Here is an 81458-nt window from a genome sequence, read left to right on the forward strand (position 1 = left end):
TCAACAACAAGTTCATGCATTACTCTTACATAAATCCATGAATAAAGAATGGTGTAAAAAAATGATTCCTCAGTTTTTAAATATACTTGATGACTTAAAAAATAGCCCATTTAAAGCGTTAGCGGCTCTTGGTAAAACATTCTGTCAATGGAAAGAAGAGATAGTACGTATGTGGCGTTTTAGAAAGTCTAATGGGATTACAGAAGGGTTTCATAGAAAGATGAAGTTGATTCAAAGAAGAGCTTATGGCTTTCGTAACTTTGAAAATTACAGAACTCGTGTTAGGGTGCTGTGCTGTTAAATGTGAGTGCCCCCGTAATTGGGAAAGAGCCATTTTTTGTTCCTGTACTGTCATGTTACTTAACCAATATGTAAGGGGTTTAATATAAATCTCGATTTTTTATAGCGGCAAATCATATGATGATTATTCATTTCTGGACCCACAAGAATGGCATGATACTGTGGGGTAGTTCTATGAATGCATCTAAGTATAAGATTTTATTCGATGTTTGTTGTGGCTTATTGATTTAATGGTGGCTATGGGTGGACTCGAACCACCGACCTCAGCATTATGAGTGCCGCGCTCTAACCGGCTGAGCTACATAGCCACAAGACGCGTGATTTTGTCGTTTTAATGGAAAATTGTCAAGTCTGTTATCCCTTTTTTTTGGATTTTTTTCTGATTATTCCTAAAGGTATGTGCTTAATCATTTTCTATAAGTTTTTTATAATGGACTTAAAGTTGTTATTTTTCTGCTGATGATGGCGCTGTGGTAAGGATTATGTGGAGGGAGGTGCCTGGGTGAAGGCGACGCCATTTTGTCCACTACGTCCCGCGACTTGTTCGCGGGATCCAATTCTGGACTCCGCGGACAACCACGCGAACAAGTCGTGGGGCGGAGCGTAGGCTGATCGAAATGGCGTCGCCTTCACCCAGCTATTTTGAGAACGTTAGATGATCAATAAATACATGGCACCTGGTCCACGTAATATTTGCACTAATAGCTCATTTTTTTTATGTAGAGCCATTTGTTGTAGTGATTTAACGTCTTTAATTGGAGTTTTATTCGCAGAGATAATAATGTCTCCAGGTCTTAAACCAGCACGCCATCCTGCACTTGTTTCTGAGGCACCAACGACTTGTACACCAATGACGTTACCATGAGGCGGTGTTTCTTGCTCAAAGTTTCTTAATGCCAGCCCATAAAGAAAGGGATTCTCAGACTGCAGTTTTTGTTCATGTGATTTAATGTCAGTAACGACCGCATCCAGTGTAATGGTTTTGCCATCACGTTGAACGACCATTTTAACATTTGAACCTACGCGCAAGAGACTAATCGTTGTTTTAACCTGAGTCGCTTGTGTGATTTTTGTATTGTTAATTTGGGTAATAATATCACCTGATTTTAAACCAGCTCGCTCAGCAGGAGAGTTTGGATTAACTTGTGATACTAACGCACCTTGGAAATCTTCAGGATATCCGAGGGAATGAGCAAGTTCAGGAGTTAAATGTTGAACGAATATACCCATTAAGCCTCGATGAATAGAACCAAATTTAATGATTTGTTGCGCTACATCTTTTGCCATATTGATGGGGATAGCAAAGCCTATTCCTACGTTACCGCCATAAGGGGAAAGAATTGCAGTATTAATCCCAATCAACTCACCTTTCGTATTAACTAACGCACCACCCGAATTACCTGGATTAATTGCAGCGTCAGTTTGGATAAAATTTTCTACTCCTTCGATATTTAAGTCGCTGCGTTTTAAAGCACTGACAATACCAAACGTTGCAGACTGACTGTTACCAAAACTGTTTAAGCCAAAAGGATTACCAATCGCAACTACAAAATCACCCACTTGCAATTGATCCGAATCTCCTATAGGCAAAGATTTTAGATTGGTAGCATTAATTTTTAATATGGCCAAATCTGTTTCACTATCACTACCGATCAGTTTTGCTTTTAAACGTCTGCCATCCTGTAACGTAATTGTGACAAGATTTGCATTACGAATGACGTGATCATTCGTAATAATAATCCCATGTTGTGCATCCACAATCACACCTGAGCCTATACTTTCAAATTTACGTCCTTTTTCAGGGGATGCTTGTTGATGCGGTTGTCTGCGATTTTGAGACTCTTCATCATTTCCAGTTGCTCCAGGGGATGTATTAGCAGGTAAATAACCTTGTACCGCAACATTCACAATTGCAGGCATAATATTCTTTAATGCAGGGGCCAAACTAGGCATAGGTGTAGGCGCTGCTTCATTAGCCGCATAAGTTACCGAGGCTGTTAAAAGAAGCAGGCTATTTATAATGAATTTGATATGTTTTATCATAATTATTAATCCTGAGGTTGATCATTAAACCAAATTAAGGTAGCTATTCTACCTGTTTGTGACGTTCTTCGATAGGAAAACAACTCATTTTTTAACTCAAAAGTGCAGAAACCAGACTGATAAACAGCTTTTATGCCTTTTAAGTTTAAAACAATTTCAGCAATTAGAGGCAAATTAGCCAACCATTTTCCATGCACGGGTTTAAATGCTTGTTTACTTAAAGGGTACGTATCGGTAAAGGTTTGATATACTTCTTCTCCGACTTCATAACACTTTTGACAGATTGAGGGGCCTATCCAGGCTAATATCTCTGATTCCGAACTCACCATTTTATCGAGTGTTTTTTCAATGATACCATGAGCTAATCCCTTCCAACCAGCATGAATTGCCGCAATCTCCGTGCCCTGCACATTACAAAGCATGATGGGTAAGCAATCGGCAGTAAGAATGGCTAAGGGATGTTTCATGGAGCGGGTTATTGAGGCATCTGCATTTCTATTTGGGTCTTCTTCTGTAATAACACAATGAGTCCCATGTGTTTGATGTAACCATTGAGGCTCGCCGGGCAGGTGTAACAACTCCATAAGTTGTTGCCTGTTTTGCAGGACGTGGTGATCGTTGTCCCCAACGTTCAAACCCATGTTATTGCTATCATAAGGAGCCTGACTATATCCTGATAAACGTGTTGTACTCAGGGCTGTGACATTTTTTGGCGCTGGCCAATTAGCTGGATTAGTCTTCATAATGCTGGTCCAATATGTTAAGAAGAAGTTTAAAATCATCAGGCATTGGAGCCTTAAACGTCAACTCATTTTCTGATTTTGGATGATAAAATGAGAGCGTACATGCATGTAGTGCTTGTCTTTTAAAGTTTTGGAGTAGGGCGCGCAATTGCTCACTTGCTTGCGCTGGAAATCGCATACGTCCCCCATAAAGTGGGTCACCAACAACCGGGTGATGGATATAGGCCAAATGGACTCTAATTTGATGTGTTCGCCCAGTCATGAGCTTAACGTCTAATAAAGTAAAATCCTGATATTGTTTTTTTACTGAATAATGAGTTATTGCTTGCCGTCCTTGCTCTTGAACGGCCATTTTTAATCGATTTCTGGGGTTTCGTCCAAAGCCAGTATCAATCGTACCGCCAGAAATAATATGGCCTTGTACTAAAGTAATGTAATGACGTTGAATTTCGCGAGCTTGCATTTGACGTATTAAAGAAGTGTGTGCGGGCAGTGTTTTTGCCACGACGAGTAAGCCTGTTGTATCTTTGTCTAATCGATGAATAATGCCTGCTCTGGGTAAATGATGTAAGGATGGTGCATGATGCAACAATGCATTGACTAATGTGTGCTCTTTATTTCCTGCTCCAGGATGAACGACCATGTTTTCCGGTTTATTGAGTACTAAAATGTCCTCGTCCTCATAAACGATACTTAAGGGAATTTCCTCGGGAATGCAATGATTAAAGTCCTTTTCCATTAAAGTAAAATCTACATTAATCTCAATCGAATCTCCATCTAAAGCTTTGTCTTTAGGTTTACATGGTTTTTGATTAAGCGTTATTGTACCGTTTTTAATCCAATTGCTGATTTGCGAACGTGAGTATTCGGGAAGTAAATTGGCGAGCACACTGTCAATACGTTGATTGTGATGCTCGCGTGGAACAGTTAATTGTCTATGAATATGTTCTATCATCAAATCGTTTCGGTCTCAGCTGCTACGAGCCGTCCTCGTAATGAGTTAGGCAATGCATCATTGATTTGAACATCGACGAATTGTCCTATCAAATGAGCGGAACCATCAAAATTCACCACCCGATTGCATTCAGTACGGCCAGAAAGCTGTTTGGCGTCTTTTTTAGCGTGCCCAGTAACTAATATTTTCTGCGTGCTTCCTATCATAGATTGACTGTATCGAGAGGCGTTTAATACCAGCCTGTTTTGTAATATCTGCAATCTTTGTTTTTTTACTTCCATAGGAGTGTCATCGGGTAAATTTGCAGCTGGAGTACCTGGTCTTGGGCTGTAAATAAAGCTAAATGAGGTATCGAAACCTATTTCATGAACCAAATCCATAGTGTCCTGAAAGTCTTTATCTGTTTCTCCTGGAAAGCCAACAATAATGTCTGTCGATAAACGAATGTCTGGGCGCACTTTACGCAATTTTCTAATCTTGGATTTAAACTCTAAAGCAGTATAGCCACGCTTCATTAGCCCTAAAATGCGATCAGAACCACTTTGTACGGGTAGATGTAAATGATTCGCTAATTCAGGTACTTCTGCATAGGCATTAATTAAATTATCTGAGAACGCCAAAGGATGGGATGTAGTAAAACGAATTCTGCCTATACCCTCTATGGCAGCAAGATAATGAATTAAAAGTGCCAGGTCGGCGATCTCGCCATTTTCCATCACACCACGGTAATCATTAACATTTTGTCCCAATAAATTAATTTCCCTGACACCTTGTATCGCCAATTGATAACACTCAGCAAGTACATCATCAAAAGGACGACTAATTTCTGTGCCGCGAGTATAAGGCACAACACAAAAACTGCAGTATTTGCTGCAGCCTTCCATAATCGAAACAAATGCCGTAGGTCCTTCAGCTCTTGGTGCGGGCAGATGATCAAATTTTTCAATTTCTGGGAAACTGATATCAACAACTGGTTTTTTCTTTTCCATTCGTTCATTAAGTAATGTTGGAAGTCGATGTAATGTTTGTGGACCAAAAACGATATCGACAAAAGGGGCTCTTTTAATAATGTCTTCACCTTCTTGACTTGCAACACAGCCGCCCACACCAATTACTACATGAGGATTTTTAGCTTTATACTCACGCCACTGTCCTAATTGAGAAAAAACTTTCTCTTGTGCTTTTTCACGAATAGAGCACGTATTAAGCAATATCACATCTGCTTCTTCAACGTGTTCCGTTTTGACTAAGCCATGTGATTGCAACAAAACTTCTGCCATTTTAGTTGAATCGTATTCATTCATCTGGCAGCCGTTGGTTTTGATGTATAATTTTTTAGCCATATCAAATCTACTTTAAAAATGTGTAGCCTGAGTGGAAGTACAATCCGTAGCAGGAAGACCTGAGTTCGGCTTTGCACCCAGGTTACTATATCCCAGGAAGTTTCGTATTATTTCATTAATGTACACTTTGGCAATAAGTTTCTTTAATTTTGGGCAAAATAATTAAGGCAATAAGCATTCCCAGAGGAAGAATTGCAAGCCCCGTATGGTAAGCTTCCAATGGATATACTCTAACATTCCCATTCATCTCACCTTGCCACATTTTGTCAAGAATATAGCCAATAAGTGGCTGTGCCAGCGCAATTCCTACCATATTCATCATGTTCATAAAGCTTAAACCTGTAGCGACATATTTTTTATTGCATAACTCTTTGGCTACAGTAAATGCAGGTAAAAAGCCTGCGGAGAAGATGCCAAACGCAAACAACAAAATCTCCATATAGATTGGGGCATTAATTGGAGCAAAAATAAAAATTATGGAGGTTATAAGTGCGCCGATACATCCTATATACATCGGGGGTTTGCGCAAACCAATGCGATTCGAAAATATTCCCCATAAGGGACTGGCAATTGCCCAACCGATAAAGACTAAAGAAATATAATTTGCAGCGGTTGTTTTAGTGATCATCATTTTAGTCATTAAAAAGGGAACCCCCCAGAGACCACAAAAAACGGGGGTTGCCATGTACATTAAACCGCCATAGCAAGCAACTAGCCAAAGTTGTTTGTTTTTTATCAGTGTTAATAAACTCGGTATTACGGGCTCTTCTTTAATAGAATGGTGGTGAGTTTTTTCATAATTTTTAGGAGTGTCTTTAGCAATGACAATAAGTAAGACTGCCAGAATAAGGCCAACAATACCCATAATGAACATACTGTGGCGCCAACCAAAAGCCTCAATTAATAAAGCTAAAGGTGCTTCACCTCCAATTGCGCCTAACATTCCTATGGTAACCATGAGGCCAGTAAGCAAGGCAAAACGCTGAGCAGGAAACCAATTCGCTGCAAGCTTCATTGTACCCACTGCTGCAAATGCTGAGCCAAAACCTATCATTAGACGTGCTACACAGGCCATAAAAAAGTTATCTGTCATTCCGAATGCAATGGTGCTGACAGCGCAAACTATAGTCGCTAGAGTTAACAATCGGTGTGGACCGAAATAGTCCATTAACACCCCGCCAGGTAATTGCATGGCCGCATAAGAATAGAAATAGATACCGGATAGAATTCCTAATGTTTGGCTAGTAACTGAGAAATCCCTCATTAATTCGTTACTCATAACGCTAGGGGAAACCTGTAAGAGACATTCGTAAAAATAAAATAAGCAACCTAAGCCCCATACCATCCAAGGCATTATTGATTGTATCCCAAAACTTGTTACTGAGTCGGACCGTGTATTGTAGTGTGCCATTCTTTTATAACTCTCCAGATTCATCGATACGAAATTGACTTTGCATTATCACTCTTTGGCCAAGATTCAGTTACTACTCAAGACCAGCCATCCTGGCGTTTTTCAATTAAAAAATTTTCGTATGCAGTCCTTACTTTTATCCTTGCTTTTACGCTCTAAAACTTCACTTTGATAAAAAATGTGAAGGATACATTTTTGAATAAAAACTGGGAATAGTTCTGTAGATCAGGTGGTTAAACCTTGTGTTACATGTAATGCAGTTTTTTAAATCAAAAAGTCAACCAGAAACATTACCATACAAATATACAAATTTCATCATATAAAATATTAACAGTTTGGTTATTATTTGTCTATTGATCGTTTGGATAGTCAGGAGGATCAATGACTACGCGAGTTCCTTTCATTCCATCCCCAGGCAGGTCAATAAATTCTTCATTAAGCCAGCGTGCATCCTCAATAAACATCCGGATACAACCGTGGCTTGCTCGGTATCCTGGTACATCATAACTACCATGCAACGCATAACCTCTAAAAAAATGCATGCAATAGGGCATTAACGCGCCACCATCATTGCCATCCGATCTTCTCGGGAATACAGTGGATACACAATCAATATCTTGTTTGCGAATAACTCTAAAAGAACCAGTTGGAGTATTGCAGCCTCCAATGACGCCTGGACATTTACCTATCCCTGATGAAATAGGTCCCCACCACAGGAGTTCGCCATCTTGATCATAGGCTGCCCAAGCTAGTTTTTTTTGGCTTACATAAATTGCTTTTTCTCCTTGAGAGTCAATATATCTTGGAAAAGGAGAAACATCATAGATAGTCAGGCGGTCGATATTTTTCGGTACTGCAATAGTTACTCCCGAATGTAATGCAACATTCATCCGATTAATTCGTCGAACCATGTCTCGTTCTTCGGGATTAGGGAATAGTTTTTCCCAGCTTTCACCCGCTTTAACTTTCATACAAAAATAGTCCGATGAATTACATAAATTTTCACCGTATCTCGCATGAGCAAGAGCAAGTTGACTTATTGTCAATAAATAAATAGAGACGATCATTGATATCATAACTTTCATAAATGATCTCAATTGGGTCATTATAGTCTCTATAGCGGCACTTTAAAAAATAACTTTACATATGAGTTTCATAGCATATGGGGATACTATCATGTGGAAAATTCAGGGGAGAAATTCCTGGGCTTTACTGTGTAAACCCAGGCATCATTATGGTTTCAAAGTTAAAAATCAGGATTGAAGTGAGGAATCAGGCTCTGAACTGCTGGGGGAAATTTTTTGCCAAGCCTCATGAACTTGCGCAAGTAATGCATTGGATTGGGCTAACAATTCTTTATCGTTATTGAGATTTGCTTTTAATAGTAAATATTCAATATGCATGTAAATTTGGAGTAAGTTTTCTGCTATTTCACCACCTTGCTCGTGGTTTAAACTGGTTTTTAAACCTTCAATAATACTTAATGCCTTACTAATATGCTCTCCTTTTTCTTGAATTTCCTTTCGATCAATATTGCCTTGAGCTGTGGCAATATGAGTTCGCGCACCTTGCAATAACAAGTTGATTAATTCATAAGGAGAGGCAGCATCAATACGAGTTTTTAATTCAATTGTTTTATAATGATTTATAACTTGTTGATTTGGATTCTTCATCGATAATGCTCCAATTATTTAGTTTTTAATTTGGGTAGATTCGATAAAATTTGAGTCAGTGTATTGCTGGTGTTTTGCATCTGCGAGATTAAGAGATCCACGGCATTCCATTGTTTATAATATCTTTTTTCAAGAGTAATGCTGCGTTCATTGATGCGTTCTTGCATTTCATCTAATTGTTTTGCCTGCGTATTTAAACGATCTATTCGTTCCTCAATTTCACCGTCTTCACCGATTAATGAATCTAAATAGCCATCAATCAATGAGGCCAACCCATCACTGACAATAATTTGTCCTCTATCCCCAACGAGTCCAGAAAGAACATCAATTGATAATGTACTGAAGTCGCCAGTACCATTTAGAGTAATTCCATCTGTCGAGTTGGCTAAAACGCCTCCTATGGTACCTGACATGCTCATGCCCGGCGTATATTCATTTAAAATGACATCATAAGCTCCTGCAGCAACTTCAGTATCCAATGAATTAATTTTAATATTGGGATCGGTAGCAGTTATTTTTTTGGCAAATAAATTCCCAATATCCTGATAATTATTTTTAATCGCTTCATCCAACATTTCGGAATCAATTTCCAGCAGACCATGCTTATCACTGGTAATCCCCAAGTCAGCTAGACTTTGGATTGGGCCATTAGTAGTTAATGGGTTTGTGGCTAAGTGGTATAAGTTTGTTTTTAAATCTCTAAGTTTGTCGTCACCTTGCAATACTCCTCTTTTTCTGGTTTCCATATCGAAACCAGTTAAAGCAGTGATGAAATTAATAAAATCATTATATTTTTTGACGAAATCATTAATTAAACCTTTGAGATGCTCTACATCTTTTTTCACGGTTAAGGTGATTGTTGTTGCTGGATCAGCTTGTCGAAGGTCGAGCGTGATTCCTGTTAACGCATTTTCCAATTGATTACTGCTTTCACTCAAAAGCAATCCATTGATTTGTACCTGGCTATTTTGGGCTGCCATAGTTTGATTTAAAGAGGTATTGCTTGTTGTCGGATCATAATTCAAGGCCGTTAAACTACCTGTAATTTGCATCGCGTATTTTTCACCTGTTTCAGAAGAGGTTAACGTTAATCTGGAGCCAACACCATCTTGTACAATCGCTGCGGTAACACCTGCATTTGCGGCATTAATGGCATCGCGAACCGTACTAAGGCTATCATTTCCTGGAGTGATATTAATTGTCACAGGATCTACCTCGGTATTTAGTGTGAAGGTTGTATTGTTATTGCTGTAGGTACCAAAGTTTATTGTAATGCTGCCGCTACCTACTGAAGAACTGTTGTTAGTAAAATAACCACTTGCAAGACTTTGCGCTTGAGCTAATTGATTCACTTTTATTTGATATAAACCTTCGGCTGCTTGTTCTGTCACTGATGCAGAAATATACCCTGGTTCACTGAGTAATAAATTCATTTTATTCAATTCACTAGCATAAGATAGGGAACTGAGTGTTGTTTGAAAATTGGATATGGCACTTTTTAATTGGCCAAAAGCAGATAACTCAGTTGTAACGGAATTAAGCTTTTTATCGTGTCGTACTTGTGCTGGCATGAGATCGGCTTTGACCATGCTTTCAACCATTGCTTTAATGTCTAAACCTGACCCAATGCCCGGAGTTGAGAGGCCCATAATATTCCCTTATCTGTTTTAGGGTCTATTGACAATTCTACTATCTTGACTCAACTTAGCGAATTATCAAAGACCCTAGTAATTCAATGAAATTACATTTATCCATAAAGTGCATCAAACACGTTTATCTATAGAACCACTAATTATCCCATCAAGCAAGTTAAGTAAATCCAAATACTCATCCGAGGGTATTTTGCGTATTATCTTGTCTGAGATTTTATCAGTGACTATAGTTTGCAAAAGACCTGTGGCATGGTCTATCGCCTGTTTCGAATCAGTATCCAGATTCAGATCCGATGTAGCGCATTTAGTCACAGGCTTAATATTTTTATCTTTTAATTTGACTGAATCACTTTGTAGCAATTTATTATTTGCTGGAGGAATCGATTCCATAGTCATTTTTTTACTCCTTTCCCTTGATCGATACCTTAATCATTGGGATATATAAGCCGAAAAGCGGCAAAAGCCGCATTTCGGTTTTTACTTTCTTTTACAACTATCCTAACAAGGAAAGAACAGATTGTGGCATCGCATTTGCTTGGGCCAACATTGCTGTTCCTGCTTGTTGTAAGATTTGGTTTTTAGTTAAACTTGCCATTTCTGCTGCATAGTCAGTATCTTGAATACGGCTGCGTGCGGCGGACATATTATCAGATACGTTTTGCAGGTTAGCTACTGTTGCATCAAGTCGGTTTTGCAAAGCACCTAATGCAGCGCGGTTATTAGTGACGCTATCTAAGGCAGCACTGATTCTCAATATAGCTTGCTCTGCGCCATCTTGAGTCGTGATGTCAATACTATTAACACCATTTGTATCCAGGCTGATTGTACCTGATAAACCAACATCAGCTATAGTTCCACCTACAGAAATAGTTTGAGCAGCGCTCACAGTAAGTTGTCCGCGCAGTGTCGCTGCAAATGGACCACCTGTGACTGTAAGCCCGTCAGTACCTGCAGTAAATCCGGTACCACTTTCAGTTACGGCAATGTTTCTTCCATCTGCTGCAGTTAACGTCATGTCACCACCATTTAGAGCTGCCACAACCCCTGTTTGACTGCTTACGGCATTGATTGCATCCATAAGGTCAGTATTGGTTAATGCAGTGGAGACGTCTTGGTTCGTAAATATAGCAACGCCGTTAATGGTCAGGTTATAAGTATCCGCTGCTGTACCACCTATAGCTCCGACAGTTTGGGTACCACTTGTTGATGCGGTTACTGTTAAACCAGGAACACCTGCAGCATTAATTGCAGCAGCTTTAGCATATGCAGATGAGCTGTCTTGGCCATTTGCTGTGCCCACATAGTTTGCAGACGAACTGACGCTAACTGCTGGGTTAGTACCAAGAGCAAGAGTAATATCAGCGGCAGCATTGGCACTTACTGTGGTTCCTTGTTGATAAGCAATACTACCTATTGTTGAGGAGGCAATACTGTTTATTGAAAATGAAAGGGTTTCACCTGCATTAGAGCCAATTTGCAGAGAGGCGTTAGTGTATGAACCATTTAAAATGCTTTGACCGTTAAATTGCGTACTCGTAGCGATATGATCCATTTCACTCAAAAGATTATTTACTTCATTTTGTAACGCTTGACGGTTGGATTGGCTATAAGTTCCGTTTGCAGATTGAAGCGCCAACTCCCTCATACGTTGTAAAAGGTTGGTTGACTCTTGCATCGCGCCTTCCGCAACTTGTGCGAGTGAAATACCATCATTAGCATTTTTCACTGCTTGATCCATTCCGCGAATTTGTGATGTCATATTTGTTGCAATTGCCAGCCCTGCAGCATCATCTTTTGCACTATTAATTTTTAAACCAGATGATAATCTTTGTATCGCAGTTGCCATAGCGTTACTTGATTTAGACAAGTTACGTTGAGCAATTAACGAGGGCACGTTGGTATTAATAATTTGAGCCATAATTATAGTCTCCTCAGACCTAAATCCCTGGTTTGGGACATTTTATAAATTGGCAAATTCCTTTTTAATGGCGAATTTACCGTACGCAAAAAGGTTATCGGACATATGGCAAAAAACTTTAGACTCACATCTGTTTTTTTGCAAAAAAATGGAAAATATATTTATTAAAATGAATGAGTTGCATTTTTTGAGCATTTTGTTTTTGTTTCTGGTTATCTCAATGGGTTACTTTATTAACTTCAAGACAATCGCACGATAAAACCGTTCTATCGTCCAATGAGCATGATGAGCTCTCTCAAAATCAAAGCGACCCTGGTTTTGGATTACCTTGGCGATTGTAGTGGCATTTGCTTGCCTACCAACTCGGTTGTGGAAAAAGTCTCTTGTAATAGAAATTAAATTGAATAAAATATGCTTATTCTGAATATTAAATACAATAAAATGTTTGATAATTTACCGATTGAAGTGTCAGCTCATATTTATTCGTTTTTTAATAAACAAAATGAGAAACATGTATTTTCAAGAATCAGTAGAAAATATAATAAAATATACTGGATTGAACAGTGCAAAGAAAAATATGGGTTCTCTCCTGAAGAAGATGCTCGAGAAATTTATCTGGCGATGGCTCTAATTGATGAGGCTATAGATAAAAAAAATTCTATCGATGAAAAAGAAATTGATTTATTTTATGAAAAATTAATCCAATACAACACGAATTATCCAGGAAATTCTGAAGTTATATATCACCTTGCTAAGTTATATTTAAGAAATAAATCCAAGTATCAAAATATTGAACTAGGCAAATCACTTTGTGAGCAAGCGGCAACATTAAATCATAATGGTGCTAGACAACTGCTTGGAAGTTTTTATCGAGATGGATTATATGGTTATCCTTTCGATGCTCTTGTTGCCATTAAATATTATAAAGATGCTGCTATCAGCGGCAGTAATAATGCAGCTGTGGAACTTGGTATTTCATTTAGGGATGGTTGTGGAAGTATAGAAAGGAATGTAGAGCAAGCAATTTATTATTTAAATATGGCCGTCAATCGAAATGATAATCGGGCAGCTCGAATATTAGGACTTTCTTATTGTGATGGAATAGGTGCTATACCGCAAAATCAAGAGAAGGCAATATTGAATTATAAATTGGCGGCAACACGAGGAGATAATATAGCTGCGCGGGATTTAGGATCCTCTTTTCGTGATGGACTAGGTTGTATTAGGAAAAACGCCGAGTTGGCTATTGAATATTTTAGAATGGCAGCTTTACGAGAAGATATTGAGGCTGCAATAAATTTAGGTGTATCTTTTGCTTTTGGAAGAGGCTGCATTGCAAAGGATCATAATGAATCTGCATATTACTTAACTCTTGCCGCGAATTCTGGGGATCAACGAGCTGTAAAAATGCTGGAAGATTTAAACATGAATCTAAAGCTAACATTAAATTAATCGACAATAGCTCCTATTTGGAAGGAGCTATTTATTAAAATAAGTGATTAAAAGTAATCGGGAACGAAAGGCGCTTTCTCCAGGGTTCCAGTGCGACGATCCTGATGATGCCAATTTTTTACTTCGTGACTTGCTTTAGTCATAAATTCTCTGAATTTCGAGTCATCAAGTCTTAGCTGCATTAAACAGGATTTAAACTTTTCTTCTGCAGAGCCATTAACATATAGAATGTCATCGGGTCCTTTTCCTTGCGCATCACTTGTTCTAGCAGCAAGAATGTGTAAGGGTGAAATAGCAGATGAACGGTACTCCATTAAATCAATAAACCCTAAGTCATTATTTCCCTCAACAGTTCTGCTTGAATTGAATCCTAAAGTTTGCCCTTCAAAGTTCACAGCGGTTTCTGGATCAATTAAGGTAGCATACACATATGCTGTTTTATGCTGTATTGTTGACTGAATATCTGCATATAAACTCCCAATATATGGGCTAGCACTTAAAACGACGCTTTCTGAAGGATCTCTTTGGTTATCATATTTGGGAATAAATCCTTCCTTGAACACGCTTTCAGGAGGTTGGGTTGTGCCTCGATACATAACACAAATACTTTTATTTTTAGGACGACTGGTATACATCGAATCTGTGAAAAACATATTTGCATAGTATGATGTCATTGAATCACTACTATTAAGATATCCATCAATTTTCTTTTGAAAATCTTGTTCAATTTCTTCCGTAGTTATATTTAAGACTCTCTTCTCTAACATAATATTTACTCACTTTAAAGCATTAATTTGGGCTTACAGATTACTTATGTTTGGCGTATAAATAATCTATATGAGTAAATATTATTCATCAGCAAGTATTAATTACACCTTAAAGTGTTCATTATTTATTTTATGATTGCTTAAATTTTTTTATGATTTAGGACGTGGATATTTTTTAATGTAGATAAAAATCAGTAGATTAGAAGAAAATTTGTCCTATTTAGACATCTATAGATAATCTGATAGAAATAATTTTGTTTTCTAATTTTAATAATGACTTCGTAGAGATCGTTCTCAATCGACGAGTTCATCTCTCCTTTCCTCTAAAACTCATCTCTTGCTTACTGCTCAAGAAAAATTCGAATCCGGTTTAATGTGCATTTAAGAATATTTTTTTCTGTGTATAATATTATGATTCTATAATATTGGGTTCCAATTATGAGTTGGTTTAAAAAACTATTGCCTTCAAGAGTGAGTACGAGTTCCTCCCAAAAAAAAGGAGTTCCTGAGGGTTTATGGCTTAAATGTTCAGGCTGTAACGAAGTTCTCTATAGTACTGAATTAGAAAAGAATTTAATGGTATGTCCCTCCTGTAATTTCCATCATCGGATATCTGCACGGGTCCGAATTCAGCAATTTCTTGATGAGGGAGGCCAGGAAGAGATTGCTGAATTATTAGAACCTCAAGATCGATTAAAGTTTAGGGACTCAAAAAAATATAAAGATAGGATCTCACAAGCACAAAAAACAACAGGCGAGAAGGAAGCTTTGATTATTGTCAAAGGTACGTTATTACAACAACCTGTAGTTGTTGGATCCTTTGAATTCAATTTTATGGGTGGCTCCATGGGCGCTACGGTAGGGGAGAAATTTGTTCGTGCAATTCAAGTAGCAACAAAAGAACAAAGACCTTATATTTGTTTTACTGCAAGTGGCGGTGCACGGATGCAAGAAGGGCTTTTTTCCTTAATGCAAATGGCCAAAACTTCAGCTGCTCTGGCCAAATTTGCTGAAACGGGCTTACCTTTTATTGTCGTGTTGACTGATCCAACCATGGGCGGGGTTTCTGCCAGCTTTGCAAGTCTGGGAGATGTGATTATTGCTGAGCCTAATGCGTTAATTGGTTTCGCTGGTCCCAGAGTTATTGAGCAAACTGTAAGACAAACTTTACCTGAGGGGTTTCAGCGTAGCGAATTTTTGTTAGAGCATGGACATATCGATATGATTCTCGAAAGAAAAGATATCCGTCCAGTTGTTGCTGAATTAATTGCTAAATTAACGCGCAAAAGTGTAGGGGATTCAGTTGCCAAAGCAGGATCGTATTAGAACTCTTACGAAGCATACGGTAGAGAGAGAAATGCGAGAAGATACGGAGCACAGAACCGGAGTGTACACGAGCGTATATGAGGATTCGAGTACTGTATCGACGAAGCAGTTTCCTTCTCCTGCAGCGTTTCGAAAAAGGTCTATTGATGAATGGTTGCATGATTTAGAAACTAGAAATACTCAAGAAATACAACTTGGTTTAACGCGTATTATGGACGTTGCAAAGAAATTAGGTCTACAACGTCCAGGCTGTCCGGTGATTACTGTAGCAGGTACTAATGGAAAAGGTTCAACAGTAACTGCTCTTGAAATGATTTATCATGTTGCCGGATATAAAGTTGGCGCTTATACCTCACCCCATCTTATCCAGTTTAATGAACGTATTCGTGTCAATTTAACACCCATTTCTGATGATGACTTATGTCAGGCTTTTAGTCTTATCGAAGAAGCTCGTGGAGAAACTCTTTTAACTTATTTTGAAATGACTACTTTGGCAGCATTGTGGCATTTCAAAAAAATGGAATTGGATGTCATTATTCTTGAAGTGGGATTAGGTGGTCGATTGGACGCCACGAATATTGTGGATGCAGAATTATCCATAATTACTACCATAGATTTTGATCATCAGGAGTACTTAGGGAATACACTTGATGCAATTGGCTATGAGAAAGCGGGTATCCTTCGTTCGGGTAAACCATTCATCTATGCTGATATTAATCCACCTGCATCAGTAACTCATGTAGCGAAACAACTTGGTGTTCCTGCATATTTGTGGAGCCAAGAATTTTCTATTCAAGAAGAAAACTCTGTCTGGAGTCTACATTACGAGGAAAAACTGAGTCTTTCCTCAGTTTATGGATTACCTAAGCCTGCAATACAGCTCAAATCAGCTGCTGCAGCAATTACTGCATGTGTTTTACTTGAACATCATCTGCCAGTGGCACTTTCCCATTTTCAAATTGCCATGCAACGTATTAATATTCCCGGTCGTTTGCAATTGCATGAAGACAAGGTGAGCACTTTATTTGATGTCTCTCATAATCCTCAATCGGCAAGATTACTCGCAGATACTTTGCGCATGATGAAAAAAACAAAAATTCACGCTGTTTTTTCTGCTTTGAAAGATAAAGATATTTTTGGCCTGATTATGCCTTTGAAGGATTGTGTTGAGCGATGGTATCCTGCACAATTGGATAATAAACGTGCTGCTAGTGGAGATTTGTTGCTCACCTTTTTTAAGGATGCAGAAATTCCTGTAGAAATTTGTTATAATAACCCCCTTGCAGCTTTTGAAGCTGCATTGGAACAAGCTAAACCTGGTGACTTAATTGTTGTTTATGGGTCATTTTTTACTGTAAGTCATGTTATGGCTAATAGGAGATTCAATGAAATTAGTAATTGATGAGAAGCTAAAACATCGTTTGGTTGGTGTAGCTGTTGTTTTATCATTAGGTGCAATTTTTCTGCCTGCAATGATGAAGAAATCAAGTCAACGCCTTGAAAATAATTTTAGTGTAAAGGTACAGTTACCTCCTAAACCAACAACTCCTGATGTAGCGATAACTGATGAAAAGGAGATGTTTAAAACCATAAAAATAGCCAAGATTGAAATTCCTCCTGCCGTAGAACAAAAAAAGTCCAATCCCCAAAAAGAAGACTTTATTCAATCCGCTCAAAAAGCTGATGATGCAGCTGTATCTGTTGCTAAGGCAGTGGCATCTAAAGCGGATGCTGCAGCTGTAGCGAAACCAATAGAGTTAGCATTAAGTAATGCAGCACAAAATGTTGTTAAAAAACAAGTAAAAGTAGCCGCTGCAACGAGACCAGCTACACCCGCTAAACCGATTAAACCGGTCGCAAATGTGAGTCCTAAAACGATTAACAAGCCGGTAATTGCTCGAGTAAATACAAGCAATACTAAAAATTACAAAAGAACTATTTATGCTGTTCAATTGGCCTCGTTTTCGAAGTTGGCTAATGCCCAATCCTTGGTTAGCAAATTACGTAGCAAAGGATATAAAGCAAGTTACATCAAAATTGCTGGAAGACAAGGTGTTATTTATAAAGTTTATGCGGGACATTCACCTATTAAAAGTGATGTGATGAAATTAAAAATTCAATTAGCAAGTGCTATGCAGTTGAATGGTTTTGTAGTCAATACTGGAGTTAGCTAACCATGCAATTTCAATGGGTTGATTTAATTTTTATAGTAATAATTGGCTTATCTTCTATTACCGGTTTATTAAGAGGATTTATTAAAGAATTTATTGCATTAGGGGTATGGATATTAGCGGTATGGGCAGGCTATACCTATTCAGGAGCCCTTAATCCCTATTTACAGCCTTATATACAAGATCAATCACTTCGTACAATAGCGGGTTTTGTTATTGTTGTGCTTGGTGTTTTAATCGTCGGAGGTATTGGTAATGCGATACTTGGCCTTTTCTTAAGGGGCAGCGGTTTAGGCGCTATGGATAAAGTTCTTGGTGGCATTTTTGGCTTTTCCCGTGGTGTTTTCATTCTTTCTCTTATCTTCGCAGTACTCAGCATGACCTCTTTGCCTTATCAGCAATATGTCCAAAGCTCCAGAATTTATAATCAAATGTTACCTGTTATAAACTGGATATCTAGTTCTTTACCGGGCGTTATTAATAAAGCAAAACAAACGGTATCGGCAAACGAGTCCTTTAATTTTATTGATATAAGCCCTGATCTTTAATGTATTTATAGACTGATTGAGGGAGCTTGTTTTTAACATCAGCTCCCTTTTCTATTTCTTCACGAATGAAAGTGGACGAAATATCATAATTGCCTGCATCAAATAAAAAAACACTTCCTGCTAGTGTGTTTAAGAGTTCTATTTTGCTTTTAGTTCGATATTTTTCCAAAAAATCCTGCATAATTTTTGGGACAGCTTGCCTGGCAAATTCTTTTCTATTGATTACCAGTAAATTTGCTAGAGTAATAATTTTCTCCCATTGATGCCAACGGGGTAATGATAGAAAGGCATCATATCCAATAATCAAAGTTATAGATGCATTGGGGTATTCCAGCCTAAAACTTTCTAAAGTTTCAACCATATAAGAAGGGGTGTCGCGTTTTATCTCGCGTAAATCAAGCTTAAAGTCTGGTGCCTCTTTAATTGCCAACCTCAACATTTCTACTCTTTGCTCGTTATTCGCTAACGTTGGTGGCTTTATAGTTGGTGTTTTACAAGGGAGAAAAATATAGGAGTCAAATTTAATATGTGTCTGAATAAATTTGCTGGTCTGCAAATGACCATTATGTATGGGATCGAAGGTACCGCCAAAAATAGCTATGCTGTGCATGTGTCACCTATTAATTTCCCCAGACAAAGTGAGAGGGCGGTGTTTTCTAGGGAGTTCCATACTTGGGTGTATGAGCTATTTGATTTGATACGTTCATCGATGGAGAAACAATATCGATGAAGCTGCTGCAGTATTACTTGATTAAATCGCTTACAACATATTTTATAGAGGTTGACGCGCTGGGGCCAAATTTTTAATTGGCTGCATGCATTTTGAATATCAATTTTCTTTTCCATTAAATAAGAAAGCTGTAGGATTAATCTTATTTCCTGACTGAGCATCCATAAGACTAAAGTAGCTTCTGTCTTATTATTTGCTGCATGACGTAGAATCTGAATTGCCTTATCTCCGTGACCAAGGAGACATGCATCGACTAGCTCGAAAAGATCATAGTCACATTGATTGAATAAGTGCTCCAATACGTGTTGCGTCTCAATTTTGCTGTTAGGAGTATAAGATAAGGCCATTTTTTCAATAACTTGCGCACATGCTAGCATATTTCCCTGTGTATATTGGTGAATTAAATCGGGAATTTGCAGATCATAACTCATGAAGTTTTTCTTTAACTGCGTAACTATCCAACTTTTCATTGCTTCTGAGTTAAGCGGATAGGATAGGATAAGTGCCGCCTGTTCATGGGATGATATCCACTGTAATTGTTTTGCAGGTACATTCGGAGCTCTAATAACAATGAAACAACGTGAATTAATCAAGTTAAGGTATTCAGTGAGAATTTTCTTTCCCATAGCGTCTATGGATTTCTTATCATAAAAAATATTCAAGAGTACGGTATCTGAAAATAAGGAGTAACTGTTTGCTTCTTCCCTTACAGTATTCCAATCCTCTGCTGACTGAATGGATATGATTTGCTCATCGTAGTTATAATTTTTTTTGATGGCTGACTTTATGGTAGCTAAAGACTCTTCCAGCAAGTAATTATCTTGTCCAATAATTATATAGAGTGGAGCAATTTTTTTTTCTACTTGCTGGGCAAGCATTTGTTGTTTGATTTGCATGATAATTTTAGTTTAAGCATGTGCATGTGTCGTTTTTTCTTACCCACGCTACCTTTTTTCTTATCTGAGTTTAGGCTCTTGTAGATGGCTAAGTCGATAAATTATTTGGGTCACCGCATCTTGCTTCATTTCTCCAATTAAAATACTTTCTTCATCTTTAGAGCCTAGAATTCTGTTATTATTCAATATAAGTTCCCGGGAAATACTTATTCTACCAGGAGCATTAATAACTTGGCCTGCGCGTGTTTTCAATACAAATACTACGGTTAGAGTTAAAGTATATTGTCGTGGATTTGTACTTGCTCCAACACTGATGATCTGTTGTTGTAAGTTAACCTCATTAACGATTAACCAATATTTGGCCCGAGAGGGCTCAGGATTCACTTCAACATCGGATCCTTCCAGTCGAGATTGCAGTATTGAGACAAATTGTTTGTCATCATTTTCAGAAATAATGGCTACATTGTTAAGCCAGTTGGGTACATTGTCCATACCTCGTAGATGAAACCCACAAGCTGATAATAATAAGAGGAGCAGTAACGGTACTAGACAACGTAAAGTTGCAATTTGACGTTTTTGTTGTTCATGTCCCGCAAGTTGTATGCGAAGTCTATACGGGACTTTAGAAACATCAGGATGGTTAGACTTCATTAGTTAACAACCAAATTAATTAATTGCCTGTGTGCAACAACGATTGCTTTTTTTACTGTTTTATCAGCCAGAAAGTCTTTTACATGCTCTTTGGCTGCAGCAATTAAAGCTTCTTCTGCAGCATCTACGCCCGCGGTAAATTGAGCTCTTAGTTTCCCATTAACTTGAACTACATAATCCACTTCATCGGTTTTTAGAGCACCTTTATCTACTCTTGGCCAGTTTGCATCAATAATTGCTTTTTCAAAGCCTAATTGTTGCCAAAGATGATGGGTAATATGTGGTGTTATAGGAGCCAATAATCGCAACAGAATACTCATGCTGGAGTGAATAAAGAATTTATCTTCTTCAGTTTCTATAGAATAGCTCGAAATTTCATTAAACAGCTTCATGCAACCGGAAACTACTGTATTGAACTGATTTCGATCATAATCATGTGTCGCTTGTGCAAGAGTTTGGTGCACAACAAGACGTGATTTCTTTAAACGACTTTCCACTTGCTGCCAGTTCACATGTCCATTACCACTTAGAATGATGTCATTGATTTCAATGAACATATTTTGATACTGATGAGCAAAAGCCCAGATGCGCTTTAGAAAACGATGTGCGCCTTCCACAGCAGTATCTGACCACTCTAACGATTGCTCAGGAGGTGCAGCAAACATAACAAATAGACGTGCCGTATCAGCCCCATAAGTATCAATAAGATGATTGGGATCGACTACATTACCAACAGACTTAGACATTTTATGTCCGTCTTTTAAAACCATTCCTTGGGTTAACAGGGCTTTAAATGGTTCATCCGAATTCACTAAACCTTCATCACGCATTAGCTTGTGGAAAAAGCGAGCATAAAGTAAATGCATTACTGCATGTTCGATCCCACCCACATATTGATCCACAGGAGTCCAATATTTTGCTCGGTCATCAAGCATGGCATTTTCCTGACCTTTACATGCAAAACGAGCATAATACCAAGATGACTCAACAAAAGTATCAAAAGTGTCTGTCTCACGAGATGCATCCTGACCGCATTTTGGACAACTTATGTTAACAAATTCTGGACATTGAGCAAGGGGTGAACCGGTTCCAGTAAATGTTACATTTTCCGGAAGAATTACTGGGAGATCTTCATCTGGAACGGGCACAGTACCACATTGTTCGCATAAAATCATGGGAATAGGGGTGCCCCAATATCTTTGTCTTGATACGCCCCAGTCACGCAACCTATAGTTAATTGTTGCTTTTCCTGCATCATGTTCTTCAAGAAAACTGGTTATGGTCTCCACTGCTTGGGAGGAGCTTAATCCATCAAATTGACCTGAGTTAATTAGTGTGCCTTCTTCAGTATAAGCAGACTTGTTTAAGTCATGTTTTATGTCATTTGCTGGTTTAATGACTTCTTTAATAGGTAATTGATATTTGCGTGCAAATTCCCAGTCTCTTTGATCGTGTGCTGGGACTGACATTACAGCTCCAGAACCGTATTGCATGAGCACAAAATTTGCCACCCATATTGGTAGTTCTTCACCAGTTATAGGATGGACTGCCGACATACCTGTAGCGATACCTCGTTTTTCCATAGTAGCAAGTTCAGCCTCAGCCATTTTAGTACCTTGACAGCTGTCAATGAACTCCTTGACTTCCTTACGAGTGCTTGCTGCTTCTTTGGCAAGGGGGTGATCCGTTGCTACTGCAAGGTATGTTGCTCCCATTAAAGTATCAGGGCGGGTTGTATATATTTTTAATCGTTTGGGATAATTATTGACGCTGAAATGAATTTCGGTACCTGTCGAGCGACCTATCCAGTTGCGTTGCATTTGTTTTACTTGTGCAGGCCATTCATCTAATGTGTCGAGTGAGCTGAGGAGCTCATCAGCATAAGCTGTGATTTTAATAAACCACTGAGAAATTTCTTTTCGCTCCACAGGAGCACCAGAGCGCCAGCCGCGTCCATCGACGACTTGTTCATTTGCCAAAACGGTTTGATCGACCGGATCCCAATTTACCACGGCATTTTTTTTGTATACTAAGCCTTTTTCGAATAATCGAATAAAAAACCATTGTTCCCATCGATAGTATTCAGGTGCACAAGTACAAATTTCACGTCGCCAATCATAGGCATTACCAAGACGTAAAAATTGTTTTTTCATGGACTCTATATTTTTTTTGGTCCATTCAGCAGGGGGGATTCCGTTTTTGATGGCGGCATTTTCAGCAGGCAAGCCAAATGCATCCCAACCTATAGGTTGAAGAACATTTTTACCCAACGCACGTTGATAACGAGCAATAACGTCACCAATAGTGTAGTTACGAACATGCCCCATGTGTAATGTCCCACTTGGGTAGGGAAACATGGATAAACAATAAAATTTCTCTCTGTTTAAATCTTCTGAAACGTTAAATGATTGTTTTTTATGCCAATACTGTTGAGCTTGTTCCTCAACTTCTTGTGGTATATAGGTATTATCCATAGTCCGATTTTTTAAGTGACTCTAAATCGCTAAGGATAACTCCTCTTGTGTCTGCCAGCAATAGATTATTACTGGAATAAGCGACGAAGTTGAATAAAAAGTATAAAAATAAGAAAAATTGTACAAAATATAAGTACTGGATACTCATACCAAATAATCCATGGAGTGAGTCCTTCGGCCGGAAATATACTACTTTGCAATAGGCCGGAACTGAATGGAGGTAGACTTTCTACTATATCTCCGTTTGAGTCAATTACTGATGATAAACCGTCATTATTGACTACTACTTGATAACGTCCTGTAAGTAGGGAAAGGATTTGAGCCATTTGTAATTGTTGGTAGCTGGCTAATGAGTGTCCAAACCAGCCATTATCACTCATTGAAACAATCCATTGGGCTTTAGGCATTTGATCACGTAAAATATTGGGGTAAGCAATCTCATAGCAAATGAGGCTTGCTATAGGATGGCTTTCAATTCGAATTAGGCGTTGCTTTCTTTTTCCTGGTAATAAATTGGGTTCAGGTAAATTCAACCAACGATTAATGGTAACCAGAGGTTTGGGAATATACTCACCAAAAGGAACCAAATGGCGTTTGAGTTTTTTCCCTTTTGCCTGTCCAAGAGTAATTACCGAGTTGTAATAATTTGTTTCACTATCATTTGTAGGCTGTAAAATGCCTACCATAAGTGCGCTGTTCGCTTTCAGAGCTTTTTTATTCAGTTTTAACAGATATTTATCCAAGTAACTTGCAGGCAATGGTATGGCTGACTCTGGTAAAATAATTAATTGTTTACCTAGGAGTTTATTAATTGCATTTTCATAGTATTTTAATAAATTCCAAAATAAGGTTTCATCCCATTTGTCGCGCATGGACAAATTAGCCTGAACAGCACCTACACTGATAGGCTCTTGTTTGATTTGTGACCATGAAATGCTTTTACAAAGTATTGGACTCATCATAATGAGTACAATTATGATCAAGTAGAGGTAACGTTTTTGGGAATTTTGTGACACAGCTAAAGTCAGTAGTGCAGAAATTAGAACACAGACAAAACTGAGTCCGTAAATTCCTAAAACAGGAGCGATGTATTTAATCGGTGTATCAATGAGGATGGTGCCTATTAATAGCCAGGGAAAACCGCTAAATAAAGTAGCACGGCAGTATTCACTCAAGCACCATAAAACACAAAATAGAGCTAAAGACACTAGTTTTCGATTTTTAAGCTCAAGCAATTGATACAGATAAGCAACAAGGGCAGGGAAGAGCGCGAGATACATAATAAAAATTAATGTAACTAATCCTGCAAAGAAATAATTAAGTTGGCCATAGTCGTGGATACTGACTATAACCCAGGAAACTCCAAACCCGAAATAGCCTAGCCCATAAAAAAAACCAAGTGCAAAGCCTTGTTTTGCGGAGCAATTTTGTAGACTTGAATAGAGAAAAGCCATACTTAACAGCGCTAATCCTGGGATATGAAAAGGAGCAAAACCAAAAGGCGCCAGAAGGCCTGCTATAAATACAAAAAAGTATTTAACATAGCGAAGACGAATTGATGAGTTCAGAGGGATGGAGTTGGCTAAAGCGGTTTGCTTCATGAGCTGTTAAAAAATTATAAAACGATAAGATAATTGAGTCCTTCATCCAGGTCAAGAATTAGTGAAACATTTTTAATCGTAACCCGGTGAAGTGTAATGAGATTAATATTCCCGGGTTTCGCTTCACCCAGGCTACAATTGATGACGATGAGTTGATAGGTCTGGGCACTTGTATTATTTTTTCAGAACATAAGTTCCTGGTGCATCACAAATCGGTCTTATTTCTTTCTCAGGATTGCCTAGTTCAGGTGGTTTCTTTTTTGTACCCGAATAATCTACGAGCCATTTTTCCCAGGCTGGCCACCAAGAATCTTTAAAATGAGGAGCTCTTTCCAACCAAACATTGGGAGCTAAATGTTTATCATTTTCTTTATGGGTTAGCATTTGATAACTTCGTCCGGATTCACCTGGCTCATTAACAATCCCTGTATTGTGTCCTGCATTGGTCAATACAAAGGTAATATCGCTATCAGTAAAATAATGAATTTTATACACTGACTTCCAAGGGGCTATATGATCTTTTATAGTACTTACTGCAAAGGTAGGTATTTTGATATCGGCAAGATTAATGTTCTCATCAAGAATTTTAAATCGTCCTTCAACTAAATCATTATTTAAAAACAAACTGCGTAAATACTCACTATGCATTTTGTAGGGCATGCGTGTGGTATCGTAATTCCATGCCATTAAGTCACTCACTTCCTGTCTTTTACCCAATAGATAATCATAAACCATCCGAGACCAAATGAGGTCTATGGAGCGTAACATATTAAACGCACCAGCCATTTGCGAACCATCTAAATAACCCTTTTCCCACATGATATCTTCAATATAGGTAAGCTGGTTTTCGTCAATAAATAGCTGCAGTTCTCCTGCATCCTGAAAATCGGTTTGCGCTGCAAACAGTGTAATCGTTTTTAATCGATCATCATTATCGGCGGCCATTTTTGCAGTAACCATTGTTAATAAGGTTCCCCCAATACAATAACCTACCGCATGGATTTTTTCTTTCGGAATAATTTGATTTATTATTTTTAATGCATCCATCACGCCATATGTCGCGTAATCAGAAAAGTTTAAGTCTCTATCTTCAGAGGTTGGATTTTTCCAGGAAATCATAAAAACAGTGTGCCCTTTATCCACCAAGAATTTAACCATTGAATTGTTAGGCGAGAGATCAAGAATGTAATATTTCATAATCCAAGCAGGGATGATTAAGACTGGTTCTGGATGCACTGTTGCTGTTGTAGGTTCATATTGGATAAGCTCAATTAAATGATTTCTATAAATAACTTTTCCAGATGTTACTGCTACATTATTCCCTACTTTATATTGTTCACTTCCCGCTGGTGGTTTGTCATTCAGTTTTAGGATGATGTCATCAAAAAAATTATTCCATCCTTTGATAAAATTCATGCCACCTTCATTCATTGTGGTCGTAATCACTTCAGGATTTATTCCAGGAAAATTAGATGGAGCAAAAACATCCAGAATTTGGCGTGTTACAAAATTAACTATGTTTTCATGATGCTTGGAAATACCACGAAGATGTGTTGTAGCATTCTCCCACCATTCTTCTGTTAATAAAAAGGATTGTGAGTACACGTTGAATGGGAACTGAGACCATAATTCATTTTGAAAGCGGTGATCGGTTTGACGTACTTCAATACAGGGTTCACATTTATTCTGGCTTTGTTGCTGTATGTATAACAATAAATGGCCTAGTTTTTTGAGTGCATTTTTATTTAACTCAATTCGCTTTGCCGGCGAAAAAATTAAATAGATTAGCCAATCTGTAAAAGACATCATGAGGGTCCCTGGAGATAGCCAGTTACACAATTGACTGATTAAAGCGTGGAATAATCTATCAAAACTTAGCCCTTCATAGTCGTATTTTTCTGATTCGGTTAATAAGGGGGGCAGGGCATTCTCAGTAGATTTTGGGGGCTTTTTTTTGGATTTACTCATAATCAATTCCCTTTATGAATTCAAGAATTTTAAAAATACAGTCCTTGTTTAAATGTTATGTATTAAAAAAATGGAATAACTCGATTTTAATTCTCATTTTGTTTTGTACATAGTTTTTTGTTCTGTACATAGTATTAGAGAATACTATCCAATTCTTAATATTTTGTGTAGGATTATCCCGTTTTATAATGGGAGAGGGATAAATGTATAATGTAATGATTACTGGTGCAGGGAAAATTGGTAGCTTAATCGCTTGCTTATTATCAGAGAGCGGTTCTTATCAGGTTCATCTGGTTGATATTGATTTTAATGGATCAGATGTAAAAAGGCTGTTGGACGCAGTACCCAAAATTAAAACAGTAGCCTTAGATGTTCGAGATCAGCAGTCAACCCAAGCTTATATGGAAAAAAATGGTATTGTGACCGTTATTTCAAGCCTTCCATATTTTCTAAATACTTATGTTGCGGAAGCTGCTAAAGCTGCCAAAGCACATTATTTTGATCTCACTGAAGATACCGCGGTGACTGAAGCGGTGAAAGCAATTGCTCTTGATGCAGAAACTGCATTTGTACCTCAATGCGGATTGGCTCCTGGATTTATCAGCATCGCTGCAAATAGTTTAATGCATGAATTTGAAGAGTGTCACCATGTTAAATTACGTGTTGGAGCTCTTCCTCAAAATGCAAATAATGCATTGCAATATTCATTAACTTGGTCAACTGATGGAGTTATTAATGAGTACGGCAATCCTTGTTATGCAATTAAATATGGAAAGGCAGTAACTTCGGCACCTTTAGAAGGATTAGAAACCATTCAAATCGATGGTTGTGAATATGAAGCATTTAATACCTCAGGTGGATTGGGAAGTTTGGCGGAATTGCATGCAGGTAAAGTACAAACCATGAATTATAAAACAATGCGTTATCCTGGCCATTGTTCAAAGATGCGTTTATTAATGAACGACTTGCGACTAAATCAAGATAGACCTACGTTAAAACGGATTTTAGAAAATGCTATTCCTAAAACTTATCAAGATCTTGTGATTGTTTATGTTTCTGTTGAAGGAATAAAACGCGGCGAGTTGACTGAAAAAAATTATGTGAAAAAGATTTACCCTGCTGAAATTTGTGGTTTGGAATGGTCAGCAATTCAAATAAGCACTGCTTCTGGTGTTTGTGCAGTAGTCGATTTAGTGCTCGGACAAGAGAATGAGTATAAGGGGTTGATTTTACAAGAAAAATTCCAATTGTCCGCCGTGTTGGAAAACCGCTTTGGTCGCTATTACGCTTAATCTAGATATCTTGGTTACTGTCCCGGATTATTTTTTTGTGAATCCGGGTTACTATGGAGGCATTTAATGGACATATTAAAACGCTTGAAAATTCACGCAGTTAATCCGGGCGCCTTTAGTGGTCAAGGTTGGCAAAGTGGGATTCATGAGCATCAATTAATCTCTTATAACCCTGCAAATGGTGAAAAACTTGCAGAAATAGCAACGTGCACTATGCGCGATTATGAAGAGGTAATGACTCGTGCTCAACATGCTGCGCATGAGTGGAAAAAAGTTCCAGCTCCCAAAAGGGGAGAAATTATCAGGCAAATTGGCCAGGCATTGCGTGAACATAAAGATGCTTTGGGAAGTTTGGTTTCCCTTGAAATGGGTAAATCCAAGCAGGAGGGAGATGGAGAGGTTCAGGAAATGATTGATATAGCCGATTTTGCGGTAGGTCAATCACGTATGTTATACGGTAATTCCATGAACTCGGAACGTCCTCAACACAGAATGTATGAGCAGTGGCATCCATATGGTATTGTTGGCGTTATTTCGGCGTTTAACTTTCCCGTTGCAGTTTGGTCTTGGAATGCTTTTCTGGCTGCTATCTGTGGTAATGTGACTTTGTGGAAACCTTCAGCAAAGACTCCCTTGTGTGCTGTTGCGGTTCAGCATATTTGCAATGATGTGTTAAGAGCTAATGGTTGTCCGGAAATATTTAGTTTAATTATTCCAGAAAGCCACGATGTGGTTGAGGAAATGGTTAATGATAAGCGGATACCTCTTATTTCATTTACTGGTTCAACAGCTGTAGGTAAAAAGGTTGCAGAAAAAGTTGCTACCCGATTAGGTAAAACTATTCTGGAGTTAGGTGGTAATAACGCAATTATCCTCGATGAGTCAGCAGATCTTCATTTAGCAATTCCAGCCATTGTTTTTGGAGCAGTGGGTACTGCAGGTCAACGGTGTACCTCTACACGACGTTTATTTGTTCATCATTCTAAGTATGATTACGTTGTAGAGCGTTTACGTTTTGCCTATGAGCAAATAACAATTGGTGATCCTTTAGATAAGAAAAATTTAATGGGACCGCTTATTGATGAACAGGCTGTGCATCAATTTAATCAGGCAATAGCTCGAATTAAGGAAGCAGGTGGCCGGATTATTTTTGGCGGTGAACCCGTGCAGCGCCCTGGATTTTTTGTTCAACCTACATTGGTATGTAATGTAAAAAATCATTGGGAAATTGTTCAAGAAGAAACATTTGCGCCAATTTTGTACGTTATGCCTTTTCAAACAATCGATGAGGCGATTGCTTTACAAAATCATGTACCCCAAGGATTGTCTTCTGCCATGTTCACCCAAAACCTGAAAAATGCGGAACATTTTTTAAGCGCTTGGGGTAGTGATTGTGGAATAGCTAATATTAATATAGGGACTTCAGGTGCGGAAATTGGTGGTGCATTTGGCGGGGAAAAGGAAACCGGTGGTGGACGTGAATCGGGTTCTGATTCTTGGAAAGCATACATGCGTCGACAAACCAATACGATAAATTGGGGAAATGAATTACCTTTAGCTCAAGGTATTCGTTTTGATTTGTCTTGATTTTGGTCAATTGTTGTAGCCTGGGTGAAGCAAAGCGTAACCCGGGTTCATAGAACATAAATTACCCGGGTTACGCTTTGCTTCACCCAGGCTACATTCATTAACGAGGAAAAAAGAATGCAGGGACCTTTTTTTATAAAAAAAGTCGCAGTTCTGGGCGCTGGTGTTATGGGTGCACAGATTGCAGCGCACTGTGTTAACGCAGGCATAGAAACGTTACTCTATGATTTGGCATCTAAGGAAGGAAATGCGAACGCACTGATTGATAAGTCAATAGCTAACTTAGGGAAGCTAAAACCTGCTCCTCTTGCTACTGCCCAAACTGCAGCATTACTGCAAGCACGAAATTATGATCAGGATCTTGCTGATTTATCTTCATGCGATTTAATTATTGAAGCAATAGCAGAGCGTTTGGATTGGAAAGAAGATTTATACAAGCGGATTTCTCCATTTTTAGCACAACACGCTATTTTAGTGAGTAATACTTCCGGTTTGAGTATTAACTCTTTATGTTCTGTTTTACCCGAAGCACATAGAAAGAATTTTTGTGGCGTTCACTTTTTTAATCCTCCACGTTACATGCACCTTGCAGAACTTATTCCTGCGAAAACTACGAATAAGGAATTAGTGGATAACCTGGAAACCTGGTTAACTCGTTACCTAGGTAAAGGAGTGGTACGTGCCAAAGATACGCCCAATTTTATTGGTAATCGTATAGGCGTATTTTCTCTCTTAACAACCTTACATCATGCTTTTTCTATGGATATGGGATTGGATGAAGTTGATGCATTGACAGGTCCTTTGTTAGGAAGACCAAAGTCTGCCACATTTCGTACTATGGATGTTGTTGGTCTAGATACCATGCAACATGTAATCCACACAATGCAGCAGCAGTTACAAGATGATCCATGGCATCCTACGTTTAAACTGCCCGAATGGCTGCTTAATCTTATTAAAGAGGGACATTTAGGCCAAAAAACAGGCCAGGGTATCTATAGGAAAAATGGCAAAACGATTGAGGTTTATGATGTTAGAACAGCAACTTATCGCCCAGCTCAACCTGTTGTAAGTGATGAGTTGAAAACGATCATGGGTAATCCTGATCCAGCAGTACGCATGCAAAATCTAGTTACTTCGAATAACAAGCAAGCACAATTCTTGGCTGCATGCTTCAGAGATTTATTCCATTATTGTGCTTATCATCTTGAGTCAATTGCAGATAATGTTAGAGATGTTGATTTGGCGATTCGCTGGGGCTTTGGATGGATGCAAGGACCTTTTGAAACGTGGCAATTAGCAGACTTGGCAAAAATGACTCAGTATATTAATCAGGCAATAAAGGAAAAATCATCGCTGAGTACCGCGCAATTGCCCGGATGGCTTTTTGAAATCGATGCCTTCTATACTGAAACTGGCGCATATTCTCCGCAGATGAATGATTATCAATCGCGAAGTCAATTACCTGTGTACAAACGTCAATTCTTCACTGACCGGGTTATAAAAGAATCAGCACATCCTACACCTGTGATTTATGAAAATGAAGGTGTGCGTTTATGGCATTTACAAGATGATGTGGCTGTAGTGAATTTCAAAAGCAAGGCAAATACTGTGGGACAAGCAGTTCTTGATGGATTGGAGGCCGCAGTAGATACTGCAGAAAAACAATGTCGTGGGCTAATTATTTATCAACACGATGCGACTAATTTTTGTTCCGGTGCTGACTTGCGCGGTGTTCTTAATTTATTAATTAAGGACAATAAAATGCAGGCTTTGGACACTATGATTGCACAATTTCAACGTGTCGCTTTACGTTTGAAATATAGTTCTCTTCCAACAGTTGCAGCGTTGAGAGGGCGTGCTCTTGGGGGTGGCTGTGAATTAATGATGCATTGTGATGCTGTGGTTGCTGCCTTTGAAGCTTATCCGGGTCTGGTTGAGTTTGGCGTTGGAGTCATACCTGCTGGTGGTGGATGTAAAGAAATGGCCATGCGTGCTGCACATCTGGCTCCTAAAGGAGATTTGATGGCAGTTCTTCAGAGTTACTATCAACAAATCGCCACTGCGCAAGTTGCAGGTTCAGCCGCTGATGCAATGCAGATGGGCTATTTACGCAATACGGACAGTTATGTCATGAATGCGGATGAAGTACTCTATGTTGCATTGGCTAAAGTGAATTTTATGCATACGGAAAATTACTTGCCTCCTTTAAAGAAACAGTTTCAAATTGCTGGAATTGAAGGTAAAGCACGATTACAAGCAGGTTTGGTCAACTGGTTAGAGGGTGGATTTATTTCTCAGCATGATTATTTCATTGCTACGGAGTTGGCAACAGTGCTTTGTGGGGGCAATCTCAATCAAAACACATTTGTTGATGAGAACTGGATGCTTAAGTTAGAACGAGAAGCTTTTATAACTCTCGCTGGATCCCAATTAACTCAAGCCCGGATTAGTCATTTACTAGAAACTGGCAAGCCGTTACGCAACTAAGGGAGATTTGAAAATGACTAATGTATATATAGTTGATGCATTACGTACTCCAGTAGGTAAAGCACCACGCGGTGTATTTAAGAATATGTTACCGGATGATTTATTGGCCCATGTGATTAAAAATTTAATGGAGCGTAATCCATCAGTGGATCATCAGGAACTAGGCGACGTTGTTATAGGTTGTGCTATGCCTGAGGCAGAGCAGGGTATGAATGTGGCACGTATTGCATCATTACTTGCTGACTTACCTCAATCTGTTCCCGCAATGACAATTAACCGCTTTTGTTCTTCTGGGGTGCAAAGCATTGCTACCGTTGCAGAGTCTATACGTAGTGGTAACATGCATTTGGCTCTTGCTGGTGGTGTTGAAAGCATGTCTATGGTTCCTTTAGGTGGAAATAAATACACAGCAAATCCTGGCATATTCAATAATGACGATATTGCCATCGCATACGGGATGGGTATTACTGCTGAAAATGTTGCAAAACGCTGGGAGATTACGCGAGCGCAACAAGATGAATTTGCTGCTGAAAGTCATAAAAAAGCTGTAGCAGCACAGCAACGTGGTGACTTTAAAGCAGAGATCAGTCCTGTAGAAATTACCTTAAGACAGTCAGATTTAGAAAATGACACAGTAATCATGAAGAAAAAATGGGTAAATGATGATGAAGGACCACGAGCAGATACTTCCTATGAGGTTATTTCTAAATTAAAACCAGTCTTTGCTGCAAAGGGAACAGTTACCGCAGGAAACAGTTCACAGACCAGTGATGGCGCAGGCATTGCTTTATTGGCCAGCGAACAGGCTTTACATCAATATAATTTAAAACCAATAGGACGATTATTGAGTTATGCTGTCGCCGGGGTTCCTCCTGAAATTATGGGGATTGGTCCTATCAAGGCAATTCCAGTTGCTTTAAAACGAGCGGGCATTACTTTAGATCAGTTGGATTGGATAGAGCTCAATGAAGCTTTTGCAGCGCAAGCTTTGGCGGTGATTAAAGAACTTGATTTGCCTCGAGCCAAAGTGAATCCTTTAGGTGGCGCTATTGCCTTAGGACATCCTTTAGGCGCTACAGGTGCGATAAGAACAGCTACTTTATTGCATGGGTTAAAAAGAACTAAAGGACGATATGGCATGGTCACCATGTGTATTGGTACAGGCATGGGCGCTGCTGCAATATTTGAAGCCTTATAGTCTGTAACGGGTGATGGGTATTGTAGCCTGGGTGCAGCGAAGCGTAACCCGGGTTTTCCAAGACACAGGCTTTTCCCCGGGTTACGCTTCGCTGCACCCAGGCTACAATCTGATATTATTTATGAACGGTTACAAAGAAGCCAGATCTGCACTTTGCTACATTTCAGGTCACTTTTGTAAAGAGATTTTTAAATAAGATACTACTTAGTTTTTATCGCGGAATATGATGCGACCTTTGGTCAAGTCATAGGGAGTTAATTCGACTTTGACTTTGTCACCAGTTAAAATTCTAATGTAATTTTTACGCATACGACCAGAAATGTGGGCGGTGATAACATGCCCATTTTCTAATTCAACTCGGAACATGGTGTTGGGTAAGGTATCGATAACCGTTCCAGCCATTTCTATATGATCTTCTTTTGCCATAGGTCTCTCAGTAATCTACCAAATTTATAAGGTTCATTATTATATACTTAACTGCGTGTATACTGCACTAAAATGAAGAAAATGGCAATCTAAGCTCATTAAAATTTAATTATTTGTATTACTCCAAAATTGGTTTCCTGCAGATATTATTGACTCGGCTATTAATTCAATCTCTCTTATCTTGCTTTATGAGTATTAACTAATCCAGGAATATCCTCAGCTACAAATAGATCGCCAACGTAGTCAACATAATGTCTCTCTTGACTGGCTTGCGCTCGACTGGGTCTAATCAATCCGTGCAGATTAAATTCATTTTTTTGTAATTCAAAACTCAGTGTCTTAATCTGCTCTGGAGTAACGCTTTGTTCAAATAGCATCTTTGCAGTATTGAGAAAGGACTGCATTTCCTCATCAAAAGTTGCTTTATCTTGCATATATTTTGTTTTTACTTCAAGGGTATCTGTAAATGCAGGCTCTTTAGGTGGCTTAGGAACGATTTTCCAACCCTCATGTGTTAACCCCAATCGGATATGTTTTACCATTTCATGTTCTTGAGAGTAATATGAAACAGTCATAATCCCTGCTGAATTATCTCTTATTAAAAATACAGCCTTAGTTTCTTTTTTTGTAGCACCATGGCTATCCAAAATATCATGTAATTGGTAACTGCTAAGTTTTCCGAAAATAATAGAAACTTTAGACCCTGGTTCATTATTTTGTTTGGGATCCATAGGCAAATACTCCGGGTTATTTAGTTACTACATTATCAATTATTGAAGCCATCACAGGATGAAATGGTAATGGTATGTCTATATCGTATAATAATAGTACACTGATGTTACTATTTGAAATATTAAGGCAAAATGATATTCCATGGACCTTGCTTGGTAGGGTATTCTAATGACTGGGATAACAGGTGAAGAAATTCTTTTCGTTCGATAACTTTAGCACCTAGACTTTGTAAATGATTGGTTGGAATTTGGCAATCAATAAAATCAAAGTTCCAGTCTACCATAGTTTTACATAAATAATAAAAAGCAATTTTTGAAGCATTAGTTATCTTGTGAAACATCGATTCACCAAAAAAAGCATGGCCCAAACTGAGTCCATATAAGCCTCCTACAAGTTCATCTTCATACCATATTTCAAAGGAGTGAGCATAGCCCATGGTATGTAGGCGGGTATATGCTTCAATCATTTCTTTTGTTATCCAGGTATTATTTATTCGTTCAGTACACGTAGCACATGCAGTAATTACTTCTATAAATGCAGTGTCTATTGTGAATCTGAAGGATTTTTTTAATGATTTTTGTAGGCTACGAGATACTTTAAATTCGTTGGGGAGCAATATGAGTCTTGGATTTGGAGACCACCAGAGAATAGGTGTTCCTGGCTCATACCAGGGAAAAATTCCTTGTTTATAAGCTTGAAGTATGCGTTGGGGTGATAAATCACCGCCAATGAATAATAGACCTTGGTCATCACTTGTTTCTGGATCTGGAAAGAAGTGAGTTTCATTATAACTCAATACAATCTCCTAGATTTATCAAGAATTTTTCTCTTACAAATCTTTTTTATTCTACAATTATTATAAACCTAGAAAAAGCAGTTGAAACCTGCTGTGTAAACTAAAGGCATCAAATCTGCTGGATTGTTTTAAAACAATGCAACATCTTCAGTTTGCACACTACGATTTCTACTGCTTTCTCTAGGCTAAACAAGAACCGGAGGAAGCAATTGGATCATCTGTACAGCTTGGGAAATATTTTAATGCTTTTGAGTCTTTGTTTTAGAAAAGTACTCTTCCTTCGTACAATATTTATTCTATCTGATTTGTCGTTTTTGCTTTATGGCGTATTGGCTGATGTACCTCCGGTTGCATATTGGGCTATCGCATCCTTAGCAATTAATTTTGTACAAATTGGTATTTTGTTAAGAGATATGATACCTAGAGACTTACCTTATGATTTGCAACAAATAAAAGATTTATTTTTTTCAAGTATGCAAACGAGTGATTTTATTCGCCTCATTAAATTAAGTTACCGAGGGACTTCCAGCAATAAAAAAATGCTGACTCAAGGGGAACCTGTAGAAAATTTAATGTTGATCACTGATGGTTTGGTTTATCTTGATGTAGATGGAGCTACTATTGAAGTAGGTCCTTATCATTTTATTGGTGAAATGAGTTATTTTAGAGACGGTAAGGCCAGCACTAGCATACACTCACGAGAACCGGTAAATTTTTTATATTGGCGTTATTCCGATTTGCGTCGCTTACAAGAAAAAAACCCTCCCTTATTTATGAAAATGGTTGAAGCGATGGGGAAAGATATTATGTTGAAAATGCTTCATCAAAATAAAACACCAGAGTCACCATAAAGTGGCAGTTCTACTCGGAGCAGCAAAGAAGAGTTATCGCATTATAAGTCCGCTTCACTGCGCCAGATTTCAATTAAACGTTATTCCCTAAATTCAAATCCAAATATTGTTCTGCATCAAGAGCAGCCATACAGCCAAAACCAGCAGAGGTAATGGCTTGTCGGTACACATGATCAGCCACATCACCACAAGCAAATACACCAGGAACGGAAGTGCTGGTTGCCATACCTTCTAGTCCTGACTTAATCACAATATAGCCATTATTCATAATCAGCTGATCTTTAAACAAATCAGTATTAGGTGTGTGTCCTATAGCAATGAATACACCATCGATATTTAATAATTCCTTTGTATCATTTTGTACATTACGAATTAAAGCTCCAGTTACTTTTTTATCATCGCCAATGACTTCATCAAGGGTGGAGTTCCAAATTATTTTAATATTGCCATTGCGTGTTTTTTCAAAGAGTTTATCCTGAAGGATTTTCTCAGCACGTAGACTGTCGCGTCGATGTACTAAGGTTACGGAGGAAGCAAGGTTAGACAAATAAAGCGCTTCTTCAACGGCAGTATTTCCTCCACCAATAACACAAACTGCTTTATTGCGATAAAAAAAGCCGTCACAAGTGGCGCAGGCGGAGACTCCTCGGCCTTGATAAGCTGACTCTGACTCTAATCCCAGGTATCGTGCAGAGGCTCCAGTAGCGATAATCAGCGCATCACAAGTATAAATATCACTATCACCATGCAGTGTAAAAGGTGCTTGTGCTAAATTCGCTTTAACAATATGATCAAAAATAATTTGGGTATCAAAGCGTTCTGCATGTTTTTGCATACGCTCCATCAGGGCAGGGCCTTGCAGTCCTTCGATGTCACCAGGCCAGTTATCAACGTCTGTTGTGGTCGTTAATTGACCTCCTGGTTGCATTCCAGTGATTAAAACCGGATGAAGATTGGCTCTTGCAGCATAGACTGCAGCGGTGTAACCTGCTGGCCCTGAACCTAATATGATTAAGCGGTGATGATTGCTTGAGCTCATTGTCTCTGCCTTCCTTAATATTTTGATATTTTGTGTTAAGATGGCGAATATTATGACAAAAACAACTATATGAAAATACCTATGGAAAAACAACATTCAGGAAAAAAATCTGGTGCTTCTAAAAAACACATGCCTAGCTATGTTGTAAAGCGACTTAGTGAGGGTAGTTTTATATTAATTTTAACAAGCGCTCTTTTTGTGCTCTTGTCGTTACTGACTTATAAAATCAGTGATCCTGGATTTTCGCATGCTTCGCCGGCTGGAGCGGTAGTTGCAAACTCAGGTGGACAAGTGGGCGCATATATTGCAGACGCCCTTTACTTTGCGTTTGGATATTTTGCCTATTTGGTACCCATCGCTTTTGTATATGTTTCTTGGGCCTTATTACACGATTTTCGTACATTAAAGATTTTTGATAAACGCGTTTTAGTTCTTCGCTCTGTTGGGTTGATGCTTATGTTTGCCGGAGGCTGCGGTTTATTAAGCCTCGAGGCAGAGATGAATCAATTGGATTCCATTCATGGTGCCGGAGGATTTATAGGACAGGCTGTTGGAGGTGGTTGGTATCAAATGCTGAATTTGCATGGAGCAAGCTTGGTTCTATTGGCTATGCTTTTGGTAGGAACTACATGGTTAACCGGTTTATCCTGGATAAAGGCAATTGAGCTTATTGGCTTTTATACATTATTCGCTGCAAATTACATTTCTAAGGCAGTACAAAAAGTAGTGTATCTTTTTAAAGCTCAAGTTGAGCGTTCAAAGTCAAGAGAAATAACCAAAGCACCTCGTGAAAAAACCGCTCCGAAATTATTTAGGCCAAAAGTAGAGAAAGAAAAAGAGGTGACAGCTCCTCCCCCTATTTTAATTACTAATGAAGCAAAACCTGAAATTGTTAAACCGGTTCCGGTTAAGGAAATAAAGGAAATCCGTATTCCCAAAGTAAGTATTTCCGGTGAGTTGCCCTCTCTAAGTTTATTAGATAAAGGACAACCTGGAAAACCAATGGGCGGATATACGCATCAGGAACTAGAGAATTTATCACGGGAAGTAGAACAACATTTACTGGATTTTGGCATTCAGGCTGGTGTGGTAGCTGTACATCCTGGACCTGTGGTAACTCGCTTTGAATTACAATTGGCAGCAGGTATCAAAGTAAGCAAGTTGACTGCGTTGGCTAAAGATTTAGCTCGTTCTTTATCCGTAATTTCAGTTCGTGTTGTTGAAGTAATCCCAGGTAAAACGGTGGTTGGATTGGAGTTACCCAATCATTCACGAGAAACCGTTCGATTATCGGATGTTTTATTAGCAGATGTATATCAACAGGCCCATTCACCAATTACCTTAGCTTTAGGTGTTGATATTGCAGGCCATCCTGTAGTGGTTGATTTGGCTAAAATGCCGCATTTATTGGTTGCTGGGACAACAGGATCTGGCAAATCGGTTGGTATTAATGCCATGATTCTAAGTATCTTATTTAAGGCAACCCCTGATCAAGTACGTCTCATTATGGTTGATCCTAAAATGTTGGAATTATCCGTCTATGATGGGATTCCGCATTTATTGACTCCTGTAGTTACCGATATGAAAGAGGCTGCCAGCGCTTTACGATGGTGCGTTGAAGAGATGGAGCGTCGTTATAAGTTGATGGCTGCTTTGGGTGTAAGAAACTTGGCAGGTTTTAATAGTAAAATCGCTGAAGCGATTGCTGAAGGCCAACCTTTGGTTAATCCTTTATGGAAGCCTGTTGATTCAATGGATGCAACAGCTCCAGAGTTAGAGCCTTTACCCTATATTGTCGTTGTGATTGATGAACTTGCCGACATGATGATGGTTGTAGGTAAGAAGGTGGAACAGTTAATTGCACGTATTGCTCAAAAAGCCCGTGCCGCTGGAATTCATATGATTCTTGCTACACAGAGGCCTTCAGTGGATGTTTTGACTGGGTTGATTAAATCAAATATTCCTACAAGGATGTCGTTTCAAGTTTCGTCAAAAATTGATTCTCGTACTATATTAGATCAACAAGGTGCTGAGCAATTATTAGGGCATGGAGATATGCTCTATTTGGCACCAGGAAGTGGAGCACCATTACGTGTTCATGGAGCTTTTGTTGATGACAAAGAAGTTCATCGTATTGCGGATGACTGGCGTGCTCGAGGGGAACCTGATTATATTGATGATATCTTAAAATTAACTGGTGATGGTAATGAAGGTGGCACTGATGAAGAGGGGCAATCCGCTGCTGAGGATGATGATCCTCTTTATGATCAAGCAGTAGAGTTCGTTATTCAAACACGTAAGGCGAGTATTTCTGCAGTTCAACGACGTTTAAAAATAGGTTACAACCGCGCAGCAAGAATGGTTGAGGAAATGGAGCGAACAGGAATTGTGGGGCCATTAGATGGTGGTTATCGTGATGTCTTGGTGTCATCTGTGACGGAGGATTAACAATGAAAAAAATATTAATTGCATTACTCTTGAGTGTTTCTATCGCAGGATTTTGTGAAACACCTGATGCATTATTGCAGACCAAATTAAATAGCATTCGCTCAATGACAGCTGTTTTTAAGCAAACAGTAAAAGCGAAAAAGAGAGTAGTATCTCGTTCATCAGGGACTATGGCATTACAAAGACCTGGTCGATTTCGGTGGCAGACAACACAACCTATGGAGCAGTTAATGGTAGCTGATGGTCAAAAAATTTGGGTCTATGATAAGGACTTAGAGCAAGTAACTGTTAAAGCGCAACAAAAAGGTTTAGGGGGTACTGCTGCTTTATTCTTGAGTGGTTACGACGATACTGTAACTCGAGATTTTAAGGTTGCTCAAAGTAATGTGGGTAATGAGATTGTTTTTGATTTGAAATCAAAATCTCCTAAAGCAAACTTCCAACGGATAAAACTGATGTTTCGCCAAAATACCTTAACTGGGCTGGAGCTTTATGATCAATTGGGGCAAGTGACAACTGTCCAATTATCGCAAATCAAATTAAATCCTAAATTGGCCACTAGTTTGTTTCAATTCAAAACGCCAAAAGGGGTTGATGTGGTTCGCCAATGAGCTTATTTAAGACGATGCCTACACCACCATTAGCAGAGCTTTTACGACCCAAAAGTCTGGATGAAGTAATTGGGCAAAGCCATTTATTGGGAGAGGGAAAATCGTTACGACTTAGTTTTGCTGGAAAAAAACTTCATTCAATGATTTTATGGGGACCGCCAGGAGTTGGTAAAACAACGATTGCCCGTATTGCCGCTGAAGCTTTTGACTGCGAATGGATAGCGCTTTCAGCGGTTTTCTCCGGCGTTAAGGACATTCGTGCCGCAGTTGAAAAAGCTCAGGAAAATCTGACCCATGGTAAACATACTTTATTGTTTATTGATGAAATTCATCGTTTTAACAAAGCGCAACAAGATGCTTTATTACCTTATACTGAATCAGGTTTGGTGACATTTATAGGAGCTACTACTGAAAATCCGTCTTTTGAAGTAAATTCAGCTTTGTTATCACGCGCCCAGGTTTATGTTTTAAAGTCATTGACTGATGAAGAGTTAAAGCATTTGTTTCAAAAAGCATATAAGACTGTTTTATCTCATATCCAGTTTGATGATGATGCTGTAGAAATGCTTATCGGATTTGCTGATGGGGATGCCCGACGATTATTAAATTGCCTTGAGCAATTGCATGCAGCATGTACCACAATGAATAATGTACATGTGACTAAAGAATTTGTTATGAATTCACTCACAGAGCAGGTGAGACGTTTCGATAAAGGTGGTGATAATTTTTACGATCAAATTTCTGCGCTGCATAAATCAGTGCGTGGCTCTCATCCTGATGCAGCACTTTATTGGTTATGCCGTATGTTAGACGGGGGAGTGGATCCGCGTTATTTGGCACGGCGTATTGTAAGAATGGCATGGGAGGATATTGGTTTAGCCGATCCCCGTGCTACTCAAATTGCAAATGATGCTGCACTTACTTACGAAAGATTGGGCTCTCCTGAGGGAGAACTTGCTCTGGGAGAAGCAATCATTTATTTATCAATTGCTGCAAAAAGTAATGCTGCTTATGTTGCATTCAACCAAGCTATGGATTTTGTAAAACGGGATAAATCTCGAGAAGTGCCCATTCATTTGCGCAATGCTCCTACTCGTTTAATGAAAAAACTAGGACATGGAAAAGAGTATCGTTATGCCCATGATGAACCCCACGCTTATGCTGCTGGAGAACATTATTTACCTGAAGGGATGGAAGAGCCAGGTTGGTATAAACCAGTAAATCGTGGCTTGGAAATAAAGATTGCCGAGAAGTTAGACTTTTTAAAATCATTGGATGAAAAAAAGCAGGAATCGTAGCCTGGGTGAAGCGCAGCGTAACCCGGGTTTGGGTGTTCAGCAAATCTCCAGGTTACGCTGCGCTTCACCCAGGCTACAAGCAGTGCACTTTACTGAGGCTATATCCTATAATGATGACCTATAGTGCAATTTATCCTCTCCACTTAGTTTTTCTATTTCTTCTAATAATTCTTTTTTGATCAAGTCAAGAGATGTATAACTGTAAAACAATGAATGGCGGTTGCGTAAACCAGTGATACAACTTGTTAAAGAATTAAGAATTAATGCATTACAATCGCGAGGAATCCAATTCGGATCCTCATGATCGGAATTAGATATTTTGTATACATCGCCAAAATCTACTAAGTACGCTTTAAAAGTACCATCTTCCTTTTTTTCTATCAAAATGTTGTCCAGCTTCAAGTCACCATGACGCAACCCCAAGTTATGAAATCTACGCACCTCATCCACAATAGCAAGTATTTGGTGACAATATGCTAGGGGATCATCATGATAAGCAATTAGACTATAACTGACTGGAGAAGCATTTAAAAACGGTAAAACCAATCGAATCCGGCCATGTTCATCCCTAAATAATTCTGCTTTTTTTTCTGGGTATACTGTATTCCATATTGTTTTTTCTTTTTCATAGGTAGTTGCATAAAAATTAATAACTTCCTTACTGTCTCCGCTCTTATATCTAGGTTTTTTAACAATGAAACTGGGCTTGTTTTCTATGCCAAAAAATCTGTTGATGGAAGTATATCCACCTGGATTACCCCGGATTGGAGTGTATCTCACTCCATTGAGGTTGAGAATTGAATTACTTCTTTTAAGTTTATTAGAAAATTCATATTTGCGTTTTGTCATAATAATCCCCTAATTCAGTGCCAAAATGCCAACTAATTACTTATTTCATTAATTTTATTAGTTAACTTATGGCTAAATTCGGCAAAAAAAGCATTTAGATAAAGAGAATGAGCAGTGGTTGTTCAAAATAAACTCATTCATCAGGCAGAATCTAAAACTTTTACCGCAAAATTTTAATTTGAGCGCTTTGTATTGGCTTGAAGCTGAAGAACCAGTATCGCGAAACCTGGACACTGGTATTGGAGAGGATTAGTTTTGTTCGCGCTGTTTACAAATAACTCCGACCAACCTCGACAACAGTGTCCAGGTAGCGCATCACCATCATTTGTTGTAAACGTGTTAGCAGCATGTTCAGATAATAATATCAAATAAAAGTACATTATGCATAAATTTATTCATAATATCAAATGAAACAAAGAAAAAATTGAGTGTAGATTAATTGCATGATTTTAAATGTATTTTCATTTTATTCTAAATTTGTTACAGTCATCTTATTAATTATAATAATTTCATCCAGTATGCATTATTCTAATTACCAAACATGTGCAGTAAGACCGCAAATACCTCTTTCAGAGTGGGATATTTTATCCAGCCTACCAACCGCTTTAGTAATCATCAATTCTCAAGGACGCATCGTATGGTTAAACCCACCTGCTGAAGCAATGTTGGGATATGGGTTATTCGATTCATTATGGTTGGATGTGATTTTACGTGCTTTTGTTCCTCGAGCTGATGATGGTCATGAAGTTTCTCTTGCTGACGGCCGTCGTGTCCATGTAGCGATCGCAACCTTAGACAGTTTACCGGGCATCCTAGTGAGTTTAACTGATATAACTGCTACACGAGATTATGAGAAAGCTAAGGAAAATGAAAAACAATTGGTTTCAATTGGTACAATGACGGCGCAGCTCGCACATCAAATCAGAACTCCTTTGGCTTCAGCGATGTTGTATACAGAACATTTGAATAATCTTCCTGATCTCGATGTGCGTACCCTAAACTGGATTCATCGATTGCAAGAGTGTCATACCAGCATTGAGCAGCAAATTCAGGATTTATTGTTATTTGCGCGAGGTACTACAATAGAGCCGACACGTATGGATATGAATTATTGGTGTTCTTTGCTGGTACAACGTGCTCAGCCTTATGTTTTAGCTCGTAATGTGACATTCAATGTGAACAATCAGCTGATTTCCAGTGAGTCATTAGTTCATGCAGAATCATTAATTGGTGCTGTTTTGAACTTAGTGATCAATTCATTGCAGTCGGATGCAACAGAAATTAATTTAACACTTGCATCTATGGATGATTCAGGTATACAAATATCAGTAGAGGACAATGGTAAAGGAATGACTGAGGAAGTAAAGAACCAGGCTTTTTCCCCTTTTTATACTACAAAGGCGCAAGGAAATGGTTTAGGTTTGGCGGTTGTTTATGCTGTAGTAAAAGCACACGGCGGTCAGTTGAGTCTGGAGTCTACAGAAGGAGTAGGAACTCAAGTTAATTTGTTTTTGCCGTAATATTTTAAGTCGTCATCCTGAGCATGTTGAAGTGTTTCCTGCTAAAGCTTTTAAAATAAATTCAGGAGACGCTTTACTGTGCCCCGGATGATATCCTTTTTATAACACTTAGAAAAAGGACTTTTTATGAGTCATGTTTTAATCGTTGAAGATGATCCAGTATTAAGGGAAGCGCTGGCTGAAACAATGACTATTGCTGGCCATACATATATTACTGCTAAAGATGGCAGGGAAGCTTTGGCTCTTCTCGAAATTCATAATCCATCAGTGGTATTAACAGATATTCGCATGGATGAGCTCGATGGAAATCAGCTATTAGCTGAGATCCAAAAAAGAAGACTTGGGCTACCTGTAATTTTGATGACTGCTTATGGTTCAGTACAAGATGCAGTGAGTGCCCTTCATAATGGTGCGGTGGATTATTTACAAAAGCCGTTTAGTGCTCAAGTGTTAACTGAAAAAATAAATCAATACATTAAAGTGGAGTTTGATGAAGATACTGGAGAGCCCATTGCGCAGGATCCTAAAAGTCAGGCCTTATTGACTATGGCATTAAAAGTGGCACAATCAGATGTTGGTGTGATGATTAGTGGAGAGAGTGGCACAGGTAAAGAAGTTTTGGCTCATTTTATTCATGATCATTCACCTCGGAAAAAGCAACCTTTCATTGCGATTAATTGTGCTGCAATTCCTGAGCAAATGCTCGAGGCCACTTTATTTGGTTATGAAAAAGGTTCATTTACTGGGGCTTATAAATCAACGGCTGGAAAGTTTGAGCAGGCACAAGGTGGCACTTTGCTTCTTGATGAAGTGAGTGAAATGCCTTTAAGCTTACAAGCTAAATTGCTTCGAGTTTTGCAAGAAAAAGAAGTGGAGCGAATTGGAGCCAATAAAACAATTAGTTTGGATGTACGCATTCTGGCTACGACCAACCGACAGCTTAAGGATGAAGTGAAGGCGGGCAGATTTAGGGAAGATTTGTTTTATCGTTTGAATGTATTCCCATTGCAGTGGCACCCTTTACGTGAAAGAAAGAATGACATAATTCCCTTGGCTAACTATCTGATTCGTAAGCATTGCCAGCATAAGCAACCTGTGATTCCAGTGATTTGTCCAGCAGCTCAGAAGCTGATGTTAGCTTATCCGTGGCCTGGGAATGCGCGGGAATTGGATAACGTGATTCAACGAGCATTAGTTTTACAAACTCAAGGGATTATAGAGGCAGAGCATTTACAATTGTCATTAAATGCAACCTTGGTTCCTGAAACTACTCCATTTGCCAACAGTAAAAATCTACAAATTCATGAATTTGAATTAATTGAGAAAACTTTATTGGAAAATGAAGGAAATAGGCAGAAAGTAGCATCTTTGTTAGGGGTAAGTGAAAGAACATTACGCTATAAATTAGCAAAAATGCGTGAGGAAGGGTATACAGTATAAAAAATTGTATCATCATTGATGCAATGACAGTTTATGGTGATATTAGGGCACCAGAAAAAGGGATAAAACGCCAAATAATTATGAGGTAAATAAGGATATGAGTAATATTAATACAGTTGATTTGCTAAATCAGATAAAGACAATGTCTGCCAAGGCTGAAGGAGCAGTGATTGAAACAGAAACAAATCAATCTCCTTTTGGTACGGTATTCCAACAAGCATTAAATCAAGTCAATGAGTTAAATCAATCCGCAGACTCTTTAAAAACACGTTTTGAAATGGGAGATCCTAACGTGAGTTTAGGGGCGGTAATGATAGAGGCCCAAAAATCCAATTTGGGGCTTGAGGCTACTGTTCGAGTTCGCAACAAAGTGGTACAAGCGTATCAAGACATTATGAATATGCCAGTATAATTAGGAGCTTGATATGGCATTGGCTGATAGTGCATCAACAGTAGCAGCAAAATTTGCAAATCTTTCTATTGCGCGGCAAATTGGTTTACTCGTGGGGATTGCTGCAAGCATTGCAATCGGATTAGGAGTTGTTTTATGGTCTCGTGATCCGAATTATGTACCTTTATACACGCAAATGAATGCGCGTGATGCGGCTGAAGTGGTTTCTGCTCTTGAGCGTAATGGTATTGATTTTAAGATTGATAATAACAATAGTATGATTATGGTTGCAGCCGATAATCTGCAAAATGTACGTCTTAAATTGGCAATGGAAGGATTACCTCGTGATCCTGCTGGTTCGGAAGAGCTTTTCTCCAGCTCTAATGCGTTTAACAGCAGTCAATTTATGGAAAACGCACGTTACAAGCAAGCTTTAGAGGCTGAGCTTGCTCGTACTATAAGCAAGTTCAATGATATTAAATCAGCCCGAGTTCATTTAGCAATTCCACGTGAGTCGGCTTTTGTTCGTGATGCCCACGAGCCTAGCGCTTCTGTTTTCCTGGATGTTTATTCAGGTTTGGAACTTAAAAAGCATACAATTGCCGCAATTGTAAATTTGGTTGCATCCAGCATTCCAAATCTCTCTGCAAGTCGGGTAACGGTTGTCGATCAGGATGGACAGTTGTTAAATGAAGGCGGTGGGCAAACCTTTTTTACAGATACAGAGCGCTTTTTAGATTACAGACAAAATTTAGAACATCAATACGCTCAAAAAATTCAAGATATTTTAACACCAATACTTGGTTATGGCCGGGTTAGAGCAAAAGTTTCTGCTGATATAGATTTTACCAGTTACGAACAAACACAAGAAATGTTTAATCCCGAACTGCCTTCTCTGCGTAGTGAACAAACCATGGAAGAGAAGCGTAATGTTTCAAATGAAGCAGTGGGAGTCCCTGGTACTTTATCTAATACACCACAAGCTAATCCTGCTCTTAATCCCAAGAATGCCCCACCTAAAAATGTACCACCAAATGCACCACAGCAGACACAGACAGCATCAGATACTAATCAACCCACGGATTTGCGTAGACAAAGTACTAAGAATTTTGAGTTGGATAAAACAATTAGTCATACCAAAAATCAACCCGGAACGATTAAACGACTCTCTGTTGCAGTTTTGGTAGACAACAGGGCGGTAATGAATGAGAAAACTAAAAAAGTGTCTAAAACTCCTTTGACGCAAAAGGAAATAGAGCAAATTAAAATACTCGTTGCAGATGCAATTGGATTAAATGCTCAACGCGGCGATAGTTTAAATGTAATCAATACTGATTTTGTTAAACCTGATCCTATAGCTGCTATACCTGAAGAGCGTTTTTGGCAAAAAGATATTTTCTGGTCCATAGTGAAGCAAACGGCCGCTGCTTTATTTGTTTTGGCTTTAATCTTTGGGGTGCTAAGACCCATGCTAAAAACATTGGCCAGTAATCGCAATGCCAGAGGTGTAGCGAATGATGAGCAAGCTATAGCAGATTTGACCTATGATGGAACAATTTCAATCAAAGAAGCGAATGATTATGAATCGCAGTTAAATTTATTACGCCAGGTTGTTGATAAGGAACCCAAGCGCGTAGCACAGGTAGTTAAAAATTGGGTTGATCGGGGGTAATTATGGATGGGATAGAACGTGCAGCCATTTTGCTATTAAGTATGGGTGAAAAAAATGCTGCTGAAGTATTAAGACATCTCGAGCCGAGACAAGTACAAAAGGTGGGGGTCGCGATGTCGACGCTCAGTAATGTTACCAAGGCGAAAATGGAGAATGTGCTCGTCGAATTTACTAATGCTATTGGGGAGCAAACCAGTTTAACGGTAGATACAGAGCATTATTTACGTACCGTACTCATTGAAGCTTTGGGATTAGAAAAAGCGACTCCATTTATTGATCGAATCTTGATTTCTGATAAAGACAGTGGGCTTAACCGTTTAAAATGGTTAGATGGTCGATTAATTGCTGATGTAATTCGTAATGAGCATCCACAAATTATTGCAACAATATTAATCCACTTAGATAGTGAACAAGCGGCTGAAGTGGTGCGTTATTTTAGTGTGGAGAAGCGCTCGGAAGTATTATTACGTATGTGCAATATTGATACAGTAAAACCGGAAGCCATTTCAGAGTTAGGGCAAGTTATAGAGAAACAACTCAGTGGTCAGAAAGTAAGTAAATCTGCCTCAGTAGGAGGCATTAAGAGTGTTGCTGATGTAATTAACTATTTTGATGGTGCTATGGAAGAGGAAGTACTCAATAAAATTAAAGATTGGGATGAAGAGTTAAGCGAAAAAATCCGAGATAAGATGTTTGTCTTTGAGAATTTAGTGGATATGGATGATCGAAGCATGCAAACGTTATTGCGTGATGTGACACCTGAGCAATTAAAACTGGCTTTGAAAGGGACTACTGAGCCTACTAAGGAAAAAATATTCTCTAATATGTCCAAACGTGGTGCTGATTTATTACGAGAGGATATTGAGTTACAAGGCCCTGTTAAAGTAGTTGATGTAGAGCGTGCTCAACGTGATATTCTGGCTATAGCAAAAAATCTTGCAGAAGATGGTAAGATTGCACTAGGCTCCAAAGCTGGGGATGAGATGATTTAACCTATTCAGGGATGATAAGTATATGTCGGATGAGTTCGAGCCTTACCTAAAGAAAAAAGAAAATAACAGTGAGTTTAGTGCTTGGGGATATGAATCGATTATAAATAATGAAGCAAAAGTTGAAATTAATGAAGAGGAGCGTTTTCTCGCTGAGTGTGAGCGTTTAAAACAGGAAGCTAGAGAAAACGGGTATGCAGAAGGCATACAACAAGCACAGGCTGAAATTAATGAAAAAAGAAAACAGTTTGTATATTGGTTTGACCTACTGCAAAAACCGATAAAACTTGTGGATGAACAGGTTACTCAGGAAATAATTCAAACAATAATTTGGGTGGCTCAGCATTGTATTGGCGTGGAATTATCCGTTAATCCTAATAAATTAAACGATTTACTCAATACCATCAAATCCGAATTGCCTTCCCTACAAACCTATAAAGTGCTAGCCATGCATCCAGAAGATGTTACCTGGGTCAAAAATGAATTTGGTGAAAAAGAGATACCTGGTTTGCAAGAGATTTTGGTAGCAGATCCTTTATTAAATCGAGGAGATTTTTATTTAAAAGGTGAATATAGTGAATTAGATGCGCGAGTATATACCCGTTTAGCCATTTTGTTTACAAAGTATGTTACTCACGATCTGATTGATCCTTTGCAAAATTAGGGTGAGTAGATGAAAGTTTATGAGTCACATCTAATCAAAATACTGCCTGAAATTCGCGAAAAAAAGCATTTAGGATTATTACATTGTGGTCGCATAAGTCGGGCTGTTGGTCTTACACTAGAAGCTAAAGGCTTTAATCAACCTGTTGGTGCGCGTTGTTTTATTACTATTGATAAGTCACGTACAATTGACGCTGAAGTAGTTGGCTTTAGCCAAGATCGCGTATATTTGATGTCCATTGGCGCGATTCAGGGTCTTGCTCCCGGAATGATTATTACCCCAACTGGGCGTGTTGCTCAGGTTGAAGTCGGCGCTCAATTATTAGGGCGAGTTATAAACGGTTCTGGAGTTCTTATAGACGAAGGTCCTCCTCTTGAGTTAAATGAGGTATATCCTTTAATTAGTCCCGTAATTAATCCTTTAAAAAGAGCGGCTATTGATACACCTTTAGATGTAGGGATACGCGCAATTAATGGATTACTTACTGTTGGGCGTGGCCAACGAATCGGATTATTTGCAGGATCAGGAGTAGGAAAATCTGTTTTGTTAGGAATGATGACTCGTTTTACCAAAGCTGATGTGGTTGTTGTGGGTTTGATTGGCGAGCGTGGTAGAGAGGTCAAGGAATTTATCGAATTGAATTTAGGTGAAGAGGGTTTAAAGCGCGCAATTGTTGTTGCGGCACCTGCAGATGAAAGCCCTCTAATGCGTTTACACGGTGCTAAAGTAGCTACGAGTATTGCTGAGTATTTTCGCGATCAGGGCAAGCATGTACTCCTGCTAATAGACTCTTTAACTCGCTTTGCTCAGGCGCAAAGAGAGATTGCTCTATCTATAGGTGAGGCTCCAGCAACCAAGGGTTATCCTCCTTCTGTATTTGCCAAATTACCAAAACTCGTCGAACGTGCTGGGAATGGAGAAGTTGGTAGTGGTTCGATTACTGCATTTTATACAGTCTTAACAGAAGGCGATGACATGCAAGATCCTATTGCAGATGCAGCTCGGGCTATTTTGGATGGGCATATTGTTTTAAGTCGGTCTATTGCTGAAGAAGGACAATATCCTGCTATTGATTTGGAAGCTTCTATTAGTCGAGTAATGCAAACCATAGTATCTGAGCAACAAATGAATGATATGCTATTATTCAAAAAGAATTTATCACTGTATGAAAAAAATAAGGACTTCATATTGCTTGGCGCTTATGCAATGGGAAGTGATCCAAATCTCGATAAGGCGATTCAATCTCGGGATAAAATTCGAAAATATATGGAGCAAAGTATCAATGAACGGGTTCTTTATGAGGAAAGTGTGGATATGTTATCGCAGTTAGCATCATCTCTTGGAGTTAATGGATGAGTCAGCGATTGGAACGTTTAAAACAGCTTTTACAGATTAAAAAAGAAGCAACTCATGCTGCATATCAAGAGCTTTTAAAAGCACAGGAACAATTTAAGCATAATAAGTTAAAGCATGATCAGTTAGTCGCTTATCGACAGGATTATCTTAAGCAAGTTGAGAAAATTGGTGAACAAGGAACAATAGTTGCACGACTACGCAATCGCATCGATTTTATTAGCCATTTGGATACAGCTTTAATACAATTAAACGCACATTTGGCTCATTTAGGAAAAATAAGGGCTAAGGCTGAACTCAAATATAAACAGACAAAAATTTCTGAAGAAGGGGTTAGCCAATTGGTAGATCGGGTTAACAAGAGCGAACAACTCAAATTACAGCGCATCGAACAAAAAGAAAATGATGAGTATGCGCAAAAGCAATGGTATAGTAAAAAAATCAATGAGTAATAGAACACAACGCGTGAGTACAGTATTAAAAAGAGTTTGGATGCTTTTAGCTGTCCTAATTATCTTTATGGCTGTTTTATCCAGCATATTTCGCTCTCTAACTCCCTGGGCAAAAGAATATAAGGGAGAAGTAGAACATCATTTATCAACCCTTATAGGACAACCTGTATCCATACAAACAATGGAAACAGGATGGTATTGGTTTCAACCTGTTCTTAAATTAAATCAGGTAACTTTGGGAGATGATTCAGAGCATGATTTTCGTATCAATAAATTGTTAGTCGGAATTAACTTATTTAAATCATTATGGACTTGGCAGATCCAACCGGGAGTTCTCTTTATTGATGATATGCATCTCAATTTGAGAGAAAAAGATAATCATTGGTCTATTGATGGTATTGCAACCGATCCGCTAAATAGTACCGAGATGACGCCAGAGAAAACCAAACAGATTTTGCTCTGGCTATCACAGCAAGAACACTTAGTTATTAAGCATGTTTCAGCTTATTTCCATTTTAGCGACGGGGCTTTGATTCCTGTTAATGGTTTAAATGTATCGGTAGCAAATCGCGGTGGACATTATAAGTTTAAAGGAGAGGCGCGGCTTGCACAAACAAGCAGTACTAATTTTCAACTGTTAGGCGATGGGTATTTTGATCCAGACAATTTTAAGGACATTGAAGGGCAATTTTATTTTTCAGCCAAAAATATAGTACCTGCTCAGTGGCAAAATTTTTTTCCTAAGACAACTGAGCATTTTGAGGGTGGTAAGGGCAATATTAATTTATGGCTTGATGTACATCATGGTGCAGTTTCTTCAGTACAAGCACAGATAAGCTTTAAGCGGCTGGCTTGGCGATTGCTGAATAATCAGAACAGTCAACTTATCCAATCATTCTTTGCAAATCTCTCATGGAAGCCCGACAATTTAGGCTGGCAGCTCCAGGCTGATCCAATTAAATTGCGTATTGGTGGTGTAGCTTGGCCTGAGAATAAATTATTGCTTAAATACAATAAAGAACAACAAAGTTATCTATTATTTGTAAAATCAATCATTATTGAATCATTGTTTTCTGATGCAATTAACTGGCCTGAAAGTATCCAGAACATATTGGCTATGAAGCCACAGGGAATCTTAAAAGATACTCAGGTTCTTGTTTCACTAAATACCAATGTTTCGGTTATTCCTCCAATCCCGGTTTTTAGCACGGTTACTGCAAATACGCATTTGCAATCAGAATCTCCGACCATACTAAGCACAACCCAAGATGCTACCGACACCTCACAAAAAAGAGGGAATGATTTTTCCATTGATGACTATTCTATAAATTATGTTTTAACGCGTTTTGAACAGTTAGGATGGGATGCCAAAGATAATATTCCCGAAATAAAAAATCTTTCAGGCGTTATAAACTGGCAACCTGAACAAGGACGATTGGAGCTTGACTCTGAAAATACTTCGATAAATGTCAGTGGTTATCCAGAGCAAACATTAACTTTACTTAATGGCGCTTTTGACTGGAAAGAGCTAAGTGATGGTTTACGAGTTAGTATGGAACGATTTGTAGTAAGCCAGCCAGAGTTAACATTAAGTATGCAAGGTGCGGTAGATCAGGTCACTCGCCAATCTGTGGGCCATATTCGTCTTGGTGCGGAATTTTCTGGTAAAAATTGGCAACAATGGGTTCCTTTTTTACCTAAAAAATACATGAAACCTAAGTTGTACCTTTGGCTAAAAAATGACGTAAAACAGATTGCTAATGCGAGCGGAAGAGTAAGAGTGAATGGTTTGGCAAAAGATTTTCCTTTCGATAACAATACCGGCGAATTTATTATAGACAGTTATGCAAGTGGCGGAGAGTTAGCTATCAACTCCAAATGGAAAACTGTAAAAGAAGTTGATGGATTTATTCATTTAAAAAACCGTGATCTTAATATTGATATAGTCCATGCTAATTTTCAGGGTGTACCTACAAAAGAAATGCATTTGCGCATCGATGATATTGGAAGAAACAAAGAAAATTTGCTGGTGACTGGAAAAATTGATGCATCAGTACAAAAAATGATTAATTATGTCATGGCTTCTCCTTTAAGGAAAAAGCTAACGCTTTTAAAAATGCTATCCATTAAAGGATCAGCATTACTCAATTTAAGCGTACAGGTTCCTTTATATCCAGAAAATGATGATGTACTCGCTAAAGGGAATCTCACCTTTAAAAATAATACAATTACAGTGAATCACGAAGTAGCCCAGTTTTCTGTGCAAAACTTATCAGGCGGGTTGATGTTTAATGAAACAGGGATAACAGATAGTTACCTGTTTGCAACAATCTTGGGACATCCGATGAACATCAAAGCTCAATCGGTTAAGATACCCATGCCTGCAACAACAATAACAATCAATGGGAAATGTACTGTTGATTCTTTGAAAAACCAGTTTAAATTGCCACAACTTGCTTTAGTTGATGGTTCATTAGATGTGAACGCAGTATTAAAATTAAGTGATAAACCTTCCGAAGCAGACAGTATTAGTTTTAATAGTACTTTGGAGGGGATGGATGTTAATTTACCTGCTCCTTTAGGTAAAAAATCAAATGAAAAGACTCCCCTGGAATTAATTCTTGAGCTCAATGCGAAAAAATCAATGCGCTTACGAGGTAACTATGATAATCGTTTAAGCGCGGATCTATTATTTAAAAATTTTAAAGAGGGTTATGCCTTTGATTCTGGACAGTTGCGTTTAGGCAGTGCAAATGCCGTAAATCAAAAATTACCTGGTCTTTCAGTGGTGGGTATCTTAAAAGGATTTGATCTTCAGGAATGGAAAAATATATACAGTCAATTTTCTTCAGCAAAAGCAGGCTCATCTATATTAAATAATTTGCGAATTATTAATGTCACTATAGATAAATTCAGTTTTTTGAAACAGCAGTTTAATAGAATTATAGTTAAAGCAAAAATATTACCGAGTAAAGATTGGTCGTTTAATCTACAGCAAGAAAATGTTGCTGCTGACTTAACTTATCATACACCTACCAATGAATTAAGCGGTCATGTGTACCATTTAAATTTGGATAAAATGGATGCGGCAAGTAAAGAGTTTGCTGAAACGACACAAATGCACCCAAATCAAATACCAAACCTTAATTTGCGTGTTGATAATTTGTCTGTGGGTAAAGTGCAAGTGGGGGATGTAACCTTGAAGAGTAAATCCACCAATGAAAAGTGGAAAGTGGATTATTGCCAGATTACATCTCCAGCCTATCAATTTAATGTTGAGGGAGAATGGATTCAAAAAGAAAATGTAAATCAGACAAATCTTGATGTAAAACTGAATATCACAAATTTAGCTAAAACTTTAGAGCGTTGGAATGTAACTCCTGCTGTTCATGCAAAAAAAGGGTATATGGAGTTTCATGGGGGGTGGAAAAAGAGTTTGTATCAGTTTTCCCTTGCCTCGCTAAAAGGAACTATGTATTTACAACTTAAAAACGGAAGAATTACGCATTTAAGCAAGGAAACAGAAGAAAAGTTAGGTCTAGGTAAATTATTAAGTATTCTAAGTTTGCAGACTATTCCTCGCCGCTTACAATTGGACTTTAGCGATTTGGCACATCAAGGCTATAGTTTTGATATTTTTCAGGGAAACTTTATTGTGAATAAAGGAATTATGGGTACACAGGATAGTTATCTCGATGGTCCTGTTGCATATGCAAGTATGAAAGGGGATCTTGACTTAGTGAAACATACCTATGACCTGAACTTGAAAATATCTCCACATATAACGGCGAGTTTACCCGTTGTTGCAACCATTGCTGGAGGTCCTGTAGCCGGTGTTGCAGCTTGGGTCGCGAATAAAATTATTAATCAGAGCATGCAAAAAATATCTGCATACAGTTATAAAATTTCAGGGCCATGGAACGAGCCTGTTGTGCAACAGCTCGGTATGGTAAAAAAATAATGAAAAAAGAGGAATCATTATCGGAGAGTAGATAGTTAAATGTTACATCTAATATTTGATCGTTATTGGGATATTTGCTTATTAAAAGAAAGTCCAGAAAATACACCTTACTCTATTACTCGAATGGTTTTGAGTGCGGTCTTATTGGCTTTACTTATAACGACCGAATGGGAATATACTTATTTCAACTCTTCTGAAGAGATGATAAATAATGTATTTATCTCCGTATGTTTAGTTATCTCATATGTTATTTATACTTATCTTGCTTTGTTTTTTAAAGGGTTGACTCCGAGACTTGTACAGACAGTCACTTCATTGTACTGTATCAATATTATCATCCATATATTAGTTATTCCTTTGCTGATTATTGCACCCTATATTTCCGTGGTTAATTTAAGAAATCCTTTATTTTTATTTATGGGCATTCTTTATTTATTTTTGAGTTTGGGATTATCTGTTTGGCAGTTTGTTATCACAGCACATATTTATAAGCTTGCATTAAACATTACAGCGATTCAATCTGTATTGGCTGCATTTGGTTTAATAGCGGCTAATATTTTAACTATTGCTTTATTACAATGAGATTAGGATTATCATGCATTTACATATTTTAGGTATAAGCGGAACTTTTATGAGTGCCTTGGCTTTGTTGGCGCGTGATGCGGGACATAAGGTTACTGGAAGTGATGCCAACTGTTATCCACCAGTAAGTGACTTACTCGCAGCAAAAGAAATAACTTGGGTTGAAGGTTATGATGACACTTCTTTAGCATTACAAGCAGATCTGGTTGTTGTGGGCAATGCCATTAAAAGAGGTATGCCAGTGCTCGAGGCTGTAATTGAATCAGGCAAACCATATACTTCTGGACCACAATGGCTTGCTGAAAATATTTTATCGAGATATCAGGTGATTGCTGTTTCTGGTACTCACGGTAAAACAACAACTACCTCAATGGTTGCCTGGATTTTACATCAAGCAGGACTTAATCCTGGATTTTTGATTGGTGGGGTCTCATCTGATTTTCAGACAAGCTCGTGTCTTGGCTCGGGTAAATGGTTTGTAATCGAAGCAGATGAATATGATAGTGCTTTTTTTGATAAACGTCCTAAGTTTATGCATTATCGTCCAAGAATCGCTATTTTAAACAATCTGGAATTCGATCATGCAGATATCTATTCTGATTTAGCAGCGATTCAATTGCAATTTCATTATCTGATGAGAACAATCCCTGCAAGTGGTGTTGCGATTAAACCTCGAGACGATAAAGCACTTAATGAAGTGATTGCTCGTGGTCAATATTCGCGAATTGAAGAGCTGAGTTTAGATGGTGATGCACAATGGACTGCACAATTACTTGAAGAGAATGGCTCAGCATTTAAAGTCTTGCATCACGGCAAGGAAGTGGCTGAAGTAAGATGGCCTTTAATTGGGCGTTTTAATGTGGAGAATGGTTTGGCTGCTCTTGTTGCCAGTGTAAATGCTGGAGTAAACCCAAAAGTAGCAGCTGAAGCTTTAGAACGTTTCACTCCAGTAAAGCGTCGTTTAGAGGTTCGATCCAATAAATATGGTATAACTCTTTATGATGATTTTGCGCACCATCCTACAGCCATTATGCGAACCATTGATGCTTTAAAGCGAAGTAACAGACATCAACGTATTTTTGCGGTGTTGGAATTTGCCTCATATACCATGCGTACTGGTGTTCATGCTCATGAAATGGCACATGCTTTGGAACCAGTTCATGGCGCATATGTTTTGGAGCCGAATGATTTTAATTTACACGAAACTGTAAGCAACTGGACTTGTCCCTATAAGATTTGTAAAAGCCATGATGAAATAATTAAAGAAGTGACTGGGATGGTACAAGCAGGCGATGCTGTTTTGGTCATGAGTAATCGAGGTTTTAATGGAATTCATCAAAAATTAATCAATTCTATAGAAGAGCGCTTTTCAAGATAGTTTGTAACCTGGGTGAAGCGCAAGCATAACCCAGGTTTCCTTTTCATAAGTTTTTTTGGTTATGCTGTACTTCGCCCAGGCTAAGTTTCTCTGCTCTTCATATCTTTCTTACTGAGTTATCCTCGAGCGTATTGGGCATAAAAAATTATAAAAAAGACTTTTAATTCTTTTTATGTTCAATTAGTTAAATTAATAGTTGCAATATTTTTTATAGGTTGCTATAAAAAATGAAGGCGTTTACATTTTTGGACAATGACGCGTTGCAGTTATTGCGGGTCAATATTTGCAGGAGGGACGCAATGACAATGTTGTTTGCCGAATTTCAGCAAAAAGCAATACGACTAGCGACGTGTTTAGCGCGAACTAATGGACAACATGTGGGATGTTTAAGTTTTTTTTCCCTATTCATTTCGAGACATGCTGCCATGGATGATGCGACCACAATAAGTATGCTGGCTCACAGTTTAGATGAGACATATGAATTAATCCAATATGTTAAAGCCGTTAAAAGAAATCCTAAGCTAACTCTAGATGATTTCAATGAATTTAGAAGAAAGGTTATTATTGGAATATATTTGGTCAAGTGGTTTCAATATGATTCCTCGGTAAGTAATTATCTTCATCAAAGTTTAATTGATTTATTTCGTAGTCATTTAGGCATTCAATCTCTTGAAGACATGGACAAGGATTTTTTTTACTCATGCTTGAGTGAGTTGAGTTACTATTGCACTTTTGTATATGAACGACGCGAACAAAAAGCATATGATGATCTAAACGAGCGATTAGGAGCAACAATTCAAAAGGATATTCATGAGACAAAATATTTTTCGTTTAATAAGAACTCTTCATCCTTATATGGGTTTTATAAAGGTGTTATGAGCTCTCTAGGAATGAGTATGTATTAAGGAGGATGTATGACTTTTATCCCGCCAGCATTTGTAAAATTTAGAGTCAATACGCTTAACCTGGAAGCAAAATACTCCACTTTATTAGGAAGATATACAGTGGTAGATAGTAAGGTCAGTGATGGATCCTCTGTAGTACAACAATCTAGCCTTGAGGTATTAATCGCTAGAACAAATGAGGTAATAAAATGTAAATCGGGCAGAGATACTCAGATTGAAGTGTTTAATTTATTAATTAATGAATTGCGTCAAATTCCCAAGGAAGATAAAGAAAAAACCAAGCAAGGTACTTTGTTTTTATTAGGTGCATTAATTCATCGCTATTTTCGATTGATAATAGAATACGACAATCCTAAAGGATATATCTCTTGGAACTTCTTTGGTTGTGATGTAACTACTGTAAAATTATTCCAAGCCATAAGAAGAGCTTTGCAATTTAAAGAAATAGAAGAGGTTAAAAAAAGATATAGGGAGGATGATTTAAAGATTCTTGATGTTGTAACTATTGTAAACGCATTAGAAGTTTTTCGTGATAACATGCTGCTCGAAGATAAAGATAAAGTTCCTCGATTCATGAAATACCCCCATTTTGCAAAGGATGAACATTTCAAACAGTATCTTCAGGATATTATTGATCAACAAAGAGTGCGTGGCGCAGCGGTATTAAATCGATTTAAAGCGATTGATTTTGTTAAATCTCTATCAACACAAATCGAAAATGAACGCCAACAGCTTGAAAAAGATATCGAGAAATGGTGTAAAGGTGTAGCAAAAGATTATAAGAATTTTAATGCATTTAAAATTTTGGACGTAGAAGCAATTAATGCCAGTCTTATTAAACATGTTGAGTCAGAGACATCGAGAAATGTAATATTTGGTTTATTTTATACTCCCTCGATTCAAGAGGATCTCGAATCGATTGATCACAATAGTTTTTCGACAAAGATGAAAGAGTGTTCTGATTCTACATGCAGCTACATGCTTTTTGGTGGTTATGTATTGCTACTGCAGCAACAAAAGAGACTTGATACTGATCTGTTATTTACTATCCAACAAGCTTTAGGTCTGGAGCGATCCCTAGATGAACTGTCTAAGGAAGATATGTTAGACGGCGTGAAATTTCTCAAACGGTTCCTTGAAACAAAACAAGATGCTGCCTTGGATTGTGAGTTTTTTGAAGGAGCAGAGAAGATGCATACGGCGGTTGCACGGGCAGAGAAAGAACTTACCGTGCAAACAGCACCGAAAAAAGAGGAGCGTCACGTGGTGCTCTCGGTTTAAATTTTATTGCAAAGTAGCCTGGGATGTAGCGCAGCAAAACCCCAGGTTACACTTATAATTTTTTTCTTGTTTTGTTTAAAAACTCATTTTCTTGCTGGATGTAATCAAGATCAAAACGAAATAAATTAAATTTTGTATTTTTATCATAAATATCAATTTGTTCTATTTTTTTTAACTTATTGACTAGATTTATGGAGAGCGGAAGCCCACATAATTCAATAAACACCTTAATGAACCACATAGTGAACATCATAGTAATGAAAACAGAGTGAGGTAGTGTTTTATAAAATGCAATCGCTGTAAAAATTATACTATCCAGGCCCGAGGCTAAAAATGTGGCTAGAAGAAATCGTCCTCCCATATACCGTCCCTGGGTCTTAACTTTGGTTTTGGCAATAAGATAAGAATTGAACGATTCGGCAATCAGGTAACTGATAAATGATGCCAAAATAATTCTGGAGTTAATGGTTAACAGAGTATCGAAAAGAGCATTATTGGTTGTAAAATTAGGATTAGGCATATGGATGACAAGTTGGCCATATAAAATAAAAAATAAATTAAATACGAACCCACACCAAATCGTACGACGTGCATATTTATAACCATACACCTCAGTAATCAAATCAGAAAGCAAAAAGGATAATGGAAAGATCAATGTTCCAGCATCCGTTGTTAAGCCCCAAACATTAATTAACCGTGGATCAAACCAATTAGCCAGTATAATGATCATGGAATAAGTTAATGTCAAATACCACAAATAACTCGAATGAATAATAATTTTTCCATTTCCAAATCGATTATTTATTGTTGTATCCATGATTAAAGCGCTAATGAAAACGGATTAAAATTGGTCTTTACATCATAATGATCGACATTATCTTTGCGTTTTAAATAATTTGAAATATGGTATGTAATTGGCAATGCACATACTTCATACAGTACTTTGAGTAAATACATCGTTCCAATAATTTGCCAAATCCCTGCATAGGGAATTAGGAACAAAAAGGCAATATGAGTAAAAAGTAGTGTATCAATACCAACGCCAATCATCGTACTTGTAATCGCACGCAGCCAAAGTCGTTCCCCGGATGTCATCACTTTGAGTTTGGCTAAAATAATTGAATTGGCAAATTCGCCAAAAAAGTAACTAATGACGGAAGCTACGAAAACTCTTAATGTTCCTTGATATACAGTTGCATAAGCTTCTTGATGAGACCAGTAGGGCGAAGGGGTGAGATAAATGGTAAGCCAGGTGCCCAAAAATACAATAGTATTCGCGAGTAATGCCATCCAAATGATCCGCCTGCTTACTTTAAATCCATATACTTCGGTCAGAATATCATCAAAGACATAGGTTAAAGGGAAAAAAATTAAACCTGCAGCAAAATTGATGGAACCAAATGCAGCTATTTTAAAGGCAGCTAAATTCGATAAGATTAAAAAAGTTGTAAACAGTATTCCAACACTAATGACACTGGATTTGTTTGCGGATGCTTGTTTGGGGAATCTTTTAATTAAATCCAGATTATTGGTTTGTTCTGCAGAATATAAAGCCGCAATATGCGCTACATCTTCATGCGAAAAACTATCCAGCCATTTTTTTTGATACAGTTCGCTTACCGACTTATCAAAAGTTACTGCTTTACCAGTAACTTGAACTGTAACATAAACTTTTGCAGTGTTTTGATAACTGTCATCGACTGAGATAATCCGGTACGCATTAGAAATAATTTTATCCGCTGGTACTTGGAATAGTTGTTTTATTCGATGAAATAATTTATTGATCATATTTTTAGATTGAGAAAACAATAATGTCTGACATGCTTATTATGCCTAAAAGTAAAACAAAAGTCAGTACGCTTGTACCTGAGAACCTTATTGGTCAAAACATTCAAATGGAACCTCTTACTTTAAGTCATTATGAGCGTTTGCGTCATCCAGCCAATGATGCGCGAATTTGGACTTATATGCCCAATAAAGCGAATGGTGAGTTTTATGATGCCTGGTTTCAGAATTGTTTGATGAAGCAGATCCAAGGGATTCAACTTACCTATGTAATAAGACGGTTAAAGGATAATGAACTCATCGGAGGCCGAGCTTATTATGAAATAGATCTGCACCATAAAAAGCTAGAAGTTGGTTATGGTTGGCTTACTCCATCAGTATGGGGAAAGCAATATAATCACGAGTCTTTGCTGTTATTGTTTCAAAATGCATTTGAGATCTGGAATATCAATCGCATACAAATCGCAACAGACCCTCGCAATATCAAAAACTACAATACGTTAAAAAAATTAGGAGCAACAAGAGAGGGGATTTTGCGTCAACATATGATTCATCACAATGGCCAAATCACCGATACGGTCTTGTTTAGCATTCTTGCTGAAGAATGGCCTGAGGTGAAAAAAAAGTTGGTGCAACGATTAGACCAGATAGGAGTGGGTCGAGGTTAGAATGATTTGTAGCCTGGGTGCAGCGGCAGCGGAACCCGGGATCGATGATATTGCATTCCCAGGTTCCGCTGCCGCTGCACCCAGGCTACAAAAGCACTGAAGTCAAATGCTCAATTAATGACTTATAAACTTCATTCCACCATCTTTATAAGTGACTTTAATCGTCTCACCTGACTTGAATTTCCCCGTCAATATATCTTGAGCCAGAGGATTTTCCAATTGTTGTTGAATCGTACGCTTTAAAGGTCTTGCTCCATATACTGGATCGAAACCTGCTTCTGCTAAGTGCGATAATGCTTCCTGAGTTACATCAAGATGAATATCTTGTTGTTTCAGACGTTTTTGCAAATAACCAATTTGGATTGCAGCAATTTTCGCAATTTGATCTTTAGCAAGAGAATGGAAGACTACGGTATCATCAATGCGGTTAATGAATTCAGGGCGGAAGTGCTGGCGTACCATTTCCATTACTGCATCCTTAATTTGGTCGTATTTAAATTTATTTCCCATTTCCTGAATCAGATTGGAACCCAGGTTTGAGGTCATGACAATAATGGTGTTGCGAAAGTCAACAGTACGTCCTTGGCCATCAGTCAAGCGTCCATCATCCATCACTTGCAAGAGTATATTGAACACATCTGTATGCGCTTTTTCTACTTCATCAAGTAAAATAACTGAATAAGGCCTGCGTCGAACAGCTTCCGTCAAATAGCCTCCTTCCTCATAACCAACATATCCAGGTGGTGCACCAATTAGACGGGCAACAGAATGTTTTTCCATAAATTCGGACATATCGATGCGAACCATTGCTTCTTCGGTATCAAAGAGAAATGAAGCCAGGGCCTTACATAATTCAGTTTTACCCACGCCAGTAGGACCAAGGAATAAAAATGATCCAATAGGACGATTAGGGTCGGATAATCCGGCACGTGCACGACGAATGGCATTGGATACAGCATCTATTGCCTCATTTTGACCTATGAGACGATGATGCAATACTTCTTCCATCCTCAGTAATTTTTCTTTTTCACCCTCCATCATCTTAGCTACAGGTATGCCTGTCCATTTGGAAACGACTTCTGCCACTTCATCTTCTGTTACTTTATTACGGACTAATTTGTTTTCATGAGATTCTGCTTCAGCCACTTGTGCCAAACGCTTTTCAAGTTCTGGGATACGTCCATATTGTAATTCAGACATTCTACTCAAATCTCCGGCTCGACGTGCGGTTTCCATTTCAAGCTTAGCTTGTTCAAGGGCTTCTTTAATTTGAGTCGCTCCCTGCATCATTGCTTTTTCTGATTTCCAAACTTCTTCTAAATCCGAGTAGTTGTGTTCCAGCTCGTCAATCGTATGTTGTAAGTCTTCAAGTCGTTTTTTAGATGCTTCATCGGATTCTTTTTTGAGCGCCTCACGTTCAATTTTCAATTGAATCAACCGTCGTTCCAACTTATCCATGCTTTCGGGTTTAGAATCAATTTCCATGCGAATCAGACTCCCTGCTTCATCGATTAAATCAATCGCTTTATCGGGAAGTTGTCGGTCTGTAATGTATCGGTGCGATAGCGTAGCAGCTGCGACTATAGCTGGGTCAGTAATTTCAACCCCATGATGTACTTCATAACGTTCTTTTAAACCACGAAGAATAGCAATTGTATCTTCAACACTCGGTTCATCAACAAGAACTTTCTGGAAGCGACGTTCCAAAGCGGCGTCTTTTTCGATGTATTGTCGGTACTCATCAAGAGTGGTTGCGCCGATGCAATGGAGCTCACCGCGTGCTAAAGCTGGTTTTAGCATGTTTCCTGCATCCATTGCACCCTCTGCTTTTCCAGCACCAACCATAGTATGAAGCTCATCAATAAAGAGAATAATTTGACCTTCTTGTTTTGCTAGATCATTAAGAACAGCTTTCAGCCGCTCTTCGAATTCACCACGAAATTTTGCTCCGGCAATCAAAGCCCCCATATCCAATGAAAGCAAGCGTTTATTTTTTAGACCTTCAGGAACCTCACCATTAATAATACGTTGTGCCAATCCTTCAACAATTGCTGTTTTACCTACACCGGGCTCACCAATTAAAACAGGATTATTTTTTGTACGCCTTTGCAATACTTGAATGGTTCTGCGAATTTCATCATCGCGACCAATTACTGGGTCTAATTTACCTTGTTCTGCACGAGCGGTTAGGTCTAGAGTATATTTCTCAAGAGCTTGACGTTGCTCCTCTGCGTTAGGGTCATTAACTGTTTCTCCACCACGCAACTCATTAATTGCATTTTCTATTGCTTTCGCTTCACCCCCTGCTTGTTTGAGTATGCGAGAAAGGCTGCCTTCCTCACTTATTGCCGCTAAAACAAAAAGCTCGCTGGAAATAAAATTGTCTTTCTTTTGTTGTGCCAGCTTATCAGTAAGATTTAATAGACGATTTAATCCATTGGAAACATGGATATCACCTCCAATTCCAGCAACTTTAGGAAGTTTATCTAATGCCTGATCTAAAAGAGTTCTTAAGAGAGGAATATTAACACCAGCCTTACTGAGCAGGGGTCTGCAAGTACCTCCTTGTTGATCAAGAAGCGCCTTCATTAAGTGTTCGGGTTCGATAAAGCCATTATCTCTTCCTAATGCTAGAGATTGAGCATCTGCCAGGGCTATTTGAAACTTTGATGTTAGTTTATCCATTCTCATGATGTATAACCTTCTAATGGTTAATGGGTATTAATTTTTTTGCATCTACCGTAAAATGAGGACTAATTTAATTATTTCAAGTGATTGTTATGACAAATGACCATTCTTCTAATTCTACTTCGGATTCTCAGGCCCTGCTGAATCAAATCATTATTGATTATATGAAAGAGGCGAAAAGAAAGCGCAGATGGAAATGGTTTATGCGTGTTATTTATTTGCTCATCATTGCTTATATAGTTTATTACGTGTCGAAGGGTACCAGTGAAGAAATAGGTACTAATATCAAGCCTCACGTAGGTATCGTAGATATTGTAGGTGAAATGTCTGAAACTAAAGCCAATGCAGATGATTTTGCCAGGGGATTGGATTCAGCTTATAAAAACTCTGGGTTAAAAGCAGTGATTATTCGTATTAATAGCCCAGGAGGCAGTCCAGTTCAGGCTGAATACATGTACAACATAATAAAGTTTTATCAAAAAAAATATCCGGATATAAAAATTTATTCAGTTTGTGTGGATGCGTGTGCTTCTGCTGCGTACTATGTTGCTGTTGCAACGGATACTATTTATGCTAGTCCCGCAAGCATGGTTGGTTCTATAGGTGTTTTGTATAATGGTTTTGGTTTTGTAGATTTAATTAATAAAGTTGGTATTTCGCGAAGATTACAAGCATCAGGTGCAAATAAATCATTTTTAGATCCTTTTACTCCTGAAACAGATTTTGCCAAGCAAAAATTACAGGTAATGCTGGATCAAGTACATGAGCAATTTATTAATCGAGTAAAAGAAGGTCGAGGAAGTCGCTTACATATTGATAATGACACCTTTTCTGGACTTTTTTGGACTGGTGAGCAGGCTTTAGCAATAGGGCTAATTGATGGTCTTGCAAGCAGTGGACAGGTAGCTCGTGAAGTAATTAAAGTTCCTGAAGTTGTCGATTATACCCGTAAGCAAAATCTTTTTGATCGAGTGTCCAAAAGTCTTGGGACTGCTTTGGCTGATGAGCTTCCTTTAGCTCTCGGATTAAAGCAAGGCATTCAATAAAATTGAGGCCTGAATTCTTTGTAGCCTGGGTGAGGCGCAGCGAAACCCGGGATCTGAAACAAGTGATTCCTGGGTTGCGGCTCTGCCTTCACCCAGGCTACGGTTTTCTTATTTCAAAACAGGGGAAATAGTTTGTAATAATGATTTAAAGACTTTAGGTGTTCCGGCAACAATGTCTCCATGCTTGAGAAAATCATCACCGCCTTGTACATCGCTAATTAATCCACCTGCTTCTCGAATTAATAAGGATCCTGCCGCAATATCCCAAGGACGTAAACCGAACTCCCAAAATCCATCCAACCGACCACTGGCGACATAAGCCAAATCAAGTGCTGCAGATCCAGTTCTTCTGACTCCAGCACATTTACCAAATAATGCTTCAAAAGTAGGTAAGTATTTTTGTGCTGCATTGATGTCACGGGATGGAAAACCAGTTCCTAAAAGCGCGGCTACAAGTTGAGTTTGCTTGGAAACGCGTATTCTTCTATCATTTAATCGCGCTCCGCGTCCTCGGCTTGCAGCAAAACATTCATGTCGTAATGGATCGTAAATAACTCCATGTTCTATCCTGCCTTTAACCTTTACCCCTATAGAAACTGAAAAGAAAGGAAATCCATGTAAATAATTTGATGTTCCATCGAGGGGATCAATAATCCAGGTTGACTCGCCATCTCCTTCTTGGACACCACTTTCCTCAGCAAGAATCCCATGTTCAGGATATGCTTTATGAATCGTATGAATAATGGCTTGTTCGGCTTTGATGTCTACTTCGCTAAAATATTCATGGTTATTTTTAGCGGTAATTTTGAGACGATCCACTTGCTCTATATGTCGAATTATAATTTCACCGGCCAATCGTGCTGCGTTAATTGCTATATTTAAAAGTGGTTCCATGAATATTACTCTTGAGTGTGCAAAACCGGTGATTCTATCATATTTTTTTTGCGCAAATAGGGTTAAATATGAAAAAAGCAAAAATCGTCAAAAAGGGTGTTCGATGATATGATATAATCATTTCAATGCATTAATAAAAGTTTTTATGAAGTTAAGTTCAATCCGTATTATTCTAGTAGCCACATCTCACCCTGGTAACATAGGCTCAACAGCTCGAGCGATGAAAACTATGGGGTTAAATTCACTGTATCTGGTTAAGCCTAAATCTTTTCCGGATTATAAAGCAAAAGAAATGGCAGCAGGAGCTGATGATCTTTTGGAACGTGCGGTCGTTACTGAAACTTTAGATGAGGCTTTGGTTGGTTGTCAGCTGATTTTGGGGACAAGCGCAAGACCCAGAGGCCTTTCTTTACCTGGCTTAATTCCTGCATCGTGTGCGGATTTGGTAAGTCAACAATCAGAAAATACTCAAATTGCGATTGTTTTTGGAAGGGAGCATGCAGGTCTTACTAACGAAGAGCTGCTAAAATGTCATTATCATATTCATATCCCGAGTAATCCTGAATATGCCTCACTTAATTTGGCACAGGCCGTACAGATTATTGCTTATGAGTTGCGCATGAAGCTATTAACACCCCAAGCAGAAGTGGCGTTACGTCAGGATGAATATGCTACAGCAGATGAAATTGAGCAGTTTTATGAGCATTTGAGGGAGGTTTTTGTTGCGATTCAATTTTTAAAAGCGTCAAATCCAAGACGTTTAATGCAGCGCGTACGTCGATTATTTAATCGCGTGAATTTGGAAAAAACGGAAGTAAATTTGTTAAGAGGGATGTTAAGTCAAGTACAAAAATCGTTGGAATGGGCAAGTAAAAGGGGTCGGAGTGAAGAAAATAATTAAAATACCAATTTATTTTGATTATATGGCAACAACACCTACTGATCCGCGTGTAGTAGAGCGGATGGTCCATTATTTAGGTCCGGATGGAGATTATGGTAATCCTTCTTCAGTAACTCATGAATACGGTCGCGTTGCCGCTCTTGCTGTTGAGCATGCGCGTTTACAAGTTGCAGATTCAATCCACGCTTCCATCCAGGATATAGTATTTACCTCAGGTGCCACAGAAGCGAATAATTTGGCGATAATAGGCGCAGCCCACTTTTATAAGAATAAAGGTAAGCATTTGATTACGATGAGTACAGAACACAAGGCAGTGCTCGATAGTTTTGACCGTTTAGAAAAAGATGGATTCGAAGTAACCTATATAGAGCCTGAATCCAATGGTTTGCTTGATCTTGAGAAACTGGCTCAAGCATTGAGACCAGATACCATTTTAGTATCCATCATGCATGTGAACAATGAAATCGGTGTAGTGCAAGACATTGGGTCTATTGGCACTTTATTACGTCATAAAGGAATTCTTTTTCATGTTGATGCGGCACAAAGTGCTGGAAAAATTTCTATTGACCTTGAACATCTTTCTGTGGATTTAATGGCGCTATCGGCACATAAAAATTATGGCCCAAAAGGTGTAGGTGCGCTTTATGTCCGGCATAAACCACGAATTCGTCTGCAACCGCAAAGTTTTGGTGGTGGACATGAGGGAGGCTTACGCTCAGGAACTTTGGCCACGCATCAAATTGTGGGTATGGGAGAAGCATTTGCATTAGCTGAAAGTTTACGGGAGGAGGAGCAAGCCCGTCTTTTAAGCTATCGTCAGCGCTTATGGAATGGTATTAAACATTTGCCAGGCATTCAACTCAATGGAGATGAACAAAAGCGAATTGCGGGTAATCTTAATATAAGTTTTGCCGGTTTAGATGGGGATTCTTTGCTGTTAGCATTGAATGAGCTAGCCGTATCTACTACTTCAGCCTGCAGTTCTTCCAGTATCCAACCCTCTTACGTGTTGAGAGCTTTAGGGGTAAGTGATGATTTAGCGCAAAGCAGCATTAGATTATCTATAGGGCGTTTTACTAAGGAAGAAGAAGTAGAATACGCAATTAATGTTATTTGCACACAAGTAACTCGATTGCATGAAATATCACCATCATGATGTATAATAGAATTGTGCAGGATTGTTTTTTTTCACCCAGACATGTAGGGGTTATCAATTTAAATGATCATTTTGCGGTTGTTGTTAAAAACAACCAAAAAGGTCAGGGAACGATTGAACTCTATGTACAGTGTGATTCAGAGGGGACAATTGTCCGAGCTTGTTTTAAAACAAATGGTAATCCTTATGTAATTGCCAGTCTGGAATGGTTGTGCAGGCAGCTTGAAGGGCAGACTATAGATGCCGTGCCACAAATTGATTATCAGCTTATTGTCAAAGAATTAGATATTCCTGTTGCTCAATATCCTATAGCATTAAGGATTATTGATGTTTATAAAGAAGCATTGCTTTTAATAAAGAAAACAAATCGAGTCGAGAGGTAATAATGAGTGTAGTAATGCATCATATAGAAAGCACCGTGCCTGAAATCAGTTTTACTGAAGCAGCAGTAAAACACTTGGTATCTTATTTGCAAAAAAATTCTGAATATACCGGGATTCGTTTGTCGGTAAAAAAAACAGGGTGTTCTGGTTTATCGTATGTTATTGATTATGTACGCGCTCCTGATAAAGACGATTTGGTTCTTGCTTTGACTGAAAACTATAGTGCATGTATTGATAAGTCCAGCTATCCCTTTCTGAAAAATATGAGTGTTGATTACGTAAAACAGGGATTAAATTATAAATTTGTTTTCAATAACCCTAACCAAACAGGTCAATGTGGATGTGGGGAAAGTTTCACAGTAGATTAGAGACATATTTAGCTATGTCGCCTGGGTGAAGCGAAGCGCAACCCGGGATTCCTTATTTTTAAGCATCCCAGGTATTCACGAATAAAAATTATATATTACATGGAAAAACGGAAACTGGATTGATGCTCTTTAATTTGTTTTCTGCTTAATTGCTGCTTATTTGAAAAAAAGCCTAAAAATTTATTTAATTCAGCTTTGGCTGAAGCACCGAAAATTAACTCATCATCTGTACCTAAGACGACCGGATCACTGAGATCCTGATAAACTGTCGTAATGGGGTGAGGCTCTGTTTCAAGATGCCAATTCAATTTGCTGTGGCAGCTGGGACATACCTCTATAGGAATGCCAAGTTTGTTAATGCGATCTTTTTGTTGCGTGGTTAGATAAATACAATGACCTAACCGTACTTTGCCATGTAATGGATTTTTGTTCTTATCAGGGTGTTGTGATTTCCATTCCTCTAATGCTGTTAAGACTGCATCAGTATCTTGCCGTTCCTGAGCAGTATTGGATTCGCCAGCATGAATCGCAACAGCCACGCCTTTATTTAAAGCGAGTTGAATTACCTTGGCTAACTCATTTCCTGCGAGAGTTCTATTTGCCACAGGATTTCCTGAAATATCCAAACCGACTAAAACTTTATCTGGACTTGATAGTACGCGATCGATCAAGTAATTTGCATCATCTAAATTGTGTAATGTTCTGTCCAGGCTCAATAATCCAACAGCTTTTTTGTCCGTTATTTTTTGATTTGCTTGGAGTAGACCAAATACGAATGAGTCTATATATTTATCACGCGTTTCATTTGCCATTTCTTTGGGCGTCGTTCTAATTTCAAGGTACTTAGCTTTTGAACTTTCTACTACATCCACTACGCCATCAGAAATATCAATTAGATTCTGAATAATCTTATGCACCAAGCCAAACTGTTTCCAAATAATCGCAATTAACTCTTTGGAATAACCACTTTCTGGCTGCTGCGTTGTTTTTTGGAGATATTCTGTACGTACTCGAATTAATTCTTCATATATTTCTATGCAGTTATTTTTTTTGGCTGTTTTTTCCAGAAACGACAAACTCAAGCTTCCATTAAGATGGCAATGTAAATCACTGGTATGTTTTCTAGTCATCTTTATCCTTAATTAACTCAATTACGAGCAGTTTATTCAGAATAATTTAAAAATAAATACAATTTCGTAATTTTTTGAGCGATCGAGTAAAAATTATGCAATTTTTCTTATTATTTTCCTATGCTTAATAGAAATAACCCTAACACATTAATTAAATAATAAATTCGCCTTGTCCATTTAACTTGTAAAATGGTAAAATTTTTTTGACTTAATATTTCCTTAAGAAATGAATATCATTAAAACAATATTTACACTCTTTGAGATGTTTGGTACTATATAGGCCATAGTGTTCGGTGAGTGTATGTACTGGGCATAATTTTATTTAATTAATCTGTACTAGGAGACTTAAATGAGCACAGAAACAATGGTGCAAAGCAGCGAAGCACTTTCACATCAAGTAATTCATGCTGTTAAGGGTTATTTAACCAGTGTTAATAATAAAGATTCTAACTTGAATTTATATCAATTAATTGTTGAAGAAGTTGAAGCGCCGTTATTTCGTACTGTTATGGAGTTAACTCGTTACAATCAATCAAAAGCTGCTCGTGTTCTTGGTGTAAGCCGTGGTACTTTGCGCACCAAGTTAAAGCGTTATTTTGATGACGAATTTATTGGAACTCGTGATTTCTAATTGATTAAGAACGACCTCGCTGGTTTTTTCATATATTAATTTCCCAATATAGTGGTCTTTGGCTAGGCACTCTGCTACTATTGATAACAGAGTTGGTCAGACAATCGCTCTTTGTTTTGCAAAGGGAGGAAAGTCCGGGCTCCAGAGGGTAGAGTGCCAGGTAACGCCTGGGAGGTGTGAACCTACGGAAAGTGCCACAGAAAATATACCGCCTCTTAGAGGTAAGGGTGAAATGGTGCGGTAAGAGCGCACCGCGCGTCTGGTAACAGACGTGGCAGGGAAAACCCCACTCGGAGCAAGACCAAATAGGAGTCCATTTGACTGAAAAGTCATTACGTGTGACCCGCACGGGATTCGGGTAGGTCGCTTGAGGCATGTGGTGACGCATGTCCCAGATGAATGATTGTCCATGACAGAACCCGGCTTATCGACTGACTCTTTTTACTTCATTATCCGCTTAAAGAACCCCTGAAACAAAATAAGCTCCAGTTCCAGTGCACTATGAAAGGACTGAATTCCATGTTCTGGATTTTGTTAATTAGATAGATCAATAGCTATGTTCATATTTTAAAATGACCCTATTTTGCCCTTAATGTAAATTGTATTTTCATTTGGTTTGAAATATGTTTAATTTGTTGTCAATTTAGATTATAATATAGTCATTCTGTTTTTAATGTAACGCGTAATATGAGAAATCAGCAGCTGCGAGCCATTTATGCAAACCAAAGAGAAATTTCCACTGAGCGAACACTTCTAGAGCAAGTTAAAGAGTTCGCTGAAATAGGGTTTAATAAAAACCTCGAAGAATACATTAAATCAAATAGAGAAAAAATTGAGTTATACACCTCTATTCAGTTTGATACCTCAAAATATTCCGAGAAGTATTTGGAATTCTTAAATGGCTTAATTCTAGCCTTATCCTTAGAAGAAAAAGATATCAAAACAAAGACGATTCGTGATAAGCGTGCTTTGAATGAACATTATTCAAGGCAGCCAAAAACTAAGGGCGAATATCCGTCAATTGAAGACGTTGAGGACTCGACGACTCTCAATAGGAACGTTATCAATCGACTGGATGCATTTAAAAAGGAAGTAGAGGCTCTTCGCAATCAACAACTAATCCTGAAAGCTAAGTCTTTAGTAAAATCAGCAAAGGCTGACATCGATGTAAATCAGGAAAACTTGAGATTAATGAAAATCGGTTATCTTGAGTTGCTTTCGAACTATTCACTAGAATCATCTGTTGCATTTGAGCGGGAATTTGACCATTTATTTGGTGAAAAGTCCATCTCAACATTCAGAAAGCACTTTGCTGGAAGAAAACGCATTATGGATGAAATCATGGAGGAGTGTAAAGAAACCTCTGTGGAAGAAGAGATTAAGAAGGAACAATTCAAGCTTGATCAGCACATCATGAACTTTGAATTGATTGTGAAGCAAGCCACAGATTTAAAGAGCTTAGCAACACTACTTAAGCAAGTAAAAACTATTGAAGGCAGTATCACACAAAAAGCAGGTGAACTGCTAATCCCTTCAGAAGCTCAGAAACTTCAAGAACTCATCCGATTTATTGCAGAAAAAGAGCAAGAAATACAGCGTATCAAAAAAGGGATTAAGGGTACCTCGGAAATACATCAACAAACTATCCGGGCTATTGAGACGATTGAACAATCCATTCAGAAAAAAAAGGTAGAAGCCGAATCTTTTTTACAGCAAATCAGTAAGACGAGCAGTGAAGTCCAACAAAAAATAGAAGGCCGTCAAGTGGGCGTTCCCGCTCCAAGTGATCAAGTAAATAAAGAGGCCTCACTAACAAAGAAAAATCGGCTGCTAGAAGCAATCTCATTAATAAAAACATATAGAGAAACTTTAGAAAGCGAGCAAAAAAAATTTTCTGTAAAATTTTTCCATAAATCAAGAAATCACGAGAAGCTCAGCTATTGCCAGTCATTAGAAAAAGAACTTAACTCGCAAATTAATACTTTAGATCGTGAAAGCAACCTACTCCTGATTATTAAAAACGCTCATGATAAAGCAACCAAGGAGTCTGGTGCTCAAAAAGAAATCACCAAAGGTGGCAGTTATTTCGGTACAAGCCGCATGCTCAGTTTACAACGACTTTTGGGTATTGATGAAGCCTGGCAAACGAAAGGACACTCCAAATTCCTTGTATTTTCAACTCAGTCTAATTTACATGGGCTTAAGACGTCGGGAGTCGTTGGGGATAAAGTACATAAAATTGTGAAGAATTTCTATCTTGGAGTAGATAACAGTAATGAACCATACCAGGAGATAAAAAAGCAGGCATTCCCAAATGCAGCCGTCAATAACCCACAATGTTCTTGATAAAACTTGCTTAATTAGAACTCACGGGGGAGAGAGTATTCTTTCGGAATATGAATTAAAATCTTTTTTTATTCAATATTAATTACCTGCCAAATGTTTTTTTAGTAGAGTATTGATTTGTTCGGGATTCGCCTTTCCTTTGGTTTGTTTCATTATTTGTCCCACAAAGAAGGCCAATAATTTTTCTTTTCCTGCTCTGTAATCCGCTGCTTGTTCAGGGTACTGCTGAATCAATTTAATAATCAGCTCTTCCCAAGCAGCAGTATCATCTACCTGCTGATATCCCTCGCGCTCGATAATTACTTCAATATTTTTTTCACCAGCCCACAATAAAGTAAAAATAGAACGTGCATTGTTTAAAGAAATAGCACCCTCATGCAGCTTATCGAGTAGATTTGCTATTAATTCTGCGGATATACGCGGGGTATCAAAGGTTAAATTCTCTTCATTCAAAGCTGCAGCATATTGACCTTTTAGCCAATTAATGATCATCTTTGCTGGGGCACGGCATCGAGCTTTAACTGATTTAAAAAAACGATACGCTGCAGGTGAAGAAAGAATAAAATTAATGTCTTCCTCATTGAGAGAGGGGGTGTTTTTTAATTCAGCATGAATTTTCTCTGGCAAATCCGGTAAATTATTCTTTACTTCCGCAATGAGGAATCGGGTGATTTGTATTGGTAATAAATCAGGATCTGGGAAATATCGGTAATCATTTTCATTTTCTTTACTGCGCATTGCGTGCGTTGTATGCGTGTCAGGATTATAAAGACGAGTTTCTTGGATTACGTGTTGGCCACTTTCCAGTATATCCTGATGTCGTGCTTGTTCGTAAGCGATAGCTTTCTCGATAAAACGAAATGAATTCAAATTTTTCAATTCCGTTCGTGTTCCTAAAACAGATGAACCTTTGGGTTTTAGAGATAGGTTGACATCGCAACGGAAATTCCCTTCTTGCATATTACCATCACAAATCCCTAGAAACTGAACCAATTGATGCAGTTTTTTGAGATAGCTCACTGCTTCATGGCTTGAAAACAAACAAGGGGTAGTTACTATTTCCAATAGAGGGGTTCCTGCTCGGTTAAGATCAATTCCACTGTAGCCTGAATGAACCCCATGTAATGATTTACCTGCATCTTCTTCCAAATGGGCACGTACGATCATCACCTCTTTTTCAGTGCCATCATTTAGAGTAATTACCAATTTACCATTGCTGACTATGGGCTTTTGAAATTGGCTAATTTGATAGCCTTTGGGTAAATCGGGATAAAAATAATTTTTGCGCTCAAAAACAGATTGATCATTAATATCCGCCTGAATGGCCAAACCAAATTGAATTGCCATAATTACTGCTTCCTGATTCAATACAGGCAAAACACCAGGAAATCCTGCATCGATAAAGCAGGTTTGAGAATTAGGGGCAGAACCAAAAGCAGTAGATGCACCAGAAAAAAGTTTTGATTTTGTTTTGAGCTGAATATGTACTTCAAGGCCAATGACTGTATCCCATTCCATAATTCACCTTTATTGGTTTGGACTGGCCAAATGCCAGTTGGTCTGTTGTTGATAATGATGAGCTATTTGGAGTAAGTGGCTTTCACCAAAATGTTTGCCCATGAGTTGCATGCCTATAGGTAGCCCTTTAGCAAAGCCTGCGGGTATGGAAATTGCAGGGAGTCCAGCAAGGTTAGCAGCTACAGTAAACACGTCAGCCAAGTAATTTTGAATTGGATCAGCAATTTTTTCACCCAGTTTAAATGCACACGTTGGGGATGTTGGTCCGAGAATAACATCGACCGATTTTAGAGTTGTGACCAGTTCTTCTTGGATAAGACGACGAATTTTTTGTGCTTGCAAATAATAGGCATCAAAATAACCCGATGAAAGAACGTGAGTACCAGTAAGAATTCGGCGTTTTACTTCGATACCAAATCCTTCACTGCGAGTATTACGAATGAGCTCAGTTAATGTTGTTGCATGATCACTGCGATAACCAAAGCGCAAACCATCATAACGTGATAAATTGGATGAAGCTTCAGCGCACGCAACCACATAGTAACAAGGTACCCATAAAGGTTGGAGTTCTAAATTCAATTGAATAATTTCGGCGCCCATGCTTTCGAAAGTTTTTACTGCTTCACGAATCGCATTTTGTATTTCTTGCTCCACCTGGGGTTGAAAAAAACATGAAGGGAGTCCAATTTTTAATTTGGGTAAGGGTTTTTTGAGTTCGGCATAATAATCGGGAATTGTTGCATCAACCGATGTAGAGTCTTTGGGGTCAAATCCTGCCATAGCTTGAAGCACCAATGCGAGATCCTCAGCGCTTCTGGCCAAAGGTCCGGCCTGATCCAGACTGGATGCATAAGCAATCATTCCGTAGCGGGAAATGAGTCCATAAGTGGGTTTAATTCCACTAATTCCACAAAGGGCAGCCGGTTGGCGTATCGAGCCTCCTGTGTCAGAGCCTATAGCGAAAGGGACCAAACCGGCAGCTACGGCTGCTGCTGAGCCACCCGAGGAACCACCAGGAACCCGTTCTTTATCCCACGGATTTTTTACCGCACCAAAGTAACTGTTTTCATTAGACGAACCCATGGCAAATTCGTCCATATTCGTTTTACCTATCAGAATCGAGCCTTGTTCAAGTAACTTACTGGCCAAAGTCGCTTCATAAGGTGATTGGAACTGTTCAAGCATTTTAGAAGCACACGTAGTTGGCATACGCTTGGTACAAAACAAATCTTTTAATGCCATAGGGATGCCAGTAAGGATTTTTTCATTCCCATTTTTAAACTGATGATCTGCTTTTTGAGCTTCAAGAAGCGCATGCTCTTCATCTAAACTAATAAAGGCGTTTAAATCTTTATGTTTTTGAATTTGCTTTAGGTAATGTTGCGTTAATTCAACACTAGAGAGTTTCCTATGATGTAAATCCTGAGATAATTGCTTTAATGATAAATGTTCCATGATTATTTACTCTGGTCTATAACTTGAGGTACTAAATAAAGATCGTGTTCGAATTGTGGTGCAAGGGTCTCTAATTCAACCAGACAATTTTCTTCAGTAACCGCATCAGGTCTTAAACGTTGACTTAAGGCAAGAGGATGAAAAAGCGGTTCAATCTCTTGGGTATTAACAGAGCGCAGTTGATCGACAAAATTCATGATTGCGTTAATATCTTCAATGAGTTTTGGCGAATGTTCTATATCCGTATCCAGATAGGCTAATTGAGAAATTTTCTCTAAATCTTGTGCTGAGATGGTCATAAAATGGTACCTCACAGAATGAACGCCATATTATAACGAGGATGTTATAACTTATAAATATAAAAGTAGTTGTAGCCGGATGATTTATAGCCTGGGTGCAGCGCAGCGAAACCCGGGATCAATGGTTTATTCATATTCCGAAAACCCGGGTTTCGCTGCGCTGCACCCAGGCTACATAATTTGATTATTTTTTCAGATAAGGAAATTCATCCTGTAATAAATGAATTACATGGTGTAATTGTTCCTTGCTTTTTACAATAAGAAGCACGGTATCATCACCAGCAATTGTACCTAATATACTTGAGTTTTGAGTGGTTTGAGGTGAGTAAGACACGAATTTTCTGTCAATAAAAAAAGCCAGACTGTTTGCGTTGCCAGGATGTGTATGAAGCACGATAAGACCATAATCGGATACTTGCATATTCAATACCAAAGGCAGGTTGGGTATATTGAAATCCACTACTTGATAAGTACCCCCTATTTTCGCGATTTTTAATTTTTTCAATCTTCGCGATAGAGTTGCTTGAGGAATAGTATAGCCTCGTTCCTTTAAACTGGTTTGCAAATCAATTTGTTCCGCAATTTTCTCTGTTTGCACAATATTTAATATATGCCCATCAAGAGCAGCATCTTGGCTCATGTATCTCTCCACTTTATGTGTGTTTTGTGAATACAAAATCATTTTTAATGAAATTATATTCAAAATATCTTGACAGGGCAAGTCAAGATTGATAAATTTGAAAAAACGCATAAAAACTGGATGTATATTCAAATGAAACAAATATTCTTTACATTTTTAGCAGGTTTTGCCTTTTTTGTTTCTCTTTGCTACGCAAAGATTTCCAATGATGGGGGGCAATATATTCATTTTGCAGTTGCTGCAGAATATCCACCATTTGAATATAACGATCATGGTGAAATCAAAGGGTTTGATATTGATTTAGCGCGCTTGATTGCCAAAAAACTGGGTAAGGAAGCAATTTTTGATACCATGCAATTCAGCAGTATTTTACCTGCTTTAAGTACAGGACAGGTTGATACAGCAATTTCTACGATCACGATTACAGAACAGCGAAAAAAGAATTTTGATTTCACTAAGCCTTATTATTTCGAAAGTATGGCCGCTGTCTTTCCTGAACAAAAGCCGATTAACGATGTGAAGCAATTAGCTGATAAAAAAATAGCAGTTCAATTAGGCAGTACCATGGAAATTTGGTTAAAAAAGAATATGCCAAATGCCAGCCTTCTCGTAATGGATAATAACAATCAAACCATCGCAGCCCTAAAGGCTGGTCATGTTGATTTGGTACTTGTTGATGGAGTTCAAGGTGCGGTATTTAGTCAGAAAAATCCTGGACTATCCTTTGCGATTCTTGCTCAATCAGCAGATGGTTATGGTTTGGCACTGAAAAAGAATTCTGAATTAACTCACAAAATAAATCATGTTTTATTTGAACTGGAGCAAAGTGGTGAGCTTGCTGCACTCAAGAAAAAATGGTTGGAGGACACAAAATGGAAGAGTTAAAACAAAATGTTCTCTATATTGGCGAGGGAACTTTAGTTACTTTGATTCTGTTATTCGGTGGGTTACTGATAGGGACTTTATTAGGAACAGCACTGGCTTTATTGCGACACCAAGGGATTATGAAACCAATAATAAATGGTTTTGTTTCGATAATGAGAGGGACTCCAGTAATTTTACAACTTAGTTTTATCTATTTTGCTGCACCTGCATTAATTGGTATCAAGGCAAATATTTTAGTAGCAGGACTTTTAACTTTTGGTTTAAACAGCTCCGCTTATATTGCTGAGATTCTGAGAGCAGGAATAGAACATTTGCCAAAGGGGCAGTTTGAGGCAGCAAAAACGCTGCAAGTGCCTGGTTTTTATCTATGGAAGGATATTGTTTTACCGCAAGTCATTAAGAATATTTTCCCTGCATACATTAATGAAATGATTGCATTGCTGAAAGAAACTGCTTTGATTGCAACTATAGGAGGAATGGATTTGATGCGCAGAGCGCAATCGGTGGCTGCAGAGCAATTTACCTATTTTGTTCCACTGTGCATTGCAGGTTGTTTTTACTATGGTATGGTGCTCTTGATTGAGTTCCTAGGCAAGAAAATGGAACAAAGGGGGCTTTATGTTAGCCATTAAGCAAGCCTGTAAATATTTTGGTTCGCTAACCATATTAAATAATATTAACTTAAACGTACACGCCCAAACGGTACTTGGTTTGGCCGGTCCATCAGGAAGTGGAAAATCCACATTGCTACGTTGTATACAACAATTAGAAACTTTGGATTCAGGTACGATTGAAGTAGCCGGTCAAAGTGGTTTTATGTTTCAGGATTTCCAACTTTTTCCACATATGACTGTGATGAACAATTTGGTGTATGCCCCTCGTCTACACAATAAAATGGTACCTCATGAAGAACAGGCACATGAGTTACTGCTGAGTTTGGGAATTAGCGATAAAGCATCTGCCTATCCCCACCAATTATCTGGAGGGCAAAAACAACGAGTTGCTTTAGCACGTAGCTTGATGATGAAACCCAACTTATTACTTTGTGATGAGCCTACATCAGGTCTTGATCTGGCAACGATTGATGAAGTAATTAACTTATTAAATACTGTGAAATCTTTAGGAGTTACGATGGTAATTGCCTCCCACGATCTTGATTTCTTAAGCAAAATGTCCGATCGATTAATTGTTCTAAAAGGGGGACAGCTAGTCGCAGATGTAGTACCTAAGGAATTGGCTGAACCTATTTTACATTTAAAAAAATACTACCAGGAGTAAACCATGACTGAATCGATTAAAAAAATTGTCCTTGCCTATTCGGGTGGCTTGGATACTTCGGTAATGATTCCATGGCTTAAAGAACATTACCAGCAGGCAGAGATTATCGCGATGGTTTGTGATTTAGGACAAAATGAAGATTTAACGGCGATTAAAGAAAAAGCAATAAAAAGTGGTGCCTCAAAAGCCTACGTGATGAATGTCCAAGATGAATTTGTTAGCGACTATCTGTGGCGATTGGTTAAAGCAGGAGCACTTTATGAAAACCAATATATTCTAGGTACCATTTCTCGACCGCTCATTGCAAAAAAACTGGTTGAAATTGCCCTGTTGGAAAACGCAGATGCTGTTGCCCATGGAGCCACTGGAAAAGGTAATGATCAGGTTCGCTTTGAATATACGGTAAAAGCTTTAGCTCCGGAGCTTAAAATTATCGCTCCATGGAGATCCTGGAAAATTAAGTCCAGACAAGAGGCCATTGAATATGCCAAATTGCATGGTATTGAAGTGCCGGTTACACCTAAGTCACCTTATTCACGCGATCATAATCTTTGGTATATTTCGCATGAAGGGGGTGTTTTAGAAGACCCAGGTCAACCTATGCCTGATGACTTATTGCTGATGACTGCATCTTTAGAACAATCCTCAAACAATGCTGAATTAGTAAGCATTGAGTTTGATCACGGCGTACCTGTTGCCTTGAATGAAAAAAAAATGCATTCAGTGGCGTTGCTTAAAGAGTTAAATAAAATTGCAGGTGCTCATGGAATTGGGGTTGCAGACCTTGTAGAAAATCGATTGGTTGGAATGAAAATCAGAGGAATATATGAAGCACCTGCGGCTGCTGTTCTTTATAAGGCGCATCAGATGCTTGAAAGTCTATGTCTTGATCGATCAACTTTGCATTTAAAACAGTCATTACAGCAAACTTATGCCAATCTTGTTTATGAGGGACGATGGTTTTCCCAAGCCAAAAATGCATTGGATGCATTAATTGATGTAACACAACAGCATATGACTGGGACTGTAAGCTTGCAATTATTCAAAGGAAACATTATTCCTTATGGAATGCACTCTCCATTTAGTTTGCATGATCCTGCATTAGCTACTTTTGAAGAGGATGGTGTTTACAACCAACAGGATGCTGAAGGATTTATCAATTTATTTTCTTTATCAGCACAGGTGTATGGCAAGGTACATAATGGGAGATAAATAATGGCTCATAAAACATGGGGAGGGCGATTCAAAAAAGAACTCGATCCGGGTGTCATGCATTTTAATGCTTCCTTGGCTTTTGATAAGGTGCTTTATGCTCACGATATAGTCGGGAGTCAGGTACATGCAAAAATGCTTGCACGACAAAAAATTATTTCCGAGGGTGAAGCAGATTTAATATGCAATGGTCTTGAAGAAATAAGCCATGAAATAGGAAAGGGTATCCATGAATTTGATGAGTCTTGTGAAGATATTCATATGTTTGTGGAGCAATTACTTATTGCTAAAATTGGTGATGTGGGTAAAAAGCTGCATACAGGTCGAAGTCGAAATGATCAGGTTGCCCTGGATTTAAGATTGTATGCTCGTGATGCAGGTGGGGAGATTAATCTGCTTTTGCAGCGCTTAAACCAGGCTTTGGAAAAGTTGGAGAGTCATCATGCTGAAGATAAAATCCCAGGTTATACCCATTTGCAGCAAGCTCAGCCAATTTATTTAGGACAATTTTTTGCTGCTTATTTGGCAATGTTTCAACGCGATTTAGGCCGTTTGCACGATTGGCATACACGGATGAATTTCTCTCCTCTAGGCGCTGGGGCTTTAGCAGGAAGTATGCTCCCTTTAGACAGAGCGTGGGTTGCAGAAACTCTGGGCTTTAACGGAGTGATTGAGAATACACTTGATGCAGTAAGCGATCGAGATTTTATTATTGAATTTTGTTCTGTTGCTTCCATCATTTTGATGCATTTGTCGCGTCTTGCTGAAGATTTGATTCTTTGGGCTACTCAAGAGTTTGGTTTTATTACTCTTGATGATGCCTTTGCTACCGGCTCATCGTTGATGCCTAACAAGAAAAATCCAGATGTTCTGGAGTTAATCAGGGGGAAAAGCGGTCGAGTTTTTGGGCATTTAATGGGTATTCTAACGGTAATGAAAGGATTACCGCTTGCATACAACAAGGACATGCAAGAAGACAAAGAGTGTCTTTTTGATACAATAAATACCTTGACCGCGTGCCTGGAAATAATTACTCCTTTTCTTGAAAGCATCCACTTTAATACAAACGTGATGGAGCAGAAAGCCAATAGCGGTTATCTGAATGCTACTGCAGTATTGGAATCCTTGGTTTTACAAGGTATGCCTTTTAGGGATGCGCATCATCAGGTGGGTTTGTGGGTCCAGGAAGCAATGGATAAAAATTGTTCTCTTGATGAGATTATTAAAAATCAATCGTGAATAACGTAGCCTGGGTGCAGCGAAGCGTAACCCGGGTTACGGCTTCGCCCTGAGTGATCCTCTCATTTTTGAATCGCTAAAAAAAAGATGCAAGCGATGGAAACTTTTGATC

General features: G+C 38.4%; 71 protein-coding genes, 1 tRNA gene and 1 other RNA gene. 41 read left to right on the top strand and 32 right to left on the bottom strand.

Annotated elements, in window-relative coordinates:
- On the top strand, window positions 1–301 hold a 301-nt coding region (locus tag Lani_RS19790; protein WP_162264376.1), incomplete at its 5' end, for a transposase.
- 230 nt (window positions 302–531) lie between these two features.
- Here Lani_RS19790 and Lani_RS12540 read toward each other — a convergent pair.
- The 11 genes from Lani_RS12540 to Lani_RS12590 form a co-directional block, all read right to left on the bottom strand.
- Window positions 532–608, bottom strand: a tRNA-Met gene (locus tag Lani_RS12540).
- A gap of 343 nt (window positions 609–951) precedes the next feature.
- Entirely contained in the window at window positions 952–2343 is a 1392-nt protein-coding gene (locus Lani_RS12545; RefSeq protein ID WP_019233143.1) for a Do family serine endopeptidase, read from the bottom strand.
- 5 nt (window positions 2344–2348) lie between these two features.
- A complete protein-coding gene (gene pgeF / locus Lani_RS12550) occupies window positions 2349–3086 on the bottom strand; it encodes a peptidoglycan editing factor PgeF (protein ID WP_019233142.1) in 738 nt (245 codons plus the stop codon).
- Window positions 3076–4041 (bottom strand): 23S rRNA pseudouridine(1911/1915/1917) synthase RluD, encoded by a 966-nt coding sequence (rluD, locus tag Lani_RS12555; protein ID WP_019233141.1) that lies wholly within the window; start codon window positions 4039–4041, stop codon window positions 3076–3078. Before rluD ends, pgeF begins: the two co-directional genes overlap by 11 nt.
- Window positions 4041–5384 (bottom strand): tRNA (N6-isopentenyl adenosine(37)-C2)-methylthiotransferase MiaB, encoded by a 1344-nt coding sequence (gene miaB, locus Lani_RS12560; protein ID WP_019233140.1) that lies wholly within the window; start codon window positions 5382–5384, stop codon window positions 4041–4043. The genes rluD and miaB overlap by 1 nt, the downstream gene beginning before the upstream one ends.
- A 115-nt stretch (window positions 5385–5499) precedes the next feature.
- A complete protein-coding gene (locus Lani_RS12565) occupies window positions 5500–6795 on the bottom strand; it encodes an MFS transporter (RefSeq protein ID WP_040522290.1) in 1296 nt (431 codons plus the stop codon).
- A 350-nt stretch (window positions 6796–7145) separates the two neighbouring features.
- Window positions 7146–7871 (bottom strand): L,D-transpeptidase, encoded by a 726-nt coding sequence (locus Lani_RS12570; protein ID WP_192814486.1) that lies wholly within the window; start codon window positions 7869–7871, stop codon window positions 7146–7148.
- Window positions 7872–8048: 177 nt separating this feature from the next.
- On the bottom strand, window positions 8049–8468 hold the full coding sequence (fliS, locus tag Lani_RS12575; RefSeq protein WP_019233137.1) for a flagellar export chaperone FliS: 420 nt from the start codon (window positions 8466–8468) through the stop codon (window positions 8049–8051).
- A 14-nt stretch (window positions 8469–8482) separates the two neighbouring features.
- Window positions 8483–10117 (bottom strand): flagellar filament capping protein FliD, encoded by a 1635-nt coding sequence (gene fliD / locus Lani_RS12580; protein WP_019233136.1) that lies wholly within the window; start codon window positions 10115–10117, stop codon window positions 8483–8485.
- Between the two features lie 114 nt (window positions 10118–10231).
- Entirely contained in the window at window positions 10232–10516 is a 285-nt protein-coding gene (locus Lani_RS12585; RefSeq protein WP_019233135.1) for a flagellar protein FlaG, read from the bottom strand.
- A 97-nt stretch (window positions 10517–10613) separates the two neighbouring features.
- A complete protein-coding gene (locus tag Lani_RS12590) occupies window positions 10614–12038 on the bottom strand; it encodes a flagellin N-terminal helical domain-containing protein (RefSeq protein WP_019233134.1) in 1425 nt (474 codons plus the stop codon).
- A gap of 411 nt (window positions 12039–12449) precedes the next feature.
- Between Lani_RS12590 and Lani_RS12595 the strand changes: the two genes are divergently transcribed.
- Window positions 12450–13490 (top strand): tetratricopeptide repeat protein, encoded by a 1041-nt coding sequence (locus Lani_RS12595; protein ID WP_019233133.1) that lies wholly within the window; start codon window positions 12450–12452, stop codon window positions 13488–13490.
- A 47-nt stretch (window positions 13491–13537) separates the two neighbouring features.
- On the opposite strand, the gene Lani_RS12600 is transcribed toward Lani_RS12595, so the two are convergent.
- Window positions 13538–14257: a hypothetical protein gene (locus tag Lani_RS12600; RefSeq protein ID WP_019233132.1), complete on the bottom strand. Its 720-nt coding sequence runs from the start codon at window positions 14255–14257 to the stop codon at window positions 13538–13540.
- Window positions 14258–14695: 438 nt separating this feature from the next.
- Between Lani_RS12600 and accD the strand changes: the two genes are divergently transcribed.
- Genes accD through Lani_RS12620 form a run of 4 tightly spaced genes read left to right on the top strand, consistent with a single transcriptional unit; the run spans window position 14696 to window position 18302 of the window.
- Entirely contained in the window at window positions 14696–15583 is an 888-nt protein-coding gene (accD, locus tag Lani_RS12605; RefSeq protein ID WP_019233131.1) for an acetyl-CoA carboxylase, carboxyltransferase subunit beta, read from the top strand.
- On the top strand, window positions 15561–16985 hold the full coding sequence (gene folC / locus Lani_RS12610; protein WP_019233130.1) for a bifunctional tetrahydrofolate synthase/dihydrofolate synthase: 1425 nt from the start codon (window positions 15561–15563) through the stop codon (window positions 16983–16985). Before accD ends, folC begins: the two co-directional genes overlap by 23 nt.
- Window positions 16969–17757 carry an SPOR domain-containing protein gene (locus Lani_RS12615; protein ID WP_019233129.1) on the top strand — a complete coding sequence of 263 codons (789 nt, stop codon included), beginning with the start codon at window positions 16969–16971 and terminating at the stop codon, window positions 17755–17757. Before folC ends, Lani_RS12615 begins: the two co-directional genes overlap by 17 nt.
- A gap of 2 nt (window positions 17758–17759) precedes the next feature.
- Window positions 17760–18302 carry a CvpA family protein gene (locus tag Lani_RS12620; RefSeq protein ID WP_019233128.1) on the top strand — a complete coding sequence of 181 codons (543 nt, stop codon included), beginning with the start codon at window positions 17760–17762 and terminating at the stop codon, window positions 18300–18302.
- Here Lani_RS12620 and nadD read toward each other — a convergent pair.
- From nadD to Lani_RS12650, 6 genes are all read right to left on the bottom strand, one after another.
- Window positions 18277–18912, bottom strand: coding sequence for a nicotinate-nucleotide adenylyltransferase (nadD, locus tag Lani_RS12625; RefSeq protein WP_019233127.1), 636 nt, complete (start codon window positions 18910–18912; stop codon window positions 18277–18279). The two genes, Lani_RS12620 and nadD, sit on opposite strands and share 26 nt — an antisense overlap.
- Complete coding sequence (gene holA, locus Lani_RS12630) at window positions 18900–19928, bottom strand: DNA polymerase III subunit delta (RefSeq protein ID WP_019233126.1); 1029 nt, start codon at window positions 19926–19928, stop codon at window positions 18900–18902. Before holA ends, nadD begins: the two co-directional genes overlap by 13 nt.
- Window positions 19929–19988: 60 nt before the next feature.
- On the bottom strand, window positions 19989–20579 hold the full coding sequence (locus tag Lani_RS12635; protein ID WP_019233125.1) for an LPS-assembly lipoprotein LptE: 591 nt from the start codon (window positions 20577–20579) through the stop codon (window positions 19989–19991).
- Window positions 20579–23053 carry a leucine--tRNA ligase gene (leuS, locus tag Lani_RS12640; RefSeq protein WP_019233124.1) on the bottom strand — a complete coding sequence of 825 codons (2475 nt, stop codon included), beginning with the start codon at window positions 23051–23053 and terminating at the stop codon, window positions 20579–20581. The genes Lani_RS12635 and leuS overlap by 1 nt, the downstream gene beginning before the upstream one ends.
- Before the next feature lie 68 nt (window positions 23054–23121).
- Entirely contained in the window at window positions 23122–24654 is a 1533-nt protein-coding gene (gene lnt / locus Lani_RS12645; RefSeq protein ID WP_019233123.1) for an apolipoprotein N-acyltransferase, read from the bottom strand.
- Between the two features lie 174 nt (window positions 24655–24828).
- Window positions 24829–26622, bottom strand: a complete 1794-nt coding sequence (locus tag Lani_RS12650; RefSeq protein ID WP_019233122.1) for a PHA/PHB synthase family protein — start codon at window positions 26620–26622, stop codon at window positions 24829–24831.
- 203 nt (window positions 26623–26825) lie between these two features.
- On the opposite strand from Lani_RS12650, the gene Lani_RS12655 reads away from it, so the two are divergent.
- From Lani_RS12655 to Lani_RS12670, 4 genes are all read left to right on the top strand, one after another.
- The gene (locus Lani_RS12655; RefSeq protein WP_019233121.1) at window positions 26826–27914 is read left to right on the top strand and encodes a saccharopine dehydrogenase family protein; all 1089 of its coding nucleotides are present in this window, start codon (window positions 26826–26828) and stop codon (window positions 27912–27914) included.
- Window positions 27915–27980: 66 nt separating this feature from the next.
- Window positions 27981–29501: an L-piperidine-6-carboxylate dehydrogenase gene (gene amaB, locus Lani_RS12660; RefSeq protein WP_019233120.1), complete on the top strand. Its 1521-nt coding sequence runs from the start codon at window positions 27981–27983 to the stop codon at window positions 29499–29501.
- A gap of 117 nt (window positions 29502–29618) precedes the next feature.
- Window positions 29619–31988 (top strand): 3-hydroxyacyl-CoA dehydrogenase/enoyl-CoA hydratase family protein, encoded by a 2370-nt coding sequence (locus tag Lani_RS12665; protein ID WP_019233119.1) that lies wholly within the window; start codon window positions 29619–29621, stop codon window positions 31986–31988.
- A 13-nt stretch (window positions 31989–32001) separates the two neighbouring features.
- On the top strand, window positions 32002–33186 hold the full coding sequence (locus Lani_RS12670) for an acetyl-CoA C-acyltransferase (protein ID WP_019233118.1): 1185 nt from the start codon (window positions 32002–32004) through the stop codon (window positions 33184–33186).
- A 204-nt stretch (window positions 33187–33390) separates the two neighbouring features.
- Here the strand turns inward: Lani_RS12670 and infA are convergent, their stop codons facing one another.
- The 3 genes from infA to aat all read right to left on the bottom strand — a co-directional run bounded on the left by infA (window position 33391) and on the right by aat (window position 35140).
- Window positions 33391–33612, bottom strand: a complete 222-nt coding sequence (infA, locus tag Lani_RS12675; protein ID WP_019233117.1) for a translation initiation factor IF-1 — start codon at window positions 33610–33612, stop codon at window positions 33391–33393.
- A 176-nt stretch (window positions 33613–33788) separates the two neighbouring features.
- The gene (locus Lani_RS12680; RefSeq protein ID WP_019233116.1) at window positions 33789–34343 is read right to left on the bottom strand and encodes a hypothetical protein; all 555 of its coding nucleotides are present in this window, start codon (window positions 34341–34343) and stop codon (window positions 33789–33791) included.
- Between the two features lie 122 nt (window positions 34344–34465).
- Complete coding sequence (gene aat, locus Lani_RS12685; RefSeq protein WP_019233115.1) at window positions 34466–35140, bottom strand: leucyl/phenylalanyl-tRNA--protein transferase; 675 nt, start codon at window positions 35138–35140, stop codon at window positions 34466–34468.
- Window positions 35141–35382: 242 nt separating this feature from the next.
- Between aat and Lani_RS12690 the strand changes: the two genes are divergently transcribed.
- Window positions 35383–35991, top strand: a complete 609-nt coding sequence (locus tag Lani_RS12690) for a Crp/Fnr family transcriptional regulator (RefSeq protein ID WP_109981832.1) — start codon at window positions 35383–35385, stop codon at window positions 35989–35991.
- 73 nt (window positions 35992–36064) lie between these two features.
- Here Lani_RS12690 and trxB read toward each other — a convergent pair whose 3' ends face one another.
- On the bottom strand, window positions 36065–37030 hold the full coding sequence (trxB, locus tag Lani_RS12695) for a thioredoxin-disulfide reductase (RefSeq protein ID WP_019233113.1): 966 nt from the start codon (window positions 37028–37030) through the stop codon (window positions 36065–36067).
- 81 nt (window positions 37031–37111) lie between these two features.
- On the opposite strand from trxB, the gene Lani_RS12700 reads away from it, so the two are divergent.
- The 3 genes from Lani_RS12700 to Lani_RS12710 are packed head-to-tail and all read left to right on the top strand — an operon-like array spanning window position 37112 to window position 41387.
- Complete coding sequence (locus tag Lani_RS12700) at window positions 37112–39478, top strand: DNA translocase FtsK (protein ID WP_019233112.1); 2367 nt, start codon at window positions 37112–37114, stop codon at window positions 39476–39478.
- 2 nt (window positions 39479–39480) lie between these two features.
- Window positions 39481–40089 (top strand): outer membrane lipoprotein periplasmic chaperone LolA, encoded by a 609-nt coding sequence (lolA, locus tag Lani_RS12705; RefSeq protein ID WP_019233111.1) that lies wholly within the window; start codon window positions 39481–39483, stop codon window positions 40087–40089.
- The gene (locus tag Lani_RS12710) at window positions 40086–41387 is read left to right on the top strand and encodes a replication-associated recombination protein A (protein WP_019233110.1); all 1302 of its coding nucleotides are present in this window, start codon (window positions 40086–40088) and stop codon (window positions 41385–41387) included. Before lolA ends, Lani_RS12710 begins: the two co-directional genes overlap by 4 nt.
- Window positions 41388–41492: 105 nt before the next feature.
- On the opposite strand, the gene Lani_RS12715 is transcribed toward Lani_RS12710, so the two are convergent.
- Window positions 41493–42236 carry a lipopolysaccharide kinase InaA family protein gene (locus Lani_RS12715; protein ID WP_019233109.1) on the bottom strand — a complete coding sequence of 248 codons (744 nt, stop codon included), beginning with the start codon at window positions 42234–42236 and terminating at the stop codon, window positions 41493–41495.
- A gap of 518 nt (window positions 42237–42754) precedes the next feature.
- Here Lani_RS12715 and Lani_RS12720 point away from each other — a divergent pair.
- The 13 genes from Lani_RS12720 (at window position 42755) to Lani_RS12780 (ending at window position 58824) form a co-directional block, all read left to right on the top strand.
- Entirely contained in the window at window positions 42755–43756 is a 1002-nt protein-coding gene (locus tag Lani_RS12720; RefSeq protein WP_040522283.1) for a sensor histidine kinase, read from the top strand.
- Between the two features lie 126 nt (window positions 43757–43882).
- Window positions 43883–45196 carry a sigma-54-dependent transcriptional regulator gene (locus tag Lani_RS12725; RefSeq protein ID WP_019233107.1) on the top strand — a complete coding sequence of 438 codons (1314 nt, stop codon included), beginning with the start codon at window positions 43883–43885 and terminating at the stop codon, window positions 45194–45196.
- A gap of 97 nt (window positions 45197–45293) precedes the next feature.
- On the top strand, window positions 45294–45608 hold the full coding sequence (gene fliE / locus Lani_RS12730) for a flagellar hook-basal body complex protein FliE (protein WP_019233106.1): 315 nt from the start codon (window positions 45294–45296) through the stop codon (window positions 45606–45608).
- 13 nt (window positions 45609–45621) lie between these two features.
- Window positions 45622–47259, top strand: coding sequence for a flagellar basal-body MS-ring/collar protein FliF (gene fliF, locus Lani_RS12735; protein WP_019233105.1), 1638 nt, complete (start codon window positions 45622–45624; stop codon window positions 47257–47259).
- A 2-nt stretch (window positions 47260–47261) separates the two neighbouring features.
- Window positions 47262–48251 carry a flagellar motor switch protein FliG gene (fliG, locus tag Lani_RS12740; RefSeq protein WP_019233104.1) on the top strand — a complete coding sequence of 330 codons (990 nt, stop codon included), beginning with the start codon at window positions 47262–47264 and terminating at the stop codon, window positions 48249–48251.
- Window positions 48252–48273: 22 nt separating this feature from the next.
- Window positions 48274–48912, top strand: a complete 639-nt coding sequence (locus Lani_RS12745; protein WP_019233103.1) for a flagellar assembly protein FliH — start codon at window positions 48274–48276, stop codon at window positions 48910–48912.
- Between the two features lie 9 nt (window positions 48913–48921).
- Window positions 48922–50268, top strand: coding sequence for a flagellar protein export ATPase FliI (gene fliI, locus Lani_RS12750; RefSeq protein ID WP_019233102.1), 1347 nt, complete (start codon window positions 48922–48924; stop codon window positions 50266–50268).
- Complete coding sequence (fliJ, locus tag Lani_RS12755; RefSeq protein ID WP_019233101.1) at window positions 50265–50717, top strand: flagellar export protein FliJ; 453 nt, start codon at window positions 50265–50267, stop codon at window positions 50715–50717. Before fliI ends, fliJ begins: the two co-directional genes overlap by 4 nt.
- Entirely contained in the window at window positions 50677–54678 is a 4002-nt protein-coding gene (locus Lani_RS12760) for a YhdP family protein (RefSeq protein ID WP_019233100.1), read from the top strand. The genes fliJ and Lani_RS12760 overlap by 41 nt, the downstream gene beginning before the upstream one ends.
- A 39-nt stretch (window positions 54679–54717) precedes the next feature.
- Window positions 54718–55260: a hypothetical protein gene (locus Lani_RS12765; RefSeq protein WP_019233099.1), complete on the top strand. Its 543-nt coding sequence runs from the start codon at window positions 54718–54720 to the stop codon at window positions 55258–55260.
- 13 nt (window positions 55261–55273) lie between these two features.
- The gene (mpl, locus tag Lani_RS12770; RefSeq protein ID WP_019233098.1) at window positions 55274–56638 is read left to right on the top strand and encodes a UDP-N-acetylmuramate:L-alanyl-gamma-D-glutamyl-meso-diaminopimelate ligase; all 1365 of its coding nucleotides are present in this window, start codon (window positions 55274–55276) and stop codon (window positions 56636–56638) included.
- A 299-nt stretch (window positions 56639–56937) separates the two neighbouring features.
- The gene (locus Lani_RS12775; RefSeq protein WP_019233097.1) at window positions 56938–57543 is read left to right on the top strand and encodes a hypothetical protein; all 606 of its coding nucleotides are present in this window, start codon (window positions 56938–56940) and stop codon (window positions 57541–57543) included.
- A 9-nt stretch (window positions 57544–57552) separates the two neighbouring features.
- A complete protein-coding gene (locus tag Lani_RS12780) occupies window positions 57553–58824 on the top strand; it encodes a hypothetical protein (RefSeq protein ID WP_019233096.1) in 1272 nt (423 codons plus the stop codon).
- A gap of 52 nt (window positions 58825–58876) precedes the next feature.
- Here the strand turns inward: Lani_RS12780 and Lani_RS12785 are convergent, their stop codons facing one another.
- Window positions 58877–59641, bottom strand: coding sequence for a queuosine precursor transporter (locus tag Lani_RS12785; protein WP_019233095.1), 765 nt, complete (start codon window positions 59639–59641; stop codon window positions 58877–58879).
- Between the two features lie 2 nt (window positions 59642–59643).
- Complete coding sequence (locus Lani_RS12790) at window positions 59644–60612, bottom strand: queuosine precursor transporter (RefSeq protein ID WP_019233094.1); 969 nt, start codon at window positions 60610–60612, stop codon at window positions 59644–59646.
- Window positions 60613–60635: 23 nt separating this feature from the next.
- On the opposite strand from Lani_RS12790, the gene Lani_RS12795 reads away from it, so the two are divergent.
- A complete protein-coding gene (locus Lani_RS12795) occupies window positions 60636–61277 on the top strand; it encodes a GNAT family N-acetyltransferase (RefSeq protein ID WP_019233093.1) in 642 nt (213 codons plus the stop codon).
- Window positions 61278–61391: 114 nt separating this feature from the next.
- Here the strand turns inward: Lani_RS12795 and clpB are convergent, their stop codons facing one another.
- The gene (gene clpB / locus Lani_RS12800) at window positions 61392–63968 is read right to left on the bottom strand and encodes an ATP-dependent chaperone ClpB (protein WP_019233091.1); all 2577 of its coding nucleotides are present in this window, start codon (window positions 63966–63968) and stop codon (window positions 61392–61394) included.
- 89 nt (window positions 63969–64057) lie between these two features.
- Here clpB and Lani_RS12805 point away from each other — a divergent pair, with 89 nt between their 5' ends.
- Entirely contained in the window at window positions 64058–65011 is a 954-nt protein-coding gene (locus Lani_RS12805) for a S49 family peptidase (RefSeq protein WP_019233090.1), read from the top strand.
- A gap of 108 nt (window positions 65012–65119) precedes the next feature.
- On the opposite strand, the gene Lani_RS12810 is transcribed toward Lani_RS12805, so the two are convergent.
- The gene (locus tag Lani_RS12810) at window positions 65120–65905 is read right to left on the bottom strand and encodes an inositol monophosphatase family protein (protein WP_019233089.1); all 786 of its coding nucleotides are present in this window, start codon (window positions 65903–65905) and stop codon (window positions 65120–65122) included.
- 145 nt (window positions 65906–66050) lie between these two features.
- Here Lani_RS12810 and trmJ point away from each other — a divergent pair, with 145 nt between their 5' ends.
- From trmJ to Lani_RS12830, 4 genes are read left to right on the top strand one after another with little or no spacing between them, the layout of a single operon-like run.
- A complete protein-coding gene (gene trmJ, locus Lani_RS12815) occupies window positions 66051–66806 on the top strand; it encodes a tRNA (cytosine(32)/uridine(32)-2'-O)-methyltransferase TrmJ (RefSeq protein ID WP_019233088.1) in 756 nt (251 codons plus the stop codon).
- Window positions 66790–67962, top strand: a complete 1173-nt coding sequence (locus Lani_RS12820) for an IscS subfamily cysteine desulfurase (protein WP_019233087.1) — start codon at window positions 66790–66792, stop codon at window positions 67960–67962. Before trmJ ends, Lani_RS12820 begins: the two co-directional genes overlap by 17 nt.
- Window positions 67959–68345, top strand: coding sequence for an iron-sulfur cluster assembly scaffold protein (locus tag Lani_RS12825; RefSeq protein ID WP_019233086.1), 387 nt, complete (start codon window positions 67959–67961; stop codon window positions 68343–68345). The genes Lani_RS12820 and Lani_RS12825 overlap by 4 nt, the downstream gene beginning before the upstream one ends.
- Before the next feature lie 2 nt (window positions 68346–68347).
- Window positions 68348–68713, top strand: coding sequence for a HesB/IscA family protein (locus tag Lani_RS12830; RefSeq protein WP_040522261.1), 366 nt, complete (start codon window positions 68348–68350; stop codon window positions 68711–68713).
- A gap of 95 nt (window positions 68714–68808) precedes the next feature.
- Here the strand turns inward: Lani_RS12830 and Lani_RS12835 are convergent, their stop codons facing one another.
- On the bottom strand, window positions 68809–69843 hold the full coding sequence (locus Lani_RS12835; RefSeq protein ID WP_019233084.1) for an amidohydrolase family protein: 1035 nt from the start codon (window positions 69841–69843) through the stop codon (window positions 68809–68811).
- A gap of 349 nt (window positions 69844–70192) precedes the next feature.
- On the opposite strand from Lani_RS12835, the gene Lani_RS12840 reads away from it, so the two are divergent.
- The 3 genes from Lani_RS12840 to Lani_RS12845 all read left to right on the top strand — a co-directional run bounded on the left by Lani_RS12840 (window position 70193) and on the right by Lani_RS12845 (window position 72820).
- Window positions 70193–70474, top strand: coding sequence for a helix-turn-helix domain-containing protein (locus tag Lani_RS12840; protein WP_019233083.1), 282 nt, complete (start codon window positions 70193–70195; stop codon window positions 70472–70474).
- Between the two features lie 88 nt (window positions 70475–70562).
- Window positions 70563–70917, top strand: an RNA gene (gene rnpB / locus Lani_RS12895) — RNase P RNA component class A.
- A gap of 442 nt (window positions 70918–71359) precedes the next feature.
- Complete coding sequence (locus Lani_RS12845; RefSeq protein ID WP_127908238.1) at window positions 71360–72820, top strand: hypothetical protein; 1461 nt, start codon at window positions 71360–71362, stop codon at window positions 72818–72820.
- Between the two features lie 78 nt (window positions 72821–72898).
- Here Lani_RS12845 and gatB read toward each other — a convergent pair whose 3' ends face one another.
- The 4 genes from gatB to Lani_RS12865 form a co-directional block, all read right to left on the bottom strand.
- Window positions 72899–74338 (bottom strand): Asp-tRNA(Asn)/Glu-tRNA(Gln) amidotransferase subunit GatB, encoded by a 1440-nt coding sequence (gene gatB / locus Lani_RS12850; protein WP_019233081.1) that lies wholly within the window; start codon window positions 74336–74338, stop codon window positions 72899–72901.
- Window positions 74339–74347: 9 nt separating this feature from the next.
- On the bottom strand, window positions 74348–75793 hold the full coding sequence (gene gatA / locus Lani_RS12855; RefSeq protein ID WP_019233080.1) for an Asp-tRNA(Asn)/Glu-tRNA(Gln) amidotransferase subunit GatA: 1446 nt from the start codon (window positions 75791–75793) through the stop codon (window positions 74348–74350).
- A gap of 2 nt (window positions 75794–75795) precedes the next feature.
- The gene (gene gatC / locus Lani_RS12860; protein ID WP_019233079.1) at window positions 75796–76092 is read right to left on the bottom strand and encodes an Asp-tRNA(Asn)/Glu-tRNA(Gln) amidotransferase subunit GatC; all 297 of its coding nucleotides are present in this window, start codon (window positions 76090–76092) and stop codon (window positions 75796–75798) included.
- A gap of 184 nt (window positions 76093–76276) precedes the next feature.
- On the bottom strand, window positions 76277–76732 hold the full coding sequence (locus Lani_RS12865) for an arginine repressor (protein WP_019233078.1): 456 nt from the start codon (window positions 76730–76732) through the stop codon (window positions 76277–76279).
- Between the two features lie 132 nt (window positions 76733–76864).
- Between Lani_RS12865 and Lani_RS12870 the strand changes: the two genes are divergently transcribed.
- Genes Lani_RS12870 through argH form a run of 5 tightly spaced genes read left to right on the top strand, consistent with a single transcriptional unit; the run spans window position 76865 to window position 81346 of the window.
- Complete coding sequence (locus Lani_RS12870; protein ID WP_040522280.1) at window positions 76865–77617, top strand: substrate-binding periplasmic protein; 753 nt, start codon at window positions 76865–76867, stop codon at window positions 77615–77617.
- Entirely contained in the window at window positions 77605–78249 is a 645-nt protein-coding gene (locus Lani_RS12875) for an amino acid ABC transporter permease (protein WP_019233076.1), read from the top strand. The genes Lani_RS12870 and Lani_RS12875 overlap by 13 nt, the downstream gene beginning before the upstream one ends.
- Window positions 78236–78895, top strand: a complete 660-nt coding sequence (locus tag Lani_RS12880; RefSeq protein WP_019233075.1) for an amino acid ABC transporter ATP-binding protein — start codon at window positions 78236–78238, stop codon at window positions 78893–78895. The genes Lani_RS12875 and Lani_RS12880 overlap by 14 nt, the downstream gene beginning before the upstream one ends.
- Before the next feature lie 3 nt (window positions 78896–78898).
- The gene (locus tag Lani_RS12885; protein WP_019233074.1) at window positions 78899–80107 is read left to right on the top strand and encodes an argininosuccinate synthase; all 1209 of its coding nucleotides are present in this window, start codon (window positions 78899–78901) and stop codon (window positions 80105–80107) included.
- Between the two features lie 3 nt (window positions 80108–80110).
- The gene (gene argH / locus Lani_RS12890) at window positions 80111–81346 is read left to right on the top strand and encodes an argininosuccinate lyase (RefSeq protein ID WP_019233073.1); all 1236 of its coding nucleotides are present in this window, start codon (window positions 80111–80113) and stop codon (window positions 81344–81346) included.
- Window positions 81347–81458 lie beyond the last annotated feature (112 nt).

Source organism: Legionella anisa, from assembly GCF_001467525.1.
Classification (GTDB): domain Bacteria; phylum Pseudomonadota; class Gammaproteobacteria; order Legionellales; family Legionellaceae; genus Legionella; species Legionella anisa.

Excerpts from the sequence above, each read along its gene's own strand:
- Lani_RS12865 (WP_019233078.1), bottom strand. The coding sequence starts at position 76,732 with ATGAGCCAAGATGCTGCTCTTGATGGGCATATATTAAATATTGTGCAA.
- Lani_RS12615 (WP_019233129.1), top strand. The coding sequence starts at position 16,969 with ATGAAATTAGTAATTGATGAGAAGCTAAAACATCGTTTGGTTGGTGTA.
- Lani_RS12715 (WP_019233109.1), bottom strand. The coding sequence starts at position 42,236 with ATGACAAAACGCAAATATGAATTTTCTAATAAACTTAAAAGAAGTAAT.
- mpl (WP_019233098.1), top strand. The coding sequence starts at position 55,274 with ATGCATTTACATATTTTAGGTATAAGCGGAACTTTTATGAGTGCCTTG.
- Lani_RS12805 (WP_019233090.1), top strand. The coding sequence starts at position 64,058 with ATGACAAATGACCATTCTTCTAATTCTACTTCGGATTCTCAGGCCCTG.
- Lani_RS12585 (WP_019233135.1), bottom strand. The coding sequence starts at position 10,516 with ATGACTATGGAATCGATTCCTCCAGCAAATAATAAATTGCTACAAAGT.
- Lani_RS12790 (WP_019233094.1), bottom strand. The coding sequence starts at position 60,612 with ATGATCAATAAATTATTTCATCGAATAAAACAACTATTCCAAGTACCA.
- trmJ (WP_019233088.1), top strand. The coding sequence starts at position 66,051 with ATGAAGTTAAGTTCAATCCGTATTATTCTAGTAGCCACATCTCACCCT.
- fliD (WP_019233136.1), bottom strand. The coding sequence starts at position 10,117 with ATGGGCCTCTCAACTCCGGGCATTGGGTCAGGTTTAGACATTAAAGCA.
- miaB (WP_019233140.1), bottom strand. The coding sequence starts at position 5,384 with ATGGCTAAAAAATTATACATCAAAACCAACGGCTGCCAGATGAATGAA.
- infA (WP_019233117.1), bottom strand. The coding sequence starts at position 33,612 with ATGGCAAAAGAAGATCATATAGAAATGGCTGGAACGGTTATCGATACC.
- fliS (WP_019233137.1), bottom strand. The coding sequence starts at position 8,468 with ATGAAGAATCCAAATCAACAAGTTATAAATCATTATAAAACAATTGAA.
- gatC (WP_019233079.1), bottom strand. The coding sequence starts at position 76,092 with ATGACCATCTCAGCACAAGATTTAGAGAAAATTTCTCAATTAGCCTAT.
- Lani_RS12880 (WP_019233075.1), top strand. The coding sequence starts at position 78,236 with ATGTTAGCCATTAAGCAAGCCTGTAAATATTTTGGTTCGCTAACCATA.
- Lani_RS12620 (WP_019233128.1), top strand. The coding sequence starts at position 17,760 with ATGCAATTTCAATGGGTTGATTTAATTTTTATAGTAATAATTGGCTTA.
- pgeF (WP_019233142.1), bottom strand. The coding sequence starts at position 3,086 with ATGAAGACTAATCCAGCTAATTGGCCAGCGCCAAAAAATGTCACAGCC.
- Lani_RS12595 (WP_019233133.1), top strand. The coding sequence starts at position 12,450 with ATGCTTATTCTGAATATTAAATACAATAAAATGTTTGATAATTTACCG.
- Lani_RS12565 (WP_040522290.1), bottom strand. The coding sequence starts at position 6,795 with ATGGCACACTACAATACACGGTCCGACTCAGTAACAAGTTTTGGGATA.
- Lani_RS12775 (WP_019233097.1), top strand. The coding sequence starts at position 56,938 with ATGACAATGTTGTTTGCCGAATTTCAGCAAAAAGCAATACGACTAGCG.
- fliG (WP_019233104.1), top strand. The coding sequence starts at position 47,262 with ATGGATGGGATAGAACGTGCAGCCATTTTGCTATTAAGTATGGGTGAA.
- amaB (WP_019233120.1), top strand. The coding sequence starts at position 27,981 with ATGGACATATTAAAACGCTTGAAAATTCACGCAGTTAATCCGGGCGCC.
- lnt (WP_019233123.1), bottom strand. The coding sequence starts at position 24,654 with ATGAAGCAAACCGCTTTAGCCAACTCCATCCCTCTGAACTCATCAATT.
- Lani_RS12825 (WP_019233086.1), top strand. The coding sequence starts at position 67,959 with ATGATGTATAATAGAATTGTGCAGGATTGTTTTTTTTCACCCAGACAT.
- argH (WP_019233073.1), top strand. The coding sequence starts at position 80,111 with ATGGCTCATAAAACATGGGGAGGGCGATTCAAAAAAGAACTCGATCCG.
- trxB (WP_019233113.1), bottom strand. The coding sequence starts at position 37,030 with ATGAGCTCAAGCAATCATCACCGCTTAATCATATTAGGTTCAGGGCCA.
- Lani_RS12785 (WP_019233095.1), bottom strand. The coding sequence starts at position 59,641 with ATGGATACAACAATAAATAATCGATTTGGAAATGGAAAAATTATTATT.
- Lani_RS12600 (WP_019233132.1), bottom strand. The coding sequence starts at position 14,257 with ATGTTAGAGAAGAGAGTCTTAAATATAACTACGGAAGAAATTGAACAA.
- Lani_RS12810 (WP_019233089.1), bottom strand. The coding sequence starts at position 65,905 with ATGGAACCACTTTTAAATATAGCAATTAACGCAGCACGATTGGCCGGT.
- Lani_RS12655 (WP_019233121.1), top strand. The coding sequence starts at position 26,826 with ATGTATAATGTAATGATTACTGGTGCAGGGAAAATTGGTAGCTTAATC.
- Lani_RS12670 (WP_019233118.1), top strand. The coding sequence starts at position 32,002 with ATGACTAATGTATATATAGTTGATGCATTACGTACTCCAGTAGGTAAA.
- Lani_RS12710 (WP_019233110.1), top strand. The coding sequence starts at position 40,086 with ATGAGCTTATTTAAGACGATGCCTACACCACCATTAGCAGAGCTTTTA.
- Lani_RS12590 (WP_019233134.1), bottom strand. The coding sequence starts at position 12,038 with ATGGCTCAAATTATTAATACCAACGTGCCCTCGTTAATTGCTCAACGT.
- gatB (WP_019233081.1), bottom strand. The coding sequence starts at position 74,338 with ATGGAATGGGATACAGTCATTGGCCTTGAAGTACATATTCAGCTCAAA.
- Lani_RS12700 (WP_019233112.1), top strand. The coding sequence starts at position 37,112 with ATGGAAAAACAACATTCAGGAAAAAAATCTGGTGCTTCTAAAAAACAC.
- Lani_RS12840 (WP_019233083.1), top strand. The coding sequence starts at position 70,193 with ATGAGCACAGAAACAATGGTGCAAAGCAGCGAAGCACTTTCACATCAA.
- Lani_RS12875 (WP_019233076.1), top strand. The coding sequence starts at position 77,605 with ATGGAAGAGTTAAAACAAAATGTTCTCTATATTGGCGAGGGAACTTTA.
- clpB (WP_019233091.1), bottom strand. The coding sequence starts at position 63,968 with ATGAGAATGGATAAACTAACATCAAAGTTTCAAATAGCCCTGGCAGAT.
- Lani_RS12725 (WP_019233107.1), top strand. The coding sequence starts at position 43,883 with ATGAGTCATGTTTTAATCGTTGAAGATGATCCAGTATTAAGGGAAGCG.
- Lani_RS12765 (WP_019233099.1), top strand. The coding sequence starts at position 54,718 with ATGTTACATCTAATATTTGATCGTTATTGGGATATTTGCTTATTAAAA.
- Lani_RS12760 (WP_019233100.1), top strand. The coding sequence starts at position 50,677 with ATGCGCAAAAGCAATGGTATAGTAAAAAAATCAATGAGTAATAGAACA.
- Lani_RS12665 (WP_019233119.1), top strand. The coding sequence starts at position 29,619 with ATGCAGGGACCTTTTTTTATAAAAAAAGTCGCAGTTCTGGGCGCTGGT.
- Lani_RS12795 (WP_019233093.1), top strand. The coding sequence starts at position 60,636 with ATGTCTGACATGCTTATTATGCCTAAAAGTAAAACAAAAGTCAGTACG.
- nadD (WP_019233127.1), bottom strand. The coding sequence starts at position 18,912 with ATGCACAGCATAGCTATTTTTGGCGGTACCTTCGATCCCATACATAAT.
- fliF (WP_019233105.1), top strand. The coding sequence starts at position 45,622 with ATGGCATTGGCTGATAGTGCATCAACAGTAGCAGCAAAATTTGCAAAT.
- fliE (WP_019233106.1), top strand. The coding sequence starts at position 45,294 with ATGAGTAATATTAATACAGTTGATTTGCTAAATCAGATAAAGACAATG.
- Lani_RS12745 (WP_019233103.1), top strand. The coding sequence starts at position 48,274 with ATGTCGGATGAGTTCGAGCCTTACCTAAAGAAAAAAGAAAATAACAGT.
- accD (WP_019233131.1), top strand. The coding sequence starts at position 14,696 with ATGAGTTGGTTTAAAAAACTATTGCCTTCAAGAGTGAGTACGAGTTCC.
- fliJ (WP_019233101.1), top strand. The coding sequence starts at position 50,265 with ATGAGTCAGCGATTGGAACGTTTAAAACAGCTTTTACAGATTAAAAAA.
- rluD (WP_019233141.1), bottom strand. The coding sequence starts at position 4,041 with ATGATAGAACATATTCATAGACAATTAACTGTTCCACGCGAGCATCAC.
- Lani_RS12885 (WP_019233074.1), top strand. The coding sequence starts at position 78,899 with ATGACTGAATCGATTAAAAAAATTGTCCTTGCCTATTCGGGTGGCTTG.
- leuS (WP_019233124.1), bottom strand. The coding sequence starts at position 23,053 with ATGGATAATACCTATATACCACAAGAAGTTGAGGAACAAGCTCAACAG.
- Lani_RS12690 (WP_109981832.1), top strand. The coding sequence starts at position 35,383 with ATGCTTTTGAGTCTTTGTTTTAGAAAAGTACTCTTCCTTCGTACAATA.
- Lani_RS12870 (WP_040522280.1), top strand. The coding sequence starts at position 76,865 with ATGAAACAAATATTCTTTACATTTTTAGCAGGTTTTGCCTTTTTTGTT.
- Lani_RS12680 (WP_019233116.1), bottom strand. The coding sequence starts at position 34,343 with ATGGATCCCAAACAAAATAATGAACCAGGGTCTAAAGTTTCTATTATT.
- Lani_RS12780 (WP_019233096.1), top strand. The coding sequence starts at position 57,553 with ATGACTTTTATCCCGCCAGCATTTGTAAAATTTAGAGTCAATACGCTT.
- Lani_RS12545 (WP_019233143.1), bottom strand. The coding sequence starts at position 2,343 with ATGATAAAACATATCAAATTCATTATAAATAGCCTGCTTCTTTTAACA.
- lolA (WP_019233111.1), top strand. The coding sequence starts at position 39,481 with ATGAAAAAAATATTAATTGCATTACTCTTGAGTGTTTCTATCGCAGGA.
- Lani_RS12830 (WP_040522261.1), top strand. The coding sequence starts at position 68,348 with ATGAGTGTAGTAATGCATCATATAGAAAGCACCGTGCCTGAAATCAGT.
- Lani_RS12720 (WP_040522283.1), top strand. The coding sequence starts at position 42,755 with ATGCATTATTCTAATTACCAAACATGTGCAGTAAGACCGCAAATACCT.
- Lani_RS12570 (WP_192814486.1), bottom strand. The coding sequence starts at position 7,871 with ATGATATCAATGATCGTCTCTATTTATTTATTGACAATAAGTCAACTT.
- gatA (WP_019233080.1), bottom strand. The coding sequence starts at position 75,793 with ATGGAACATTTATCATTAAAGCAATTATCTCAGGATTTACATCATAGG.
- Lani_RS12835 (WP_019233084.1), bottom strand. The coding sequence starts at position 69,843 with ATGACTAGAAAACATACCAGTGATTTACATTGCCATCTTAATGGAAGC.
- Lani_RS12650 (WP_019233122.1), bottom strand. The coding sequence starts at position 26,622 with ATGAGTAAATCCAAAAAAAAGCCCCCAAAATCTACTGAGAATGCCCTG.
- fliI (WP_019233102.1), top strand. The coding sequence starts at position 48,922 with ATGAAAGTTTATGAGTCACATCTAATCAAAATACTGCCTGAAATTCGC.
- holA (WP_019233126.1), bottom strand. The coding sequence starts at position 19,928 with ATGCAAATCAAACAACAAATGCTTGCCCAGCAAGTAGAAAAAAAAATT.
- Lani_RS12635 (WP_019233125.1), bottom strand. The coding sequence starts at position 20,579 with ATGAAGTCTAACCATCCTGATGTTTCTAAAGTCCCGTATAGACTTCGC.